This is a genomic window from Streptomyces canus (genome assembly GCF_030816965.1).
Classification (GTDB): domain Bacteria; phylum Actinomycetota; class Actinomycetes; order Streptomycetales; family Streptomycetaceae; genus Streptomyces; species Streptomyces canus_E.
Genome location: NZ_JAUSYQ010000002.1, coordinates 8,449,145 through 8,564,487, shown reverse-complemented (window position 1 = coordinate 8,564,487; position 115,343 = coordinate 8,449,145). Strand labels below are relative to the sequence as shown.

92 protein-coding genes and 13 pseudogenes (2 of these 105 running past the window's edge) are annotated in these 115,343 nt (G+C 68.4%); 56 read left to right on the top strand and 49 right to left on the bottom strand.

Going from position 1 to position 115,343, the window contains the following annotated elements:
- Positions 1-299: the end of a coagulation factor 5/8 type domain-containing protein gene (locus QF027_RS40255; RefSeq protein ID WP_307080339.1), read on the top strand. It extends 1,501 nt beyond the left edge of the window; the window shows 299 of its 1,800 coding nt (coding positions 1,502-1,800); its start codon lies off the left edge, out of view; its stop codon occupies positions 297-299.
- Between the two features lie 22 nt (positions 300-321).
- Here the strand turns inward: QF027_RS40255 and QF027_RS40250 are convergent, their stop codons facing one another.
- On the bottom strand, positions 322-945 hold the full coding sequence (locus tag QF027_RS40250; RefSeq protein WP_307082668.1) for a hypothetical protein: 624 nt from the start codon (positions 943-945) through the stop codon (positions 322-324).
- A 284-nt stretch (positions 946-1,229) separates the two neighbouring features.
- Here QF027_RS40250 and QF027_RS40245 point away from each other — a divergent pair, with 284 nt between their 5' ends.
- Positions 1,230-2,432, top strand: a complete 1,203-nt coding sequence (locus tag QF027_RS40245) for a glycoside hydrolase family 64 protein (protein WP_373432462.1) — start codon at positions 1,230-1,232, stop codon at positions 2,430-2,432.
- On the opposite strand, the pseudogene QF027_RS40240 reads toward QF027_RS40245, so the two are convergent.
- Positions 2,425-2,625 (bottom strand): annotated as a pseudogene (locus tag QF027_RS40240) (hypothetical protein); the annotation flags it as partial. The gene QF027_RS40245 and the pseudogene QF027_RS40240 sit on opposite strands and share 8 nt — an antisense overlap.
- A 905-nt stretch (positions 2,626-3,530) precedes the next feature.
- Between QF027_RS40240 and QF027_RS40235 the strand changes: the two are divergent.
- From QF027_RS40235 to QF027_RS40225, 3 genes and pseudogenes are all read left to right on the top strand, one after another.
- Positions 3,531-4,049, top strand: a complete 519-nt coding sequence (locus QF027_RS40235; RefSeq protein WP_307080337.1) for a DUF1203 domain-containing protein — start codon at positions 3,531-3,533, stop codon at positions 4,047-4,049.
- 75 nt (positions 4,050-4,124) lie between these two features.
- Positions 4,125-4,312 (top strand): annotated as a pseudogene (locus QF027_RS40230) (IS982 family transposase); the annotation flags it as partial.
- A 135-nt stretch (positions 4,313-4,447) separates the two neighbouring features.
- A pseudogene (locus tag QF027_RS40225) lies at positions 4,448-5,218 on the top strand (IS256 family transposase); the annotation flags it as partial.
- Positions 5,219-5,233: 15 nt separating this feature from the next.
- Here the strand turns inward: QF027_RS40225 and QF027_RS40220 are convergent.
- The gene (locus tag QF027_RS40220; RefSeq protein ID WP_307080335.1) at positions 5,234-7,339 is read right to left on the bottom strand and encodes an ISAzo13 family transposase; all 2,106 of its coding nucleotides are present in this window, start codon (positions 7,337-7,339) and stop codon (positions 5,234-5,236) included.
- Between the two features lie 47 nt (positions 7,340-7,386).
- Here QF027_RS40220 and QF027_RS40215 point away from each other — a divergent pair.
- Positions 7,387-7,863 (top strand): annotated as a pseudogene (locus QF027_RS40215) (transposase); the annotation flags it as partial.
- A 148-nt stretch (positions 7,864-8,011) separates the two neighbouring features.
- On the opposite strand, the gene QF027_RS40210 reads toward QF027_RS40215, so the two are convergent.
- Positions 8,012-8,829, bottom strand: a protein-coding gene (locus tag QF027_RS40210; RefSeq protein WP_373432430.1) for an IS5 family transposase whose coding sequence is annotated in 2 segments (ribosomal slippage) — positions 8,012-8,478 and positions 8,478-8,829 — 819 coding nt in all. Because the reading frame shifts where the segments join, the coding sequence is not laid out codon by codon here.
- A gap of 117 nt (positions 8,830-8,946) precedes the next feature.
- On the opposite strand from QF027_RS40210, the gene QF027_RS40205 reads away from it, so the two are divergent.
- Positions 8,947-9,564: a transposase gene (locus QF027_RS40205; protein ID WP_307080333.1), complete on the top strand. Its 618-nt coding sequence runs from the start codon at positions 8,947-8,949 to the stop codon at positions 9,562-9,564.
- Positions 9,565-9,626: 62 nt separating this feature from the next.
- Here the strand turns inward: QF027_RS40205 and QF027_RS40200 are convergent, their stop codons facing one another.
- The 9 genes and pseudogenes from QF027_RS40200 to QF027_RS40160 all read right to left on the bottom strand — a co-directional run bounded on the left by QF027_RS40200 (position 9,627) and on the right by QF027_RS40160 (position 19,085).
- Positions 9,627-9,989 (bottom strand): hypothetical protein, encoded by a 363-nt coding sequence (locus QF027_RS40200; RefSeq protein ID WP_307080331.1) that lies wholly within the window; start codon positions 9,987-9,989, stop codon positions 9,627-9,629.
- A gap of 64 nt (positions 9,990-10,053) precedes the next feature.
- Positions 10,054-10,608 (bottom strand): annotated as a pseudogene (locus QF027_RS40195) (transposase); the annotation flags it as partial.
- 104 nt (positions 10,609-10,712) lie between these two features.
- Positions 10,713-12,104, bottom strand: coding sequence for a group II intron reverse transcriptase/maturase (ltrA, locus tag QF027_RS40190; RefSeq protein WP_307080327.1), 1,392 nt, complete (start codon positions 12,102-12,104; stop codon positions 10,713-10,715).
- Between the two features lie 776 nt (positions 12,105-12,880).
- Positions 12,881-14,299 carry a group II intron reverse transcriptase/maturase gene (gene ltrA, locus QF027_RS40185; protein ID WP_307080325.1) on the bottom strand — a complete coding sequence of 473 codons (1,419 nt, stop codon included), beginning with the start codon at positions 14,297-14,299 and terminating at the stop codon, positions 12,881-12,883.
- A 616-nt stretch (positions 14,300-14,915) separates the two neighbouring features.
- Positions 14,916-15,433: pseudogene (locus QF027_RS40180) on the bottom strand (winged helix-turn-helix domain-containing protein); the annotation flags it as partial.
- Between the two features lie 422 nt (positions 15,434-15,855).
- Positions 15,856-16,254, bottom strand: coding sequence for a hypothetical protein (locus tag QF027_RS40175; protein ID WP_307080321.1), 399 nt, complete (start codon positions 16,252-16,254; stop codon positions 15,856-15,858).
- Positions 16,251-17,138, bottom strand: a complete 888-nt coding sequence (locus QF027_RS40170; protein WP_307080319.1) for an IS5 family transposase — start codon at positions 17,136-17,138, stop codon at positions 16,251-16,253. The genes QF027_RS40175 and QF027_RS40170 overlap by 4 nt, the downstream gene beginning before the upstream one ends.
- 243 nt (positions 17,139-17,381) lie before the next feature.
- Positions 17,382-17,691, bottom strand: a pseudogene (locus QF027_RS49815) (hypothetical protein); the annotation flags it as partial.
- Complete coding sequence (locus QF027_RS40160; RefSeq protein WP_307080316.1) at positions 17,607-19,085, bottom strand: amino acid permease; 1,479 nt, start codon at positions 19,083-19,085, stop codon at positions 17,607-17,609. The pseudogene QF027_RS49815 and the gene QF027_RS40160, both read right to left, overlap by 85 nt.
- 151 nt (positions 19,086-19,236) lie before the next feature.
- On the opposite strand from QF027_RS40160, the gene QF027_RS40155 reads away from it, so the two are divergent.
- A complete protein-coding gene (locus QF027_RS40155; protein ID WP_307080313.1) occupies positions 19,237-19,986 on the top strand; it encodes a FadR/GntR family transcriptional regulator in 750 nt (249 codons plus the stop codon).
- A complete protein-coding gene (locus QF027_RS40150; protein ID WP_373432461.1) occupies positions 19,971-20,705 on the top strand; it encodes a cache domain-containing protein in 735 nt (244 codons plus the stop codon). The genes QF027_RS40155 and QF027_RS40150 overlap by 16 nt, the downstream gene beginning before the upstream one ends.
- 3 nt (positions 20,706-20,708) lie before the next feature.
- Here QF027_RS40150 and QF027_RS40145 read toward each other — a convergent pair whose 3' ends face one another.
- From QF027_RS40145 to QF027_RS40125, 5 genes are all read right to left on the bottom strand, one after another.
- Positions 20,709-22,148, bottom strand: coding sequence for a gamma-aminobutyraldehyde dehydrogenase (locus tag QF027_RS40145; RefSeq protein ID WP_307080311.1), 1,440 nt, complete (start codon positions 22,146-22,148; stop codon positions 20,709-20,711).
- 42 nt (positions 22,149-22,190) lie between these two features.
- Positions 22,191-23,006, bottom strand: a complete 816-nt coding sequence (locus QF027_RS40140; RefSeq protein ID WP_307080309.1) for an ABC transporter permease — start codon at positions 23,004-23,006, stop codon at positions 22,191-22,193.
- Positions 23,007-23,022: 16 nt separating this feature from the next.
- Positions 23,023-23,931, bottom strand: coding sequence for an ABC transporter permease (locus tag QF027_RS40135; RefSeq protein WP_307080308.1), 909 nt, complete (start codon positions 23,929-23,931; stop codon positions 23,023-23,025).
- 8 nt (positions 23,932-23,939) lie between these two features.
- Positions 23,940-25,136, bottom strand: a complete 1,197-nt coding sequence (locus QF027_RS40130) for an ABC transporter substrate-binding protein (RefSeq protein ID WP_307080306.1) — start codon at positions 25,134-25,136, stop codon at positions 23,940-23,942.
- A gap of 61 nt (positions 25,137-25,197) precedes the next feature.
- Positions 25,198-26,247 (bottom strand): ABC transporter ATP-binding protein, encoded by a 1,050-nt coding sequence (locus tag QF027_RS40125; protein ID WP_307080304.1) that lies wholly within the window; start codon positions 26,245-26,247, stop codon positions 25,198-25,200.
- A gap of 323 nt (positions 26,248-26,570) precedes the next feature.
- Here QF027_RS40125 and QF027_RS40120 point away from each other — a divergent pair, with 323 nt between their 5' ends.
- Together QF027_RS40120 and QF027_RS40115 are read left to right on the top strand one after the other, a co-directional pair.
- On the top strand, positions 26,571-26,975 hold the full coding sequence (locus QF027_RS40120; protein ID WP_307080302.1) for a winged helix-turn-helix domain-containing protein: 405 nt from the start codon (positions 26,571-26,573) through the stop codon (positions 26,973-26,975).
- Between the two features lie 129 nt (positions 26,976-27,104).
- Positions 27,105-27,563 (top strand): transposase, encoded by a 459-nt coding sequence (locus QF027_RS40115; RefSeq protein WP_307080300.1) that lies wholly within the window; start codon positions 27,105-27,107, stop codon positions 27,561-27,563.
- A gap of 171 nt (positions 27,564-27,734) precedes the next feature.
- Here the strand turns inward: QF027_RS40115 and QF027_RS40110 are convergent.
- From QF027_RS40110 to QF027_RS40090, 5 genes and pseudogenes are all read right to left on the bottom strand, one after another.
- Positions 27,735-27,890, bottom strand: a pseudogene (locus QF027_RS40110) (sensor histidine kinase); the annotation flags it as partial.
- Positions 27,891-28,080: 190 nt separating this feature from the next.
- A complete protein-coding gene (locus QF027_RS40105) occupies positions 28,081-28,494 on the bottom strand; it encodes a hypothetical protein (RefSeq protein ID WP_307080298.1) in 414 nt (137 codons plus the stop codon).
- On the bottom strand, positions 28,494-30,626 hold the full coding sequence (locus tag QF027_RS40100) for an integrase (protein ID WP_307080296.1): 2,133 nt from the start codon (positions 30,624-30,626) through the stop codon (positions 28,494-28,496). Before QF027_RS40100 ends, QF027_RS40105 begins: the two co-directional genes overlap by 1 nt.
- A complete protein-coding gene (locus QF027_RS40095; protein WP_307080295.1) occupies positions 30,623-32,431 on the bottom strand; it encodes a hypothetical protein in 1,809 nt (602 codons plus the stop codon). The genes QF027_RS40100 and QF027_RS40095 overlap by 4 nt, the downstream gene beginning before the upstream one ends.
- A 62-nt stretch (positions 32,432-32,493) precedes the next feature.
- Positions 32,494-34,107 (bottom strand): site-specific integrase, encoded by a 1,614-nt coding sequence (locus QF027_RS40090; RefSeq protein WP_307080293.1) that lies wholly within the window; start codon positions 34,105-34,107, stop codon positions 32,494-32,496.
- Positions 34,108-34,116: 9 nt separating this feature from the next.
- Here QF027_RS40090 and QF027_RS40085 point away from each other — a divergent pair, with 9 nt between their 5' ends.
- The 11 genes and pseudogenes from QF027_RS40085 (at position 34,117) to QF027_RS40030 (ending at position 50,147) form a co-directional block, all read left to right on the top strand.
- Complete coding sequence (locus QF027_RS40085; RefSeq protein WP_307080291.1) at positions 34,117-35,472, top strand: phosphotransferase; 1,356 nt, start codon at positions 34,117-34,119, stop codon at positions 35,470-35,472.
- On the top strand, positions 35,469-36,509 hold the full coding sequence (locus QF027_RS40080; protein ID WP_307080289.1) for a GNAT family N-acetyltransferase: 1,041 nt from the start codon (positions 35,469-35,471) through the stop codon (positions 36,507-36,509). The genes QF027_RS40085 and QF027_RS40080 overlap by 4 nt, the downstream gene beginning before the upstream one ends.
- Positions 36,506-37,163: pseudogene (locus tag QF027_RS40075) on the top strand (M15 family metallopeptidase). The gene QF027_RS40080 and the pseudogene QF027_RS40075 overlap by 4 nt, the downstream one beginning before the upstream one ends.
- A gap of 35 nt (positions 37,164-37,198) precedes the next feature.
- Positions 37,199-39,511 (top strand): methyltransferase, FxLD system, encoded by a 2,313-nt coding sequence (gene fxlM, locus QF027_RS40070; protein WP_307080287.1) that lies wholly within the window; start codon positions 37,199-37,201, stop codon positions 39,509-39,511.
- Complete coding sequence (locus QF027_RS40065; protein WP_307080285.1) at positions 39,504-40,313, top strand: PIG-L deacetylase family protein; 810 nt, start codon at positions 39,504-39,506, stop codon at positions 40,311-40,313. The genes fxlM and QF027_RS40065 overlap by 8 nt, the downstream gene beginning before the upstream one ends.
- A gap of 58 nt (positions 40,314-40,371) precedes the next feature.
- Positions 40,372-41,466: an NUDIX domain-containing protein gene (locus QF027_RS40060; protein ID WP_307080283.1), complete on the top strand. Its 1,095-nt coding sequence runs from the start codon at positions 40,372-40,374 to the stop codon at positions 41,464-41,466.
- A 33-nt stretch (positions 41,467-41,499) separates the two neighbouring features.
- Positions 41,500-42,018: a GFA family protein gene (locus QF027_RS40055; protein ID WP_307080280.1), complete on the top strand. Its 519-nt coding sequence runs from the start codon at positions 41,500-41,502 to the stop codon at positions 42,016-42,018.
- 695 nt (positions 42,019-42,713) lie between these two features.
- Positions 42,714-43,397, top strand: a complete 684-nt coding sequence (locus QF027_RS40050) for a restriction endonuclease (protein ID WP_307080278.1) — start codon at positions 42,714-42,716, stop codon at positions 43,395-43,397.
- A gap of 36 nt (positions 43,398-43,433) precedes the next feature.
- Positions 43,434-44,186, top strand: a complete 753-nt coding sequence (locus tag QF027_RS40045; protein WP_307080276.1) for a restriction endonuclease — start codon at positions 43,434-43,436, stop codon at positions 44,184-44,186.
- A 716-nt stretch (positions 44,187-44,902) separates the two neighbouring features.
- On the top strand, positions 44,903-45,805 hold the full coding sequence (locus QF027_RS40035) for a PGAP1-like alpha/beta domain-containing protein (protein WP_307080274.1): 903 nt from the start codon (positions 44,903-44,905) through the stop codon (positions 45,803-45,805).
- Positions 45,768-50,147, top strand: coding sequence for a WD40 repeat domain-containing protein (locus QF027_RS40030; RefSeq protein ID WP_307080272.1), 4,380 nt, complete (start codon positions 45,768-45,770; stop codon positions 50,145-50,147). The genes QF027_RS40035 and QF027_RS40030 overlap by 38 nt, the downstream gene beginning before the upstream one ends.
- Before the next feature lie 526 nt (positions 50,148-50,673).
- Here QF027_RS40030 and QF027_RS40025 read toward each other — a convergent pair.
- Positions 50,674-50,928 (bottom strand): annotated as a pseudogene (locus QF027_RS40025) (YnfA family protein); the annotation flags it as partial.
- Between the two features lie 137 nt (positions 50,929-51,065).
- Here QF027_RS40025 and QF027_RS40020 point away from each other — a divergent pair.
- From QF027_RS40020 to QF027_RS40010, 3 genes are all read left to right on the top strand, one after another.
- A complete protein-coding gene (locus tag QF027_RS40020) occupies positions 51,066-51,329 on the top strand; it encodes a hypothetical protein (protein WP_307080270.1) in 264 nt (87 codons plus the stop codon).
- Between the two features lie 101 nt (positions 51,330-51,430).
- On the top strand, positions 51,431-52,516 hold the full coding sequence (locus QF027_RS40015) for an IS630 family transposase (protein WP_307075302.1): 1,086 nt from the start codon (positions 51,431-51,433) through the stop codon (positions 52,514-52,516).
- Positions 52,517-52,606: 90 nt separating this feature from the next.
- Entirely contained in the window at positions 52,607-53,137 is a 531-nt protein-coding gene (locus QF027_RS40010; RefSeq protein WP_307080269.1) for a hypothetical protein, read from the top strand.
- A 69-nt stretch (positions 53,138-53,206) separates the two neighbouring features.
- Here QF027_RS40010 and QF027_RS40005 read toward each other — a convergent pair whose 3' ends face one another.
- The 3 genes from QF027_RS40005 to QF027_RS39995 all read right to left on the bottom strand — a co-directional run bounded on the left by QF027_RS40005 (position 53,207) and on the right by QF027_RS39995 (position 55,554).
- Positions 53,207-53,653 carry a MerR family transcriptional regulator gene (locus QF027_RS40005; protein ID WP_307080267.1) on the bottom strand — a complete coding sequence of 149 codons (447 nt, stop codon included), beginning with the start codon at positions 53,651-53,653 and terminating at the stop codon, positions 53,207-53,209.
- A complete protein-coding gene (locus QF027_RS40000) occupies positions 53,650-53,985 on the bottom strand; it encodes a hypothetical protein (protein ID WP_307080265.1) in 336 nt (111 codons plus the stop codon). Before QF027_RS40000 ends, QF027_RS40005 begins: the two co-directional genes overlap by 4 nt.
- 651 nt (positions 53,986-54,636) lie before the next feature.
- Entirely contained in the window at positions 54,637-55,554 is a 918-nt protein-coding gene (locus tag QF027_RS39995; protein ID WP_307080264.1) for a hypothetical protein, read from the bottom strand.
- A gap of 752 nt (positions 55,555-56,306) precedes the next feature.
- Here QF027_RS39995 and QF027_RS39990 point away from each other — a divergent pair.
- Complete coding sequence (locus QF027_RS39990; RefSeq protein WP_307080262.1) at positions 56,307-56,690, top strand: CU044_2847 family protein; 384 nt, start codon at positions 56,307-56,309, stop codon at positions 56,688-56,690.
- Positions 56,687-58,879, top strand: coding sequence for a trypsin-like serine peptidase (locus QF027_RS39985; RefSeq protein WP_307080260.1), 2,193 nt, complete (start codon positions 56,687-56,689; stop codon positions 58,877-58,879). Before QF027_RS39990 ends, QF027_RS39985 begins: the two co-directional genes overlap by 4 nt.
- Before the next feature lie 57 nt (positions 58,880-58,936).
- On the opposite strand, the gene QF027_RS39980 is transcribed toward QF027_RS39985, so the two are convergent.
- Both QF027_RS39980 and QF027_RS39975 read right to left on the bottom strand, forming a co-directional pair.
- Positions 58,937-59,359: a hypothetical protein gene (locus tag QF027_RS39980; RefSeq protein WP_307080258.1), complete on the bottom strand. Its 423-nt coding sequence runs from the start codon at positions 59,357-59,359 to the stop codon at positions 58,937-58,939.
- Positions 59,356-60,186, bottom strand: a complete 831-nt coding sequence (locus tag QF027_RS39975) for an IS5 family transposase (RefSeq protein WP_307080256.1) — start codon at positions 60,184-60,186, stop codon at positions 59,356-59,358. The genes QF027_RS39980 and QF027_RS39975 overlap by 4 nt, the downstream gene beginning before the upstream one ends.
- Here QF027_RS39975 and QF027_RS39970 point away from each other — a divergent pair.
- Positions 60,135-62,279 carry a WD40 repeat domain-containing protein gene (locus QF027_RS39970; RefSeq protein WP_373432460.1) on the top strand — a complete coding sequence of 715 codons (2,145 nt, stop codon included), beginning with the start codon at positions 60,135-60,137 and terminating at the stop codon, positions 62,277-62,279. The two genes, QF027_RS39975 and QF027_RS39970, sit on opposite strands and share 52 nt — an antisense overlap.
- 206 nt (positions 62,280-62,485) lie before the next feature.
- Here QF027_RS39970 and QF027_RS39965 read toward each other — a convergent pair.
- A pseudogene (locus QF027_RS39965) lies at positions 62,486-62,867 on the bottom strand (sugar nucleotide-binding protein); the annotation flags it as partial.
- Positions 62,868-64,570: 1,703 nt separating this feature from the next.
- On the opposite strand from QF027_RS39965, the gene QF027_RS39960 reads away from it, so the two are divergent.
- The 4 genes and pseudogenes from QF027_RS39960 to QF027_RS39945 all read left to right on the top strand — a co-directional run bounded on the left by QF027_RS39960 (position 64,571) and on the right by QF027_RS39945 (position 68,363).
- Complete coding sequence (locus QF027_RS39960; protein ID WP_307080254.1) at positions 64,571-65,836, top strand: site-specific integrase; 1,266 nt, start codon at positions 64,571-64,573, stop codon at positions 65,834-65,836.
- Positions 65,837-66,167: 331 nt separating this feature from the next.
- Positions 66,168-67,243: pseudogene (locus tag QF027_RS39955) on the top strand (Rieske 2Fe-2S domain-containing protein).
- A complete protein-coding gene (locus QF027_RS39950) occupies positions 67,240-67,428 on the top strand; it encodes a hypothetical protein (protein WP_057610121.1) in 189 nt (62 codons plus the stop codon). Before QF027_RS39955 ends, QF027_RS39950 begins: the two are co-directional and overlap by 4 nt.
- Complete coding sequence (locus tag QF027_RS39945; RefSeq protein WP_307080252.1) at positions 67,425-68,363, top strand: PDR/VanB family oxidoreductase; 939 nt, start codon at positions 67,425-67,427, stop codon at positions 68,361-68,363. Before QF027_RS39950 ends, QF027_RS39945 begins: the two co-directional genes overlap by 4 nt.
- On the opposite strand, the gene QF027_RS39940 is transcribed toward QF027_RS39945, so the two are convergent.
- Positions 68,278-69,132 carry an IclR family transcriptional regulator domain-containing protein gene (locus QF027_RS39940; protein ID WP_307080250.1) on the bottom strand — a complete coding sequence of 285 codons (855 nt, stop codon included), beginning with the start codon at positions 69,130-69,132 and terminating at the stop codon, positions 68,278-68,280. The genes QF027_RS39945 and QF027_RS39940 overlap by 86 nt on opposite strands.
- A 145-nt stretch (positions 69,133-69,277) precedes the next feature.
- On the opposite strand from QF027_RS39940, the gene QF027_RS39935 reads away from it, so the two are divergent.
- From QF027_RS39935 to QF027_RS39920, 4 genes are read left to right on the top strand one after another with little or no spacing between them, the layout of a single operon-like run.
- Entirely contained in the window at positions 69,278-70,249 is a 972-nt protein-coding gene (locus QF027_RS39935; protein ID WP_306973909.1) for an ABC transporter substrate-binding protein, read from the top strand.
- The gene (locus QF027_RS39930) at positions 70,246-71,019 is read left to right on the top strand and encodes an ABC transporter permease (RefSeq protein ID WP_307080248.1); all 774 of its coding nucleotides are present in this window, start codon (positions 70,246-70,248) and stop codon (positions 71,017-71,019) included. The genes QF027_RS39935 and QF027_RS39930 overlap by 4 nt, the downstream gene beginning before the upstream one ends.
- A complete protein-coding gene (locus QF027_RS39925) occupies positions 71,016-71,795 on the top strand; it encodes an ABC transporter permease (RefSeq protein WP_306973913.1) in 780 nt (259 codons plus the stop codon). The genes QF027_RS39930 and QF027_RS39925 overlap by 4 nt, the downstream gene beginning before the upstream one ends.
- A gap of 26 nt (positions 71,796-71,821) precedes the next feature.
- Positions 71,822-72,637 (top strand): ABC transporter ATP-binding protein, encoded by an 816-nt coding sequence (locus QF027_RS39920; RefSeq protein WP_307080246.1) that lies wholly within the window; start codon positions 71,822-71,824, stop codon positions 72,635-72,637.
- Positions 72,638-72,657: 20 nt separating this feature from the next.
- On the opposite strand, the gene QF027_RS39915 is transcribed toward QF027_RS39920, so the two are convergent.
- Genes QF027_RS39915 through QF027_RS39900 form a run of 4 tightly spaced genes read right to left on the bottom strand, consistent with a single transcriptional unit; the run spans position 72,658 to position 76,603 of the window.
- Positions 72,658-73,473, bottom strand: a complete 816-nt coding sequence (locus QF027_RS39915) for an ABC transporter permease (RefSeq protein WP_307080243.1) — start codon at positions 73,471-73,473, stop codon at positions 72,658-72,660.
- Positions 73,474-73,482: 9 nt separating this feature from the next.
- Positions 73,483-74,346 carry an ABC transporter permease gene (locus QF027_RS39910; protein ID WP_307080241.1) on the bottom strand — a complete coding sequence of 288 codons (864 nt, stop codon included), beginning with the start codon at positions 74,344-74,346 and terminating at the stop codon, positions 73,483-73,485.
- Between the two features lie 3 nt (positions 74,347-74,349).
- Positions 74,350-75,552, bottom strand: coding sequence for an ABC transporter substrate-binding protein (locus tag QF027_RS39905; protein ID WP_306973922.1), 1,203 nt, complete (start codon positions 75,550-75,552; stop codon positions 74,350-74,352).
- 13 nt (positions 75,553-75,565) lie between these two features.
- Complete coding sequence (locus QF027_RS39900; RefSeq protein WP_307080239.1) at positions 75,566-76,603, bottom strand: ABC transporter ATP-binding protein; 1,038 nt, start codon at positions 76,601-76,603, stop codon at positions 75,566-75,568.
- Positions 76,604-76,724: 121 nt separating this feature from the next.
- Between QF027_RS39900 and QF027_RS39895 the strand changes: the two genes are divergently transcribed.
- Positions 76,725-77,462: a FadR/GntR family transcriptional regulator gene (locus QF027_RS39895; RefSeq protein ID WP_306973927.1), complete on the top strand. Its 738-nt coding sequence runs from the start codon at positions 76,725-76,727 to the stop codon at positions 77,460-77,462.
- A gap of 40 nt (positions 77,463-77,502) precedes the next feature.
- On the top strand, positions 77,503-78,261 hold the full coding sequence (locus tag QF027_RS39890; RefSeq protein ID WP_307080237.1) for a cache domain-containing protein: 759 nt from the start codon (positions 77,503-77,505) through the stop codon (positions 78,259-78,261).
- 98 nt (positions 78,262-78,359) lie between these two features.
- Here QF027_RS39890 and QF027_RS39885 read toward each other — a convergent pair whose 3' ends face one another.
- Complete coding sequence (locus QF027_RS39885) at positions 78,360-79,010, bottom strand: MmyB family transcriptional regulator (RefSeq protein WP_306973931.1); 651 nt, start codon at positions 79,008-79,010, stop codon at positions 78,360-78,362.
- Positions 79,011-79,234: 224 nt separating this feature from the next.
- On the opposite strand from QF027_RS39885, the gene QF027_RS39880 reads away from it, so the two are divergent.
- Together QF027_RS39880 and QF027_RS39875 are read left to right on the top strand one after the other, a co-directional pair.
- Positions 79,235-79,891, top strand: a complete 657-nt coding sequence (locus QF027_RS39880; RefSeq protein WP_306973933.1) for a helix-turn-helix domain-containing protein — start codon at positions 79,235-79,237, stop codon at positions 79,889-79,891.
- Positions 79,892-79,923: 32 nt separating this feature from the next.
- Positions 79,924-80,454, top strand: coding sequence for a toxin-antitoxin system, toxin component (locus tag QF027_RS39875; protein ID WP_306986470.1), 531 nt, complete (start codon positions 79,924-79,926; stop codon positions 80,452-80,454).
- 13 nt (positions 80,455-80,467) lie between these two features.
- On the opposite strand, the gene QF027_RS39870 is transcribed toward QF027_RS39875, so the two are convergent.
- Positions 80,468-81,490, bottom strand: coding sequence for an alpha/beta fold hydrolase (locus QF027_RS39870; RefSeq protein WP_306973935.1), 1,023 nt, complete (start codon positions 81,488-81,490; stop codon positions 80,468-80,470).
- Positions 81,491-81,732: 242 nt separating this feature from the next.
- On the opposite strand from QF027_RS39870, the gene QF027_RS39865 reads away from it, so the two are divergent.
- Positions 81,733-81,972, top strand: coding sequence for a hypothetical protein (locus QF027_RS39865; protein WP_057610106.1), 240 nt, complete (start codon positions 81,733-81,735; stop codon positions 81,970-81,972).
- A gap of 21 nt (positions 81,973-81,993) precedes the next feature.
- Here QF027_RS39865 and QF027_RS39860 read toward each other — a convergent pair whose 3' ends face one another.
- Positions 81,994-82,674: a 4'-phosphopantetheinyl transferase family protein gene (locus QF027_RS39860; RefSeq protein ID WP_306973938.1), complete on the bottom strand. Its 681-nt coding sequence runs from the start codon at positions 82,672-82,674 to the stop codon at positions 81,994-81,996.
- Positions 82,671-83,531, bottom strand: coding sequence for a metallophosphoesterase family protein (locus QF027_RS39855; RefSeq protein ID WP_307080235.1), 861 nt, complete (start codon positions 83,529-83,531; stop codon positions 82,671-82,673). The genes QF027_RS39860 and QF027_RS39855 overlap by 4 nt, the downstream gene beginning before the upstream one ends.
- Before the next feature lie 266 nt (positions 83,532-83,797).
- On the opposite strand from QF027_RS39855, the gene QF027_RS39850 reads away from it, so the two are divergent.
- Positions 83,798-84,922, top strand: a complete 1,125-nt coding sequence (locus QF027_RS39850; RefSeq protein WP_307080233.1) for an ATP-grasp domain-containing protein — start codon at positions 83,798-83,800, stop codon at positions 84,920-84,922.
- A 163-nt stretch (positions 84,923-85,085) separates the two neighbouring features.
- Positions 85,086-86,762, top strand: a complete 1,677-nt coding sequence (locus tag QF027_RS39845) for a carbohydrate binding domain-containing protein (RefSeq protein WP_307080231.1) — start codon at positions 85,086-85,088, stop codon at positions 86,760-86,762.
- Between the two features lie 109 nt (positions 86,763-86,871).
- Here the strand turns inward: QF027_RS39845 and QF027_RS39840 are convergent, their stop codons facing one another.
- From QF027_RS39840 to QF027_RS39825, 4 genes are all read right to left on the bottom strand, one after another.
- Complete coding sequence (locus QF027_RS39840; RefSeq protein ID WP_307080229.1) at positions 86,872-88,122, bottom strand: alpha-L-fucosidase; 1,251 nt, start codon at positions 88,120-88,122, stop codon at positions 86,872-86,874.
- 4 nt (positions 88,123-88,126) lie between these two features.
- Positions 88,127-91,174, bottom strand: a complete 3,048-nt coding sequence (locus tag QF027_RS39835) for an alpha-mannosidase (protein ID WP_307080227.1) — start codon at positions 91,172-91,174, stop codon at positions 88,127-88,129.
- 77 nt (positions 91,175-91,251) lie between these two features.
- The gene (locus QF027_RS39830; RefSeq protein ID WP_307080225.1) at positions 91,252-92,589 is read right to left on the bottom strand and encodes a 6-phospho-beta-glucosidase; all 1,338 of its coding nucleotides are present in this window, start codon (positions 92,587-92,589) and stop codon (positions 91,252-91,254) included.
- A gap of 214 nt (positions 92,590-92,803) precedes the next feature.
- Positions 92,804-93,568, bottom strand: a complete 765-nt coding sequence (locus tag QF027_RS39825) for a DeoR/GlpR family DNA-binding transcription regulator (protein WP_306973953.1) — start codon at positions 93,566-93,568, stop codon at positions 92,804-92,806.
- 127 nt (positions 93,569-93,695) lie between these two features.
- Between QF027_RS39825 and QF027_RS39820 the strand changes: the two genes are divergently transcribed.
- The 7 genes from QF027_RS39820 to QF027_RS39790 all read left to right on the top strand — a co-directional run bounded on the left by QF027_RS39820 (position 93,696) and on the right by QF027_RS39790 (position 104,504).
- Entirely contained in the window at positions 93,696-94,853 is a 1,158-nt protein-coding gene (locus QF027_RS39820; protein ID WP_307082659.1) for a carbohydrate kinase family protein, read from the top strand.
- A 67-nt stretch (positions 94,854-94,920) separates the two neighbouring features.
- A complete protein-coding gene (locus tag QF027_RS39815; protein ID WP_306973955.1) occupies positions 94,921-96,207 on the top strand; it encodes an ABC transporter substrate-binding protein in 1,287 nt (428 codons plus the stop codon).
- Entirely contained in the window at positions 96,207-97,157 is a 951-nt protein-coding gene (locus QF027_RS39810; RefSeq protein ID WP_306973957.1) for a carbohydrate ABC transporter permease, read from the top strand. Before QF027_RS39815 ends, QF027_RS39810 begins: the two co-directional genes overlap by 1 nt.
- Positions 97,158-97,171: 14 nt before the next feature.
- A complete protein-coding gene (locus QF027_RS39805; protein ID WP_307080224.1) occupies positions 97,172-98,011 on the top strand; it encodes a carbohydrate ABC transporter permease in 840 nt (279 codons plus the stop codon).
- Complete coding sequence (locus QF027_RS39800) at positions 98,008-100,932, top strand: glycoside hydrolase family 2 TIM barrel-domain containing protein (RefSeq protein WP_307080222.1); 2,925 nt, start codon at positions 98,008-98,010, stop codon at positions 100,930-100,932. Before QF027_RS39805 ends, QF027_RS39800 begins: the two co-directional genes overlap by 4 nt.
- 39 nt (positions 100,933-100,971) lie before the next feature.
- The gene (locus QF027_RS39795) at positions 100,972-102,795 is read left to right on the top strand and encodes a LamG-like jellyroll fold domain-containing protein (RefSeq protein WP_307080220.1); all 1,824 of its coding nucleotides are present in this window, start codon (positions 100,972-100,974) and stop codon (positions 102,793-102,795) included.
- Positions 102,796-102,806: 11 nt separating this feature from the next.
- Entirely contained in the window at positions 102,807-104,504 is a 1,698-nt protein-coding gene (locus tag QF027_RS39790) for a histidinol-phosphatase (protein ID WP_307080218.1), read from the top strand.
- A 166-nt stretch (positions 104,505-104,670) separates the two neighbouring features.
- Here QF027_RS39790 and QF027_RS39785 read toward each other — a convergent pair whose 3' ends face one another.
- Genes QF027_RS39785 through QF027_RS39770 form a run of 4 tightly spaced genes read right to left on the bottom strand, consistent with a single transcriptional unit; the run spans position 104,671 to position 108,461 of the window.
- A complete protein-coding gene (locus tag QF027_RS39785; protein ID WP_057612706.1) occupies positions 104,671-105,126 on the bottom strand; it encodes a MaoC family dehydratase in 456 nt (151 codons plus the stop codon).
- A gap of 14 nt (positions 105,127-105,140) precedes the next feature.
- Positions 105,141-106,646 (bottom strand): acyl-CoA synthetase, encoded by a 1,506-nt coding sequence (locus QF027_RS39780; protein WP_306973970.1) that lies wholly within the window; start codon positions 106,644-106,646, stop codon positions 105,141-105,143.
- A 10-nt stretch (positions 106,647-106,656) separates the two neighbouring features.
- Complete coding sequence (locus QF027_RS39775) at positions 106,657-107,532, bottom strand: amidohydrolase family protein (protein ID WP_306973972.1); 876 nt, start codon at positions 107,530-107,532, stop codon at positions 106,657-106,659.
- Between the two features lie 11 nt (positions 107,533-107,543).
- Positions 107,544-108,461, bottom strand: coding sequence for an SDR family NAD(P)-dependent oxidoreductase (locus tag QF027_RS39770; protein ID WP_307080217.1), 918 nt, complete (start codon positions 108,459-108,461; stop codon positions 107,544-107,546).
- A 197-nt stretch (positions 108,462-108,658) separates the two neighbouring features.
- Between QF027_RS39770 and QF027_RS39765 the strand changes: the two genes are divergently transcribed.
- Genes QF027_RS39765 through QF027_RS39750 form a run of 4 tightly spaced genes read left to right on the top strand, consistent with a single transcriptional unit; the run spans position 108,659 to position 111,780 of the window.
- Positions 108,659-109,078, top strand: coding sequence for a MarR family winged helix-turn-helix transcriptional regulator (locus QF027_RS39765; protein ID WP_307080215.1), 420 nt, complete (start codon positions 108,659-108,661; stop codon positions 109,076-109,078).
- Positions 109,075-109,860 (top strand): IclR family transcriptional regulator, encoded by a 786-nt coding sequence (locus tag QF027_RS39760; RefSeq protein ID WP_307080212.1) that lies wholly within the window; start codon positions 109,075-109,077, stop codon positions 109,858-109,860. The genes QF027_RS39765 and QF027_RS39760 overlap by 4 nt, the downstream gene beginning before the upstream one ends.
- Before the next feature lie 58 nt (positions 109,861-109,918).
- On the top strand, positions 109,919-111,115 hold the full coding sequence (locus tag QF027_RS39755) for a sensor histidine kinase (protein WP_307080210.1): 1,197 nt from the start codon (positions 109,919-109,921) through the stop codon (positions 111,113-111,115).
- Positions 111,112-111,780 (top strand): response regulator, encoded by a 669-nt coding sequence (locus tag QF027_RS39750; RefSeq protein ID WP_307080208.1) that lies wholly within the window; start codon positions 111,112-111,114, stop codon positions 111,778-111,780. The genes QF027_RS39755 and QF027_RS39750 overlap by 4 nt, the downstream gene beginning before the upstream one ends.
- A gap of 177 nt (positions 111,781-111,957) precedes the next feature.
- Here the strand turns inward: QF027_RS39750 and QF027_RS39745 are convergent, their stop codons facing one another.
- Positions 111,958-112,365: a VOC family protein gene (locus QF027_RS39745; RefSeq protein WP_306973986.1), complete on the bottom strand. Its 408-nt coding sequence runs from the start codon at positions 112,363-112,365 to the stop codon at positions 111,958-111,960.
- 194 nt (positions 112,366-112,559) lie between these two features.
- Between QF027_RS39745 and QF027_RS39740 the strand changes: the two genes are divergently transcribed.
- Complete coding sequence (locus tag QF027_RS39740; RefSeq protein WP_307080206.1) at positions 112,560-114,662, top strand: MMPL family transporter; 2,103 nt, start codon at positions 112,560-112,562, stop codon at positions 114,660-114,662.
- A 375-nt stretch (positions 114,663-115,037) separates the two neighbouring features.
- The gene (locus tag QF027_RS49810; protein WP_373432016.1) at positions 115,038-115,202 is read left to right on the top strand and encodes a hypothetical protein; all 165 of its coding nucleotides are present in this window, start codon (positions 115,038-115,040) and stop codon (positions 115,200-115,202) included.
- Here the strand turns inward: QF027_RS49810 and QF027_RS39730 are convergent.
- Positions 115,182-115,343: pseudogene (locus QF027_RS39730) on the bottom strand (IS200/IS605 family accessory protein TnpB-related protein) (its annotated part continues 729 nt past the right edge of the window); the annotation flags it as partial. The gene QF027_RS49810 and the pseudogene QF027_RS39730 sit on opposite strands and share 21 nt — an antisense overlap.

The window sequence follows — 115,343 nt, the reverse complement described above, 5'->3', positions numbered from 1 at the left end:
CGCCGAACCAGGCCGCCATCCAGAACGGTGCCGTCAAGGGGTACGCCGCCTACAAGGTCGGCGACTCCGTGACCACACACGAAGGATGGGGCCTGGGCAGCTACTGCTACTACAACGTCGATCCGACGATCGTCCAGCACCACGGATTCGCCGCACCGAACACACCGGGCGTGAAGTTCCACGACCTGCTCGTCATCTCACTGGGCGGCCAGGGACAGTACGAACGCGTCATCAACGACACGGGATCGCCGACTTCGGGCACGTCCACCGTGCCGTCCACGGTGGTCTCGTATCCCTGAGCGCACCGCGGGAAGACGGCCCTCAGTACCGCTGGGCCTTGGTCAGCCGAGGGGTCAGCCGGGGTTCGGCCGGCTCCCTGCTGATGGCGACGGGCTGGGCCCGCTCCCCCGGATCGAGATTCTCCGCTCCCACGAACCTGGTCTCCACGTTCTTGTCGGCGGAGTTCTTGAAGTCGATCTGTACGGCGTACGACGTCTTGTGGTCGGTCTTGTTGGTGATGGTGACGACCACGGCGAGCAGCCCGCCGGTCTGCGCCCGGGGCAGTCCGGTCATGGCGACGTCCGACCTCGCGTTGCCGCTGCCCTTCACGTCCTTCAGCTCCTTCTCCGCCGCCGCGCTGGCGCGTGCCGTGTCGGCGGAGACGGACGCCTCGAACGCCGATGCCGCGGCGGAGGCGGAAGACGCCGCCGCCGACGCCGAAGCGCGGGCGGAGTCGATGACCGTGGAGGCGGCCGAGGCCAGGGCGGACGGCGCCGTCCCGGTGAAGTCGGACGCGTTCCGCGCGGTCGGACGCGCGCTGGCGGAGGTACCGCCGCTGTTGTCGTTGGTGCTGCACGAGACGAGCACAGAGCCGCACGCGAAGGTGGCCAGGAGGGCGGCGATCCGGCGTGACCGGCCTCGGACGTCGCAGCTGCGTGTGCTCATGCTCATGGGGCTCGTCCTCTTCCTGGCGTGCGGGACCCTCTCATGCTCCGCGCCGGACTCGGCGTCCGCGAACCGCACTGACCCATTGGGGTCTCCGCGCCCTCAGCCCTCCCCAACCAGCCACCTCTCCGACGGAAATTGGACCAGACCAACCGTGTGGGAATCGTTGACATGTACGCCACCCAGCGCAACTATGAGAGCGCTCTCAGAAGACCGCACAGCTCCCGTCCGCAGGAATCCACTTGGTTGGAATCCCCCGTCCTGGAATCCCCCCATCAAGGAGGATGAGAGTGACCAGAAGACTTCGATGGCGGGCCTTGGCGATGGCCGCCGCCACCCTCACCGCGGGACTGATGACGTTCGGGTCCCCGTCCCGGGCCGAGGCCGCGGTCCCGGCGACCATCCCGCTGACGTTCACGAACAACTCCGGCCGCAGCGACCCGGTCTACATCTACGACCTCGGAACACTGCTGTCGACGGGCCAGCAAGGCTGGGCCGACGCAAACGGCACGTTCCACGCCTGGCCGGCGGGCGGCAATCCGCCGACGCCCGCGCCTGACGCGTCGATCGCGGGACCGGCCAACGGGCAGTCGAAGACCATCCGGATCCCCAAGTTCTCCGGACGGATCTACTTCTCCTACGGGCAGAAGCTCGACTTCCGGCTGACGACCGGCGGTCTCGTGCAGCCGGCCGTGCAGAATCCGAGCGACCCCAACCGCAACATCCTCTTCAACTGGTCCGAGTACACACTCAACGACGCCGGACTGTGGATCAACAGCACACAGGTCGACATGTTCTCCGCCCCGTACGCCGTCGGAGTCCAGCTCGCCGACGGGACGACGAAGAACACCGGCCACCTCAAGCCGGGCGGATACACCGGATTCTTCAACGCCCTTCGGGGTCAGCCTGGCGGCTGGGCCAATCTGATCCAGACCCGCTCCGACGGCACTGTCCTGCGGGCCCTCGCGCCCGGCCACGGCATCGAGGCGGGCGCGCTGCCCGCCACCGTCATGGACGACTACGTCAACCGCGTGTGGCAGAAGTACAGTTCGTCGACGCTGATAGTGACGCCCTTCGCCGACCAGCCGAACACGAAGTACTACGGCCGGGTCTCCGGTGACGTCATGAACTTCACCAACAGCGCCGGATCGGTCGTCACCAGCTTCCAGAAGCCCGACTCGGACAGCATCTTCGGCTGCTACAAGCGGCTCGACGCCCCCAACGACCTGGTACGCGGTCCGATCTCACGCACCTTGTGCGCGGGCTTCAACCGCTCCACGCTCCTGGTCAATCCCAACCAGCCGGACACCACCTCGGCGAACTTCTACCAGGACGTGGTGACCAACCACTACGCCCGCAAGATCCACGCGCGGATGGCCGACGGCAAGTCCTACGCGTTCGCGTTCGACGACGTCGGGAACTACGAGTCGCTCGTGCACGACGGAAATCCCCAACAGGCCTACGTCACGCTGGATCCGTTCAGCTGACGTCGTCCTGGTCCTGGTCCTGGTCGGAGTCGGGGTCGAGGCAGAGCACGGGGACCCGCTGGACGAGGTTGTTGGCGAAGCCGCCGCGGTTCCACGGCTGGTCCAGGGGCTGGGTGTGGCCCTCGGCGTCGGTGGCCCGCGCACTGAGCAGATGGCTGCCGGGCGTCGCCGTCCAGGTGTGGCATGCTGGCCACAAAACGCCCATGCGGTGGAGGTGGCCATACAGGGCATGGAACCGGCGTTCGGGTTCTTGCTTGGCACAGCGGTACAGCGTCCACTGCAGGGCACGGACCTTGTCCAAAGGACGGCCATCCGGCCTGGCGACACCGTCCTTCCGGCGGGCGGAACTAGCCGATCCGGCACTCACCCGAGTCTCCTCCCTGCACACGCACGCACCGATGAAGCAGGGGCCCTTCGCTCCCGGCGGGTTGTGTGGTCCCGCCGATCCGCACTACTACTGCCCCCTCCGACTGCCTCTCGACAGCCCGCCACTTCCCGGTTCCGCCGGTTATAGGCGAGCCACGCTCCCGGGCCGCAAACCCAGGGCCGAGGAGGCCCTCTCCAGTTCCCAGGACAACCTTCCGACCTTTCCACGCCCCTTACGCCGGGAGGTTCTTCGGCGACCGCTCCAGGTTCCCGGACGCCTTCCATGGCCTTCGCCCACTCATCACAGGCTCGGCTCCTCCTTGGCCCGCCCCACGAGGCGGGGTGGAATTGACGACGCTGCAGGCTTCACTTCATGTTGCGGACTGGTCGGTTGCACACCCCCGCGGGGCGCTTGTCACTCCACTTCGACGCCGCCCTCTCGAACGACGCCGGGAGTCAGCTACCGGGGACCCTGGCGTCTCCCCGGACCGGACTTGCACCGGCTGGCTATCCTGAGCTTGACGCCCGGTTACATCAGTTCACATCCCTTCTGAGCTGCGATGACGCCCGGACTGCTGGACGTACGATGATCGATTCCAAGGGGTCGGCGAGCGTAGGCGGCCTGCGTTCAGCGGGGGGTGACGTTTCCGGCCGGCCATCTGCGTGGGTGCGCACCAACATGACGTCCGTTTCCTGCCAGCAGCCGCCCGTGTGTCGATCCAGCATGGGCACATGACCAGATACACCGTGCTCCCCGTTGACACCGCCGTCCTGAAGGAGTTGCGGGTTGTCGACGACGCGGGCCGTCCCTGCGCCTCGTACATCACGACCGGCGACGACGTGGGCTCGCCGCTGCGCTGCTGCCTGCGCCCCATCAGGCTCGGCGAGCGGATTGCCCTGGTTTCGTACGCTCCGTTGCGTCGCTGGGCCGCCGCGAGGGGTGCAGATCCGGGCGCGTACGACGAACAGGGTCCCGTCTTCATCCATGCCGACGACTGCGGCGGGTTCACCCCCAGCGAGAACTACCCATTCGCTCGGCCGGGTGCACTACGTACCGTGCGCCGCTATGACGCCCGGGGCCATATCGCAGGTGGCCGCCTTCTGGAGATTCCGGCCGACGCCACGACTGGCTTCGATGCAGCCTTCGACGATGCGTTCGACGATCCGGACGTGGTGCTCCTACACGTCAGGGCACTGGAATACGGATGCTTCCACTTCGAGGTGCGACGGCCCTCCGCCAAGGAGCAGTAGCTGCCGTACCCACGTGAATGATCGACCTCAAGGGATCGGCTGCGCGCATGGGACGAGGGCGTCCAACGTCAGTTTGTGAAGACAGAGTTGGACACCCTCGCAACCGCACTCTATGTGAAGACCGACGACCTGCTGAAGGCGTCTCCGCATCTCGCGCCATGGCGTCCGGCCGTGGGGATCGCCCCGAAGCTTACTGACGCCGAGCTGGTCACACTGGCGGTGTGATGCAGGCCATGCTCGGCTTCACCTCCGAGGCCAGGTGGCGGTTGCGTCCAGGGAAGGGGTGTACGGGTTCGACCTGATCCGGGGGTTTGCTCCGGCATCGGGATGGTGCCCGCATAGATGAACGGCCACCGGCTGATCTTCGAAGTGTCGAAGCCTCGAAGGAGATCAGCACGATGACCGCACCTGACAGTCTGCCCCTGCACGCCCTCGCGGAAGACAACCTCGCCGCGGCGAGTCCCGATCTGCTGCGCGCGATGGTCAAGACGTTCGCCGACGCGCTCATGTCCGCGGAGGCCGACGCCCTCTGCAATGCCGAATACGGCCAGGTCAGCGACGAACGCGTCAACCACCGCAACGGCTACCGCCCACGCGAGTGGGACACGAGGGCCGGCACCGTCGAACTGGCCGTCCCCAAACTGCGCCAGGGCAGTTACTTCCCTCACTGGCTCCTCGAACGCCGCCGACGAGCCGAACAGGCCCTGATCTCGGTGGTCGCGACCGCCTACCTGCTCGGTGTCTCCACCCGCCGGGTCGAGAAACTCGCCGCCTCCCTGGGCGTCACCCAGCTGTCGAAGTCGCAGGTCAGCGCGATGGCGAAACACCTGGACGAGCAGATCGCGGCGTTCCGCAACCGGCCGCTCGACGCCGGACCCTACGCGTTCGTCTGGGTGGACGCGCTGACCCAGAAGGTCCGCGAGGGCGGCCGGATCATCAACGTCCACGCGCTGATCGCGGTCGGAGTGAACGCCGACGGGCACCGCGAGATCCTCGGCATCGACGTCGCCACCTGCGAGGACGGTGCCGGCTGGCTCGCCTTCCTGCGCTCCCTGACCGCCCGCGGCCTGTCCGGGGTCCAGCTGGTCGTCTCCGACGCGCACACCGGCCTGGTGAACGCGATCGGTGCGGTCCTGCCCGGTTCATCGCGGCAGCGGTGCCGAACCCACTGAAGCCGTCAAGAATCAACCTGTCGGTGTGTCGTCTTCGCTGTGTGCTGCTGCGAGGAGGTCGGCGGCGGTGCGGTAGCGGGTGGTGGCCGGTGGCGGGAGGTGCCCGGCTTCCATGAGCAGGGGTCGGATCTCACGGACGACGTTGCCGATCAAGGACCGGCTCACGTCGCCCAGCGCGTCGGCGAGGACGTCCAGGGTGCAGAGCTTGCGCAGGTAGAGGACGGCGAGGATGACGCGTTCTTTGTCGCCGATCTTCTGGGGGAAGATGCCGCCGCGGCTGCCCGGCTGGCGGTCGGCGCCCCGGCGCTGGTAGGAGGCGCGTTCGATCTGAGCGAGTTGGCGTGGGGCGAGGCGCCGGGCGAGTGTGTCGAGGCCCTCATGGGACATGCCGGTCAGGCGCGGATGGGACAGGCTCTCCATGATCTGGGTGCGCGGCGGAGTCGTTGCCGTGTCGAGGAAGGCCAGCAGCTCGGCCTCGGTGGTGAAGCGGGTGGGGGCGTATCCGGGCTGGTGACCGTGGTCTTCCAGGACGCGCCGGGTTTCGGCGACGAGGTGGCCGATGCAGTTGGGGGTGACCTCCAGCATGTCGCTCAGCAGCTTCATCGAGCAGACCTGCCGCTGGTAGAGGAGGGTGAGTATCACCCGGGCCGCGTCGTCGAACACCGGCTTGCTGCCGCGCAGTTTGCCGGTAGCCCGACGGGCGCGTCCGCCGCGCTGTTCGCTGTAGCGTTCTTGAGCCCGCGCGGCCTGGAGTGGGGCCAACTCGACGCACAAGTCGGCGAGTTGTGTGCTACTCAGTCCTGTCAGCCGCGGGTCGGCCAGACGGGCCAGGAGTGAGTGGCGCCGGTCGGCGACGCCGTGCGCCTCACCGACAGCGGGCTGGGCCTGCGCCGAGGCGGGTTCAGGCAGCAGGGTGTAGTTCCACTGGCCGTGCACCTCATGCTTGACCAGGGGCAGGGCGGCGAAGCGGTCCTTGCTGATCGCGATGCCTGTGGGGTAGTCGCCGGGGTCCAGGCGGGCCTCGATACGCAGTCCGGCCCGGGTCCGGGTGGCGGCAATCGTCTCGATGACGACATCGTGGCTGGTCAGAGGGCGACCACGCCAGTTGTGAGTGATGTGGGAGAACAGCCGGTGCTCGATCTTGTTCCACTTCGAAGTGCCCGGCGGGAAGTGGCAGACCGTGATCGCCAGGCCGGTCTCGGCGGCCAGGGCGGCCAGCTCGCTCTTCCAGACCCGGTAGCGGTAGCCGTTGGAGCCGCCGGCGTCCGCGGTGATCAGTAGCCGGGTGGCGTGCGGATGGTCATCGTGCCCGCGAGCCTTCCACCAGCGGCGGATCGACTCCACGGCGAAGGTAGAGGTGTCGTGGTCGACCCCGACGTTGACCCAGCCGGTGTTGTGGGCGATGTCGTAGATTCCGTACGGGATCGCCTGCTCGACGTTCGGACCGCTGAAGAAGAAGTGATGGTCCTCGACCCGCACCGGGTCGCCCTTCGGACGCCACTCGCGTCCAGCCATGGGCAGGCGTCCGATCTGCTCACGCTTCTTGGTGTCAACGCTGATCACCGGCTCGCCTGCCGCCTGGTGCCGTTTGACCTGCTCGTTGAGGTAATGAAACTGGGCGTCGCGGTCGGGGTGTTGGGTGCCTTCGAGAGTCTTGGCGTTGCCCTGCAGGCTGAAACCGGCCTGTTTGAGCAGACGACCCACCGTCGGCGCGGAGACCGGGTGCCCCTGCCTGGTCAGTTCCTCGGCCAGGTGACGCAGCGACTTCGTCGTCCACCGCAGCGGGGATTCCGGATCACCGCGCTCATCAGGCTCGACCAGGGCCATCAGCGCGTTCACCAGGCCGGGGTCGACCTCCTCGACCGGTTTACGGCCTCCGCCGTCGGCACGGATGCGCCCACCGGGCAGCGGCCCGCTGCCGGCTTCCAGTTCCGTGATCCCCCGGCGCACGGTGGTCTCGCTGACGGCCGCTGCCCGGGCGGCGGCGCGCACCCCGCCGTGGCCCAGCAGTCGTGCCTCGGCCGCCACCGCGAGACGCCGCTGCCTCTCGTTGAGATGGGGCAGCAACACCGCGAAACGGCAGTCGAGTTGGGACAGCATCTCGTCCGTGATCGCCATACCAGGCCAACGAGCCGCTGATCGCGAAGCAACAGGTTGATTCTTGACGGCTTCACTACGCCCGAAATCTGCTGAGCCAGGTTCCGAAATCAGCCCAGCCTTGGGTGGCCACGCTGCTGCGGACCGTCTTCGAACAGCCCGACAGCGACGCTGTCCAGGCGCAGATGCGGCACGTCCTGGACGCACTGGAAGCCAAGTTCCCCAAGGCCGCAGCCCACTTGGACACAGCGCAGCACGACCTGCTGGCGTTCACCGCGTTCCCGCGCGAGATCTGGCGTCAGATCTGGTCCAACAACCCGCAAGAACGCCTGAACAAGGAGATCCGCCGCCGCACCGACGTGGTCGGCATCTTCCCCGACCGCACCGCCCTGATCCGCCTGGTCGGCGCCGTCCTCGCCGAGCAGAACGACGAATGGACCGAAGCCCGCCGCTACATGGGCATCGAACTCCTCGCCAAAGCCCGCCTCCACCCGATCGAGTCAGAAAACGACGAGACAGCCCTGCCCACCGAACTCACCGCATAGCCTCAAAACGAGATCACCGAGTGGCCGTCAATACACCACTCCAGCGGACGTGACCCAGGTGGCTTCGCCATGCCTGTTCCCACCTGCGGCATCTCTTCCCTTACCTGCCTCAGCAGCCCGGCTACAACAAGCGACTGCGTAACAGGCCCTAACAAAGCCTCTGGACGTGCCGGTGAGTGATCAGGCAGACGGCAAGTCCGAGGAAGGCCTCGTGGATGTCGTCGCGTCGTTCCCAGCGGATCCGTAAGCGGCGGAAGCCGTGCAGCCAGGAGATCGTCCGCTCAACGACCCAGCGGAAGGTGCCCAGTCCCGTCCCGTGCGGCTGCCCACGCTCGGCGATCGCGGGCCTGATGCCGCGCTGCCGCAAGAGCCGTCGGTACTTGTCGTGGTCGTAGCCGCGGTCGGCGAAGAGCATGTCCGGCCGTCTGCGCGGCCGCCCGACGACTCCGGCCACTGCGGGGATCTTGTCCAACAGGGGCAGCAGTTGGGTGACATCGTTGCGGTTTCCGCCGGTCAAAGACACCGCGAGCGGGACCCCCTGGCCGTCGGTGATGATGTGGTGCTTGCTGCCCGGGCGTGCGCGGTCGACCGGGCTGGGCCCGCTTTTGGGCCCCTGCGCGCGGCCCGGACATGGGAGGAATCGATCACCGCCCGCGACCAGTCCAGCTGGTTCTTCGAGCGCAGCTTGTTCAGCAGCAACTGATGCAGCTGGTCCCAGACGCCTGCCTCGTTCCAGGCCGCCAGGCGCCTCCAGCACGTCATGCCCGATCCGAAGCCGAGCTCCTGCGGGAGGTACTCCCACTGGATGCCGGTGTGCAGGACGAACAAGATCCCGCACAGGGCTTGACGATCGGGCACTCGCGGTCTGCCCTCGACCTGCTTCGGGGGCCGCTCGGGCAGCAACGGCTCGATGAGCAACCACAGTTCATCCGACACGATCCACGGTCGCGACTGACGCTTCCCCATGCCCACATCAACGAGCGATCAAGTAGACAGTCACATGATCAACCCGCTTTTGTTAGAGCCAGTAAGAGCGCCGGACTGCTTCGGCGCATCGCCCGGCTGCTGGCTACCGACACCTCGGTGTGGAGGGACGACGTGTGGATCGTGGACTCCACACCGGTGGAATGTGGCCGTTCACGCGAGACCGTCAAGCGTTCCGACCTGGCCGGATGGGCCGAGTACGGGTACTGCGCCAGTCACAGCCGCTTCTTCTGGGGCCTGCGGCTGCACCTGGTGTTCACTCTCCAGGGCCTGCCCGTCGCCTTCGCGCTGACCGGAGCAAAAGCCGACGAGCGCGAGACTCTGCTGGACCTCCTCGCTGCCGAACCCGGCCTGGTTGCCGACCGGCCCGGACAGACGATGATCGGCGACAGGAACTACTTCGGAAGGGGCTTCGAGCAGGAGCTGGCCGAGCAGGACATCCGGCTGCTGCGGCCAGCCAGCCCGCAAGGGCGAGCCCGAGCGGCCCGGAGCGCCCTTGTTCAAGCCGTTGCGGCAAGTCATCGAGTCGGTCAACGAGACCTTCAAGGGTCAACTCGATCTCGAACAGCACCGAGGGCGCACGCCAGGCGGCGTCGTCGCCCGTGTCATGCAGCGAATCCTCGCCATGACCGCCGCGATCTGGCACAACGACCAAACAGGACAGGCCGTCCTTCGCTCACTGACCGCCTACGACCACTACTGAACTTGAACTCGTGATGTCGGTCGGCTCGTGGTGACGGCGTCAGGGTCCGAGACCGCCGGCTGTTACCGGCTCGGGTTCAGGACGATGGCTGTAGCCAGCGCCGCGCCGCGGCGAGACTCACCTCGACGTCATCGCTCCAAGAGCAGACCTCCAGCCATGAGAGGTAGCCGCCTTGCGCGAAGACCAGGACCTCGCCAGGGCACTCGCCGGTTTCGGTGAACAGCTGCACGTCGGCAGCCACGACGGTGCCGGGGCCCGTTGGCGCGGGCTCCACCGCGTCGGCGTCAAGGTCGAAGTAGGCAGTGCCGCAACCGCACTCACAGCGGGATTGCACCCTGAATTGAGGCACCTGCCGTCGGAGGACGACGTGAATAGGCTCGTCCGGGTTCAGGACGAGGTCGAGCACGTCGGCTACGTCCTCGGGCAGGCTGTCAGTCATGCCGCCACCGTAGCTGACCAGCAGATTTGAGCTTCGCCCAATTTCGGGTCCGTCGACCCGATGCTCACAGGTCCAGGGCCAGGTCGGTTCCGGCGAGGCAGCCGTCGATGGCCTCCGGTCGGTACTGCAGCATCTTCAGTTTGCGCTTCACCGCGCGGGTGATCTGGCCGAGGTCGGCCGCAGCGAGGTTGCCGATGTCACGCTTGACCAGCGACCAGACGCCCTCGGTCGGGTTGAGGTCCGGGGCGTAAGTGGGCAGCTGGAACACGGTGAGCCACTCGGCGTTCGCGTCGATGAACTCGCGCATGCCGACCGTCAGGTGCAGGTGGACGTTGTCCCAGACCAGCACGATCGGTCCGCCTAGCTGGATGCGAGCGCGGACGATGAGGTCGCGGAAGTCGCGCCAGCCAAAGCCCTTCGGCTCGTCCTTGCGGCCCCGGTACTCGCGGATCGCGTAGATCAGCCGGGACCGCTGGCCCGGCTTGTAGCAGGCCATACCCGCCATCGACATGCGCCCCGAGCCCCGGCCCCTCACCCTCACGACCGGGGTCTGGCCGATCCGGCCCCAGGTCCTGGCGCGCGGCGGAGTCATCGACTGCCCGGCCTCGTCGCTGAGTAGGCCCGGGGCGCGTTGTCGGGATTGCTCCCGGTCCGTTTCCCCGGACCTCTCGCCGAACCCGCCGTGCCTATTACTAGGCAACGGGCTCTCCACGGTCTCTGCCGTCAGGTGGGTGCAGGGACCCAGGGGTTGGGGATCTTGTTGCCGCGGTAGCGATACCGGGTGACCGGGATCGCGCTGATCTTCCGCAACTTGATCCCGTCCGCGCTGATTGGCAGCCACCGCCCGGTGGGGGTGGTGAGCCGTCTGCGGACGTCCGACCAGTTCCAGTGATGCCGTGTCCTCAGCAGCCGGACGAGCCTCCACCAGACGAGGTCGTCCAGTTTGCTGAAGATGTGTTTCGCGACGGCATGCCTGAAGTAGTGGGCCCAGCCGTGGGTGATCCGGTTGAGATTGATCAGCACCACGGCGAGGTCCTGCTGCGACGTTCTGTGGGTGAGGTGACGGATCTTCGCCTTCACCGACCGAAGAGGCCGGTCGGCGATGAAGGTGTAGACGTACCACTTGTTCGTTCCGCGTTTGCGGCGCCACTGGATGTGGAACCCCAGGAAGTCGAACCCCTCGCTCAGGTGCACCACTTGGGTCTTGGCCGGTGACAGCCGCAACCCCATCGGAGCAAGCACCTGGGCGATCTCCTCGCGCAGTGTCTCGGTGTCCTGCCTGGTCCCGTCGACCAGGACGACGAAGTCGTCCGCGTAGCGAACCAGCCGCCACGACGGCAGACCGATAGCCCGGCGTCGGCCGCGACGGTAGTCGGTGGACAGCTCTCCGCCTGGCTCCCATCCCCGGTGCAGGTGCTCGTCGAGCACCGTCAGGGCGATGTTGGCCAGGAGCGGGGAGAGGATGCCCCCTTGCGGCGTGCCGGTGAAGGTGTCCTGATATTCGCCGAGCTCCGTCAGGAGACCGGCCTTCAAGAACGCCTTCACCAGTGTCAGAACCCGCTTGTCCTTGATCCTCGTCCGGACCCGGTCCATCAGCGCGGGGTGGTCGATCTCGTCGAAGCACGCCGCGATGTCCGCGTCCAGCACCCAGCGGTAGCCGTGGGTGGCATAGAAATGGATCTCGGCAATCGCGTCCTGCGCCCGCCGCTTGGGCCGGAACCCGTAGGAGACCGGCTTGAAGTCGGCCTCGAAGATCGGTTCCAGCACCAGCTTCAGCGCGGCCTGGACGACCCGGTCGGCGATCACTGGGATTCCTAATCGCCTCACCTTTCCCGACCCGCCCGGCTTGGGAATCTTGCGTTCCCGCACCGGCAACGGACGGAAGGTGCCCTGCCTGAGCTGGGCACGAAGGTCGTCCAGGAACCCGGGAACACCGATCCTCTCCTCGACGTCGGTGGCACTCAGGCCGTCGATGCCGGGAGTGTTGGCTCCCCGGTTGCCGGCGACCCGGTCGAACGCCACTTGCAGCGTTGCCGGGTCGTGCACGAAGTTGAACAGATCGTCGAACCGGCGGCCGGGATCGGCCACCGCCCAACGGTGAAGCTTGGCCTGCATCTCCGATACCTGCTGACGCGGACCGATGAGGTCTGCGTCCGGCGTGGCACCTCCATTCGGAGGTGCGTCTTTCGGCATTGCAGCGTCCTTCCCTTCTCGATACCGCTGCCGCCCTTCCCCATGCTCCGGGCTTTCCCCGGCTCGGAGTACTACGGCGGCTCCGCCCCACCCGGCCCGTTCGGCGGTCGATGCACCTATCCCCGCCACCGAACTGGCGGCCCGCTGTTGGGGAGTTGAGACCGGATGGTTCCCGTGTTCACTGTGTTTCGCTCGTCGAAGTAGGAGCCCGACTGTGTCCCTGCGGCATCGCCACGAGTACGCCGTAGTCCTTCCTCGTGGCCTTCTGGACGGCTTCGAAATACCGGCCAAGAAGTTCCCCGCCGCCAACGGCGGCAGGTTCGCACCGCTTTCGGCCCAGATCCGCCAGGTTCGAGCCGATGTCATCGTTAAGAGACGTAAAGACGCCGGTTCCTCGCGTGCTCCTCTCCGTCCCGCTCGCCGAACCCGCACCATCTGGCAGTACTGGCACGTCCCGGCTTTGTCAGGGCCGCTCCCGCCCTCCCCGGCATCACCCGGATCAGGCTGTCCCCAGCTCCACCTCCCTGCTACGACAGGTCAGCGGCGAAGGTCTCTCACCTCCACACGAAACAGTGAGGTCGACCCGGAGCGCGGTACTGGCCTCACAACCAGCCCGTTTCTCCGGGTCGCCTCCCGAACCCGGCGTGCACCGCTAAGCGCACCGGGCTCTCCACAAGTCCCGTGGGTCGGTCTTCATTTCATGCTGTGCTCGGCCAAAGTGTCGGGATGCGTGTTCCCCGGTAGTAGTAGCGCTTGGCGCTCACTCTTGCCGGATCGAACAATTCCATCCCGCCCTCGGCGGGCCAGATGCCGTAGCGTCGGCGTAGTACCTTCCAAGGAACGCGCCGATGCTTGCGCTCCTGCCATCTGATGATCTCCTTCCAGAGGTAGGCCCTCAGATAACTGAAAGTCGCATTCGAGCATCCGTACTTGAAGTACGCGGTCCAGCCCCGCAGCATCCGGTTGAGCTGACGCAGCAGGTCTTCGAGCGACAGGTTCGTACTCCGCCGGCAGATCGCCTTCACCTTGGCCATGACGGTCACCAGGGCCTTCTTGGCCGGATAGACGTAGACGTACTGTTTGCCGGTGCCTCGCTTCCGGTGGCGCTGGATGCGCCAGCCGAGGAAGACAAGGCCCTCGTCGATATGGGTAATCAGGGTCTTCTCCGGCGACAGGCGCAAGCCCATCGTGGAGAGGATCCCTGCGATTTCTTCCCGCAGGGCTTCGGCGTGTGCCTCGGTGCCCGAAACAAGCAGGCACCAGTCGTCCGCATACCGCACAAGACGGTAGTTGGGCAGACCTTGGCGGCGTCGCTTGGCCCTTCCATACGGGCTGGCTCCGGGGCCGCCCGGCCCTTGGGCGATATGCTCGTCCAGGACCGAGAGAGCCACATTGCTCAGCAACGGGGAAAGAATCGACCCTTGCGGAGTCCCGGCACTGGTATCCACCAGCGTGCCGTCCTCATCGAGGATGCCCGCCTTCAGAAATGCCTTCACCAGATCCAAGACGCGTTTGTCTCCGACTCGTTCCCGCACCCGATCCATGAGAGCAGAGTGCGAGATTTCGTCGAAACAGGCTTTGATGTCACCCTCAACAATCCACTCATACGAGCGGGATGCGAAATGGTGCACCTCGGCCACCGCGTCGTGAGCCCGGCGATTCGGACGGAACCCGTAGGAACACGGGAGGAAATCCGCCTCGAAAATCGGCTCCAGCACCAGCTTCAAGGACGCCTGGACCACCCGGTCCCGGATGGTCGCGATACCCAGGTAGCGGACCTTGCCGCCAGCCTTGGGAATCGCGCGCCGCCGAGCCGGTAGGGGCCGGAAGGTGCGGGCCTTGAGATCATCCCGCAGTTCCGAAAGGAACCCCTCCAGCCCGCGCACGGACTCAATGTAGTAGGCGGTCTCGCCATCCACTCCCGCCGTGCGCGCACCCTTGTTGTTCCGCACCCGATCCCAGGCCACCAGCAGGAAGCCCGGGTCCGTGGCGAGGTTGTACAGATCATCGAACCTGCGATGAGGGTCATCACTGGCCCATCGGTGCAGCTTGGTCTGGATTTCCAGTACCCGGCGTTCCGCCTTGAGTAAGACGTATTCCAGTTCGTCGGTATTCACCAACGGCCTCCCGGCATTCCAGCGTCCTTACTGCTGACTTGCTGGCCCCCTTCGCCATGCACGGACCTCTCGTCCGCTCGGACTACTACGGGGCCTCCGCCCCATCCCGCGCCTTCGACAGACGACGCATCTATCCCAAGAACCCGGATGGATTCCGATCCCGGGGAGCGATGCGGGATGGTTCCCGTGTTCACGGTGAATCGATCGATCAGTCCGGCGCCCAGCTTTGCCCCGGCAGCATCGCCACGGTTACGCCGCAGGCTTTCGCCGTGGCCTCCCCACCGACACGCCAAGTCGGCTACGGAGTCAGCCCGCCCAACGAGCAGACTGTGCGCTACAACCCGGCCCATATCCACCAGATTTGAGCCGGTGCCACGCTTACGGAGCTTTACCACTGGTTCCTCTCGTACGCCCTCTGATCTCGCTCGCCGGACCCGGCCCGTCTGGTAGTTCCGGGCAGTCCCGGCTTTGTCAGCGCTGCTTCCCGCCCTCCCCGGCGTCTCCCGGGTCGGACTGCGCTCAGCTCCCACCAGGCTGCTGCGACAGCCTGGCGAGGAGGTCTTGCACCTCCTTCGATTCACCGCGCCTCACGGCGCACCAGCGCCTCACGGCGCAACTCGAAAACGATCCAGGCCCCGCGCTCCGCCGCGGTGCTCTTACCCGCGGCCAGGTCTCCTTCTTCCACACCTCGACCGCGTCGTCATCGCGCTCGATCGCGCGCCTGGTGGGCTGCTGCCAGCTCCAGTCGTGGCGCTTCAGCAGCCGCCAGGTGCCCTCGACCGTGTAGGAGACGTGGAAGAGCCGGCCAATCAGCGTCTTGATCCGTGCCAGGGTCCACCGCTGGTCCGCCCAGCCGTGAGCCAGTGGACCACGCTCCAACTCCCGCTCCAGCCTGGCGATCTGGGCGTCACTGAGTCGAGGTCTTCCCGGCGACCCCTTCGACAGGACTCCCGCCTCGCCGCCCTCGCGCCAGGCCCGGCGCCACCGCTCGACCGACCGCACGCTGATCCGCAGGGCAGCGGCAATCTCCGCGTTCTTCTGCCCGCCCTCGAAACGCTCCACGGCCTGGAGCCGTAACCGCTCCCGCGTGGTCCTCTCGGCGTCGGTCAGCCCACCGCCCTGCGCATACCTCACACCCAACGGCTATCGGTGCTCACGGCCAGCTGTCAGGCGAACGGCACCGACATCACTCAATCAAGTTCAGTTGCGGATTCGGTCGCGATTTCCAACAGAGGCATGATCTCTCCTCGCCTTGGCACACTCCGGGGCGACAAGCGGGGGCCTGGCGGGTTCCACTGTCCACGATGGCAGATGGGGGCCTGCTGTCTGCCGAGACGGGGCCGGTGCTGGCTTGGGCCCCCGGCCGCCAGCGGGGCGATGTTGTGACCGAGCGCTTCACTTCGCAGGTGAGAGCAGCGACCGCTACCCTGCGGGCCACCTCCGAGGCTCACCGGGCCAAGTCAACCGCTCACGGGCCAACTCTAAGTGGGCGGTTCGTAAGGTGATGTCTGTTTCCGGTTGAGGTTGGAGCAAGGTCGCTGGTGGGGTTCCGTCGGCTATGGCTTCCTGGTGAAGTTGCCGGTGTCGGCCTCGGTGAGGATCCCGAGTTTGACCAGGCGTTTCAGCTTGGCGCGGGTGCCTTCGACGTTCTTCGGCAGCAGTTCGTGGCCGAGGGCTTCGCAGACGTCCTTGGCCCGTAGCGGTCCGGTCGCGTGGTTGAAGGCGGCGAGGATGCGGGGGTAGTCCGGGTGTTCGGGCAGGTCCGGTGTGTGGGCCGGGAGCCGGTCGGCGAGGCCGGTGACGGTCTTGCGGGTGATTGCGAGGTGCTCGAGATGCGTCTCGGCCTCCCGTAGCCGGGTCTGGAGGCCGTCGATCTGTGTGCGGAGTTCGTCGGCCAGGGCGCGGGCGGCGTCTTCCTGGAGGTTCAGGGCGTCGAGCAGGGGCTGGATGTTCACGCTGCCGCCGCCTGCTCTTCGCGCCAGGTGGGGGTGTTCGCGCCGGTGAGGCGTCGGGTCATGACGTGGGTCATGGCCCAGTAGACGCGGGAGGCGGAGGAGGAGGGGCGGTGCTCGTAGTCGCGGACCAGGCGCCGGTGCAGTATCAGGATCCCGTAGGTCTGTTCGACCCTCCATCGCTTCGGCTGTGGCACGAACCCCTTGTCCTGCGGGTTGCGTTGGACGATCTCGACGTCGATCCCCAGGCCGGTGCCGTGCAGGACGACCTGGTTCTTGAAGCCCTGGTCGACCAGGGCTTTGCGGACGGTTCCGCCGGCGTGCTCGGCGACCTGGTCCAGCAGGATGATGCCCGCGGCGTTGTCGTGGGTGTTCGCGGCGAGGATGATGCCCGCGGCGTTGTCGTGGGTGTTCGCGGCGAGGATGACGACCGCGATGACCTGGCCGAGGACGTCCACGGCCAGTCCGCGTTTGCGGCCGGGCACCCGCTTGGCCGGATCGTGGCCGCTCGTGGTGGCGGGGACTCCGGCGGCCACGTGGACACTCTGAGTGTCCAGGACCACCAGGGTCGGGTCCTCTAATCGGCGGGCGCGTTCGCGGACCTGGCAGCGCAGGAGTTCATGGATGACCTGGTCGGTTCCGTCGTCCCGCCAGGCCGCGAAGTAGTAGAAGGTGGCGCTCTTTTGCGGCAGGTCGTGCGGGAGATAGGCCCACTGGCAGCCGGTCCGTCCCTGGTAGAGGATCGCGTTCACGATCTCCCGCATGTCGTAGGCGCCCTGGTGGCCACTGACCGAGCGGTGCCGGTCCTTCCACGCGGTGATCACCGGCTCGATCAAAGCCCACTGCTCGTCCGATAAGTCACTCGGGTACGGCTTGCGTTCACTCACCCGGTCACATCACCAGATCGACAACCACGGACCGGCAGATTCCGTCCCGCCACCACACCAAACGGCGATAGCAGATCCATTCAAAGACTCACGAACCGCCCACTGAAAGCCCGCAAAGTCACCGGCATTGGAACTAGCCTCCCGTTTCAGTCGGCTCGGCCCAGCCGAGCTGGTCACAATGGCGGGCGCTGCCAGCTGCTTCTCGCCCGGTGGGCATGGCTGGGGCCCGACGCTCGGTCGGTCGGTGCCGTGGCGGATGGGCATCGGGGATCTGTGCGAGCGCGGCGTTCATAACGCTGATGTACTCGCTCGCGGTGTTCGCGTCGGCGTTGCCCGACCGCAGCAGGCCGGCCAGAGCCTCACCGGTGTTGTCCAGGAAGCACAGCAGCGGATGGAAGCCGAAACCGCGCCGGAAACGACAGAGCCGCGCAGGCCGGATGACCTGCGCGACTCTGGGCCAGTCGCTCGTTATCGAACCGACCGGTTCTCGTCGGCGATGTGCTCCTTGGGGCGGGCGATCGCCAGGTAGCCGAGGCCGAGGAAGGCGACGATGCCGACCGAAAGCGGGACCAGCCAGCGGTCGAAGAAGGAGTCGCCGTTGGCGGGAGTCTTGACGGACAGGACAACGATCGCGGTTACCCCGTAGGTCAGGGCGGCGATGTTCACGGGCCAGCCCCAGCGTCCGAGCCTGAAGGTGCCGGCGGGTTTCCATCCCCGGGCGCGGCCGATGGCCGAGGCCAGGACGACGGACTGGAAGCCTATGTAGATGCCCACCACCGAAAAAGTGATGATCCGGGTGACCGTCGCGGAGGGGAGGAAGGCAAGGGCGGCCGGGATGACCGCGGTGACGGCGGTTGCAGCCGGCGGCATGTGAAAGGTGGGGTGCAGCTTGGACAGCCGCTTGGCGCCGATGATGACCCCATCACGGGCGTAGGAGTAGACCAGCCGGGTCGCCGCGGCCTGGATAGCCAGCGTGCAGGAGACGAAACCGACGACGATCAGCGTCAGCGCGATTTTGCTGCCGACGGTGCCCAGCGAGTCGGCCAGCACCTCACCGAGCGGGTCGGCGGACTTGCCGCTGATGACCGCGCCGAAGTCCGGCACCGCCAGGATGAGGCCCAGCGTCAGGATCACGGTCGCGACGGCGCCCACGCCCAGGGTCATGCCCATCGCCCGCGGCACTTTGCGCGAGGGGTCCTTGACCTCCTCGGCGATGTCACCGCATGCCTCGAAGCCGTAGAAGATCCAGACCGCGAAGAGGCACGAGGCCAGGAAGGCACCTAGGTAGCCGCCGTTGGCACCCGCGCCGGAGGTGTGCAGCACCACGGTCACGTCCTGCTTGTGGTGGAAGACCAGCAGGTAGACGCCCAGCACCACGGTGCCCAGGACTTCGGCCATCACGCCGATGTTGGCGACGAAGGCCAGCCGCCGTACGCCGAGCAGGTTCACCGCGGCGCACAGCAGAATGACCACGACCGCGGTCTCGATGGTGCTGGTGCCGGTAACCGCGTAGCCGAAGAGCGGGCCCGCGTACTTGGCGATCGGGTACGCCACCGATGTGATGGTCACCAGCAGCGCCCATGTGTACATCCACCCGGACATCCAGGCGTATCTGGGGCCGACCAATCGCTTGGCCCACTGATAGATGCCGCCAGCGAGCGGATACTGCGAGGCGACCTCGGCGAAGGTCAGCAGCACCAGGCCCTGGCCGATCAGGACGAGCGGTATCGTCCAGAAGAACGAGGGACCGCCAGTGGCCAGTCCGTAGTCGAAGACTGAGTACACACCTACCAACGGAGAGAGGTAGGTGAATCCGACCGCGAAGTTCGACCACAGGCCGAGCGCGCGGGTCAGCTTCTGGGTGTAACCGAGTGAGGCGAGTTGGGCGGCATCTGCCGCGTCCTGGGCGTCCGGGGCGTGCTGGGCTTGGGGTGGGGATAGCGACATCGGGGGCCTCTCGCAGGGCACAGGGGAACGTGTGCACAGGTGGCGTAAAGATATGAATCCATAGGTCATATGGCAATCTTTGGCCGCCTATGAAATCGTTCTGTGATGAGATGAGCCCGGTGGCACCGATCGGAAGGACGACAGAACAGACGTGAACCGACTCTCCAGTGCTGCCCGCCGTGCGATCTTCGCCCCCCTTGACACGGAAGCCAGGGTCGAGGCCGTCGTTCGGCGCCTGGGCGACGCCATCACCTTGGGGCTGCTGACGGACGGTGAGCAGTTGCCCGGTGAGAGCGACCTTGCCGAGCGGCTCGGCGTCTCCACCGTGAGTCTGCGCGAGGCATTGATGGCCCTGCGGCAGCAGGGCCTCGTCACCACAAGGCGCGGCCGGGGCGGCGGGACCTTCGTCCGCGCCCCTGTCGAGGATCTGCACGACCGCCTGCGGCAGCGGCTGAAAGCCCACACGACGGAGGAGCTGCGCGACCTCAGTGACCACTATGCCGCGGTCGCCGGAGCCGCCGCCCGGCTCGCCGCCGACCGCGCGGACAAGCACGACCTGGAAGCCCCCAGCCGTTCCCTGCGGGACTTCGCCGACGCCGTCGACGCCGCCGCGCGCGGGCGCATCGACGGCCGCTTCCATGTGGAGATCGTCGCCGCCGCCCAGTCCTCGCGGCTGACCCGCGAGGAGATCCGTTTCCAGACCGAGATCGGCCCGCTACTGTGTCTGCCATTCACCCAGGCGAGAATCCACCGGACCGCCGACGCGCAGCACCGGGCTCTTTTCGACGCCATCACGGCCGGTGACGGACTTCAGGCTCGTACCCTGGCAGAGGAGCATGTTCGCAACGCGGTGCGGCACCTCATAGAACTGCGACTGGACGAAACATGGCAAGAGCACTGAGCAGCGACGGCGACACCGTCGCGGAGGCAGTCGTCCGGGTCAGCGGCATGCTGGAGAGTGTCTTCACCACCGTCCAGCAGACCTGCGAACAGACCACCACCCTGCTCGCGCACATAAGCGTGCGGGGTCGCCGCCCCACATCGGCCGACCTGGCCCAGCTCCAGCCGCTGTTGCGCGAACAGCTCGCCCACGACGCCAAGCTGATCTCCGGCACCGGCTTCATCGCCGAACCGGGCCTCCTCAGCGACGTACCCGCCTGGCTGGAATGGTGGCAGACCCGGGCCGATGGCAAGGTCCGGCCCATGCTGCTGGATCTGGACCCGGACACCTCCGCGTTCTCGGACTACACCCACTGGGACTGGTTCGCCCTGCCCAGGACCACCGGGCAGCGCGCCGTGTCCGGGCCGTACGTCGACTATCTGTGCTCCGACGAGTACAGCCTCACCCTGGCGGCGCCGGTGGTCATGGACGGCGTGTTCGCGGGCGTGGCCGCCGCCGACGTGTACCTGCGCCACTTCGAAGCCGCTGTCGGCCCCGCCCTGCGCCGCATCGAGAGCCCTGCCTTCCTGGTCAATCCGCGCGGCCGGGTCACCGCGTCCAATACCGCGACTCAGCTGGCGGGCTCCCTGGTCAGGGACCTCGACTCTGCTGCCGCGCGGGGCGAGGTGGTACTGCACCCCTGCGGGGCGATCCCGCTGGTGCTGGTAACGGCGGCGTGAGCGTCAGGCGTCCAGTGATGTCATGACGTGCTTGATACGGGTGTAGTCCTCGAAGCCGTACGCGGACAGATCCTTGCCGTAGCCGGATTTCTTGAAGCCGCCGTGGGGCATCTCGGCGACCAGCGGGATGTGGGTGTTGATCCACACGCAGCCGAAGTCGAGCTTCTTGGACATGCGCATCGCGCGTGCGTGGTCCTTGGTCCACACCGAGGAGGCCAGGGCGTAGTCGACGCCGTTGGCGTATTCCAGGGCCTGCGCCTCGTCGCGGAAGGACTGGACGGTGATGACCGGGCCGAACACCTCGCTCTGGATGATCTCGTCGTCCTGCCTGAGGCCGGAGACGACGGTGGGGGCGTAGAAGTAGCCCTTGTCGCCGACGCGGTGGCCGCCTGCCTCGATCTTGGCGTGGGAAGGCAGCCGCTCGATGAAGCCGACGACCTGCGTGAGCTGGTTGGCGTTGTTGAGCGGTCCGTACAGCACGGCCGGGTCGTCGGGCCGACCGGTCTTCGTGCTGGCGGCGGCCCTCGCCAGCGCCGTCACGAACTCATCGTGGACCGACTCCTGTACGAGGACGCGGGTCGCGGCCGTACAGTCCTGGCCAGCGTTGAAGAAGCCGGCCACCGAGATGCCCTCGACGGCCTGCGTCATGTCGGCGTCGGCGAAGACGACGACGGGGGCCTTGCCGCCCAACTCCAGGTGGACGCGCTTGAAGTCCTTGGCCGCGGACTCGGCGACCTGCTTGCCGGCCCGTACGGAACCGGTGATCGAGGCCATCGCCGGGGTGGGGTGTTCGACCATCAGGCGGCCGGTGTCGCGGTCACCGCAGACGACATTGAAGACGCCCTTTGGCAGGATGGACCCGACGATCTCGGCCATCAGCAGGGTGGAGGCCGGGGTGGTGTCCGACGGCTTCAGGACCACGGTGTTGCCCGCGGCCAGCGCCGGGGCGAACTTCCAGACCGCCATCAGCATCGGGTAGTTCCATGGTGCGACCTGCGCGCAGACCCCGACGGGCTCACGCCGGACGATGGAGGTCATGCCCTCCATGTACTCACCGGCCGAGCGGCCCTCCAGCAGTCGGGCGGCGCCCGCAAAAAAGCGGATCTGGTCCACCATCGGCGGCACTTCCTCGCTCGCCGTCAGCCCCAGCGGCTTGCCGGTGTTCTCGGACTCAACGGCGACGAGTTCCCCCGTCCGCGCCTCGAAGGCGTCCGCGATCTTCAGGAGCAGACGCTGTCGCTCGGCCGGGGTGGTGTCGCGCCACGCCGGGAACGCAGCCGTGGCTGCGCCCATGGCGGCGTCGACGTCCGCCCGGCCGGACAGCGGCGAGGTCGCGTAGGACTCGCCGGTCACAGGGTCGACGATCTCGATGGTCCGCCCGTCGGCGGCGTCCATGGACTCGCCGCCGATGTAGTTTCGCAGCGTGCGCAGAGCGGTCGTCACTGGGTCTCCAGTTGACACATAGGTGGTTCCTTGCCTATTGCTTCAGAGTCGGCTGCCGGAGGCCGTGTCGGACGACAGCCGCTGGGCCAGGTAGACGGGGATGACGGACAGCAGCACCAGCACGGCGGCGACGACGGTGACCACCGGGGCCTGCTGTGGCCGGGCCATGTTGGAGAAGATCCAGACCGGGAGGGTTTGGACACCGGGCCCGGCGGTGAACGTGGTGACCACGATCTCGTCGAAGGAGAGCGCGAAGGCGAGCAGCCCGCCCGCCACCAGTGCGGAACGCACCAGGGGGAAGGTGATGTCGCGGAACGTCTGGAAGGTGTCCGCGCCCAGGTCGGCGGCGGCTTCCTCGTACGAGCCGGACATCCGGCGCAGCCGCGCGACGACGTTGTTGAAGACCACGACGACACAGAAGGTGGCGTGGCCGACGATGACGGTGAAGAGGCCGAGGCCCACGCCGAGCGGTTCGAGGACCGCGTGGAAGGCGGTGTTGAGGGCGACGCCGGTGACGATGCCGGGCAGCGCGATCGGCAGCACCACCAGGAAGGAGATGCTCTCTCGGCCGAAGAACTTGTAACGCTGCACGGCGAACGCGGTCAACGTGCCCAGCACCAGCGCGATCGTGGTGGCGCCGCTGCCGGCCTTGACCGAGGTCCACAGGGCGTCCCGTGCGCCGGAACTGTGCCACGCGTTGCCCCACCAGCGCAGGGTGAAGCCTGATGGCGGCCAGCCGAAGGTCTTGTCGATGTTGAACGAGTTGATGAGGACCAGCAGCAGCGGGACGTAGATGATCGCGAAGCCGGTGGCCGCGGTCGCACGCAGGGCTATGCGTGCGGGACGGGAGAGTTGCATGCTTTCCTCAGGGTCCTCACAGCGCGGCCAGTGCGCCGCTGCGGCGCACTGCGAGCAGGTAGAGCACGATGACGACCACGGGTACGGTGCCGAGCGCGGCGGCCAGCGGCAGGTCGAGGGTGATGTTGGAGTAGACCAGGTTGCCGATGAGCTGGGTCTTGCCGCCGACGATCTGTACGGCGATGTAGTCGCCGAGGCTGAGTGAGAAGGTGAAAACGGACCCTGCGGCGATCGACGGGAACACCATCGGTACCACTACCGACCGGAACGTCCGCCAGGTGCGGGCACCCAGGTCCGCGGAGGCGTCCAGGAGGTTGGCGGGAAGCTGCTCCAGCCCCGCATGGATGGGCAGGATCATGTAGGGCAGCCAGAGGTAGGACAGCACCATGATGACCGCGGGCAGCCCGTATCCCGGCCCGTCGGCGCCAAAGGGCCTCAGCGCCCAGTCCAGCGGCCCGCCCTCGGACAGGATGATCCGCCAGGCGTACGCCTTGACCAGGTAGCTCGCCCACAGTGGGGTGAGCACCGCGACCACCAGCAGGGGGCGGTACTTGGGCTTGGCGACCCGGGCGGTGTAGAAGGCGACGGGGAAGGCGATCAGGACGTCGATGACGGTGACCGCGAGGGCGACGCCGATGCTGCGCAGCGCAACGTTGCGGTAGACGTCGGTGGTGAAGAGCGCCTTGAAGTTGTCCGGCGTCCAGGTCTTGACCACATCCGAGGTGAACGGATCGGTGGTCCAGAAGGCGGACATGAACAGGGCTGCCAGTGAGCCCAGGTAGGCGACGACGAGCCAGGTCATCGGGGCGGTCAGCAGCAGGGACAGCCGCAGCCGGGGGTGGCGGTGCAGGGTCCCGGCGAGCCGTCGGCCCGGACCCGGTTTGATGCCGTGGTCCGGAGCGGCGGCAGGCACGGTGTCGGTCATGGGATTTTTCAGCCCTTGATCTCGGTCCAGGCCTGGACCCACTTGGCGTAGGGGACGCACTTCACGTCTGTGCGGCCGTCGAGGCACTGCTGGATCGGGGTGGTCCAGAAGTGGACCTGCTTCCAGTACGTCTCGTCGGCGGCGTGGTAGGTGGTGCAGAAGCTTTGGTCAGAAGTCAGGGCGCAGGACTTGGAGTTGGCGGGAGCCTCGCCGAACCACTCGGCGACCTGGGCGTTGACCTTCGGGGAGACGATCCAGTTCATCCACTGGTAGGCGCAGTTGGGGTGCTTGGCCTTGGCGGAGATCATCCAGGTGTCGGACCAGCCGGTTGCGCCCTCGCTCGGCAGGATGGCCTTGACCTTGGCCTTCTCGGCCTGGGCCAGGTTGGCGATGACCTGCCAGCTGGTGCCGACCACCGAGTCGCCGCTCTTGAAGGCGGAGATTTCCTTGAGGTAGTCGCTCCAGTACTCGCCGATGTTGGCGTTCTGCGTCTTCAGCAGGGCGACGGCCGCGTCGAACTGCTTCTGGTCGAGCGCGTACGGGTTCTTGATCCCCAGCGAGGGCTTGGTCTTGCTCAGGTACAGGGCGGCATCGGCGATGTAGATCGCCGAGTCGTATGCGGTGACGTGGCCCTTGTACGCGGAGGACTTGTCGAACACGGCGGACCAGGAGGTGGGGGCCGGGGACACCTTGTCGGTGCGGTACATCAGCAGGTTGGCGCCGCGGCCGTGGGGGATGCCGTAGGCGACTCCGCCCACGGAGTTCCACTTCTGCGTCTTCAGGCCGGAGAAGAGGTTCTTGTAGTTGGGAACGAGGTCGGTGTTGACCGGAGCGGCGTCACCGGAGGCGATCAGGCGCAGCGAGGCGTCGCCGGAGGCGGAGACGGCGTCGTACTGGCCGGTCTTCATCAGGCTGACCATCTCGTCGGAGGTTCCGGCGGTCTTGGTGTTGACCTTGCAGCCGGTCTGCTCCTCGAACGGGTGGACCCAGTCGACGGACTTGTCGTTGGATCCGTCCTCGGCGTAACCGGCCCAGGCGATCAGGTTGACCTCGCCCTCGCCCTTGCCGAGGGTCTTCTGTGCCGTCAGCTTGGGCGGCGCAAAAGTGCCGTCGCTGTTGGTGGACGTCGAGGAGCCGCCGCAGGCAGTGGCCAGGGTGAGGGCGCCGAGGGCGGCGGTACAGCCGAGGGTGCGTATCAGTCGCACGATGTCTCCGTGGTGGGCGCGGGAACGAGGGAAGGTGTACAGGAGTGCGGGGACTGGGAGTTCACTGCGGGTCCGCGACGCGGAAGTTGTGACGCTCGTGCCACTGCAGGCGGACCCGGGTGCCTCGGTAGGCGGCGACCTCGTCGGACGAGGTCTCCTTGTTCTGCTGCAGGGCGGTGAGCCGGCCGCCGGCGTCGAGGTCGACGATGAAGCGGGTCGCGTCGCCGAGATAGACAACTTCGGCGACGGTGCCGATGGCGCTGGTGTGCCCGTCCCCGGCCTTGCCCAGGGCGTCCGGGCTGTCCAGGAGGTGGATCTTCTCGGGGCGGACGCTGTAGGTGCCGGCCGCGCCGACCACCTTCTGCGCCGCCTCGCCTGTCAGCAGGTTCGACGTGCCGACAAAGCCCGCGACGAAGGCGGTGGCGGGGCGTTCGTACACCTCGGCCGGGGTGCCTACCTGCTCGATCCGGCCCTGGTTGAACACCGCGATCCGGTCGCTCATGGTCAGCGCCTCGTCCTGGTCGTGGGTGACGAAGACGAAGGTGATGCCGACCTCGCGCTGCAACGCCTTGAGCTCGACTTGCATCTCCTCGCGGAGTTTGAGGTCCAGGGCGCCCAGCGGCTCGTCGAGCAGCAGCACCTTGGGGCGGTTGACCAGGGCGCGGGCGAGCGCGACGCGCTGCCGCTGGCCGCCGGACAGCTGGGACGGGCGGCGCTTGCCGAAGCCTTCGAGGCGTACGTTCGCCAGTGCCTCACGGGCACGTTCCAGGCGTTGCGCCTTGGGTACCTTGCGGATTTTGAGTCCGTACGCAACGTTCTGTTCAAGCGTCATGTGCGGGAAGAGGGCGTAGTCCTGGAAGACGGTGTTGACGTCCCGCTCGAAGGGCGCGAGGCGGGTGACGTCCTTGCCCTCCAGTTCGACGGTTCCGCTGGTGGCGGGCTCGAATCCGGCGATCATTCGCAGGACAGTGGTCTTGCCGGAGCCCGAGGGGCCCAGCATGGAGAAGAACTCTCCGTCGCGGATCTCCAGGTCCACCCCGGAGACCGCTTCCACCTGGCCGAAGGACTTGCGCAAGCTCTGGAGCCGGATGGCTGTTCCTTCCTCGGGCATGGGCGGAACCTTTCTGGTCTTACGAGCGCTGGGCATGTCTCAGAAACATATGAACTTATATTTCAACGGTCAAGGCCTGGCCAGGGTAAAGGCTTAACCAAATACGGGAACCCTGAAGATCACCATGACGAGCGGTGGCGGTGTGGGTGGACTTACTGATCTTTTCGTAAGTTCGGTGGGTGTGGTGGCCGTGTGGGTGGGAGGCTGTCGGGGTGGCGTATCAACCTTCCCCTTCGGTTGCCGGCTCCTCCCTTCCTCCTTTGTCGCGGCCTCAGTTGGCGGAGGCGCGTCGTGTTCGGGCAGTCGAGTTGTTCGAGGGCGGCGTGTCGAATGCGGAGATCGCGAGGGCGGTGGGGGTGTGTGCCGAGAGCGTGCGGCGTTGGCGGCGGGTGTGGGAGCAAGACGGTGCTTCGGGCCTGCGGAGACGGGCAGCCACCGGACGCCCACCCAAGCTGGACGACACCCAGGTCGAGATGGTCCGGGCCGCGTTGGAGCAAGGTGCCCAGGCTCATGGTTTCGAGGCCGACCTGTGGACCCTGGAACGAGTCCGCGCGGTCGTCACCCGGGCAACGGGGGTGGTGTTGTCGAGGGCGTCGGTGTGGCGGCTGCTGACCGGCTGGCTCGGATGGAGCCTGCAACGGCCCGAGCGGCGGGCGGTCGAGCGGGACGAGTCGGAGATCGCCCGCTGGATCGCGCACGAGTGGCCGCGCATCAAAAAGGGGCCGTGAACACACGTGCCTGGATCGTCTTCCTCGACGAATCAGGCGTCTCCCTGCTCCCTCAGATCCGCCGCACCTACTCGCCCCGAGGGGCGGACTCCGCTCCTGCGGCACCGCCTGAACTGGAAGCGCGCGTCGATGGCCGGAGCCTTGGGCTACCACTCCACCGACCCCGATCGCGGGGCCCGCCTGTGCTTCCACCTCAAGCCCGGCAGCTACGACACCGCCGGGCTCATCGAGGTCCTGGAGCAGGTGAAGGTGTTCTACCGCGGCGAGCGAGTGGTCCTGGTCTGGGACGGCCTGTCCGCCCACTGGAGCCGGGCGATGCGGGCCTGGGTCGCCGAACAGGACTGGCTCACCCTGGAACGATTACCCGCCTACGCTCCCGAGCTGAACCCGGTGGAACTGCTGTGGTCCTCGCTCAAGAAGCGTGAACTCGCCAACCTCGCCGGCGACCACCTCGCCGATGTCGCCGACGCCACCGAGCAAGGCATCCACCGCATCAACGCCAACCCCCGACTGCCATGGTCATTCCTCGCCCATACCGGCCTGACCATCCGCCCACCACACCCACCGAACTTACGAAAAGATCAGTAGCTGGCGGCCGGACTCGGTGAGCTTCCACACGGCACCCGCCGTCGCCGGATCGGCCCCGGCGAGGGCATTGCCGGTCGGCTGCCGCCGCGCCCCAGCGGGCAGCGGCCAGGCTCTCGGGGGAGCCGTCCAGACCCACAGTGAGCACTGGCTGCGGCCGCAGCAGGGCCGCGTTGCGATCAGCATGACCACCAGACCGGACACGAGGATGATCGCCTCGGTCAGCAGGACCGGTACGGAGGCGGTCACCGGAGCCGCCCACAGCAGCAGCGCAGTGGCGGTCCCCAGCACCACGGCGTTGGTAGCGAAGATCCGCCAGAACAGGGACACCGCGACGATGCCTCCGCTCGGCCGGGCCCGGTTGATTGCCTTCGCCGGGTCGCGTCGATCCGGCAGGACGAGACGTTCCCTGGTGCCTTGGGTGCCGCCGGGCTCTTCGGGCGCAGGCGATAGGCCCGGCAGCAGCGCGACCGGCGGGGCGGATTCGTTGTCCAGAGGCTCGGCCGAGAGTGATCTCGGATCAGCGTGGGCCCGGCAGCCGGGTGACGCCAGAGACGCCCTCGAGTTCGGCCTTAGCTTGCTCCAATTCGAGGGAGAGCTCCGCGATGATCATCCGCATTGCCTTGCCCCTCTCCTGTTCCTGGCGGAGTTCGCCCCTCAAGTCGTCGATCTCGGTCTTGAGCTTCCGGTTTTCCTCAGCGAGTTCCTGCATCGCGATCGGCGTGGAGTCCTGGGCCTTCACGCGGGCTTGGAAGTCCTGGATGAGGTCGCTGTGCCGGTACACGACATCCCGTCGCAGATCGCTCTCGGCGATCAGCTCCGATGCGGTCAGCTTTCCGGACTGCGAGTGCAGAGGCGTGCCGGCCAGAAGTCGGTCGGCCGCGGCCCTGATCGCGGCCCGGTCGGCTTCCTCATCACGCGGTCGGCGTCCCATCACGGCTCCTTCGTCACGGGGTTGGGATCGGGCGGGCTCGCGTGGTGGGCCTCGATGACGGTCCGGCTGCTCTCCGCCAGCGCGGCAGCCCGGTCCCGCAGGGGACGCGGGCTCAGCCGGTCGGCTGCCGCAGCCTCCCACCGCTTGTGGAGGAGCCGCTGCTCAATGATGTTCCTGTCCGTGTAGGCGAGGTTGGTGCAGCTCGACCGGCATTCCGCCTCGTTGGGACCGTCTTCGGCCGGCAGGCCAGCTTCCAGCCGCGCCTTGCGGCAGGCGGCGGTCTCGAGCCGCCACACGCAGGTCATGGCCTCGCCGTGGTGGATGTTCGGATTGGCCTGGTCGAGCAGCCGCTCGACACTCCTGCCAGCGGTGACGACTCGTCCGGCGAACCGGGCGCGTCTGCGTACGCGGTGGCGGTACTCGTCGGCAGCGGGGCCCGAGACGTGTTCGCCGGTGTCCAGCAGGCGCGCGTCCTCGTCATTCTGTTCCAGCACCATCTCCAGGGTCTCCAGCTGGATGTCGTCCATCCAGGACGAATCATCCCGGCCTGCGTAGCTCAGGGTTACCTTGGTGTGGACATGGGCGTACTGCAGTGCGGCGGCCACCAGTCCGCGAGGGCGGCGGACGATGAAGTACGCCAATGTCCTTCGGAAACGTGAGGCGTGCAGGTGCTTCGTCGGGTCCGGAGGGATCGGCACCTCGGCATCGGGACTGCTGAAGGTGTCGTTGATCCACTCCACGAAGTCCTCCAGATCCCTGTTGATCATCTCGCTCTGCCGGGCGTTGAAGTCGTTGGGCCTCGTGGTGTGGGGGTTGGTGAAGCTGGCGGGGAACAAGAAGGGGTAGTCGCCGAGGCTCTCCAGTAAGGCGATGGCCTCGTGCACCGGGGCGACGACGACCCATAGCCGCTGATCGTCTTCTTCCGCGGTATCCGGGAGCTCCGGGAGGGAGGCGCGGTCGTAGCCTTTGCCTCGGCGGCCGACGATCAGCAGTTCTCCGGTCTCCTCGTCGGTGTCCCGGCAGCCGGGCCGCAGGTTGAGCACCTCCCCGGGCCGCGCCCCGCTGAGGTAACAGATCGTCACGAAGCAGGCGGCAGCCACCATGCGGATGAGATTGCGCAGCTCGGAAACGGCGATGGGCGAGTCCTGCCATGGTCGACCGTCAAGGATGCCCGTGATCTGCTCGACGTAGGTGTCCTCGGCTATGGGCAGGCCCGACTCCCGCAGGGTGCGCTTCTGTCTGGCGGTGATCGTCAGGACATGAAGCATTCGCTGGATGGCCGAGAAGTTGATGTCCCGCTGCTCGTTCTCCGTACGGTGCCCCGGCAGCGGGGTTCCCTCTCGTCGGCAGCGCGTGATGTACCGCGCGATGCGTTCACTCTTCGACAGACCGTGGAATTCGGCCTGCGAGGCGTGCGTCCCGGCGAGCATCTGGTGGTGTGCGACCCAGGCGTCGCGGACGTCCGGGCCGACCACCTCGATGACGTGCAGCGCCCAGGCGAGGAGCGCGGTCATGGTCGCCGGTGCGATCCGCGGCGTCTTGTTGGCCCGGCCTCCGGAAGGGACCTTGAGATCGTCGGATGCGCGGGGCCAGGGATAACCGGTGGCCAGCCGTCCCTCGGACGGCAGGTGCGTGCCGTACAGCCACAGGGTGCGCACCGCGGCCAGAATGTCCACCTTCCGCCCTGGCTTGCGCGCCAGGGCAAGGACGTAGGCGCGGTAGGCGTCAAGGTGGTGCTCGGTGACGTCACACAAGCGCGAGATGCCCGTCCCGACGAGCCACTCCGCGAAGACCTGCAGGTCCATGAACCAGTAGTCGAACGTCGAGACGCTCGGGCGCTCGTTGCCGCGCTGCACGATGATCGGATTGCTCGGGTAGGGGTGGTCGAGCGCTGCGAGGAAGAACGTCTTGAAGGGAAGTTGGAAGTCGGACGGGTAGTGCTCCCAGGTCAGGGGCGAGACGTTCAGGTGCGCATCGGGGTGCGCCGGCTTGACGTGCCAGACGGGGTCGCCGAAGCGGGACAAGGTCTTCAGGTCAGTTCCGGCGCGCAGGGACCGGTTGCGGAGGATCACGGTGTCGGCGGCCGGCCATATGCCGTCCGGTGCCGCGCGAAAGGCGGCGGCGGTGGTCATCGCAGGTCCCAGCGGCCGTCAAGAAGATCATCCACGAGCCGCTGCTGGTCTACTCCGAGGTCGGCTCGGGCCTGCTCGTGTTCGGCGTCGGTGAAGTGCTTGATGATCTCCTCCAACTGCTGAAGCGGAGCACGGAAACGGGCCTGCCACACAGGTGGATCGAGGTGAGGGCGGCGCTGGCGGATGCCGTCACGGACGGCCAGTTGAACGGGAAGGTGATGCGGCAGCGCCCGGGCGTTCTCGCAGCTGAGGCACTGCAAGAACGAGGCCGGGCACGGTTGGCCGGGCTCTGCGACAGGACTGGCGAGGTGATCCACACAGGCGACAGCGGCGGTATCCCGCTGGGCGTCGAGAAGGTCCTTCAGTGTCCGGGATTCCAGGCCCGCCTGGGCGGCGGCCTCGCCCAGGTTCTCGCGGGCCCAAGCGACGAACTCGGCGGTGAAGACCGGAACGGACTGGATCACACGGGCCTTGGCGACTTCCTGGCGCAGGGCCGCACCGACGACCCGCCGGCTGTCGACCCGCACCGTGCTGCTGCCCTTGAGATAGACGTCGTTGAGGGTGCGGCGCGAGTGCGCCACGGGATGCTGACGGCGTTCCAGGGACGTCTGCCGGATCCTGACCACGTCCACCCCCGGCCGACCGGGGGTGGCGTGCCGGGCCGCGGGGAAACCGTGTGCCCGGGCCCATCTGAGGACATCGTGGGCCCCGACTCCCACGCCCCAGCGGTCCGCCTGTTGGCCCTTCTGGCTTCCGCTGAGATAGAGCGAGACGAAGGCCGCGGATGCCCCGCTGTGACGGCGCGGCAGCTCCGCGAGCGACAGCAGGAGCAAGTACAGGCGCAGCGGCGATCGCATGAGGCGGGGCTCGTCGGCGCCCACGCCGAGGAGATCAGCGACGTCGTCGGGCAGATGCTCCAGCGCGGCGACCATGTGTTCCCGTTCGGGGCCGCGCCGGGGCTTGGACTCCTCGACCAAGATGACGCGCTCGTCGTCCCGGGCGCCCTCTGGGTGAAAATGAGCGGCGGGCCAAGTGGCGACGGTGCCGAAGTTCTCCTGGGTCAAAGCGGTCAGCAAGAGACAGAACGCAGTCGCGTCCGACCTGGTCAGACACAGCCTCGCGGCCAGGCGGCGAAAACCGCCTACCCGCAGCACCGCTTTCGTGTAGTCGCCCGAGCGTGGCATACGTGGCAGATCGGCGGTCCGGTCGAACAGGTCCAGGAGCGCGCCCTCCTCCGCCTCGTGTCGGCTAAGGTCCGGATCGCCATCGCGCCACCGCGCCAGAAGGCGGCGTCCGGCCTCGATCCGCTCCCGGGCCAGGCGGACGTCCCGACGCGCCGCCGTCATGATCGCCTGCCAGTCCTCGTCCTCATAGGCGCCGGGGCTCACCTCCTCGGGCTTCTTCACACGAACGTCGAAGAGGGCATGGCGGGCCTCCTCAGGGAGTTCCGGATCGTCCCGCAGCGCGGCCCGCAGACTCTTGAGGGCGGAATGCTGGCGCTTGGGACGGCCGTCGTAGTACTCCACGAACGCGCGGATGTGCGCACCGGCCAGCTCCTGCGGACAAGCCGGCTGGGGCTGGTACCGGTTGAGAGCTCGCGCAAATCCCTGCAGAGCGTCGAAGTGCTGGCCTGCAGCACTGAGCCGCTTGACCGAGGTACGAGCCGTGCCGACGCGGCGGCTGAAACACCTGGCCAGCCACTTCTGCAGCTCGGGCGCCACCTCGCAGGTGGAGAAGTCGTAGGTCTTGAACCGGGCTCCCGACTCCTCCAAGAACCGCACCAGCGTGCCGGATGCCTCCGCCACAATGCCTCGCTGCGGCGGCTGCCACGAGGCCGACGGCAGACTCGCTCGCCGTCCACCCCGGCTCATCGGGTAACCTCCACTGCTGTCCGGACCACCCCGGTGGCGGCGACGGCGGTCCGGACGAGAGCCTCCAGTGCCGTCTGCTCGTCCTCGTCCAGCAGCGCCATCAGGTAGTCGACGTGGAGCCCGGTGAACGGCGCCAGATAGTGATCGCGCGTCGTGTCCGGGTGACTGTGGCCCATCAAAATCGACAGGGCGTACCAGACGTCACCGAACTGGTCGCGAAGGTCCTTGAGCTGCTCGTCGGTGTATCCGTCCAGATGCGGCTGCCACACCATGGACAGCACCAGGTACCAGCGCAGGGCGAACGAGTGGCGGAGCATATGGGCGCGGGCCCACACAGGGCACTGTGACCGGCGGCGCTCGCGCTGCTCGGGCGTCAGCTCTTCTGCCGAAAGGTCGGCCCACAGATCGGCGATGCGCTCGTTGGCGTCCCGGAAGGTGTCCTCCCAGCCTCCGACCTTCTTCGGCAATCCGTCGTGCGAGAGCCACACCGCGAGCGGCTCCAGACCATTGGGCGTCCTGCGGAACAGCCGTAAGCGCTCGTCGGGACCAAGCACGTCCAGGGACTGCGGCACCGAGCCTCCGGATGCCGACTCGATGTGCAGCTCCCGCGTACGCGCACTGTAGCCTGTCACGATCCGCACCCCGGGCAAGCGGTCGTAGCGCCCGGCCCGCTGGGCCCGGCGGATCACCTCGGTTCGCGATCCCTCCACCTCGTCCATGTACGAGGCCATCGAGTCCATCAACACGCGGCGCGGAATCCGGTAGTAACGGCCCTCGTCCGGCGCGCCCTTGATGCACGCGGCGGCCAGCCAGGCCCGCAGATACCGCCCCTTCGCGCCGAACGGCAGCTCGATGTCGAGAATGCTGGCCCACTCCTGGAGCCGCAGCCCGGTGCCATACAGGCCATCGACGAACGCGACATCCCGGTCCTCGTTGTACCCGCGCCATCCCGGGCGTCGCAGGCCGTCGAACCCGTAGCCGCGCAGCCCGATGTTGCGCCACTGCTCGTAGCCGCTGAGCAGCAGCCACTTCACCTGGCGCCTGCGGCTGCCCGCCGGCCTCAAGGGGTCACGCCCGTTTCTGGCCAGCGGCTTTCCGCCCTGGTCAACCAGGGCGGATGGCTTCGTGGACGCATGCGCTTGGCGGGGCACGGAGGACACCGGGTTGATCGTCCGGTAACGGGGGCCCGCCCAGGTGTAGAAGCAGTTGAGGGCCGCACGGTCGGTGTCGAAGCTCGTGCCCTTGACCCGCTCGTCATTGCGGACGTCGGTGATCCGCCAGTCCTTGAACGCCTCAACGTCACCAGGCGTCGCCTCGTCCCAGCGGCGGCCGAAGACGTGAAGGAAGGTCAGCCACACCGCGAGGGAGTAGGCGTACCGCCGCATCGTCTTCACCGACGCGCCCGCCATCGAGCCGGTGCGGAAGAAGAGGTTGATCCTCGGGTCCGCATGACCTGTAGGGGAGTTCAGAATCGGCGTGCCGTGGCGGGCCCCGTTACGAGCTGCCCGCTCGTACAGGTCACCGAACCATAGGAACTCCTCAAGCAGGTCATACGGAACAGCTTCAACCATGTCGTAGAAGTCGACGGTCCAGCGATCGTTCGCCCCCATAATTCCTCCATGCTGCGCAGGTTATTTCTACAACACGCGAGTGCCTGGAGAACGTCGGGGCATCTGGACGGTCCGCACGAGGACGCGGTCACCGCCCTGATCCGCGAGGCGAGGGAGGAGACCGGTGTCGTCATCGACCCGGCCGACGTGCGTTCCGCCGTGACTGTGCACCACCGCAGCCCCGGAGGCGCCAGCCGTACCGGGCACTTCTTCGAGGTCCGGCTGTGGAAGGGCGAACCCGGCATCGCCGAGCCGGACGTCTGCGACGCGATGGACTGGGCACCCCTTCACGCCCTGCCCGCCCAGATGGTGGCGTACTGCCGTGCAGGTCTGGACGCCTACAGCGCCGGCGCGCGCCTTGCGGTGCACTTCCAACTGCCCGGCGACAGCATCGCCTTCGATCCCGGCGCCGACCGGCTGCGCCTCGTGCCGGACGTGACCGGCCAGGCGTCTACCGCCCGTCCCGACGCTGGGGTCGTGGAGTTCGCGGAGCGGGCGGTCGGCCGGATCGCGCAGTGGACGGATACGTCATGGGCGCGCGAGGAGAGCCGCGTGTGGCGGGTCCATGGCGTCCATGGCGGCACCTGGTACGTGAAGGTGCACCAAAACGAGCGGTTCCACCACAGGGAGGTGCGAGGGCTACGGACGTGGGCGCCGGAGCTGGGGGCGGCCGCGCCCCGGCTTGTCGCCGCCGACGAGACTCTGCGCGCGGTGGTCCTCACCGCGGTGCCGGGCCGCCCGCTGCACGGCACCGTTTTGGCACCGGGGCGGGAGAGGGCGGTCTTCCGACGGATCGGCGCGCTGGCCCGCCGCATCCACCAGTCCTCTCCCCCACGGCCCGCTCCCGCCGGCAGCGGCCCCGCCGTGGCCAAGGCCGACCGGCACCTGGCCGGGGCGCGGGCGCATCTGCTCCCTGGTGATGAGGAGTTCGTCTGCGAGCTCGTCCGCCAGGCCGAGGACCTGCAACCGCTGGAGTGGGTGGAGACCCACGGAGATTTCCAGCTCCGCAACATCCTCTACACCCCCGACGCCGCGGACGAGACGGACGACCTTGATGTCTTCATGGCGGTGATCGACCTCGAGCGCAGTGAGCCGGGGCCGGCCGTACGGGATCTGGTCCGGCTGTCCGACGCCTGGGCCGGCCGCCCCGACCTGTTCGAGGCGTTTCTGGCCGGGTACGGCAGGTCCCTGACCGCCGCCGAGGAGTCCCGGCTCGTCATCGACGCAGCGCTCGATTCCGTGAGCGGGATCGCGTACGGCGCCGCCCACGGCGATCCCGAGCTGGTTGAACGCGGCCGGCGGACGCTGGCCCGGCTGCGCGCCGAGCACCGTGCAGCCCTCTCACCGACAGGAGATGCGACGTGAACGCCGACACAGCACCCACTACCGCGGCCGAGCCGCGCGACGCCGCCGGGCGGCCGCCGGTCCGCGCGGCAACAGCCGCTGACGCCGAGGCCATCACCCGGATGCGCTCCGAATACGTCCTGTCCTCACCGCTGACCGAGGACTGGGTCCGGCAGTGCACGGACGAGCTGGCGCCACGGCTGACGCCGGAGGGAGACGCCCGGGCCTTCGTCCTCGACGCCCCGGACGGCACGATGGCCGCCTGCGCCCTCGGCCTGATCCACCCCGTGCTCCCGGCCCCGGCCTACCCCCGAGGCCGGGCCGGCCGCGTGCAGATGGTCGCCACGCACCCGAACCATCGGCGCCGCGGCTATGCCCGGGCCGTCGTTTCCACACTCCTGGACCACCTCGCCGACGTCGAGGACGTCACCCTGTTCGAGCTGCACACCAGCCCGGAGGCCGCGCCCCTGTACCGGGAGCTCGGCTTCAGCGGCAACCCGGCACTGATGCGGATGACCCGCCACCGCCCACCCGCCGTTGGAGCGCCCGGTGAGCAGCCGGTGCCGACGTGGGTGCCGCCGCAGCAGTACGCCGACGCACTGCCCCGGGCGGCCGCGTTCGTGTGCCTCTACGTCACCGACGAGGACGACCGGCCCCTGCAATTGCATTCCGTCTACTCCCCCGGCCACCCCTGGCACATGATCGGCGGCGCGATGGATCTGGGCGAGCGGCCCTGGGACGCGGTGATGCGCGAGTGCCGGGAAGAGACCGGCCTGACTGCCGCGGGTCCGCCCCGGCTGCTGGCCACCGTGTACGGGCAGCCCCGGGCGCAGCGTCCGTACAGCACGCTGCAGCTGATCTTCGACGGCGGGCGCCTCACTGATGCACAGATCCGGGGCCTCACCCTCAACCCGCGCGAGCACGACGAGGCCCGCGTCCTGCCCCTGGCCGAGTGGGAGGCCTTGATGCCGGCCAGGGATTTCGCGCGGCTACGCGCCGTGGAGAAGGCCCGCCGCACCGGCGTGGCCGCATACGTCGACACCTGGGGGAACGCATGACCACCAGCAGCATCGTCTTGATGTCCGACCGGAGAGTCGCCGCGATCCCTGTCCAGGAGAGCGGCGAGGTCCTCCTCGACGCCCGCGTGCACGGCCTGAGGGTCGACGACCGCAAACAGGACGCTGCGGGCGCCTGGGCCCCACGTCCGCCAGGGCGTGCTCACGCGGCTCCAGCAGGCGCAAGCGCTGCTCCCCGTCGGCGTGCAGTTGCTGTTCATCGAGGGCTACCGGCCCCCGTCCCTGCAGCGCCGGTACTTCGAGGAGTACTCCGAGGAGCTCGCCCGCGCCCACCCTGACTGGCAGGCCGCCGAGCTCCGGGAGGCCGCCAGCCGCTTCGTGTCACCGCCGGAGATCGCTCCGCACTCCGCCGGCGCGGCCGTCGACGTGACGCTGATCGACCACCAGGGCCGCGAGCTGGACATGGGCACGCGCGTCAACGCCTCCCCCGAAGAGTCCGACGGCGCCTGCTACACCGACGCCCCCAACCTGAGCGACCGGGCCCGCACGAACCGGGCCACCCTGGGCGGCGCGCTGTCCACCGCAGGCTTGATCAACTACGGGACCGAGTGGTGGCACTGGTCGTTCGGCGACCGGTACTGGGCGCTGCAGACCCAGCAGCCGGTCGCCCTCTACGGCCCCGTCGAACTGCCCTGACAGCGCACCACCCCTTCACGAACGAGGAGCGACCTGTGGGATACACCCGGACTGACTGGTCCGAGCACTACAACGGCGGGCGAGGTTTCCGGCGGCTCGGGGACGAGGAGAAGAGCCTGCTGGTCGAGCACGCCCCGGCACCCGAGGGGGGGCGCGCGCTCGACATCGGCTGTGGGACCGGCGAGATGTCCGTCTACCTCGCCTCGCTCGGCTACACCGTCGACGGCGCGGACTTCGCCGAGGGCGCGCTCGAGCGGGCTCGTGCGGAGCACGCCGGGGTGGAGGGGGTGCGCTGGCTGAGCCTGGATGTCGAGCGCGACGACCTGGCCGCTCTCGCCGAGGACGGCTACGACCTGATCGTCCTGCGGCTGTGCATCGCGTTCATCCGCGATCGCGCCCGTGTCCTTCGCCGTCTGGCCGCCCGGCTGCGCGAGGGTGGGGTGCTGGTCATCATCACGCCGATCGTGGAGAACACGCCGGAAGAGCGGCGCCACATCGCCTTGGACGAGAACGAAATCGCCGCGCTCACCGACGGGTTCGAGGACGTCGAGCAGTTCGACGCGGAGGGCCTGGCGGTGCTGGTCCTGCGCGGCCCGGCCGGATTCAGCGCGGAGGAGAAGCTGCGGCCCGAGCCGCAGGCCGTCTTCGGTGCCGCAGTGGTGGTCACCGACACGTTCGGCCGGGTCCTGCTGGGCCGCTCCACCCGAGGCATGTGGGAGCTACCCGGCGGCCGCATCGAGACGGACGAGGCCGCACCAACTGCCGCTGTGCGGGAGCTGAACGAGGAGACCGGGCTGACGGCGCGCGCGGAGGACGCTCATGTCATTACCGTGCTGCACGACGACCGCCTGGACGTGCGCCGCGTCACTGCCGTGGTCCGCATCTCCCGCTGGGACGGTGAACTCGCTCTGCCTGAGCCACACCGCTTCGTACGCTGGGAGTTCCACGACCTGAACTCCTTGGCGACCCTCGGGAAGATCTTCGCGCCCAGCGCCGCCGCCCTGACCGCGGTGTGGCCCGGGTTGCTGCCGGGGCTCCCGCCGGTCCACTCCTACGCGCGCTCCCCCGCCGCCCTGCCGGTGCCCGGAGAGCCGGCCGAGGCGGTTCGGCTGCGCGAGCGGATGGCGGACATTGTGATCAGCAAGGGCTGGGCACCCTCGCCGCGGGTCCAGGCCGCGTTGCGCGAGGTGCCCCGGCACCGGTTCGTCCCCGAGACCCGCCTGGAGACGGCCTACCACGACGACCTCGCCGTGGTGACGGTCCGGGAGTCACCCCAGAGGGCGCTCAGCTCCGTCTCCGCGGCCTGGCTGCAGGCTGACATGATCGAGCAACTCCGGCTGGAGCCGGGGATGACCGTGCTGGAGGTCGGCTCCGGCGGATACAACGCGGAGCTCCTGGCGCACGTCCTGGGAGAGCGCGGCCGGGTGGTGACCGTGGACGTCGACCCGTACGTGGTGCACCGGACGCAGCGGCTGTGCGCGGAGGCCGGCAGCGGTCGGGTCACCGCCGTCCTCGGCGACGGCCGGCTTGGCGCGCCCGGCCACGTCCCGGCCGGCGGTTTCGACGGGATCGTGATCACGCACAACGCGTCCGATGTCGCACCGGCATGGCGGGAGCAGCTCGCCAAGGGGGCCCGGCTGGTCGTGCCGCTGGAGATGGGCGGCTACACCCGTTCCCTCACCCTGGTCCGGCTCGGCGACGTGCTGCACTGCGAGCACTGGACGTACTGCGGGTTCGTACGCGACCGCGGCGCGGCCGCCCGTACCGCCCCCGCCGTCCCTCTGGCGGACGGCAAGGTCACGGTGCGGTGGGAGGACGGGACGCCCGGCGACACCGCCGGTCTCGACGAGGCGCTGCGCGGGCCCCGGCAGGAGCGCTCCACGGGCCTGGTCGTGCGGGGAATGTTCAACTTCGAGACGTTGCAGGTCTATGCCGCGACCACGCTGCCGGGGTTTTGCCGCCTGACTGCGCCGAAGGGGTCCACGCTCGTGGCGCAGCAGGACGCGGCCGCGATCCTGGCGAACGGGTCACTCGCCTACCTGACCTACCGGCAGGTCCAGGATGCTCCGGAACCGGCCGACCGAATCACGGAGTTCTTCATCCACGCCTACGGCCCAGCTGCGGAAGAGGTGGCGGAGCGCTTCGCCGGGTGCGTCCGCGTCTGGGAGCGCGAGGTGCGCGAGAGCGGCTATCCGCCGATGACCGTCCACCCGGCTACAACGCCCGACGACCAGCTGCCGCCTGGCGATGTGCTCGACAAGCCCAGCGCACGGCTTGTCTTCCAGTGGCCCGGCCGAACTCCCGCCGGCGCACTGAGCCTCTCGGCTGCAGGCGGACAGCATGCCTGACTCCCACGAGCTGATCTCCGCGAAGCAGGTGGCGTCCTCCGCCTTGCCGTCCCTGCTCGGCGTGTTCGCCCACCCCGACGATGAAAGCCTCCTCGCCGGCGGTGTACTCGCCCAGCACGCCGCTGCGCACGAGCGAACCGCTGTCGTCACCATGACGTGGGCGCCCGACAGCCTGCGGGCTCCCGAACTCGCCGACGCCTTGCGGGCGCTCGGCGCGGGCGCACCGCGCATGCTCGGATACGGCGATGCCCGCAACCCGCAGGCGGCCCCCGGTCGTCCCCGGCTCGTCGACGCACCGCTGGACGAGGTGATCGCCGCCCTGGTCCACCAGATCCGCTCGTTCCGCCCCGACATCATGGTCACGCACGACGCCCTTGGCCAGCTGACCGGTCACCCGGACCACCGCCGCACCCACCAGGCCACTCTCCTCGCCGTTCAGGACGCGGGGCTCGCGCACCTTCACCCCGAAGCGGGGGAGCCCTGGCAACCGCGCGCCGTGTACTGCGCCACGCACCCCGAGTCCGGTGTCGGCGATCTCGGGTCACTCCTGGAGGCCGTCGGCAAAACCGTGCTCGCGGTCCCGGACCCGTACGCCACCACCACCGTCGACGTCACTCCCTGGCTGGAGCAGAAATGGGCCGCCATCCTCGCCCACCGAGGGGAGGTCGCCCGCGAACGGCCACTGCCCGGGATCCTCGCCCGCCTGCCTGAGGAGACCCGGCGCAACATCATCGCGACCGAGTACTTCACTCGGCTCACGACGGGGCCCGCCCCCGATGGCTCGCATCGGCTTTCCGCCTGAAAGCGGCCAACAACTCCCTACTTCCGGGCCCGCCTGGCCCATTCTCGATCGGAGAGCCATGACGACCACATCCGTTCCCGGCGAGCCGCTCGGCACCCGAATGAGCGACGAGGCATACGGCGCTCAGCGGGCCTCGGCCGCGTTGTGGGCCGGGACGTCCGTGCTGATCACCAACCAGCTCGGGAAGGTCCTGGTCCAACACGTCGACTATCTCGACACATGTCTCCTGCCGGGCGGCGCCGTCGACAAGAGCGAGTCCCCCGCCCAAGCAGCAACCCGTGAACTGGCGGAGGAACTCGGGGTCACCACCACCGTCGACCGATGCCTGGCTGTCGACTGGGTCTCCCCCGACAGCATCAGCGCGCCCACCGCCATGCGGTTTCCCGGCGAGATTCTGCACGTTTTCGACGGCGGAACTTGGGACGAAGACCAGATCGGCGAAATCCGTCTGCCGCCGAGAGAGATCACCGCGATCGAATTCGTCGAGCCCGCACAGCTACCCGACCTGCTCTCCCCGCCCGATGCCCGCCGCGCCCTGTCCGCGCTGCGAGGCCGGATCAACGCGGCTGGCACGGTACTCCTGGAAAACGGCCTCCCGCTGGCCCCCACTGTCCTCGACCGCCTCGGCGTTCTGCAGACCGCCCGCCCCACCTACCGCTACCCGTGGCAACACGGCCCGGCCCCGCACGACCTCACCATCGCCCAGGTATGGGCGTGGCTGTTCGCGCCAGACGGGCGCGTCCTCGTCCTCCTCGAACCCGACACCGGAGTCGCCATCCTGCCCGGCGGCACACCCGAGGAACAGGACCAGGGCGATCCCGTATCCACATTGTGTCGCGAAGCCGAAGAAGAGGCAGCCGCCTGCTTCGGGGACCCGCTGCTTCTGGGACACGTCACCGATCCCACTGTGCGGCGCGGATACCTGCGCTATGCCGCAGCACTCACCAACGTCAGCCTCGCGCAGCCCGATCCAGCCACCGGCCACACCTACACCCGCATCCTGCTCACACCCGAACAGGCCACGGACCTCTTCGACTGGGGCCCAGCTGCCGTCGACCAACTCGCCGCCGTCCACCAGGCTCGCCGGCACCTCGGCTTCCCCCGGGCCGCCCGCCAATCCGTCACCCAACTCACCGGCCCCACTGCCTGGTAGCTGCCCGCTCCCCACCACCGTCCCGAGGAACCCATGACCCCCTTGCCCCGCACACCGTCCACGCCCGATGCTCCCGCTCCGCTCCCGGTTGCTACTCCCAGCCCATCCGCGCTCGCACCGGGCACTGCTGCCACGCGCTTGGAACCGGGGCGCCGCACGGGGCACTGCCAGTGCGGCCACATCGCCTACGAGGTCACCGGGAGCCCGGACGATCCCCATTTGTGCTCGTGCCCACATGAGACTCGTATCTCCGGCGGCCCTGCGGTCCTGTGGGTCGGCTTCGGCAAGGACGGGCTGACGTGGACCGGTCCCGGTGGTGAGCCGACGTGGTACGCGACCTGGCCCACCCTTCACCGCGGCTTCTGCCCGCGCTGCGGAACACACGTTGTCTCTGTCGCCGACGGCTCAGACATGATCATGGTCACCGGCTTCAGCCTCGACGACCTCAGCAGCATCCACCCCGTCGGCCACTCCTATCGGCAGGAGGCTGTTCCGTGGATGACCATCGCCCTCGCTGACGATCCTCATGCTCCGCGGCCCGCCTCACCGTGACGCCTTATGCCGCCGGGGTAGGAGCTGGCTGCGCGGGCTCCGCTGTCGCTACTGGCCACCTTCGGCGCCGCTGTACGTCGCCGGCGGCCGCGAGAGCGTCCCCCATGGGCTGAAAGCGGTGGCCAAATATAGCCATTGGAGCTCTTCAATATCTCCGCTTTCGCGCCAACTCCGCGCTGAATTGCAAGGTCGTTTCACATCGTCGACGCAGGTGAACTGTCGGCAACCAGCGGCGGATCGGCGAGATGCGGTGGGGGGCATGTCAGCGGACGCCGACCGTACGACGGAGAGGACCGCCAGGTCAAAGGAGAGGCGCTCGCTCACCTCATCGGTCGACGAGGACGGCTCGATGGGCCCTGGCTGGTTTTTGATCGATGCTGGCTGACCATCGTGATGATCCATCAGTTTTTGTCAGTGCCCGCTGATACACCCATATCCACAGGGGCAGCATCACCAAGTTGCCAGGTCGCAGGAGGGGGAAAGGGCATGCCGCCGGAGGGATTTCACGAAGTACGTCGCCACATCCGCAGGAATCCTCGGCCACGTGGAAAGAAGCTGGGAGGATGGACCATCGCGGGAATCGTCGCCTTCGTCTGGCTGTGGGGACAGGTCATCGGGTTCGGCAGCAGCGACAGCGGGGCCGAGACGAACAAGCCGGCCTCCACTCCGTCGGTGTCCGCATCGCCGAGCCGCTGATGGGCGGCATCCGGATGCGGCTGCGCGCGCCTCGCGGTCGCCGCGAACGGATGGCGGCGGCCATCGTTGCCCTGGCCGTGGTCACCATGCTGGTGCAGGCAGCCATGGCGCTGTGGCGCGCGATCGTGCGCGGGTGGCCGTTCGCGGTCGCTGTGGCGGTGGCGGTCCTGCTGGCTGTCGCCTGGTGGCAGGTGCGGCGGGTTCGGCTGCGTCGGGCACAGGCCGCGCTCGTCGCGGTCCTGCGGCTCCCGCTCGACCGGATCGACGCGCTCGGTGATGTGGCGTTCGAGTTAGCGCTGCGGGATCTCCTCATCCGGGACGGCTGGTCGGCGCAGCGGGTCGGGCAGGCTGGCGATCAGGCGGCCGACGTTATCGGCCAGCATGCCCAGCGCGGGCGGATCGTGCTGCAGGCCAAGCACACCACCGTGGGCGGGAAGGTCGACTCGAAGGTGATGTACCAGGTCAAGGGGACCGCCGGGCCCGTGCACAAAGCCGATGTCGCGGTCGTGGTCACCAACGGCGGCTTCACCCGGGATGCCAAGGCGTGGGGCGAGCGGCACCAGGTCCACTGGGTCGATCGCCAAAGGCTGCGGCAGTGGGCTGATGAGGGAGTCCCGCTGCACACCCTGCTGCGACTGCCCGCCCGCAGGGCACGCAGGACTGCAGTTCGACGAGCCGCGTAGAGCGGGCCACCGAGAGGGCAGGAAAAGGGGGGAACGGTGTTCGACGAGGACGGGTCACTGGACCCGGTGCTGAAGGTCATCCTCTGGTTGATCCTCGGCGTGGCCATCGCCAAGGTCGCCTGGAGGTGGCTGACGCAGGACGCATGGCCCTGGGTACGCGACGACGTCGGGGGCTGGTTCAGCGAGGACGTGTGGGGATGGCTCATGGGGCATCCCTGGTGGTTCGCACTGATCATCGTGGGCACGCTCGTGCTGCTGTGCTTCGTGGTCTTCTCCGACCGGGGCGGCTACGTAGCCTACGGCGACGCGTCCGAGGACAGTGATGACAGTCCGGGCGAGAGCAATGGCAGCGAGCCCGGCATCGCGGTGCCCAAGGTTCTGACCTTCCGGATGAAGCAGCTCGCTGCAATGAGCGCGGCCGGCTTCGAGCAGGCGTGTGCCGACTTGCTCGCGCGGGACGGGTTCGTACGGGCCCGCCGGGTCGGTAGCTCTGGAGACCTGGGGGCGGACGTCGTGGCCTGGGACGACGACGGCGACAAGATCGTTTTGCAGTGTAAGCAGTACAGCTACGCGGTCGGGTCCGAAGCCGTGCAGAGGTTCAACGGCACCGCGGTGCCCGAGCATCGCGCGCGAGTGGCTGTCATCGTCGCTCTGAACGGGTTCACCCGGCCCGCGATGGACTTCGCTCGGCGCCATGGAATCGTCCTCGTGGGCCGGCCGGAGCTCAAACGCTGGGCGCACGGCGAGCATCTGTATGCCGTGGTCAAGGAGGAGCACTCGCCCGCGTAGGCACCGCGTGCCCGTGTGGTGGTTGGTTCCGAGTCGGTAATCAGGGCGAGGGCTTGGGGGTTGTCGTCGGTGGTGGCGGCAAGCAGGTCGCGTTGCTGGTCAAGGCGGGCGGTCAGAGCTGGCCCCGCGCCGTCCGATCAGCGGTCGGGGTCTTGGCGCCGGAGGAACTCCCGGGCTCCGCGAAGGCGGGTGGCCAGGTACTTCTGGGTGAAGCGGCCGTCGAGGTGGACACGGAGTCCGCCAGGGAGGCCGCTGTCGGCGCGACGCCCGGTCGGCAACAGCGATGGGGCAAGGCCGTCCCGCTGCGCAATGAGCGTGCCGAGTTCGTGTCTTCCCTAATGATTGGAAGAGTTCAAGCGTCACGAAGGGCTGTACGTGGACGAGGGGCCGTGGTGTGGGTGCCCGATCCGGAGCGCTGGGGACGGCTACCGGACGAGGGTGTGCTGAGGGTTCGGGACTTGCCCAAGGCGGTGGTGGAGATCGGTTGAAGCCGAGTGAGCCGGTGAGCGGTTCCAGACCCTGAAGTGCCGGGTGTATGTCCTCCGAGTGTTGGCCGAGGAGCGGTGCGCGATCTATCTCTCAGCGGGCGGTACTGCACCTTGCTACGTCAGCGACGGCCGGCCACATGCCGAGGTCCTGCGGACAGGGGACGCCGGCGCTGGCCCAGGGGTGGCGGCCCGGGTGCGGGGACCTGGCGGGGGGAGCAAGATTGAGGTGTGGCAACGATTGTGGGTGTCCACGGGATCGGGCAGGAGTACAGCGACGCGTACGAGCTTGAAGCGGACTGGTTCAACGCGTTGCGCGGCGGGCTCGACGCAGCCGACATGGACGGGATTTCCCAGGGGCTGGATGCCGGGGATCTCCGGGTGGCGTTCTTCGGCAATCTCTTCCGCCCGGCCGGTGCCATGGCGGCTGCCCCGGATGAGCCGCGGTATGGCCCGGACGACGTCCGGCTTGGGCTCGACCGTGATCTGCTGGCCACCTTGTACCACGCCGCCCTCATACAGGACGCCGACCTAGGCCCGACAGGGGACAGCATGGGGGTAGGCATGGCCGCCACGGCGTTCATGCTCAGGCGTCTAGTGAACTCCCCCACCTTCGTCGATCTCACTGAGCGCGCGCTCATCGGCAAGCTGCGGCAGGTGTCGGACTACCTCACCAAGCAGGAGGTCCGGACGGCCGTGCTGAGTCGCCTCGGGCAACGCATCGGCAGCGACACTCAGGTAGTCATCGGCCACTCCCTCGGCTCGGTCGTCGCCTACGAGTACCTGTACGAATATCGCCCGGCGTCGGTCCGGCTGCTGCTCACGCTCGGCAGCCCTCTCGGCATCCCCAACCTGATCTTCGACCGGCTAACCCCGCGTCCCGTCGACGGCTGCGGCTCCTGGCCCGGCAACGTGCCCACCTGGGTGAACGTCGCCGACCCGGGCGACATCGTCGCCCTCCAGCCCGACCTATCCGACCTGTTCATCGGCCCGTCGCCCAACCGGGTCGTCGACCGCAAGGTAGTCAACTCCCCGAAGAATCCGCACAGGGCGACGACCTACCTCAACGCGCGAGAGACGGGAAGTGCTCTCGGACATGCCCTCACCCAAGGTCCCGCCGAATTCCGGCTCTAACCCTGATCCGCTGAAACCGGTACTGCTGGCAGCTGGCACGGCACACTACGACTGCGGCGACTACGACGACTTGACCAAGGTCCCTGGGTCGTTGCAGACCGTTGTCGAGGCGCTCGCCGATTTCAAGGTCCAGCCGTTCACCGAGGAGCGGCTGCACTGGGTCGACCCCGGACTTAACGAACTGGAGCAGACCGTTGGCGCGGCCGCCCGTGCGCATCCACTGGTCATCGTCTACTACACCGGCCACGGTGTACACCCGGAGCGTGACCACTACTTCCTTGTTCTCAAAGAGTCGAATCCTGCAGACTACGGCCATTCGGCCCTACGTGCGATCGACCTGCCGAGGCTGCTGATGCGCACGGACCGGCACGGCACGCCCGACGCGGAGCAGCCGGAGGTTCTGCTGATCATCGACTGCTGCTTCGCGGGCGGCGCTGCTGAGGAGATCGGCGACGAGTTGCAGCACTGCGGCAACGACCGTCTGTGGGTCCTCGCGAGCGCCAGCAGAATGGAGTTCGCGGAGCAGGGCCGGTTCGCGAACGCGCTGGCGGAGGCGCTGAAGTGGCCGCTGGTCGGCGTCAGCGCGCCGTACGTGGGGTTGGACAGCCTCTCGTACGCAGTCAACGAGATCCTTGGCACTGCGGAGCAGACGACCCTCCCCTTCCCACCCCTGCGAAAGGGCGGGCTCGCCCCATTCTTCCGCAACGTGGGTTACCACCCCGGCATTGGGGGTCTGACCGTTAGCGCCCAGAATCACTGGATCTCCAAGCTGCACGGCGCCCCGGAGGCCACGACAGGCTTCTATCTCACTGGCCGCGCCGGACGGATCCAAGCCACCACCGACTTGCTCGGCTGGATGTCCGCGGGTGGGCCTGGTGGTGGTCTCGCCGTAGTCACCGGAAGCCCCGGGTCGGGGAAGTCCACCCTGCTCGCGCTGCCCGCCCAGTTGAGTAGCCCGGCCGCGCGTCGGCGCCTGCTTGGACCGGACGGTGCGACGGACAACACGTTGGTGGCCCGAGCCGCGGAGCTGGTCCCGCTTCGCGCCCCGCTAATCGCTGTGCATGGTCACGGGCTCAATGCCGATCAGGTCGCGCAGGAGATCGCGGAGCGGCTCGAACGTGAGGCCAACGGCGCTGCGGAGCTGTTGCAACATCTGACCGCGAACCCGGAGACCGAGGAGTGGGCGGTACTCGTGGACGCCGTTGACGAGGCTGTCGATCCCGTCCAGTTGTTGGAAGCCCTGCTGGTGCCGCTGGCCCGCAGGTACGGTCTGCGGGTCGTTCTAGGCACCCGGCAGTCTCTGCTCACGCGGATCGGGCCCGCCGACTTGTTGATCGATCTGGATCGCGCGCCCTATCTGGATCATGAGGCGCTGGTCGACTACATCCGCGAACTGCTGCTCGCCGCTCACGAACCGCACACAACAACGCCCTACCAGTCGGCCGCGGACGAGATCGTGGATGCCGTCGCCGCCGAGCTGGCCGACCGGGCCACAACGGCCGCAGACGACAGTCGCCGGGCGGAGTCGTTCCTGGTCGGCCAGCTGCTGGCCCGCTCTACCCGCGGCCAAAACAAGCTCGCCAACCTTGCGGACGAGGGCTGGCGGAAGGCTCTGCCGAGCACGCTCGGCAGAGCCTTCGAGGAAGACCTTGCCCGCGTCACCACGGCCCCCGAAGCGGCTCGCACCCTGCTACGCGCGCTCGCCTTCGCCAACGGGCCCGGGCTGCCCTGGGAGAACATTTGGGTGCCGGTCGCCCAGGCCTTGGCCGGTTCGCCAGAGGGCGAAGGGGTGACAAACGATGACATCCGCCTGTTGCAGAAGCAGGCGGGTGCGTACATCGTCGAGGACCTCGGGCCGGGCAACCGGTCGGTCTTCCGTCCCATACACCACGAACTCACCGCCCACCTCCGTGGGGAGCCGAGCGGCGAGGCACAGACGGTCACCGACGCCCTGTTGGCCACCGTCCCGACCACCAGTGACGGTCGCCGACTGTGGGCCTCCGCCCACCCGTATGTGCTCACCTACCTCCCCCGTCACGCCTCCGACGTCGGCCCGGCAACCCTGGCCGCGCTCACCCGCGAGTCGGACCTGCTCGCGGTGGCCGACCCGGTGACGCTGACGCCGCTGCTGTCACCTGCCGTGGCCGAGCTGAACGAGGCAGCGAGGGTGTATCGGCGGGCGCGGCCACTTCTCGGCCAAAGTCTGGAATTCAACGCTGCCTGCTTGCAGGAGGCCGCTCTCGCCCTGGGCAGCAGTCTCGCAAGCCGCCCCGGCGCGCTTCACCCCACCTACCGAACCCGGCTGGCGGCCATCAGCTCGGACAACAGCCTGCTGGCCTTCACCTCACCGGGCACCAGCGGATCAGTGATCGCCTTCGGCGCGGCGCCGGACGGCCGACTGCTGCTGGCCACCGGAAACACCAACATCGTGCAGGTGCTGAACGCCCGCACGGGCGCGTTCGAGCAGACGATCACCACGTCGAGCCAGCTGTCTGGGCCACCGACGGAGACAACTGCCCTGGCCTTTGGTGTCAGTAGCGACGGACGCCTACGACTGGCCGTCGCCACCGGGGAATGCACCGTACAGCTGTGGGATCCGGAGACCAGGACTTTGCTCGCGGACCCGGCCACCGTCTACTGCCCAGTCACCGCGCTGGCCTTCACCCGCGTGCCCGGAGGCCGGCTTCTGCTGGCCGGCGCGGCCGGCTCGGTGGTGACGCTGTGGGACGGTGTGAACGGTGCACTCCTCAAACGACTGACCGGCGGAAAAAACCTGACAGACATCGCGGTCGAAGCCGCGCCGAACGGACGGCTGAGGGTCGCGGGCGCCAGCATCGATCCGCAACAGGGCAGCCGGAAGATCGTGTTCTGGGACGTCGATCTGCGGGGCAGGTCATCGCACATCGATCCGGCGACGCAGCGGGAGTTCTCCGAGGACGTGCTGGCCATCGGCACCACGGCCGAGGGACAGCTGGTGTGCGTCTGCCACGACGAGCACGGCACGTTCCGGCTCCGGGACGCCGCCGACGCCACCGCGCTCGGCAGAGCAGTCGACTCAACCGAGGCGGGCTGGGTTCCGCCGGTGGCGTTCGGCGCAACACCAGACGGACGCTGTCTGTTGGCCTACCAGACCTACAACACCGAGATCCAACTGCGCGACCTGCGCTCAGGTGAGATGACCCGCGAGCCACTCAGCGGACACCATGACGGAGGGCTGCGTGCGCTCGCCTTCGGCTGCGCGTTGGACGGCGAGGTCCTGCTCGCCTCCAGCGGCGTCGACGACACGGTGCGGCTCTGGGACACGCTCGGCGGTGTCCTGAGCGACACCGAGACCAGCGGTGGGCTGGCACCAGTGGGGTTGGTGGCCTTGGGCGGAGCGCCGGACGGACAAGCCCATCTCGCGTTTCGCGACGGCGACCACGCAGTTCGCGTCGGAGATCTCAGAGACGGCGGGACGCCGAGCATCCGGCCTTTCCCGGACGAGCAGTGCGACTCCGTCGCACTCGGTACTGGGTCAGGCGGCCACCACTTCCTCGGCGCTGCCCTGTCTTGGGAGGGAATGGTGCGGCTGTGGGACGTCAACACCAGCAACCCGGTCGATCCGGCACCTCCGCCCGCACAAATGAGCCTCCGGTGTCAGACCGCCACCAACGGCCGTCTGCTGCTCGAATGCAAAAACAACCAGGAGCGCGAGTACCGGGACCCGCTCACCGGTGAGCGGGTCGGACGGATCTTCGTCAACCGGCCGTTGCCGCCGGTGGCGTCCTTCGACTCCAGTGTGCCGACCGAGGAACGGCTCCTGCTGGTCGACATGGACAAGCACGACATAAAAGTGCGAGATGCTTCCACCGGAGCGTCGATCCGACGCACCACCGGCCGTGGCTGGCTCTCCACCGCAGCACTTGGCACCACCTCAGACGGACGTATTCTGCTCGCGGCCAGCACGGCGGTCGGAGAAAGCCCCGAACACTCGCACGGAGCACCGGTCCTGCTTTGGGACCTCAGGGCGGACCCGCATCGACCTCCCAATGCCCTGGCGGCGCATGACTTGCAAGTGCATGCGCTTGCCTTCGGCGCCCTGCCCGACGGAACGCCGTTCCTTGCCTCAGGTGGCGAGGATCTGACCATCCGTTTCTGGGACCCGGTTGCTCCGCGCCCCCTTGCCGTGCTGCACCGCCGGTCCCCCATCCGCTGCCTCGCCGCGCTGGGGACGCTGCTCGCGGTCGGGGATGACGAGGGCGTCTCCGTCCTAGAGCTCGACGCCGACTTCCTGTTCGCCGGGAGGGCGGCCAGCGAGCGACCGAGAGAACGCCGGCGGTTGCGACGGAGAGTTCAGCGATGACGAAACCTGATGGTCAGCGGTGCCCAAGAGGAGGCCGACAGTGGCGAACATGCCATTCGAGCCCCTGAACCGCTCGTAGAAGCACGGATTCCCGTAATCGACCTTGCCGAGCAGCAGCTGAGAGGCCAGCATCCGCGAAGCGCTGCTGCGCGCCCACGGCCTGCACTTGGACGACGGGAGCGCCGAGAGCGTTGCGTTGCCGCGTCCCCACTTCATGGATGCCGGCGCCTGACCTGCTATGGACTGCAGGTCCGTGCACCCAGGCCCGACGGTGGCAGAGCCCACGTGGAGAGTGCTCCACTCGCCGAGGTCCATCCCGCGCTACCGCTGTTGGTCAGGACGGGAGGGGCGGGGCTGGAGGTGATGGGGATTCTTGAAAACGGCCAGGGCTGCTCGTCGCCCCACTCGGTCAGGGCTTCAACAGAGTGGGGAGTGGCAACGAGCATGGTGAGTCCGACACTGAGGAACACCAGAGCGGAGATCAGGTCATCCCTGCTGGGTGCTGACAAACGGTGGACGACGTCGGTCAGTGGCTGCGGAGCGCGTACATGATCACGGCCATCCCCGCGAGGCACACCAGGGCGCCGATCACGTCCCAGCGGTCGGGCCGGTAGCCATCGGCGACCATGCCCCAGGCGATCGACCCGGCCACGAAGATCCCGCCGTACGCGGCGAGGATGCGCCCGAAGTTGTCGTCGGACTGGAAGGTGGCCACCACCCCATACAAGCCCAGCGCGATGATGCCAGCGCCGATCCAGATCCAGCCCTGGTGCTCGCGGAGCAATAGTCAAGAGCTGTGGATGGGACCTTTCGACGGGGTGATCTCAGCAGCCGCGAGCCGGGCGTTTTCGCGCACCTTCGAGGCGGTATTGGCGGACAACAGCGCGGCGGTAGCCCTCAGCGTGACAACATCAACGTATGGGCATCTTCAACTCCATCGCGCGTGGCCTCGGTAGCCTCCGCCCGCTGTCCGACGCGGAACTCGCAGACGAACGCGAGGCGCTGCGAGAGCGTTACGTATCCGCTGGGGATGTCAACGAAGCGGATAAACTGTACGACGAGCTGCACCGCTACGACGCAGAGATGATTCGCCGTGCAAACGAGGCCTATGCCCGCGAGAACCCGAACCCACCAGAGCCCAGGCATCGCGAGCACGGGTGGTACCTGCCGAACGACGACTAGTGAGCCGGTTTTGAGTTCTCCCGTCGCCACTTGAGTCGTGTTCCGTTTCGGATTGCGGCTTGGGCGGTGACGGGGCTGGTGGTTTGCGGTCTGCTGTGGGGATGGGCGACAGCAGGCTTGCGCCGCTGGTGTTATCCGATACCGAGCGGCGGACGTTGCAGGGATGGGCCCGGCGCCGGACGACCGCGCAGGGCCTGGCCCTGCGGGCACGGATCGTGCTGGCCTGCGCGGACGGCGGCAGCAATATCGCGGTCGCCGCGCGGCTGGGCGTCAACCGGGGCACCGTGACCAAGTGGCGGGCGAGATTCCTGCGCGACCGGCTGGACGGGCTCAGCGACGAACCGCGCCCGGGAGTGCCACGAACCATCACCGACGCCCAGGTCGAAGAGGTGGTGGTGCGCACGCTGGAGGAGACACCTCCAGGTGGGACGCACTGGTCGAAGCGGGAGCTGGCCAAGGTCGTGGGGATCTCCCCGGCGAGCGTGTTGCGTATCTGGCACGCCTTCGGCCTGCAGCCATGGCGGACCGAGACCTTCAAGATCTCTCCGGACCCCCTCCTGATCGACAAGATCCGCGATGTCGTCGGCCTCTACCTCGCCCCGCCGGCCAACGCCGCGGTGTTCGCGGTGGACGAGAAACCGCAGATCCAGGCCCTGGAACGAACCGCGCCGGTCCTGCCGATGCTGCCCGGAGTGCCCGAACGGCGCAGCTTCGACTACGTCCGGCACGGCACCGTCGATCTGTTCGCCGCCCTGAACACCGCGACGGGCAAGGTGATCTCGAAGCTGTCCGCGCAGCACCGGGCCGTGGACTTCCGTGACTTCCTCGACCAGATCGACCGCCAGACCGAGCCCGGCCTGGCGGTCCACGTGATCTGCGACAACCTCTCCGCCCACAAGGCGCCGGTGGTGCACAAGTGGCTGCTCACGCATCCCCGCTTCCACCTCCACTTCACGCCCACCTACTCGTCATGGATCAATCAGGTCGAGCGGTGGTTCGCCGAGTTGGAACGGCGCTGTCTCGAACGCGGGGTGTTCTGCTCCCTCGACGATCTCAAGGCTGCACTCGAGGATTGGATCAAGGTCTGGAACGACCAGGCCAGACCCTTCAAATGGACCAAGACCGCCGACCAGATCCTCGACCGAATCTGCCGCTACTGCTCACGCATCTCCGAACCAGCTCACTAGGCGGGCGACTGCAGGCGGAGAGTAAGCGCTTATGCACGCAGTTCCGGCGAACCCGCCTACCGCGCAGGGTCGTTGAGCGACAATCTCTGCATGCTGGCACCGATCCCCCCGCCTCCGCCGTCGCAGCGGAGCGTCATCATCAAGAAGCCCCGCAGCCTGGCCCGACGGCTCATGCAGGAGGCCGGCAGCGGGCCGCTGCCCGTTTTTGCCCTGCGCATCCAGGACCGCGCCCGCGCCACCGCCAATGACTTCCTTCGCGAGCACGGGTACCGTGAACATCGGCTCTACGTCCTGGAGATCGCCGGACACACACCCCGCATCAAGATCGGGTACAGCAGCGCTCCATGGGAACGCCTCACCCGGCACATCGGGGAAGTCAATCGCTGGCAACACACGCTGATCCAGGCCCATTTCTCCGACGCTCTGCCCGACAAGGCCACGGCCAAGAGCGCCGAGCAGCAGGCGCACGCGTTCATGAGCAAGTTCTATGACTGCGTGCCGGGCTCTCCGGAGATGTTCGTTGGCAGTGACTTCCGCGCCGGGAAGACCTGCGTGGAGACTGCCGTGGCCTGTGCGTTGTGCGGACGGTCGGAGCAATTGTCAAGATCTGTGGATCGCTGAAGTTATGGCGCCACACACGCGAAGGCGGCCAGGCCCCCGAGCGCCTTCAGGGCGCGGTGGGGGTGGTGGTCAGCAGCAAGGTCCGGCATGGCGGTTCTCCTCGGCGAGGTCGGTGAAGGGGATGGGACAGCAGGCGCTGGACGCGCACACGGTCAGGTCGTCGCAGCCCGCCTCGACGGCGGCGGCCAGGGCGGTGCGGATGGTGACCAGGTCGGCGATCTTCCCGTCGACCTCGGCGAGCTTGGCCGCAGCACGTTCCTGGAGCCCCGCCACGGAGCGGCCGTGGCGGTGGCGGCCGGCCTCCAGCAGCTCGGCGACCTCCTCCAGCGTGAATCCGAGCCGCTGGGCCGCCTTGATCACCCGCAGCGCGGTCACCGCCTCCTCGCCGTACAGGCGGTGACCGCCATTGCTTCGTTCCGGCTCGGCCAGCAGGCCGCGCCGCTCGTAGTAGCGCAGCGTCTGCACGTTCACCCCGGCCGCCTCGGCGACCTGCCCGCTGCGCAGGCCCGAGCTCACCGCGACTCCTGCGAGGCAGCGGTCCGCGCGGCTAGGGCGTCCAGGACCGCCTCGTGCGCCGGGTCCACTGAGATGTCCAGAGAGATCAAGTCCTCGCCCGGGGTGGCGGTGAAGGTGAAGAACGAGCAGCAGCCGCTCTCACCCTCCACCAGGGCACGGACCCGCTCCTCAACGCCCTCGCCATCCGCCAGGTCCAGGCGCAGCCGGAGCGGCTGCGGCCGGGACAGTGACGTCAGCCGCTCGGAGAACAGCGCATCCCACTCCGCGACCCGCAAGGGCCGCTCCTCGGTGGGCAGCGTGCAGGACTGCGGCACCCACGCCAGATCACTCATCGCACTCACTCCCGTCATCACGCCCCCGAGGGCGGGGGCACCTTCAACGGTAAACCTGTACCTAGGTACAGGTTTCAAGTCTTGGGTGCGGCTACAGGTGGGGAGATCCACTGAGCATGTGTGGGGTGGGCCGAGTATGGGATGGCCGATTTCAAAGAGCCCCATCAGAGGTCTCTCCCCCCAAAAAAATTAGCGGAACACAAGAACTTAACAGGGAACGTGGCGGGTGACGGCGTCCGAGCCGGCGAGGTGAAAGACGCCAGCCGTGTCGGACAAGGTGAGCTCCCAAAGTGCGGCGGCCTTGCGCAGTGGGTCACACCCACGCAGGTCCGGGACCAACTGCCCTACCAGCGCCAGTTCGCCGTCTCGGCCTGGTCCGTCGCCGTGCGGGCAACCTCACCGACCGGGACGTCCGCCTCTGGCACCTTGTCGGCCTGCGGTCGGTCAGGTCAGATCCGTCGCATGACGGCGGAGGAATTGGCCGCCGCGCGGGCAGCCAACCGGGAACTGATGCGCATCCTAAACTCACCAGCTCCTGAATAGCCAGATCGCCCTGTGGAGGTGGCCGGTTCGGCCAGCCACACAATGGAGAATCACCGGGTTAGTGCGTAGTCCCTGGCAACGTCCCACCTGCACGAGGGCGGGCCGTCATCATGCGTCAATCAATTCCCGACCCTTCACCGCCGCCGCCGTCTTCTTCGCGGCCGTCTTCTTCGCGGCCGACTTCGCGGAGGTCTTCTTGGCCGGAGTCTTCTTCGCGGCTGACTTCGCGGCGGTCTTCTTGGCCGGAGTCTTCTTCGCGGCTGACTTCGCGGCTGACTTCGCGGCGGTCTTCTTGGCCGGAGTCTTCTTCGCGGCTGACTTCTTCGCGGCCGACTTCGCGGCGGTCTTCTTGGCCGGAGTCTTCTTCGCGGCCGACTTCTTCGCGGCCGACTTCGCGGCGGTCTTCTTGGCCGGAGTCTTCTTCGCGGCCGTCTTCTTCGCCGGAGTCTTCGCCGCCGCCGTCGTCTCGGCCGCTGTCGCCCTTTTGGTCGATGCCTGCTCCTTCTTCTGCGAAACCGCAGACAACGGCGCCCTGGCGGCTCGACGTTGAGCCGCCGGCCTCGGGGCTCTGGCCGATTTACCTGCCACTGAAAGCGGGCGGAGTTCCCGAGCGGCTCGTTCCAGCGCCGCAGCGAGACTCTCTACAATCCAATCCCACAGTTCACCTTCGAATACACCCGATTCAATGATTCGGGAATATCTCTCCGAAGAAGACCACAGAGGTCGATGCTCATCACCACGCCAAGCTCGACTTCCCGCAGCAAGTCTGAACTCTCGCGCAACGTCTTCCTTTCCTAGCATCCTTACGTCGTCGGGTCTCAGAGTCAGCGATGCCTCTACCCTACCGAACGAGTAATCCTCGTAGAGTAGCCAGACGGCCTGCATCCCATCCCACACACGTACGGGCTTATTCGGCGTCTCTGATCTCTTCTCGGCAACCTTATCGACTGCACTAGACGCCACCTCCGCAATTTTGTCATAGAGTGACACCACTACGGGCTCCTCAGATTCAGCAACCAGTCCCACGGCGCATCTCCGCAGGAGCGCATCTCCGCAACATGCAGGATACTCTTGAGGGGAATGCGCTCCAGGCATAGGAATTCGAGGGCACCCCCTTGCCAGACATCCCGTGCAACATCCAGAGCAGACGGAACGGCAAGCCCGGGCCCATACCATTCATCGATCGCGGATGGGTCTACAACTACGACCGTATCGGCTGGGGCGGGAAGTCCAATCGCGCACACAGAGGTGCAGGCCGAGTAAGGAGTGGGAGTGAAGAAGCACCGACTCTTAAGGCCATCATTTCCAATGATAGCCTTATATTCGCGCCTCGTATAATGAAGCAAAGTCTTATATCGGCTAGCGATTTCTCGACCTGTAATCATGTCGCCACCATGCGACTCGAGCCAGGCGGCCCCGCGAGGCTCGATTTCCCACTGACTTCGATTCGAGTCGACCCAGTCTGCGAGAGAATCAGCTCGAAAGAATTCAGGAAGACGCCAAAGAGGGCCATGTGGGATAGGAACCGCCATCACCATCCACCTCAGGTCGTGGTCTCTGTAACCCTTCAGTCCATGAACCCATCGTGGGCGCTCTTTACAGGTTGGCAACTTGGAGCTGTCGGCGTACGACCGAATGTGGTCGCGCAGCCCGGGGGAATCACCCTTCAGGGCTACCCGACCAGCTTCATCCGTACGCCGACAGCCCGCCCCGGCGACGAGCCCGTACGCTCCACATTTCGCATTGCGTAGGCGTCGGTGTACTCGGCCGAATGAGTGATGGAGGTCGCGCAGCAGCCATCCCGTGGCGAGATCTTGGTGTTTTATTTTCATATGGCAGAATTTGTGAAATTCACCCTGGATGACGGATCCGAAGTGGTATTCGAGTCTGCCGAAAGCGACTTGGTGGAGCTACATGGCGGCCATCCCAATGTGGTCGACGGCGGTCAGTTGCAAACCCGACTGGGGTCCATCTCAGCAGCCGCCGAGCAAGTGGCCGCGTCGTTGCGCTCGCGGCTGGCGCCCGATGAGGTGGAACTGGAGTTTGGGTTGAAGGTGGCCGGCGAGGTGAATTGGTGGTTCTTCGCCAAGAACCAGGCGGAGGGCACGATCAAGGTCTCTTTGCGGTGGAGCTCGTCGCGTGTCGAAGGCCAGTCAAGATGAACAACGGCCACGCTGTGCAGGCTGCTGCGGTTGTGCTGGTCGAGGGCCGACGTGCCGGATCAGCGGTGCTGGTCGGCAATCGATACGTGCTGACCGCAAGGCATGTGCTGTTGCGAGCTGGTCGGATGGCAACGGCCGACCAGGTGGAGGTGGAGTTCCCGGCCATTGCTATGCCAGACGGGGCCAAGGCGCGGGTGCGGGCACGCCAGGTTCCGCCGCGAGAGGGGGCCGGGCCGGTGGACGCGGCAGTGCTCGACCTGGGTGAGCAGCCTCCAGAATGGTTGCCATCGCCGCTGGCACTGTCACCGACACGCCGCGTACCGAAGCGGGTGAGCGTGTTTGGGTTTCCTAGTTCGGAGCGTGAGCTGAAGGGGGTGTGGCGGGAATTTGACACCGCCGGTTCCACCGCAGTGGGCAGTGAACAGCTGGACTGGGTGCAACCGGTCGGCACGCTCCGCGGGCAAAGTGGCGGACCAGTGCTCGATCCGCATACCGGGACGGTAGTAGGCGTGCTCGTCGAAGGATCAGAGCGAGGTAGGTTCGATCGATTCATCCCGGCAGCTGTAGTTTCCGACTGCTGGCCCAACCTGCCCTGCTCCTGGCTGATGAGCGGGATGGATGCAGCCGCCGCGGCGGAGCACTTCCGCTTGCGAGCGCGGGGCCAGCGCAGCCATGCGCGCGGTGGGGACGTGTTCTGCGGCCGACACGCGGCTCTGGCTGCGGCGCGCAACTGGCTGACAGCAGACGAAGCACCCGGGCGCCCACTGGTCCTAACCGGGCAGCCTGGGGCAGGCAAGTCCGCAGCAATTGGTCGCACTGTTTTGAACATGCAAACCGGCGGGGTTGGGCCAGGTCTGGCCTTCTACAGCCGCGAAGCAACGCATTTCGATCTGCTGACTGCGGTCGCCGACCTGACCGGAGTGGATCACGCCAACTCGACCGGGGACCTGATTGATGCGCTTAAAGCGCGCAGTGACGGTCCGTGGCTGGTCGTGGTAGACGCCCTGGACGAAGCGTCTAGCTCCAGCGACCGTCGCGAGATGTCGAAGCTGCTCACCGAACTGGCGGCACTTCCCACACTGCGGGTAGCGGTGGCTACCCGTGCTCTGACCCCCGGGGCTGGCGAGAGCCGCTACCTTCCCGGTGCGTTGCTGCCCGCCCTCGGTGTTTCCTCCCCGGACAGCCCGAGCTTGGTCGACCTGGACAGCGACCAGTTCTTCGAGCCCGCCGCAGTTAGCGACTATGCTGCGGCACTGCTTGAACAGTCCGGCGCCGACCATCCCGGCCCAGCTGGCCACGGCTGGTCCCACTACAGGAGCAACACTTCGTTGCGCGACCGGCTCGCCTCGACAATCAGCGCTCGAGCTGGCCGCAACTACCTGGTGGCCGCAATGGCCGCTGATCGCCTATCCACCGAGCCAGATGTCGTGAACCCGGACGACCCTGCGTTCGACCCAGCCACCATCCCGGCCAGTGTCAGCGAGGCACTCGACAAGTACCTCGACGGGCTGGAAGAGCGTCATCGGAACCGGGTACGGGGCCTGCTGACCGCGTTGGCCTACACCCGCGGCACGGGCATCGACGACCAGATGTGGCTCTCCTTCGCCTCCGCTTTGGGCTACTCGGTCAGTGTCGAAGACCTCGACGGACTCTACGACACCTCCGCTGCCGACTACCTACTGCAGATCACGCCCTCCGACGACGGCGCCCCTGTGACCCGACTGTTTCATCAGGCCCTGGCTGACGACCTGCTTCGGAGGCGCCGGCACCGCCTCGGCGACGAACGAGCCTTGCTCGATGTGCTCCTCCCATCTCCAGACGGCGGTTGGGAGCAGGCAAGCGCGTACGCCCGCAGCCACGCTGGCGACCATGCCGCCGCCTGCAAGAGGCTAGCGACTTTGCTGCAGGACCCGCACTACCTTGCGGTCGCCGACCTCACTCGGCTCCTGCCCCTGTTGCCCACGCTTCCGGACCTGCGCGAAGCTCCGATTATCTCGGTGCTGCGCCAGATCGCCGTTGAGGCAACGCCTTTAACGCCGCTACTGCGAATGCGGCTGCTGGCCCTAACCGCCGCCCGCAACGGTCTACATGAGCTGCACCACCATCTCGCCACGGCATGCCGCAACGGACTCGCGCCCCGCTGGGGGCAACCCCTCGGTGCCCCACACCAGACCCTCAGAGGGCGGTAAGTGGCCTGTTGTCTGTTTCGTGCTTGCGGCTGGGCTGGCGGTGGCCTCTCCGGGTGGCTATGGCCGTGGCTGGGTGAACAACCCCTGCTCAGGCTCGGTCAGGATCCCGCGTTCGACCAGCCGCTTCAGCTTCAGCCGGACGTTGTTGACGTTGCTCGGCGCGATCTCCAGATCCATCGCCTCGCAGACCGCCCGTGCCCGCAGCGGGGCGCCGGCCGCGGCGAACACCGCCATGATCTGCTGGTAGGCCGGATGGTCCGGCAGTTTCGCGGCCAGCGGCGTCGGCGGGGACGGATCAGGCAGCGCCAGCAGGGTCTTGCGGGTGATGCGGATTTCCTCGGCGACCCGGCCGAACTCCTCCAGCTGCGCGGTGAGTTCCGCGATGCGTCCCCGCGTGGCCTCGGCCTGCGCGGCGATCTCGCGCTCCTGTTCCTCCAGGCGGGCCAGCACCGCTCCCAAGGTCAGCTCGTTGTCGCTCACGCGCCGCGCCAGGTGGGGGTGGAGGTCGCGGTGAGCATCCGGGCCATCCGGTCGCTTATGGCCCAGTACACCCTCGACTCGGCGGAGGCGGGCCGGTGCTCGTAGTCCCGTACCAGCCTGCGGTGCAGCATCATGATCCCGTTCACCTGTTCCACCACCCACCTCTTGGGCTGGGGGACGAAACCGCTGGCTGCCGGGTTGCGCTCGACGACTGCGACGTCGATGCCCACCTTCTGCCCGTGGTCGATAACGGTGGTCTTGAACCCCTGGTCCACCAGGGCCTTCTGCACCGTGCCGGTGTCGGCGGCGACCTTGTCCAGCAAGGCGATGCCAGCGGCGTTGTCGTGCGCGGACGCGGCCAGCACCACCACCGCGATCACCAGACCGAGAACATCAACCGCCAGGCCGCGCTTGCGGCCTGGGACTTTTTTTGCCGCGTCCCTTCCGGTGGTGTCGGCGGGCACCCCCACGGCCGCGTGCAGGCTCTGGGTGTCGAGCACCACCAGGCTCGGGTCGGCCTTGCGCCCCCGGCTCTCGCGGACCTGCCAGCGCAGCAGGTCGTGGATGGTCTGGTCAGTGCCGTCGTCGCGCCACTTGTAGAAGTAGTACTTCACCGCTCCGACCGGCGGTAGATCGTGGGGGAGGTAGTCCCACTGGCAGCCGGTACGGGACTGGTAGAGCAGGGCGTTGACGATCTCCCGCATCTCGTAGGCGCCTTGGTGGCCGCTGATGGAGGGATGCTGAGCCTTCCAGGAGGCGATGACGGGCTCGATTAGTGCCCACCGCTCGTCGGATAAGTCGCTCTTGTAGGGCTGACGGTCGCTCACGAGGAACACTCCAGCACGACAGGACTCCCCGATCAGTCCCGATACGCCTGTGCCACACGTTCCAGCGACAGCAAACGCGGCATCTCGTCACATACCGCCCTCTCAGGGCGGACACCGACACAGTGTGGGCGGTGGCGATGGGCAGGGTCGGTGATCGCGACATCATCGTCTCCGGCAGCGGAGATGAAACCGTAAGGCTCTGGGATGCCGAAACCGGCCAGTCTATCGGCGACCCACTGACCGGCCACACCGACACAGTGTGGGCGGTGGCGATGGGCAAGGTCGGTGATCGCGACATCATCGTCTCCGGCAGCGGAGATGAAACCGTAAGGCTCTGGGATGCCGAAACCGGCCAGCCTATCGGCGACCCACTGACCGGCCACACCGACACAGTGTGGGCGGTGGCGATGGGCAAGGTCGGTGATCGCGACATCATCGTCTCCGGCAGCGGAGATGAAACCGTAAGGCTCTGGGATGCCGAAACCGGCCAGCCTATCGGCGACCCACTGACCGGACTCGGCCCCGTGACCGCGGTGGCAGTGGGCAGGGCGAATGACTGCGACATCATCGTATTCGGCAGTGTCGTCGGTGCACGGGGGAACCCCGAGGAGGAAAGCTGGCATCAGGTGCGGGAAAGCTGGCATGCAGACATTGGTCGTGCTGGTGATCGGGACCTCATTTTCCCCCGCAAGGTTGGTGGTTCGGTGGGCGTCTGGGATGCCGCTAGAGAGCAAAGCGTCGTCGTCATCAGTGAGTTCACCGGCGGAGTGTGGGCAGTAGCGGTGGGCAGGGTTGGGGATCGCGACATCATCGTCTCCGGTAGCGGACACGACGATGTATGCCTCTGGGATGCCCTCACTGGAGAGCCCATCGAGGCCCCGCTGACGGGCCACACCAGCAGGGTGAACGCGGTGGCGGTGGGCCGCGTTGGTGATCGCGACATCATCGTCTCCGGCAGCGACGACGACACCGTAAGGCTCTGGGATGCCCTCACTGGAGAGCCCATCGAGGCCCCGCTGACGGGCCACACCAGCAGGGTGAACGCGGTGGCGGTGGGCCGCGTTGGTGATCGCGACATCATCGTCTCCGGCAGCGACGACGACACCGTGAGGCTCTGGGACACCGCTGCTGGTCAGTCCATCGGCCGCCTGACGGCCAGCCACGCGCAGACAGTTGAGGCAGTGGCGGCAGGCAGGGCCGGTGACCGCGACATCATCGTCTCCTGCGCCGACCCCGACGAAACCGTGCGGATCTGGGACGCCATCACTGGCCAATCCATTGGCACCCTGAGTGGCCATGAGCTCGGCGTGACTTCGGTAGCAGTGGGCCGGGTCAGCGACCGCGACATCATCGTCTCCGGAAGTGTGGACTCAACAGTGCGGATCTGGGACGCCATCACCCACCAACCCCTCGGCGAGCCAATCGGCAGCACATCCTTCTTCCGCCGCGACCCCGCCACTGTCGGTCATTCCAAATCCGTACTAGCGGTGGCGGTGGGCCGCGTTGGTGATCGCGACATCATCGTCTCCGGCGGCAACGATGCCACTGTGCGGATCTGGGACACCGCCACCCACCAACCCATCGGCAACCCTCTCCAAATGCCCAAGAAGTGGGTGGAGGCGCTGGCGGTGGGGCGGGCCGGTGACCGCGACATCATTGTTTGGACCAGTGGCGAAGAATCGGTGTGGATCTGGGATGCCGTAACCCGCCAACCCGTGTGCGTCCTTGAGCACAGCGCCCGGGTGACCACCGTGGCGGTGGGCCGGGCTGGAGGTCGCGACATCATCGTCTCCGGCAGCGAAGACAAGACCGTGCGCATCTGGGACGCCGTAAGCGGCCTATCCATCGGCAACCCGCTGACCGGCCACACCGACGCAGTCAGGGCGGTAGCGGTGGGCCGGGCTGGAGGTCGCGACATCATCGTCTCGGGCAGCAGAGACAAGACCGTGCGCGTCTGGAACGGTGCAGGGATTCTCGTGGACATGGTGGCCCAAGGTCAGCCGGTCGACGCCGTGGCTCTCTCATCGGACGGCACCCTCTACGTCGCGGCCGGCGTTGCGGTCTGCGCATACACGCCACCGGACCAAACGTGATGAATCCATTGACGCCGAGCCAACTGCACCGCTGGTGATTTGGGCGGCTCACCACTGGGCGTGCGGACGCGTTTCGGCGTCGCCGCCATTCGCCCAACCCAGCGATTGCACCACATGTGTTGCGCACGCTATCGTCCTCTGCACGGCCGCTGAGCTGCACTGATTCTCGAGGATCTCGTTGCACCACTGCTCTCCCCCAGAGAACAGGCGACGACGGCGCCCGCACCCAGGAGTCGCACGGCCGTCTCGGCCGCCGCCTTCGCCGCCCCATACGGTGTTACTGGGTCGGGTAGACACGTCTCGTCGTACAGGTCGTCGCTGCCGGAGAACACGGCGTCACTCGAGACGTGGACCAGCTTGATGCCTCGTTGCGCCGCAACCTGGGCCAGGCACACCCCACCCTCAGCCGTGACCGCCCAATCGGCGCCGCCGCTGCTCGCGTTGATGACCGCCCTTGGGCTGACGGCCTCCAGGACCTCCTGGAGGCTCGCAGGGTTGCGCACCCTGTGGGCTTGGGTCTGGTGCTGACGAACCCCGCCTTCCCGAAGCAGCCATCGCATGACCAGCCCCAGACTTGACGAAGGACATAGAGGCATCCCCCCTTGCGTATGCCGCATGAGGCCGTGGTATCGCAGGGATCACCGCTCGTCACGAACGTCCGCACATCGCCGATTCAACTGAGTACCTCTGACGGTGTTTTTCTGATGGACTTTGAACGAACGGCGGTAGGTGCACCAGAGTGGGATTTGACTTCAACCGCGGTGACAGTCGATAGGTTCGGCAAAATCACCCGACCCGCCTACCCAAAGTTCTGCGAAGCCTACGGCCATGACGCGATGGAGTGGAGCGGATATCCCACACTGAGGGATATCCGGGAACTACGCCTTACCTCGTTCGCATTACAGACAGCCAATGACGACCCAACAGCCTCGAAGGAGGAAAGGCATCGAGTGGCATGTGTGCACGGATTTGCGGGACCTCAGCCATGGGGCTGGACAGCCGTCGCCTATCCATCTACATCTCGTTTGACAACGCGACGGCGCCACCGTACTGGGCCTCACCCATGATCCTTACGCCGCGACACGAGAGGTATTGACCGCTCTAGCCACCGAGCCGCACAGAAATCAGGAAGCGAACGTCTCTTCCATGAGAGGAGCAATCTCCCTGTCATACCATTCAGACATTGGCACCAACTGCATAACATTTGCCACATTCGACAGACCGAAGTACGCCTCTATGTGTGCCAGCGGCGTTCCATCAGGCTCGCTGCCCGGCGACCAGTCCCCGACTAGAATTCCCATCACCTCACCCCTGCACAGGCCAGCAAGCAGCAATAGCGAAGTGGAGCATAGAGGATCGGGTCACATCTCGTTCTTTCCAGTGCAGCCACCGTTATAGGCAAGAGGGGCCTCTTCTCCGCATCACTCGTCGTCATCATGTCGCGACCTTAGCTTGTCGCCTCACCCCGCGATAGCGGGTCAGAACTTGATGCCTAATACATTGCGCACCTTCGTTTCGCCCCTCGAGCCATGCCGCCCTCCCAGTCACAGGAGAGGGACCCTCACCTAGCTGCTTGCATCTATCCCAGCAGCTGACGGCCTACGCGAACCTCGTCCGCCATGCGTCCGACCCGACCCCACCACACCCACTCCGCCTCAGTCATGCCGAGTTTCATCTACAGATGTTTACGACATATCGTATGGATTGCCCTCAAATTACACCCAGCATGCCTGTCACTTTGAATCTGCTTGAGCTACCGTCGACCTCGATCATCTACACCTGTTGATGGAACGGCGGCGCTCCCGCGCGTGAAGCCTGCGCCGACCTCGCCCATCCAGGGTGGAGAACCACTCGGCCGCGGGAGGCGCGATCTTGTCGGACATCAAGTTGACACGCAGGGGGTTTTATGACTCGGGTTCGGGAAAAATATCGGCTGCGACATGCCGATGATGAAACCAGAAAAGGTCCCTGAGGCTCCTTCTTCTAATTCACCAGATCGCTATATGATGCCTAGCGAGGTGGAACACCGACTTGGCATTTCACCTTCGACGCGGCGCCGGTGGACCAATCGTGGTCTGCTGCACGCAATTCCTCTTGGCCCGCACTACCGGCCAGGACCAGGAGACAATCGCGGAGGTAACAGAAACGGCAGCCGGGTGCGCTACAGCGAGCATGAGGTAAATGACCTTTTCGAGCGCATCAAGAACGGGGTGCTTGCCCAGCCGCCTAAGCTCCTGGATCCCTAGGTATCACAGGCTTTGAGGATCTTGAATTCACCACGGAAGGGACACATGGCCGAGTCCGATGCACCGTTTGACCGGTGGCACAAAAGATATCCGAAACCAGGTGACATAGCATGCAAATGCGGCACGAAGAAGAGTCTACTCTATCCGTCAGCCGACCATGGACGGGGTCAGCAATGGCAGGCTCGCTACACGGACCCGAACGGCAAGACCCGCCGTCCAGCGTTCGACACCTGGCAGGCAGCACGTGATCACCTGGACGAAGTCCGAGTGCAGATCCGCAACGGCAGTTGGGTCGATCCAGATCTGGGAAACGAAACAGTCGAGTTCTACGCCAAAGAATTCCTTGAACGCAGAAGGAAGAAGAACAAGAACAAGAACACGACTGACACGTACGACACGCACATCCGGGTACACATCATTCCATTCCTCGGGAAGCACATCGCCAGGACGCTGCGCCGCAAGCACAGCATGGCCCTCGTGGATTACCTGATCGACCAACCCACCGTTGGCGGCGTCTACGGTGTTCAGATCTTCAAAACCTGGCGCATCCTCGTCAACTACATGATCGACGAGGATGTACCCCTGCCAGCGAACGTCGTGTCGCGGATCGAGCTGCCGGAAGTGGAAGGACGAGTAAAAGTTTCCCTCAGCGCGGAGCAGGTAAATCGCCTCGCTGCCGCGATGAGGGAAGTCGAGCCGCGTTTCGAGGTCTTCGTGTGGATCGCCGCATGTGCAGGCCTCCGCGAAGGAGAAGCCATCGGCCTCAGTAAGGCATCTGTCGACTGGTCGGAGGGACTCCTGTACATCGAGGAACAGCGGCAGGGAGGGAAGTCAGCGAAGCTCAAGACGAAGGCCAGCGCAGCAACGTTGCCCGTCGACGCCTTCCTCATCGACAAGCTGAGGAAGCACATCGAGCGCTTCCCCCAATTCGCACCGGTGAGCCGCCGCGCGGAAGGTGACCGCCGGCGGCGAGGCTGGGTTCCGCCTCCAGACGAAGGGTTGATCGTCACCAACCGATACGGACGGCCAGTTTCGGGCCGAGACTTCAACGAGAAGTGGCGTGCCGCCGTCACGCTGGCCGGGCTGCCGCCGGAGATACGGTTCCATGACCTCAAGCACTTCTACACGTCTCAGCTTGGCGCGTCAGGCCAGCACGACCCGAAGACGGTTCAGGCTCTCAGCAGACATGCAAGGTTCGCCGAGACATGGGAGACCTACGCCCATCCGCCGCGGGCCGTGGAGGGCGTGGATGTCACGACCTTCAGCGGCTTGTTTTCTCCATTGGACACATCCGGGGAACAAGCGGCCTGATGGCTAGCCCGCCAAGGGGACTTGACCCGGTCCGCCCCTAATGTGAAAGACTCGATGACGAAGCGAGGCTAACCATCGCGGCAAGAGGGCGCATCGACCCGTGGAACGGTCGAAGTGCTCGATTCGACCCCGATTCGACCCCGCGAGTGCAGGACCAGAAAGTGCACCTCTCCCGGTCTCGGCCGGAGCGGTGAAGCGAACTGAATACCACGCGGCAGGCAGCAAGCGGCTGACCAGGGAGTTTCCGTCCGGCGGAAGTCCTATTGCCGGGGTGGAGGTGACATCGTCATGGTGTTCTCGACACGACGTCGAGGATGACGGGACCCCTCTCATGCCGCACATCACCGCTTTTGCCAGGAACCAGTGGTACGTCGCCGCCTACAGCCATGAGGTCGGGCGCGAGGAGTTGCTCGGCCGGACGATCCTCGGTGAGCCGCTCGTGTTCTACCGGACCGAGGAGGACGGGACGCCCGTCGCGCTCGCCGACCGGTGCGTGCACCGCCGGTTCCCGCTGCACGAGAAGCCCAGCCGCCTCGACGGCGACCGGATCGTGTGCGGGTACCACGGGTTCACGTACGACACGACGGGCACCTGCGTGTACGTGCCGGGCCAGAAGCGCGTACCGCGCACCGCGCGCGTCGCCTCCTACCCCGTCGTCGAACTGGACTCCCTGATCTGGGTCTGGATCGGCGACCCGGCCCTCGCCGATGCCGACACCATCCCGCGGGCCAGGCACCTCGACTCCCCCGGCTGGGTCACCGTCCGCGGCATGGAGCCGATCGACGCCGACTACGGTCTGCTGGTCGACAACCTCCTCGACCTCTCCCACGAGACTTATCTGCACGGCGGCTACATCGGCACCCCCGAGGTCGCCGAGACGCCGATCACCACGGAGGTCGACGAGGGCGCGGGCATCGTCCGGGTGAGCCGGCACATGGACGACGCCGCATGCCCGCCGTTCTACGCGAAGTCCACCGGCATCGAGGGCCGGATCACCCGCTGGCAGGACATCGAGTACCACGCGCCCTGTCTCTATCTGCTGCACAGCCGCATCGCGCCGGTCGGCGTACTCCCCGAGGCCGACGGCAGCGATCCGAACGGCTTCCACACCGAGATCACGTACGCCATCACCCCCCGTCGAGCGACGGCCACGTGTACGACTTCTGGATGGTCTCGCGCGACTGGGCGACCGAGGACGCCGAGGTCACCGAGTTCCTGCGGGGCAACAACCACACCGTCGTCATGCAGGACGTCGACGCGCTCAACCTGCTGCAGCGGACGCTCGGCACCGAGCGCACCGGCTACCAGGAGCTGAGCATCAACATCGACACCGGCGGTCTCGCCGCCCGCCGTATCCTCGCCCGGTTGGTCGAGGAGGGCGACAAGCCCGTGGAGAAGGTCCTGTGAGTGCCGGACCCACCGGGGAGATCTACCGCATCGACTGGCTGCCGGGCACCGATGTCCTGCACGGCACCTGTCACTGCGGCCGCGAGCACACCTCGCAGGACCCGATCGAGATGTGGGAGTGGATGCTCGCCCATCCCCAAGGACACGAGCCGCCCTCACACGAGCCGCAAGGAAACAGTTCATGAGTGACGCGTACGAAGCCGAACTCGTCGTCGACCGCCGCGACGCGGCGGCCGACGGTGTGCTCGCCCTCACCCTGCGCCACCCGCTGGGCGAACAGCTCCCGCAGTGGGAGCCCGGCGCCCACCTCGACGTGGTGCTCGGTCCCGGCCTGGAGCGGCAGTACTCCCTGTGCGGCGACCCGGCCGACCGCACCGCCTGGCGGATCGCCGTGCTGCGCGAGCCCGCCGGGCGCGGTGGATCCGCCCATGTGCACGAGCAGTTGGAGCCGGGCGACAAGGTCAGGGTGCGCGGGCCGCGCAACCACTTCGCCCTGCGGCCCGCACCCCGTTACCTCTTCATCGCGGGCGGCATCGGCATCACCCCGATCCTCCCGATGCTCGCGGCGGCGGAGGCCGAGGGCGCGGAGTGGACGCTGCTGTACGGCGGGCGGACGCGCGAATCCATGGCGTTCACCGAGGAGTTGAGCCGCTACGGCGATCGGGTCACCGTCGCTCCCCAGGACCAGACGGGCCTCCTGGACCTCGCCTCGGTGCTCGACGGCGTCCCCGAGGGAACCCTCGTCTACTGCTGCGGGCCCGGCCCGCTGCTCGACGCGGTGGAGGAGCGCTGCCCCGCCGGACTGCTGCACGTGGAGCGGTTCACGCCGAAGGAGCAACCAGCCGCGGAGAACACGGAGTTCGAGGTCGAGCTGGCACAGACCGGCACGACGGTCACGGTCGCGCCGGACGTCTCCGTGCTCGACGCCGTGCGCGCCTCGGGCGTGGAGGTGCTGTTCTCCTGCACCGAGGGCACCTGCGGCACCTGTGAGACCGACGTCCTCGACGGCACCCCGGACCACCGGGACTCGGTGCTCACGGACGAGGAGCGGGAGGCCGGGGAGACGATGATGATCTGTGTGTCCCGGTGCCGCGGGAAGAAGCTGGTACTGGACCTGTAGCCATCCCGAGATCGGCCTCGATGCCCGCGACCGTCTCCAGCAGTGGCGGCAGCAGGTCCCGCCGCAGCGCGGCGAGTGTCGTACGCCCCGCCTGCACGGGGATGTTGACCGCCGCCACCACCTCGCCGCCCCGGTCCCGCACCGGGGCGGCGATCGAGCGCAGCCCCTCCTCCAGCTCCTGGTCGACGACGGCGTACCCCTGCCGGCGTACCCGGTCGAGTTCCGCCCGCAGAAGGTCGGCGGAGACGATGGTGCGGGCGGTGAGCGGGGTCAACTCGACGTGGGCGAGGCGTGCCTCGATCTCCTCCTGCGGCAGATGGGCGAGGATCACCCGCCCGACCGAGGTGACATGGGCCGGAAAGCGGGTGCCGACGGTGATCGCCGCGGTCATGATGCGACGCGCGGGCACCCTGGCGACGTACACGGTGTCGTCGCCGTCGAGTACGCACAGGGACGACGACTCCCTCGTGTTCTCCACCAGTTGCTCCAGATGCGGTACGGCGATCTGGGCCAGCGAGAAACTCGACAGGTAGGAGTAGCCGAGCTCGAGGACGCGCGGGGTGAGCCGGTAGGCGCGGCCGTCGGCGCGGACGTATCCGAGGTCGGCCAGCGTCAGCAGGAAGCGGCGGGCGGCCGCGCGGGTCAGCCCGCAGGCGCGGGCGACCTCGCTGAGGGTGAGTTCCGGGCGGTCGGCGTCGAAGGCGCGGATGACGGCGAGGCCGCGCTCCAGGGAGCGGACGAAGTGAGGGGCGCGGTCTGCTTCGAGCATTGTCGCCTCCGATGAGCAACTGTCAACAATATTGTCAGCCAAAGGTGTTGACCCGACCCCCGCGAGCCCCATACCTTTCGCGCTGAGCACCACTGTGCGGTCTGCGCACAGCCTGTCGGAACAACAAGTCTGCACAGGAGGAGCCATGCGTCGTCTGCTCGTCACCCTCGCGGCCGGAGCATTACTGGTCACCGCGTCGGCCTGTGGTTCGTCCGGCGACTCGGGGGCCTCGGACCCGGGATCGTCGTCCGGCGGCACCACCACCGTCAAGCTCGGCCTCATTCCGATCGTCGATGTCGCGCCGGTCTATCTGGGCCAGAAGAAGGGGTTCTACGGCAAGCGCGGGCTGAAGCTCGAGATATCGACCGCGTCCGGCGGCGCGGCGATCGTGCCCGGAGTCGCCAGCGGGCAGTTCCAGTTCGGTTTCTCCAACGTCACCTCCCTGCTGATCGCCCAGTCGTCCGGGGTGCCGGTCAAGGCGGTCTCCAACGGCATCGCCTCAACGGGCGTGGCGGGCAAGGACTTCGCGGCGATCGCGGTGAAGAAGGGCAGCTCGGTCAAGTCCGCGAAGGACCTGGAGGGCAAGAAGGTCGCCATCAACACGCTGAAGAACATCAACGAGTCCGCGGTGCGCGAGTCGGTCCGCAAGGACGGCGGCGACCCGGACAAGGTGAAGTTCGTGGAGCTGGCCTTCGACCAGATGCCGGCCGCTCTCGACAGCGGCCAGGTCGACGCGGCCTGCGCGGTCGAGCCCGCGCTCGCCACCATCAAGAGCCAGGGCGGCCAGGTGATCGCCTCCCCGCTGGTGGACGTGGCCAAGGACACCACGGTCGCCATGTACTTCACCTCGACGCGGTACCAGCAGCAGAACGCCGACGTGGTGAAGAAGTTCCAGGAGGCCACCGCCGAGTCCCTCGCCTACGCGGACGCCCACCCGGACGAGGCACGCCAGATCATCACGACGTACACCAAGATCCCGGCGTCGGTGCTGGCGCAGGTGACTCTCCCGAAGTGGCCGGCCGAGCCGAACAAGGAGTCCATCGAGGCGCTGGCGAAGCTGGGCGAGGAGGACGGGTTCTTCAAGAAGACCCCTGACGTGGACGCGCTGCTTCCGTGAGGCTCCAGAACGCGGCGCTGGGCGCCGCCGGACTCGCGGCCTTCCTCGCCCTGGGCGAGGCGGTGCCGCGGCTCGGTCTGGTCAGGGAGGAGTACTTCCCGCCGACCAGCCGGATCGCGAGCGCCTTCGCCGACGAACTCTCCGACGGCGCCTTCTGGACGGCGCTCGGCGACACGCTCACCGGCTGGGCCCTGGGCCTGGCCATCGCCGTCTCGGCGGGGATCGTCATAGGCGTGGTCGTCTCCGTCGTGCCGTATCTGCGCGAGGCGACGGCCTCGACGATCGAGTTCCTGCGCCCGATCCCCTCGGTCGCCCTCATCCCGCTGGCGGTGCTGTTGTACGGCAGCGAACTGCGCTCGGTGCTGTTGCTCGTCGTGTATGCCAGCTTCTGGCAGGTCCTCATCCAGACGCTCTACGGCGTCCAGGACGTCGACCCCGTCGCCGAGGAGACGGCACGGTCGTACGGTCTCGGCACCTGGGCGCGGATCCGGCATGTGCTGTGGCCGACCGCGCTGCCGTATGTGATGACCGGTGTCCGGCTGGCCGCGGCCGTCGCGCTGATCCTCGCCATCACCGGTGAACTCGTCATCGGCGCACCGGGCTTGGGCGCCAGGATCGCGGTCGCGCAGAACTCGCAGGCGGTCCCGGAGATGTACGCGCTGATCGTGGTGACCGGCATTCTGGGGCTGCTCATCAACGTCGGCGCGCGTACCGTGGAGCGACGGGCGCTGGCCTGGCACCAGTCGGTGCGCGGGGAGGTGGCGGTGTGAGGCGCTTCGTACTCCAACTGGTCTTCGTGCTCGCGCTGCCCGCGCTGCTGGTCGCCGTCTGGTGGTTCGCGTCGGACGGCAGCACCAACGTCTTCTGGCCGCCGCTGCGCACGATCCTGAAGACCTTCCCGGACGTGTGGACCGCCGAGCGCCTGCGTGCCGACGTCCTGCCCAGCATCTGGCGACTGGCTGCCGGTTACGCGCTGGCGGCCGTGGCCGGGGTGGCGGTCGGCACGGTCATCGGCTCCTACCGGCGGGTGCGAGCGGTGTGCGAACCGGTCCTGGAGTTCCTGCGTGCGGTGCCGCCGCCGGTGCTGGTCCCGGTCATCATGCTGTTCGCGGGCATCGGGGACACCATGAAGGTCACGGTGATCGCGAGCGGCTGCGTGTGGCCGATCCTGCTCAACACGGTCGAAGGCGTGCGCGCGGTCGACCCGGTGATGCTGGAGACAGCCCGTTCCTACGGCGTCACCGGCCCCTCTCGACTGCGCCATCTGGTGCTGCCCGCGGCGAGCCCGCAGATCTTCGCGGGCCTGCGGCAGGCGCTGTCCATCGGCATCATCCTGATGGTGATCAGCGAGATGTTCGCGGCCAGCAACGGCATCGGCTTCACCATCGTCCAGTTCCAGCGCAGCTTCGCAGTCCCCGACATGTGGACCGGGATCCTCGTCCTCGGTCTGCTCGGTTTCCTGCTCTCCGTCGTCTTCCAGCTGGTCGAGCGGCGGGTCCTCGCCTGGTACCACGGCCTGCGCGCCTCGACCCGGCGGTCCCCGTGACTCACCCGAACGCGAAAGGGCGGTCCATGCTCGACGTACGTGGCCTGAAGAAGGTCTACGAGGGGTCAGGACGCCGTGTGGAGGCGGTCCGCGACCTCACCTTCACCGTCGAGGCGGGCGAACTCGTGTGTCTCGTCGGCCCGTCCGGCTGCGGCAAGACGACCCTGCTGAAGTGCATGGGCGGACTGCTCACGCCGACGGCCGGCGAAGTCCACCTGTCGGGCCGGAAGGTGAGCGGTCCCCCGCCCGGGATGGCCTTCGTCTTCCAGGAGTACGGCCGCAGCCTCTTTCCCTGGATGCGTGTCGCCGACAACGTGGAACTGCCGCTGAAACAAAAGGGTTTGAGCAAGGCGAGGCGACGTGAACTGGTCGCCGACGCACTGGAGTCGGTGGACCTCTCGGAAGCCGCCGGGGCGTATCCCTGGCAGCTCTCCGGCGGTATGCAGCAGCGCGTGGCGATCGCCCGTGCCCTCGCGTACGAGCCCGAGGTCCTGCTGATGGACGAGCCGTTCGCGGCCGTGGACGCGCAGACCCGGGCCGACCTGGAGGATCTCGTACGGCGGCTGTGGCGGGAGCGCGGCATCACGATCCTGTTCGTCACCCACGACATCGACGAGGCCGTGTACCTGGGTGAACGCGTGATCGTGCTGTCCGCCTCCCCCACGGTCGTGCAGGAGCAGCTGAAGGTCGATCTGCCGGACGAGCGGGACCAGTTGCACACGCGTGTGGCCCCGCGCTTCGCCGAACTGCGCACCCATGTGTACGAGCAGATCCAGGCGGCGAAGCGCGGGGCCGTGCGGGACGCTCCGGTCACGAAGTCAGGTACGCCTCCACTTCACTGAACTGCCCCCGCACCACGAGGTCAGACCCGGCTCCCCGTCGCCGTGTCCGCCGACAGCCGCTGAGCAACGTAGATCGGAAACACGGACAACAGCACCAGCACGGCCGCCACCACGTTCACCACCGGTGCCTGCTGCGGGCGGGTCATGTTGTTGAAGATCCAGATGGGGAGGGTCTCGATGCCCGGTCCCGCAGTGAAGGTGGTGACGACGATCTCGTCGAAGGAGAGAGCGAAGGCGAGCAGGCCGCCCGCGAGGAGGGCCGAGCGGACCAGGGGGAAGGTGACGTCGGCGAAGGCGCGGAAGGTGTTCGCGCCCAGGTCCATCGCGGCCTCCTCGTAGGAGCCGGAGGTGCGGCGGAGCCGGGCGACGACGTTGTTGAAGACCACGACGATGCAGAAGGTGGCGTGGCCGACGACCACGGTGAACAGGCCGAGGCCGACGCCCAGCGGCTCGAGCACCGTGCCGAACGCAGAGTTGAGGGCGATGCCCGTGACGATTCCCGGCAGCGCGATCGGCAGGACGACCACGAAGGAGAGGGCGTCCCTGCCGAAGAAGGGGTACCGGGCGACGGCGAAGGCGATGAGCGTTCCGAGGACCAGTGCAATGGCAGTGGCGCCGAGGCCCGCCTTGACCGAGACCCACAGCGCCGCACGGGCCCCCGAGTTCTCCCAGGCCACCGACCACCAGTGCAGGGTCAGCCCCGGCGGGGGCCAGCTCGCGCTCCGGTCGGGGTTCAGGGAGTTGACGAGGACGAGCACGAGCGGGACGTAGATCACCGCGAAGCCGAACCCGGCGGCGACGCGCAGTGCGATACGGGCGGATCGGGACAGTTGCACGAGGCTCCTCTACAGGCTGCTCAGGGCGCCGGTGCGGCGCATCGCCAGCAGATACAGCACGATCACGACCACCGGCACCGTGCCGAGCGCCGCGGCCATCGGCAGGTTGAGTTCGATGTTGGAGTAGACGAGGTTGCCGATCAGCTGGGTCTTACCGCCGACGATCTGCACGGTGATGTAGTCGCCGAGGCTCAGCGAGAACGTGAAGATCGACCCGGCCGCCACCGACGGCAGCACCATCGGGAGCACCACCGACCGGAAGGTCCGGACGGCCCGCGCCCCCAGGTCGGCCGAGGCGTCGAGCAGGTTGGCCGGCAGCTGCTCCAGCGCCGCGTGGATCGGCAGGATCATGTACGGCAGCCAGAGGTACGTCAGTGTCAGCACGGCCGCCGTGAGGCCGAACCCCGGGCCGCTCAGCCCGAACGGCTTCAGCATCCAGTCGGCGAGCCCGCCCTCGGAGAGGATCAGCCGCCACGCGTACACCTTGACCAGGTAACTCGCCCACAGCGGTGTGAGGATGGCGACCACCAGCAGCGGGCGCCACCTGGGCCGCGCGACCCGTGCCGTGTAGAAGGCGACCGGGAAGGCGATCACCGCGCACAGGACGGTGACGGCCAGCGCCACACCCACGCTCCGCAGGATCACCTGCCGGAACACCGGCGTGGTGAACAACTCGCGGAAGTTGTCGGTCGACCAGACCTTCACCACCTCGGAGGTGAAGGAGTTCGTCGTCCAGAACGCGGAGACGAACAGCACGGTCAGCGAACCGAGGTAGAGCACTGCCAGCCACAGCAGCGGGGCGGCGAGGAGCAGGGAGAGCCGCAGGCGGGGGCGGCGGTGCAGCGCCCCCGCGGTCCGCGTCAGCAGGGCCATGCCTCAGCCCTTGATCTCGGTCCAGGCCTGGACCCACTTGGCGTACGGCACGCACGTGACGTCCGTGCGGCCGTCCAGGCACTGCTCGATGGGCGTGTTCCAGAAGGCGATGTTCTTCCAGTAGTCCTCGTCGGAGGCGTGGTAGGTCGTGCAGAAGTTCTTGTCGCTGGTGAGGTCGCACGCCTTGGAGTTGGCGGGCGCCTCGCCGAAGTACTCGGCGACCTGGGCGTTGACCTTCGGCGAGACGATCCAGTCGAGCCACTTGTAGGCGCAGTTGGGGTGCTTGGCCTTGGCGGAGACCATCCAGGTGTCGGACCAGCCGGTCGAACCCTCCTTGGGGACGAAGGCCTTGACCTTGGCGCCCTCGTCGGCGGTGAGGTTGGCGATCACCTGCCAGGTGGTGCCGACCACGGAGTCGCCGCTCTTGAACGCGGAGATCTCCTTGAGGTAGTCGCTCCAGTACTCGCCGATGTTGGCGTTCTGCTGCTTGAGCAGGGCGACGGCGGCGTCGAACTGCTTCTGGTCGAGGGCGTAGGGGTCCTTGATGCCGAGACCGGGCTTGGTCTCCTTCAGGTACAGCGCCGCGTCGGCGATGTAGATCGGCGAGTCGTACGCGGTGACGTGGCCCTTGTACGTGGACGCGTCGTCGAAGACGGCGGACCAGGAGGTCGGCGCGGGGGTGACCTTCTCGGTGTTGTACATCAGCAGGTTGGCGCCCCGGCCGTGCGGGATGCCGTACATCCGCCCGTCGACGGAGTTCCACGCGCCGTCCTTCAACCCGCTGAAGATGTCCTGGTAGTTGGGCACGAGAGCGGTGTTGACGGGGGCCGCGTCGCCGGAGGCTATGAGGCGCAGGGAAGCGTCGCCGGAGGCGGAGACGGCGTCGTACTGACCGGTCTTCATCAGCTTGACCATCTCGTCGGAGCTGGCGGCGGTCTTGGAGTTGACCTGACAGCCGGTCTGCTTCTCGAAGTCGCTGACCCAGTCGACCTTCGGGTCGTTGGAGCCGTCCTCGACATAGCCGGCCCAGGCGATCAGATTGACCTGCCCCTCGGTCGCGCCGAGCTTCGTGGGCGCCTTGAGATCGGGCGGGTTGAGTCCGGAGGAGGAGCCGGAGCCGGAGCCGGAGGAGCCACAGGCGGTGGCGACGAACAGAAGCGTGACGGCCGCAGCCGCCTTGAGGGTGAGGCGCACGACGTACTCCATCTGCGAGAAGGGGTCAGTCAGTGGTGGGCACCGCAACGGCATGCCGCCTGTGCCATTGCAGTCGCACCCGGGCACCCCGGTACGCGGCCACATCCTCGGACGACGTCTCCAGGTTCTGCTGAAGGGCGGTGAGACGGCCGCCGCCGTCGAGGTCGACGAGGAAGCGCGTGGCGTCGCCCAGGTAGACCACCTCGGCGACGGTGCCGGTGGCGAAGGCGTGTTCCGGCTCGTCGGAGTCCGCGGACTCCTTCAGGATGCGGATCTTCTCGGGCCGGACGCTGTAGGTACCCGGCACGCCGACGATCCGGCGGGCGGTGTCCCCCTCGAGGAGATTGGACGTGCCGACGAAGGACGCCACGAAGGGCGTCGCGGGGCGTTCGTAGATCTCGGCCGGGGTGCCGACCTGTTCGATGCGGCCCTGGTGGAAGACGGCGATACGGTCGCTCATCGTCAGGGCCTCCTGCTGGTCGTGGGTGACGAGCACGAAGGTGATGCCGACCTCGCGCTGGAGCGCCTTGAGCTCGACCTGCATCTCCTCCCGCAGCTTCTGATCGAGCGCCCCGAGCGGCTCGTCGAGCAACAGCACCCGGGGACGGCCGACGAGGGCACGGGCGAGAGCGACCCGCTGGCGCTGCCCGCCGGACAGCTGGGCCGGACGCCGCTTGCCGAAGCCCTCCAGACGCACCTCGCCGAGCGCCTTGCGTGCCCGTACCGACCGCTCCGCCCTGGGCACCCCCCGGACCTTGAGCGCGTAGGCGACGTTCTGCTCGACGCTCATGTGCGGGAAGAGGGCGTAGTCCTGGAACACGGTGTGGACGTCCCGCTCGAAGGGCGCGAGGCCGGTGACCTCCTGTCCGGCGAGCTCGACGCGGCCCTCGGTGGGGGTCTCGAAGCCGGCGATCAGGCGCAGGACCGTGGTCTTGCCCGAGCCGGAGGGGCCGAGCATCGAGAAGAACTCCCCGTCCCGGATCTCCAGGTCGATCCCGGCCACGGCGGTCGTCTCCCCGAACGACTTCCGCAGGTGGTGCAGCCGGATCGCGCTTCCCTCCATGGGCGGGAACCTTTCTGGCTCGCTCGGGCGTTGACCGATAGACCGAAAACATATGAAGTCATAGTTCCAATCTCAAGGCCCCCTTAGGGTAAAGCTTGAGTCAACGTGCAAGGTGGTGGCCGTGAACGAGCAGCGCATCGACGGCGCCCGCAGAGCCGTCTTCGCCCCGGTCGACAACAGGGCGCGGGTGGACGCGGTCGTGCGCCGGATCGGCGACGCCATCGAGCTCGGGCTGCTCGGTGACGGTGAGCAGCTGCCGGGCGAGAGCGAGCTGGCCGGTCAGCTCGGCGTGTCCACGGTGACCCTGCGGGAGGCGCTCATGGCACTGCGTCAGCAGGGGCTCGTCACCACCCGCCGGGGCCGCGGCGGCGGCTCCTTCGTCTCGCTGCCCGAACCCCCGGGCGAGGAACGGCTCAAGGTCCGTCTGCGCGGCTGGAGCACCGAGGAACTGCGCGACCTCGGCGACCACTGGGCCGCCCTCTCCGGTACGGCGGCGAGGCTCGCGGCCGAGCGCACAGAGCCCGAGGATCTCGTACAACTACGGCGTACGGCCGAGGAGTTGGCTCAGGCGGAGGGCGCTGCGGCGTGCAGCCGCCTCTACGGCCGCTTCCATGTGGAGCTGGCCGCGGCCGCGCAGTCGGCGCGGCTGACCCGGGAGCAGGTCGCCCTCCAGACAGAGGTCGGGGCGCTGTTGTGTCTTGTGCTCGGGGACGGCGAATATCGTGAAGAGGTGTCCGGGCGACTCCGATTCGTCATCTCCGCCGTGCAGGATGGGGCCCACGAATCGGCCAGGGAACTGGCCGAGCGATGCGTGCGGGAGTCCACGGCACGGCTGATCGCCCTGCGTCTGTCGCTGTAGCCGCCTCGCTCGAACGGTCCCCGTCCGCTGGAGGGCAGCCATGGGCCTCGCGACGGCAATGCTCGACAAGGCACCGGAGGAGTCGGTCGCGGCGCGGGTCCGCTCGGCCGTGGAGACGGTCTTCGACGCCGTTGCCGCGACCCGCGCGGACACCACGGCCCTGCTGGAACGGGTGGCCGCCGAGGGCCGCCGCCCCGCCACCGTGGACCTCGCCGCGCTGCGCCCGGGTCTTCATCTGCGGCTCGCCCGGCACGGGTTGGTGTCCGGCGTCGGGTTCGTCGCCGCGCCGGGACTGCTGACGGACGTACCCGCGTGGCTGGAGTGGTGGCAGACCGGCTCGGAGGGCGACGTACGACCGCTGCTGCTCGACCTGGACCCCGCGCACTCGGCGTACGCCGACTACACGCACTGGGACTGGTTCGCGCTCCCCCGCGACACCGGGGAGCGGGCGGTGGCCGGGCCGTATGTCGACTACCTCTGCTCCGACGAGTACAGCCTGACGCTGTCGGCGCCGGTCGAGATGGCGGGCCGGTTCGCCGGGGTGGCCGCGGCCGACGTGTATCTACGGCACTTCGAGGCGGCCGTGATGCCGATGCTGCACCAACTCCCTGGCCCCGCCCGTCTGGTGAACGCCCGCGGCCGGGTCGCCGCGTCCACCGACCCGCGCCACCTGGTCGGCTCCCTCGACAAGGGCCCGGACTTCGCGGGGGCGTTGACGACCGGCAGGCCCACGCGGGCCGACGGGGTGCGGCTGATGCCGTGCGAGGGGGTGCCGTTGGTGCTCGTGGTGGCGGAGTGAGCCGGGAGGGGCGGCGGCCCCGTGGAACACCTTGGCTCCACGGGGCCCGACACGTGCTGACGAGGCGCCGTCGACGACCTGAACGCCGACGGTGCCCGTCAGACCTGGGGGGTGGGGACCACCGTGAGGTGTGTCGTCGTGCGACGCGGGCGGCGCCTGGTGGGAGCCGGACGGAGCACCAGGGTCAGCCGGGTGTAGCCCAGGTCGCGCAGGGTGCGCGGGGTCTCGTCGACGACCCGGCAGTCGGTGACGCCCCAGCGCGGGTCGGGGTGCACCAGCGGGCGTACGGAGCCGTCGTGCTCCACGGCCCGCTCGCCGACCGCGCGGATCCAGTGCGGCAGGCCGTGCCGGTAGGCGGCGTCCATGATCGGGTCCTGCGCGATGTCCCGGCGGATCGCCTGGATGACGTGGTCGTGGCCGTGCCGCTCCACCGCGGCCGCGAAGTGCGCGAGCATCGGCAGACACCAGCGCGACTCGTGCTCACCGAGGACACTGCTCGCGTCGGGGTGGAAGAGGACGAACCGGAGGAAGTTGTCGCCCGGCATGGCCGTCGGATGCGGACCCACGGCACGGAAAAGTGACGCGAAAGCGGCGTTGGCGAGGACGACGTCCCAGCGGTGGTCGAGGACGACGGACGGGAAGGGGACGGCTTCCAGGAGCGTGGCGTAGTCCTGAAGATACGCCTGGGCTTCGAGCCCCTCGGGGACGGGCCGCAGTTCCGACCGCTGCCCACCTGCCTGATATGCCATCGGGAGGTCACCCCTCTTGCCTATGCGGCCTTCACGCGGCGCCTTGATCCTGCTGCTCCGGAGCGAGTCGTGTCAACTATCGTGGCATTCCGTAGCAGTTGACGGCTGAAATTGGCCACAGTTGTGGCGACACCTGGATGTGAGTTCGAACAAGGGGCTACTCTCCGGGAAGTTCACGGCGACCGCCTGTGAGTAGTCGGGTGAGAGACGTAGGAGATCTGTCGGTGTCGGATGGCTTCGAGGGCCCGGACGACGCGGCAACGGTCGTACTGACGGCCGTCGTCGCCCGCGTCGCCGCACTCTCCGACCGGCTCGGCGTACCGCACGCGCAGGTCTTCGACACCGGCCGGCTGTCCGTCGCCTCGGGTGTCCCCGAGCCCGTGGTCAAGGCTCTGCTGAGTGGGCGCCCGGCGGGTGAACCGGACGTCCAGGCGCGGTTCCTGCAGCGGCTCGACCTGTTGCGCCGCACCCGGCTCAAGCCCAACGGGCGCAAGTACACCCAGCAGGAGATCGCCGACGGCGCGGGCATGTCCCGGCAGCAGGCGGGCGCCCTCATCAACGGCGACAGGCGCCCCACCATGGAGCACTGCGACGCCATCCAGCGGTTCTTCCGGGTGCACGCCGGGTTCCTGACGGCCGAGGACCCCGAGGCGCTCGCGGGTGCGCTCCAGCACACCGAGCAGGAGCTCCTGCACAAGCTCGCCGACCGGGAGCGGGAGGCCGCCGCGGCCACCCACGACCCGTTGGAGCGACTGCTCCAGGACCACGGCGTCCGCGGGATCGCCTGGCGGGCCGCGCAGCTGCCCACCGACCAGCACCGTGACAAGGTCGCCGAGTGGCTGGACATGCTCCTGGAGAGCGTCAAGCGGCCCGAGTCCTGATCCGGGAGACAACTGTGGGCATCGGTAAGCACATGCGCCGCCTGAGCGGCGAGTTGGTGGCGGAACTGGAACTCGACGCCCCCGCACGGCCCGAGGACCTCTACGGGGCCCTGTGCGACGCGATGAGCAGACGCCGGGGCCGCCCGGTCCACTTCCGTACGGCGCCCTTCCCGCCCGGCACGGCCAGCGGGCTGTGGCTCGACATGGCCGACCAGGACCTCGTGGTGATCGAGGAACGCACCGCCCCCGACCACCAGTTGGTCATCCTCGGCCACGAGCTGTGGCACATGAACGCCGGCCACTGCTCCCACCACGTCGAGGGCGCCGCGGTCGCCGCCCGCCTCCTCTGCGACGACGCCGATCTCCAGGCCACGGTCCGCAAGGTGGCCGCCCGTAGCCGCTTCGAGCTCGACGACGAGCGGGAGGCGGAGAGCTTCGGCCTGTTGCTGGCCAGCAAGTGCCGGACGTGGCTGGCCGGTTCGTCGCTGCGGGGACCGGTGCAGCGGGACCGTCTGGCGGGACGGATCGAGGCGTCGCTGGGGTATCTGGGGCCACAGGGCTGAGCCTGCCCCGTCGTCATGTCGCGCTGCGTTCGCTCGCCTCTCTCAGGTCACGCTCCCCGCGCCGTGCCCGCGAGGTGCCGGGGCCGCCGTCCCGGAGCAGTTGCCTCCAGTGGTCACGGCTCCAGTCCGCCGGAGCCGTGGTCGCCGTGAACTCCTCGACCAGCGAGACGAACCGCGTGGGATCGCTGTGGAACGGGAAGTGACCGGCGCCCTCGAAGATCTCCAGGCGGCTGCCCGGCATCGCCTCGTGCGCCCCGAACGCGTGCCGGACGGGTACCACGCTGTCCCGGTCGCCCCACAGGAGCATGGTCGGCATGCCCTCGGTGAGGTAGCAGCGGTCGAGCATGGTGACGACCTGGCCACGCCAGTCGACGACCGCGCGCAGGGTGCGGATGAAGGCGTTGCGTGAGGTCTCGTCCGGGAGCGCGTCGACGAGGTTGAGCAGATCCGGGGCGTCCTGGCCGAGGTCGGTGTCCAGGAGCTTCATCAGGCGGACGGCGAGGCTTACTTGGAGCCGCATGCCGGGCAGCCGCAGCGAGGACAGCATGAGGTGGGCGCCGGGCAGGGAGACCAGCCGCAGCACGGGGTTGACCTCGCGGCCCACACCGCCGGCGCTGACCAGGATGAGCCGCTCGGTGCGTTCGGGGAACTGGTAGGCGAACTGCATGGCCACTCCCCCGCCCAGTGAGTGCCCGACCAGGGTGGCCGACTCGATGTTGAGAGTGGTGAGCAGATCACGCACGCCGTTGGCGTACGCGGCCACCGAGTAGTCGGCCCGCGGCTTGTCGGAGTCGCCGTGACCGAGCAGGTCGGGGGCGATCACGGTGTGGGTGCGGGCGAGGTCCGGAATCAGCTCGGCCCAGGTCGCCGAGGAGTCACCGATGCCGTGGATGAGGACGAGCGGCGGTCCCTGGCCCGCCATGCGGAAAGCGCGGCGGTAACCGTGCACCACGCGGTACTGCAACTCCAGTTCTGCGTCGCCCACCGAGCGCAGCCGGACGGCGCGCACCGGGCGCCGGCGCGGGTCGTCGACCATGTGCTCGCCTCCCGTTCTCCTGGCCGCGGATCAAGACGGCCGAAAGCCCTTCCTCCCAGCGTAGGACCGCTTTCCCTCCAGTGATTTCGGTGAGGTTTCGCCTCCGCTAAGCGGCCGGACGAACGGGCGCGGAAACCGGATTGTCAGTGGTGGACGGCAAGCTGGAGATGCACGCCCGTACGGGCTGCGACCGACGCGCCCCGTCCAGGGTGCGACCGACGCCGACTTGGGGAGAGCCGCCGATGCCCACCGCCGTACTGACCGACCGTGAGCGCACCGCCGTCCAGGCCTATCTGCGGCTGTTGCACACGGTCCGAGCCGCCTTCGACACCGCGGCCGGCCCGCCCGACACCGCCCGACCACCGGTCGTCCCGCCGGCGGTCCTCGCCGAGGCCGAACAGGCGCTGGCGGACGCGGGCCTCGCGGGCAACGAGGAGGCGTTCTTCAGGCTCCTGCAGAGCTGGTGTCCGCCGGAGTCCTAGACGTACGACCGCGCCGTGCGCTCAGGCGTGCGGCACGGTCACCGATGTCGCGACCAGGCCGCCCCGGACCGTCCAGCGGCCCTCGAGGACGCCGCGGCGCTCGCCGCCCACCAGCGGGCCGGGGACAAGGAGTTCGGCACGCAGAGCGCCGCCGGAGGGCTGTGCGGGGTCGACGAGGATCTCTATGTCGGCCTCGGTGAAGTCCAGCCACTTGCCGGTGAGCGGGAACCACGCCTTGTAGACGGACTCCTTGGCGCTGAACAGCAACCGGTCCCAGTGGACCGCGGGGTACGTCCCGGCGAGTTCCCGCAGCCTGACCCGTTCCCCCGGCAGGGAGACACTCTCCAGCACGCCCTCCGGAAGCGGTCCGTGGGGTTCGGCGTCGATGCCGAGGGAGGCCAGGTCGGTGGCGCGGACCAGGGCGGCGGCGCAGTAGCCGTCGCAGTGGGTCATGCTGCCGGTGAGGCCGGCCGGCCACCGCGGGGCGCCGCGTTCCCCGGGCAGGACCGGCTGCGGCGGCACCCCGAGCTTCTCCATGGCCCGGCGGGCGCAGGCCCGCACGACGGTGAACTCACGCCGGCGTCTGGGCACCGCGGGGGCGATGAGCGCGGCCTCCTCGGGGTACAGCGTGGCGTTCTCCGGCTCGTCGTGACCATGGACCTCGACGGACACCACCGAGTCCGGCAGGAGTTCCTCGATCACCGTGCGCCGACCTCCCCGGGCACGATCCGGCGCAGCCGTCCGGGCGGCTCCGGCCGCTTGCGCCACTCCCGCGGATAGCCCACCGACACCTCCTCGAAGCGGACGCCCTCGTGCCAGGTGGTCCGCGGGATGTGCAGATGGCCGTAGACCATGGTCTCGACGCGGAACCTGCGGTGCCAGTCGGCGGTCAGCGTGGTGCCGCACCACATCGCGAACTCGGGGTACCACAGGACGTCCGTCGGGTGCCGGTCCAGCGGGTAGTGGTTGATCAGGACCGTGGGCAGGTCGTCGGGGAGCGCGGCGAGTCTGCGCTCGGTCTCGGCGACCCGGGCCCGGCACCAGGCCTCGCGGGACGGGTAGGGGTCGGGGTGCAGCAGGAACTCGTCGTTGCAGACGACGCCGGTGCCGTGCGCGTACGTGAGGCCCTGCTCCTTGGTGGTGCAGCCGGCCGGCAGGAAGGAATAGTCGTACAGCAGGAACAGCGGGGCCACGACGACCGGGCCGCCGGGGCCGTCCCAGATGGGATAGGGGTCCTCGGGGGTGAGGACGCCGATTTCCCGGCACATCTCCACGAGGTGCTCGTAGCGGGCTACCCCGCGCAGGGTGACGGTGTCCTTCGGATGGGTCCACAGTTCGTGGTTGCCGGGGGCCCAGACGACCTGGCGGAAGCGGCCGGCGAGGGTATCGAGGGCCCAGCGGATGTCGGCGACGGTCTCGGCGACGTCACCGGCCACCAGGAGCCAGTCGTCGTCGGTGCCGGGGCGCATCCGCTCGACGAGGGAACGGTTCTCGGGATAGCCGATGTGCAGGTCACTGACGGCCAGCAGCTGGGCCGCACCACCGGCCACAGACGTCACCTCTCGCCCCCTCCGATCACCCGGGTGGGACCACGAGAACACATTTGGTTTCCCGGTACAAGAGTGGCCCGGGGCGGCTGAGCTTCATGATCGGAAATTCCGTAACACGGGTGTTGCACGCGTGGCCCCTGGAAAGCCGTATGATCGCCCCACCACCACCGCTCTGAAACTTCCCCTTCGCAAGGGGCGGTTTGGTGACCCTCCAACCACCCTGCCCGGGCACGGGCCTGCTTCCCCCTGCCCGAAAAACCCGAAAGGCGGCCTGCATGCTCTCTCGCGTACGCGTCTGGCTCAACCGCACGTACGCGGAGAACGTGTTCTTCATGGATCAGCTGCGGCGAAATCCCAGCGCCAGAGCCGTCGAGATCCATGCGACGCACGGAGACGCCGACTCTCCCGTGCTGGCCGCCGCGGACACCGCCGAGCTGGAGCCGGAGGGGCTGTCCCCGGCCGGCTACGTCGAGTTCGCCCTCGACCAGTGCCAGCGGCGTGGCATCGACGTGTTCGTGCCCCGGCTGCACCAGGCGGCGATCGTCGCCCATCGCGCCGACTTCGCCGCGATCGGTACGGCGCTGCTCGCACCGCCGCCGGAGGCCGTCGCCGTCTTCCACGACAAGGTCGTCGCCTACGAGGCGGTCCAGGCGGTCGGTGTTCCGGTGCCGCCGTGGTGGCGGGTGCGGACCGCGGACGAGCTGGTCGCGGCCGTGGAGGAACTGGAGGCCGGCGGTCACAAGGCCTGCTTCAAGCCCGCGTCCGGCGCGGGCGGGGTGGGCTTCCGGGTCATCACGCGCGCGCCCTTCTCCCTCGCGCAGCTCAACGGGTTCCCCGGTCCGTACGTGTCGCTCGACACGGTCGTCGAGGCGCTCGAGCAGGCCGACGAGCAGGTGGACTGGCTGGTCATGCCGCGTCTTGAGCAGCCGGAGGTGTCGGTGGACACGCTCACCGGGACCGACAACCGGGTGCGGCTGGCGATCGGCCGCACGAAGAACGGGCGGCGGCGCGGGTTCACCCAGCACGAGCAGTGGCTGGAACCGGCACGGCTGATCGCCGAGGGGTTCGGGCTGCACTATCTGTCCAACATCCAGTTCCGGATGTTCGGTGACCGGCCCGTGCTCATGGACGTCAACACGCGGCCTGCGGGCGGACTGCACCAGCTCTCCCTGTGCGGGGTCAACGTGCCGTGGGCCGCTGTGCAGTTGGCGCTCGGCGAGGACACCGGGGTGATCGAGCCGCCGTTCCTGGGGCAGGACTACACGGTGGTCTCGGGGCTCAGGCAGTTGCGGCCGGTGTCGGTGCCTCATCAGCGGGTCGAGGAGGTCGAACCCTTGTTGCCTTCCGTTCCCGCGCCTGCACCTGCGGTGGAAACGGCTCAGGCGGCCCTGCCGCTTTAGGTTTCCTGCCGGGCGCGGGTGTCTTGATCCAGCCCCGCGCCCCTGTGGCCTGTCCGACTTCCGTCAGTTGTCTTGACAGGTGGATTGGTCCATACCAACTTGGTTGCGCACCCCCTGCACCTCTCTGCACTCCCGAACGCCCCCATTCCTTCAGGGAGATCGCGTGCGCAACCCACTCAGACGTTCCAGACTCCTCGCTCTCCTCGGCTCCGCCGCACTGGCTTTCGTCGGAGCCGTCGCGCTGCCCGGCACGGCTCAGGCGGCCAACGTCCTGACCAACCCCGGTTTCGAATCCGGGAACCTCTCCCCCTGGACCTGCACCGGCAACCTCGGCTCCGTCGTCTCCTCTCCCGTGCACGGAGGCACCAAGTCCCTTCAGGGCGCGGTGAGTTCGAGCGACAACGCCCAGTGCAGCCAGACCGTCGCCGTCCAGCCGAACACCACCTACAGCCTCAGCGGCTGGGTGCGCGGCTCGTACGTCTACCTCGGCGTCGACGGCGGCGCCTCCACGTGGACGACCTCCCCGTCGGCGTACAGCCAGCTCACCACGAGCTTCACCACCGGCGCCTCGCAGACCAGTGCCACCGTCTACGTCCACGGCTGGTACGCCCAGGGCACCTACTACGCCGACGACATCAGCCTCGACGGGCCCGGCGGCGGTGGTTCGGACACGCAGGCGCCGAGCGCGCCCGGGAGTCTGCGGTCCACCGCGAAGACCTCCTCCAGCGCGTCCCTCGCGTGGAGCGCCTCCTCCGACAACGTCGGCGTGACGGCGTACGACGTCTACAGCGGGTCGAACCAGGTGCTGAGCGTGTCCGGCACCAGCGCGACCGTGAGCGGCCTCGCCGCCAGTACCTCCTACACCTTCACCGTGAAGGCCCGGGACGCGGCCGGCAACGTCTCGGCGGCCTCCAACGCCGTGTCCGTGACGACCGAGGCGGGCGGCGGTGGCGGGACCGGGTTCAAGCAGGCCGCCCCCTATCTCTACCTCGGCTGGGGTGATCCGCCGAGCGCGACCTCGGTGATGAGCGCGACCGGGATCAAGTGGTACACGATGGCGTTCATCCTCTCCTCCGGTGGCTGCAACCCCGCCTGGGACGGCAGCAGGCCGCTGACCGGCGGCAACGACCAGTCCGTCATCAACGCCGTCCGGTCCGCGGGCGGTGACATCGTCCCGTCGATCGGCGGCTGGAGCGGCAACAAGCTCGGTCCGAACTGCTCGACCCCCGAGGCGCTGGCGGGTGCCTACCAGAAGGTGATCGACGCGTACGGTCTCAAGGCCATCGACGTCGACATCGAGAACACGGACGAGTTCGAGAACGCGACCGTGCAGGACCGGATCCTGAACGCCCTGAAGATCGTCAAGGCCAACAACCCGGGCCTGAGGACCATCCTCACCTTCGGCACCTCGACGACCGGGCCGACGTACTGGGGCAACCGGCTGATCGAGCAGGCCAAGGCGCTGAACGCGAACGTCGACGTCTTCACGATCATGCCGTTCGACTTCGGCGGCGGCAGCGACATGTACGGCAACACCGTGAACGCGTCGGAGGGGCTGAAGACCAAACTGAAGTCGACCTTCGGGTGGGACGACGCGACGGCCTACGCCCACATCGGGATCTCCGGCATGAACGGCCTCAGTGATCAGCAGGAGTTGACCAGCACGGCGATCTGGACCCAGATCCGTGACTGGGCGAACTCCCGTCACATCGCCCGGCTCGCGTTCTGGTCGGTCAACCGGGACCGGCCGTGCCCGGGCGGCGGGGTGACGAGCAACTGCTCCGGCATCAGCCAGAACAACTGGCAGTTCACCTCGATCACGGCCGGCTTCACCGGCTGAGCCGAACGGCGGTCAAGCGGCCGCACACCCCCACGCCTGTGCCGACTCGGCCAGGCGTGGGGGCAGTTCGGCGGCGGGGTCGCACACCAACCTCAGGTGGGAATCGCCCTCAGAACCGGCCGGCCCCCCGGTACAGCTCCGCTTCCCCGTCCAGCTCGACCTTGAGCACCGTGGCGTACGGGTCGAGGTCGGACTCGGCGGGCGGGTCGATCCACACGATGCCCACGGCCTCGTGGAGCCCGCCGACCACCCGGTGCCCGAGCTCGGCCCCGGTACCCAGGACGGTGACCTTGCGGACCGGGGTGACCAGCCCTCGCAGCCCGACCTCGGCGCGCGGCGCGTCGAAGAGCACCAGATAGAGCGTCCGGCCGTCCGCAGAGAGCGTGCTGGGTCCGTAGTGGTGCCCGGCGGGCAGCCCGCGCACGGTCCCGTACACGGCCTCGGAGTGCTTGCGGATCCACTCCCCCAGACCCTCCAGGCGCTCCACCTGAGGCTCGGGGATGGTGCCGTCCTCCATCGGGCCGACGTCGAGCAGCAGATTGCCGCCCCCACCGATGGTCTCGGTGAAGTAGCGGATCAGCTGGGCGAGCGACTTGTGGTTGTGGTCCTGGTGCTGGTACCCCCAGGAGTCGTTGATCGTCAGGCACAACTCCCAGGGACCGTCGGGAGGTTCGATGGGAGCGCCCTGTTCGGGGGTGGCGTAGTCGCCCTCGCTGAGCATGCGCGCGTTGAAGACGACGTCCGGCACGTAGGACCGTATGAGCGCGGCGAGTTCGGGGATGCGCCACTGCTCCTCGCTGCGGTCCCACTCGCCGTCGAACCACATCAGGTCGGGCCGGTAGCGGGAGGCGAGCTCCCGGATCTGGCCGTCCCGGTAGGCGATGAACCGCTCCCAGGCCGCCAGGTCCTCGTCCTCGGCGGCGACCTCGGAGTAGCGGTTGTCCTCCTGCTCCGGCGGGCGGCCCGGCTTGCGCGTGGAGGCGTAGTCGGGGTGGTTCCAGTCGGAGTGCGAGTAGTAGAAGCCGACCTTGAGGTCCTTCTCGCGCAGGGCCTCGACATAGGGGCCGACGTAGTCCCTGCCGAGGTTCAGCTCGCCGTACTGCGTGTCCCACAGGGCCACGCCGTCATGGTGACGGGTCGTCAGCACGGCGTACCTGGCGCCGGCACGGGCGAACAGGTCGGCCCACTCACGGGGGTCGTACTTCGCCCCCGTGAACCGCTCCAGCTGGGACATGTACTGATCGTGCGGGACGATGTCGTCGTAGAACGACCAGGACTCCTGGACGCCGTCCACGGCGTAGATGCCCCAGTGGATGAAGATCCCCAACTTGGCGTCGGTGAACCAGGGTTGCATCGGCACGGGGTCACCCCCTCCGCAGGCGGAGCGTCAGCACCTGGAACGGCCGCAGCGAGACCGGCACGCCGCCGTCGGCGACCTCGGCCGTCTCGTCCTCCAGCGGGCGCTCCAACAGGTCGGTGACCTGGGCGCCGGCGAGCGGGAAGCCGGTGCGCAGCACGCCCCGGGCGCGACCGCCGCCCGACTCGTACAGCCGGACCACCACGTCACCGGACCCGTCGTCGGCGAGCTTGACCGCCTCGACGGTCACGCCTTCGCCGTCGACCGAGACGACCGGCTCGGGGGCACCGGCCGCGTCCGCCACCCGGAGCGGGAGGTTGAGGGAGTAGCCCTCGGCGACGGTGTCCTCGATGCTCGCGCCGGGCAGCAGCGAGTAGGTGAAGCGGTGTGTGCCCTGGTCGGCCTCCGGGTCCGGGATGCGCGGGGCGCGGACCAGGCTGAGCCGGACCGTGGTCGTCGTACCGCCGTCCTCTCGGACCGTACGGGAGACGTCGTGACCGTAGGTGGAGTCGTTCAGCACGGCGACCCCGTAGCCCGGTTCGCCGACGTGCACCCAGCGGTGGCCGGAGACCTCGAAGCGGGCCGCCTCCCAGCTGGTGTTGGTGTGCGTGGGCCGCTGGACGTGGCCGAACTGGATCTCCGCGGAGGAGTGCGCGGCCCGGACGTCCACCGGGAAGGCGGCCTTGAGGATCTTCTCGGCCTCGTGCCAGTCGATCTCGGTCTCGAAGTCGATCCGGGGGCTACCGGCGCGCAGGGTGATGGTCTGGGTGATCGACGAGCCCTTGCCGAAGGACCGCGTCACACGGATCGCGCCCAGCAGCGGGTCCTCCGAGACGACCTCGACCGACGTGGGCTCCAGGAGATCGGTGTACCGGTTGTTGTAGTGCTTGTCGATGTCCCAGGCGTCCCAGTAGTTCGGGAGGTCGGTGTGCAGACGGAGCAGGTTGCCCTTGTCGCCCAGCACCTCCCGGCCGGCCCGCAGATCCAGGACGGACGACAGCGTGCCGTCCTCCGCCACCTCCACCCGCACCAGACCGTTGTCGAGGACGCGACCGGAGACACGGACCGGCTGCTCGGGCTCGGCGTCGGCCAGCGGCGCGCTGCCGTTCGCGGGCACCTCGACGTAGGCCAGAGCCTGATCACCCGTGCGGACCACCTCGGAACGGTCGAACGGGCTGGTGTTGAAGACCCGGGTGCCACCGGCGCCCAGTGCGGCCACCGCCTCGGCGGTCAGCGCCTCCAGCTCCGCGGCCACGCGGGCGTATTCGGCCTCCGCCTCGCGGTGCACCCAGGCGATCGAGGAGCCCGGCAGGATGTCGTGGAACTGGTGGAGCAGGACCGTCTTCCACAGCCGGTCGAGCTTCTCGTACGGGTAGGAGTAGCCCGGCGCGTGCAGCGCGGCCGTCGTCGCCCACAGCTCGGCCTCGCGCAGCCGGTGCTCGGAGCGCCGGTTGCCCTGCTTGGTGCGGGCCTGCGAGGTGTAGGTGGCGCGGTGCAGCTCGAGGTAGAGCTCGCCGACCCAGACCGGGGCGTCGGGGTACTCCTCGCGGGCCTTGGCGAAGAACTCGTCGGGGTGCTCGACGACGACCTTGGGCGAGCCCTCCAAATCGGCGAGGCGCCGGGCCCGCTCCATGATCTCGCGGGTGGGGCCGCCACCGCCGTCGCCCCAGCCGAAGGGGGCCAGGGAGCGCGTACCGCCGCCCTTCTCGTTGTAGTTGCGGACCGCGCGGTCCATCTCCTCGCCGCTGAAGCGGGCGTTGTAGGTGTCGACCGGCGGGAAGTGGGTGAAGATCCGGGTGCCGTCGATGCCCTCCCACCAGAAGGTGTGGTGGGGGAACTTGTTGGTCTGGTTCCAGGAGATCTTCTGGGTGAGGAACCAGTCGTTGCCGGCCAGCTTGGCGAGCTGCGGGTAGGCGGCGGTGTAGCCGAAGGAGTCCGGCAGCCAGACGCCCTTGGTCTCGACGCCGAAGTGCTCGATGAAGAACCGCTTGCCGTGGATGAGCTGGCGGGCGATGGCCTCGCCGCCGGGCAGGTTGCCGTCGGCCTCGACCCACATGCCGCCGACCGGCGCCCACTGGCCCTTCTTCACGGACTCCTGGATGCGGGCCCAGACGTGCGGGTAGTGGTCGCGGACCCATTCGTACTGCTGGGCCTGGGAGCAGGCGAAGATGAAGTCGTCGTACTCGTCGGCGAGCGCGGTGACGTTGGAGAAGGTGCGGGACGTCTTGCGCTTGGTCTCGCGGATGGGCCAGAGCCAGGCGGAGTCGATGTGGGCGTGGCCGACACCGGAGATCGTGTGGGCGCTGGCGTTGGCCGGCTTGGCCAGCACGGGCGCGAGGACCTCGCGGACCGCCGCCGCGCTGCCGGAGACGTCGTCCAGGTCGAGGGCGTCCATGGCCCGGTCCAGGGCGTGCAGGATCTCGTGGCGGCGGGGCTCGTGCTCGGCGAGGTGGACCATGAGCTCGCGCAGCACCTGGAGGTCCAGGTCGAGGTGGAAGACCTCCTCGTCGAGGACGGCGAGGTCGGCGCGCTGGAAGGTGTAGAGGGGCGCGGAGCCGGCCGTGAGCTTGTCGCCCATCGGCGTGACCTTCGAGAAGTTGTCCTTGAGGATGTCCGGGTTGGAGGCGGCCTCGACCAGGTAGTCGATCTCCTCGCCGCCGTTCGCCGGGTTGGCGATGGGGACGTACTGGTTGAGCGGGTTGACGGCCTTCAGGGGGCGGCCGTCGGCGAGGTGGACCAGGGCCTCGGCCTGGTTGCCGGGCCAGTCGCCGACGAAGCCGAGGTCGATGACCGCCTCGACGCGCTGTCCGGCCCACTCGGAGGGCACCCGGCCGCGCATCCGGAACCAGGTGGTGCCCCAGGGCGGGCCCCACGGGGTGTCCATCGCGAAGGGCGTGTAGCGGGCGGCCGCGGCCTCCTCGAAGGAGACCGGCTCGCCCGGCGCCTGCCAGGCCTCGACCTCGAAGGGGACGGTGGCCGCGTAGATCGCGGGCTTGATGCGCTGGTCGTGGGCGCGCTGGACGCGCTCCTCGATGCGGCGGCGTTCGTCGTGCATGAAGGGTCTCCAGGGAGGGAGAGAGCGAGCTGGTGGGGCCGACAGGCGAGGGGAAAGCGCTTTCTAAGAACCGGACGCTACTTAAGGTACGCGAGCCCGGGATGCACCGAGGTGTAGCCCTCGACCAGCTTGCGGGCGACATTGACGGAGTCGACCAGCGGGTGCAGCGCGAAGGCCTTCACCGCGGTCGCGCGCGAGGCGGACCCGGCGGCGGCCAGCACCTCCCGCTCGACCGCCTTGACCGAGCAGACCAGTCCGGTGGCGTGGTCGGGCAGCGGTGCGACGGAGACCGGATGGGCACCGTTGGCGCCGACGAGGCAGGGCACCTCGATGACGGCATCGTGGTCGAGCACGGAGAGCGTGCCCTGGTTGCGGACATTGAGGATCAGGGTGGTGCGCTCGTCGCGGGCGATGGCCCGCATGAGGGCGAGGGCGACCTTCTCGTAGCCGCCGGAGAGATCGTCGGCGTCGCGTTCTCCGGCGCCGGCCGTCTCCCGGTTCTCGGACATGTAGGTGGCCTCGCGCTCGGCACGCGTGCGGTCCCAGACCTCCAGCGCCTTGGCGCCGGGGGCGCCGACCTCGTCGTAGAACCGCGCCTGCTGGTCGGCGAGGAAGGCACCGCGGGTCTTCTCGGCGTGCTGGTAGGCGCGGACGGCCTCGCGGTTGAAGTAGTAGTAGTGCAGGTACTCGTTGGGGATCGCGCCGAGGGACTGGAGCCAGTCGACGCCGAAGAGCTTGCCCTCCTCGAAGGAGCCGAGCAGGTCGGGGTCGGCGAGCAGGCGGGGCAGCTCGTCCCGGCCGGCGATCTTCAGACCGCGGACCCAGCCGAGGTGGTTGAGGCCGACGTAGTCGATCCACGCCTCGTCGGGGTTGGCGCCCAGCACGCGCGCGATACGGCGGCCGAGGCCGACCGGGGAGTCGCAGATGCCGATGACACGGTCACCGAGGTGACGGGACATGGCCTCGGTGACCAGGCCCGCCGGGTTGGTGAAGTTGATGACCCACGCGTCGGGGGCGAGGCGGGCCACGCGCCGGGCGATGTCCACGGCCACCGGGACCGTGCGCAGACCGTAGGCGATGCCGCCCGCGCCGACGGTCTCCTGGCCGAGGACGCCCTCCGCGAGGGCCACCCGCTCGTCGTCGGCACGACCCTCCAGGCCGCCGACGCGGATCGCCGAGAAGATGAAGTCGGCGCCGCGCAGAGCCTCGTCGAGGTCGGTCGTGGTGGTCACCGTGGGGGCGTCGGGGACGGCGGCCGCCTGTTCGGCGAGGACCCGGCCGACCGCGGAGAGCCGGCCGGCGTCCAGGTCGTGCAGGACGACCTCGGTGACCCTGCCCTCGGCGCGGTCCGTCAGCAGCGCGCCGTACACGAGCGGGACCCGGAAGCCGCCGCCGCCAAGAATGGTCAGTTTCACCGGGTTCCTCCAAAAATGCCCCGGCGTTCAGGCTGGGACGAATCATCTCCGGACAGCGCGTCGCGAGAACCCGTCACGCGCTGCCTCCTTGCACTTGCTCCGAGGACCCGGGCCGGCGTCGACCCGGCCGGTGTCGCTCGCGTACGACCCGGTCGCCCACTGAGCGGTCGAGCGGCGTGAGCCAGGAATCTCCTTCGATTCCGGGAGCGGGGATTCAAGCTTGTACCTTTCCTGCCAGGATCACCTCGACGCCCGCCTCCTCCAGGGAGGAGCGGGTCGCCGCGTCGACCGGCGCGTTTGTCACCACCACGTCCAGGTCCTCCGGGCCGCAGACCTTCGCCATGCCCGTGCCCGGGAACTTGGCCGTGTCGGCGAGCAGGACGGTCTTGTCGCTCGCCTTGATCATGGCCCGTTTGACCGGCACCTCGACGACCGTCGTGTCCATCACCTGCCCACCGGGGCGCACTCCACTGGTGCCGAGGAAGAGCCAGTCGGCGTGCAGCTGGCGGAGGTTGTCCTCGGTGAGGAAACCGACCAGGGAGCGGTACTCGCGGCGGACCATGCCGCCGAGCAGCACCAGCTCGATGCCCTCGTCGTCGGCGAGCTCCTCGTAGACCACCAGGTTGCTGGTGATCACGGTGAGCCGGCGGCCGTGCAGCTGCCGGGCCAGGCGGTAGGCGGTGGTGCCGATGTCGAGCAGCACGGACTGGCCGTCGGCGACCAGCGCGGCCGCCCGGGCGGCTATGGCGTCCTTCTCCGCCACCCGGACCTCGGCGACCTCGGCGAAGGGCTGGTCGCCCTCCTCGGCGCGCGCGCCGCCATGGACCCGGGTGAGCAGCCCGTCCTCCTCCAGCTTGACGAGGTCACGCCGGATGGTGGCGGGGCTCACACCGAGTTGCTCGGAGAGATCCGTCACGGCCGCGGGGCCGCCTGAGCGCAGGGCCCGCAGGATGAGTTGGTGTCGTCGTTCAGCCAGCACGCCGTGAACACTACTCGTCATCTTCAATCATTTCCATGCTCAGTTCTGCTTAGGTATTGACCAATGTCGCCGAGCGGCGCACGATTCCCGTCATCGAAATTGACGAGTTTTGATGAGAGGCGCTCACGTGGACGACGACCGGCCCGAGGTGCTGCTGACCGGGCTGCTCTTCTACGACCTCGTCCTGACGGGTCTGGGAAAGCCGCCGACGCCGGGCGAGGAGATCTGGACGGGCGGCATGGGCTGCGGCCCCGGCGGCATCGCCAACCTGGCGGTCGCCGCGTCCCGCTTCGGCCTGCGCACCTCCCTGGCCACGGTCTTCGGCGACGACTTCTACGGCACCTACTGCCAGGAGATCCTCGCGGGCCAGGAAGGTGTCGACCTCTCGCTCTCACGGGTCGCGGACGGCTGGCACACCCCCGTCACCGTCGCGCTCGCCCACGGTGAGGACCGGGCGCTGGTCACCCACGGCCAGGAACCGCCGTACTCCCAGGACGCGCTCGTGGGCGACCCGCCCGAGGCGCGCACGGCCCTGGTGCACCTGGAGTCCGAGCCGCGCGCCTGGCTCTCCAAGGCCGCCGCGAACGGCACGCAGATCTACGCGGACGTCGGCTGGGACCCCACCCAGGTGTGGTCCACCGATCTGCTCGACCAGCTGGCCCTGTGCCATGCCTTCCTCCCCAACGAGACGGAGGCGATGGCCTACACCCGCACCGACAGCGCGGTCGCGGCCCTCGGCACACTCTCCGAGCTGGTGCCGGTGGCCGTGGTCACGCGGGGCGGGGACGGCGCGGTCGCCGTCGACCAGATCACCGGCGAGTACGCGGAGGTGCCGGCCCTGGCCGTCGACGTCCTCGACGCCACGGGCGCAGGAGACGTCTTCGGCGCCGGCTTCGTCGCCGCCTCGCTGGGCGGCTGGCCGCTGGAGGAACGGCTGCGGTTCGCCGTCCTCGCCGCGGGTCTTTCCGTACGGCATCACGGCGGGGCCCTGGCCGCCCCGGGCTGGTACGGAGTGGACCGGTGGTGGCGCTCGCTGACGGACCCCGGCCTGAAGCGGGCGTACGGATTCCTGGCCGACCGGATCCCGGCGGACGTGGGCCCACCGGTCCACCACGCGCCGGTCACACCGCCGGCCCGGCCGGCACCGTTCGCGCCGGTCGCAGGGGCCGAGCACGCTCCGGCCGCCCCGAAGACCCCGTCGGCCGAGCACGCCCCGATCTCCCCGGACACCCCACAGTCCGCGCACTCCCCCGTCGCCCCACCCGACACCGCACGGCAGCACTGACCGCGCGACTCCCCCCGCAAGCCCCCCGAATGCACGTCCCGAAAAGATCCGAAAGGCGGTGGGAGCTGTGCGGCTCTCACGAAGAGGCCTGCTCCGCGCGGGCCTGGGCGGTACAGCCGCCACGGCACTCGGCGGCCTGGCCACCGGCTGCGCCGTTCCGACCGGTTCGACCGGCCGGAACATGGTCCTGTGGTACTGGAGCGGCGGTCTGAGCGACACCGTCGTGAAGAACGCCAAAGCCCGCTACGGCAGTTCCGTGAGCCTGGACGCCATCCAGATCGGCGGCCAGTACCGCTCCAAGCTCATCACCACCATCACCGGCCGGGCCCACATCCCCGACATCGCGGGGCTCAAGGGCGAGGACATGGCCGCCTACCTGCCGAACGCGGACCAGTTCATCGACCTGCGGACGCTGGGCGCGGAGAAGTACAAGAGCCAGTACCTGTCCTGGAAGTGGGACCAGGGCATCGCCGACGACGGCACGATGGTCGGCTTCCCGATCGACTGCGGACCGGTCGGGCACTTCTACCAGTACGAGATCTTCCGCAAGGCGGGGCTGCCGTACGAACCGGACGACGTGTCCAAGGAGCTGAACACCTGGGAGAACTACTTCGCCGCGGGTGAGCAGCTCAGGAAACGGATCCCGGGGACCATGCTCCTCACCGACGTCAACTCCGTGTTCGAGAACGTCGTACAGCAGGGCTCCAAGCGGTACGTCGACAAGGACCGCCACTTCATCGGCGACCAGGAGCACGTACGCAACGCCTGGGCGCTCGCCGTGGAGGCCAAGCGTCGCGGGATCGTCTCCGACCTCGTGAGCGGCACCCCGGACCAGCTGTCGGCCAAGCAGGACGGCAAGCTGCCCAGTGAACTGGGCGCCTCCTGGGCGGCCTTCGACATCAAGAACGGGGTGCCGAAGGCCAAGGGCAGGTACCGGGTCGCCCAGATGCCGGTGCGGCCCGCCAACAACGGCGGATCGTTCCTGTCGATCACCAAGGCGTGCCGGGAGCCCGAGCAGGCCTTCCAGATCATCGCCTGGATCCTCGACGCGTCCAACCAGGCGCAGGGTTACGTCGACGCGGGCCTCTTCCCCTCCACGCCCGCCTCGTACGGCCTCAAGCAGATGCGGGAGCCCGACCCGTACTTCGGCGGCCAGGTCACGACCGACATCTTCGGGCCGGCCGCGCAGAAGATCGTGGTCGCCTACAACAGTCCGTTCGACGTCGCGCTCGGGCAGCCCATCAAGGACGAGATCAAGAACGTCGGCGTCCTCGGCAAGGACCCCGAGAAGGCCTGGAGTGACGCCATGAGCAAGTGCCGTCGCATAGCGAAGCACCTGGGGGTGAGCTACTGATGGCCGTCCTCGAGCAGACTCCGCCCGCGGTGGTGCAGCCCTCGCCCACGCGGCCCAAGAAGGGCCTGCGCAAGTACTGGCACCTCTACGCCGCGATCTCCCCCTTCTATCTGATCTTCCTCGGCTTCGGCCTGTTCCCGGTCGGCTTCTCGCTCTACCTGTCCTTCCACCGCTGGGACGGCCTCGGCTCGATGGAGTGGGCCGGTCTCTCGCAGTACCAGTACCTGCTGAGCGACAGCGACTTCTGGAACTCGATCGGGAACACGATCATCATCTGGGCGCTGGCCACCTTCCCCATGATCTTCCTGGCGATGGTCACGGCCGTGATGCTCAACTCCGCGGTCCGGTTCAAGGGTCTGTACCGCGTCGCGTACTTCCTGCCGAACGTCACCTCGGTCGTCGCCATCGCGATCGTCTTCGGCTCGATCTTCTCCACCAACAGCGGCGTGGTGAACGCCGTCCTGCACTCGGTGGGCATCGACCAGGTGGCCTGGCTGAACACGCCCTGGGGCATCAAGGTCACCATCGCCGCCCTGATGACCTGGCAGTGGACCGGCTACAACGCCATCATCTTCCTCGCCGGCCTGCAGACCGTCCCGGGGGAGCTGTACGAGGCGGCGCGCATGGACGGCGCCGGTCCGATCCAGACCTTCTTCCGGATCACGCTCCCGCTGCTGCGGCCCACGCTGCTGTTCGTGCTCGTCGTCTCGACGGTCACGGGTCTGCAGAGCTTCTCCGAACCGCAGGTCCTGCTCCAGACCTCGTCCAACGACTCGACGTTCGCGGGCGGACCCGGCCACTCGGGCCAGACGATGGTCCTCTACTTCTTCCAGCAGACCTTCGACAACAACGACTTCGGGTACGGCGCCGCGGTGGCGTGGGGCATCTTCCTCGTCGTGGTCCTCTTCTCGATCATCAACTGGCGCCTCGTGCAGCGCCGCGGCGACTAGGAAGGGTGCGCATCATGGCTGCCATCAAGGGATCCCGCCGCAGAGGGATCGCGCTGCACCTCCCGCTGATCATCGGCACCCTGCTCTCGGCCTTCCCGTTCTACTGGGCCGTGATCATGTCGACGCACAGCTCGTCGGAGATCTTCGCGTACCCACCGAAACTCCTGCCGGGAACGCACTTCCTGGAGAACGTCCGCAACCTCTTCGACGCCATCGACTTCTTCGGGTCGATGTGGAACTCGCTGCTGGTCGCGGTGTCGGTGACCTTCCTCGTCCTGCTCTTCGACTCGCTCGCGGCGTTCGTCTTCGCCAAGTTCGAGTTCCCGGGCAAGAACCTGCTGTTCGGGCTGCTCATGGTCATCTTCATGGTGCCGGCGCAGCTGTCGGTCATCCCGCAGTTCGTGATCATGGCGAAGATCGGCTGGATCGGCTCGATGACCGCGCTGATCGTGCCGGCCGCGGCCAACGCCTTCGGCATCTTCTGGATGCGCCAGTACATGAGGTCCGCCATCCACGACGAGCTGCTCGACGCCTCCAAGCTGGACGGCGCCAACTTCCTCCGCCAGTACTGGCACGTGGCGCTGCCGGTGGTCCGCCCCGGTCTCGCCTTCCTCGGCATCTTCACCTTCATGGGCCAGTGGAACGACTTCGCCTGGCCCCTGATCTCCCTGACCAACCCCGACAACGTGACCCTCCAGGTCGCGCTGTCCCAGCTCAACGGCACCCACGGCACCACCGACTACGGCATCGTGATGACCGGCGCCCTGCTCGCCCTCGTCCCGCTGCTGATCGTGTTCGCCATCGGCGCCAAGCAGATCATCGGCGACCTCGCCAAGGGGGCCGTACGCGGATGACGGACGATCCCCTGATCGCCCTGCGCCCCTGGGAGGCACCCGAGGTGACCTCCTGGGGACGGCTGCCCATGAACGCCGTCGACCGGCGCTCCGGAGTACTCCCCCTGGACGGCGACTGGCGCTTCCAGTTGCTGCCCGCTCCGGACGCGCCGGTCGGCGGCTCCTGGTCCTCGGCGTACGTGCCGGGGGCCTGGACCGTGCAGGGCACCGACGACCTGCCGCGGTACACGAACGTGCGGATGCCGTTCCCCGAGTACCCGCCCCACTCCCCCGCGGCCAACCCCACCGGCGTCTACGAGCGTGAGGTGGACGTCCCCGCCGAATGGGCCGGACGCCGGATCGTGCTCCAGGTCGGGGCCGCCGAGAGCGTGCTCCTCGTGCATGTGGACGGGCGGCCCGTCGGCGTCTCCAAGGACTCCCATCTGGCGGCCGAGTTCGATCTCACGGGACGGGTACGCGTCGGCGCGCGGAGCGTCGTACGACTGACGGTCATCAAGTGGTCGGACGCCTCTCACATCGAGGACCAGGACCAGTGGTGGCACGGCGGGATCACGCGGTCCGTGCTGCTGTACGCGACGGATCCGCTGCATCTGGCGGACGTGACGGTGCGGGCGTCCGGCAGCGGCAAGCTGCGGGTGGACTGCCGGGCGCGGGACGCGGGTGGCGCACTGCCCGAGGGGTGGTACGTCAGCGGCGAGCTGGAGGGGCAACCGCTCACCCAGGACGAGGAGTTCGACCGGTTCAACGCCGAGGACGAACGGGTCTCCGACTTCCTCGGCGAGGCACGGCTGCGGACCGTCGTGGAGGACGTGCGCACCTGGAACGCCGAGACACCCGAGCTGTACTCACTCACCGTCCGACTGCACCGCGCCGACGGCACGGTCGCCGACACCTCACGGCACCGGACCGGCTTCCGGGACGTCGAGATCACCGGCCGCGACCTGCTGGTCAACGGCGAGCGGATCTTCGTCCGGGGCGTGAACCGGCACGACTTCCATCCCCTGACCGGGCGGACGGTGTCGTACGACGACATGCGCGCGGACCTGATCACGCTCAAGCGCTTCGGGTTCAACGCGATCCGCACCTCCCACTACCCCAACGATCCCGCCCTCTACGACCTCGCCGACGAACTCGGTTTCTACGTCGTCGACGAGGCGGACATCGAGTCCCACGACCACGCCCACGAGATCGCCGACGACCCGCGCTATCTGCACGCCTTCGTGGACCGGGTCTCGCGGATGGTGCTGCGGGACAAGAACCATCCGTCGGTCGTCATCTGGTCGCTGGGCAACGAGTCGGACTACGGCGCGAACCATGACGCGGCCGCCGGGTGGGTGCGCCGGCACGACCCGACGCGGCCGATCCAGTACGAGGGGGCGGCCAAGCTCGACTGGGCGGACCCTTCGGTGGCCTCCGACATCGCCTGCCCCATGTACGCCTCGCTCGAGGAGTGCGTGGCGCACGCGCTCTCCGGGCGGCAGACCAAGCCCCTGATCTGGTGCGAGTACTCCCACGCCATGGGCAACAGCAACGGCACACTCGCGGACCACTGGGCCGCCATCGAGTCAACGCCAGGTCTTCAGGGCGGGTTCATCTGGGAGTTCTGGGACCACGGCATTCTGCAACATGTGAACGACGGCAGACCGGTCGGACGTGGGGGCGTCGGGCTCCATGACAACGGTGTCGCCGCGCCCGGCCACCGCTGGGCGTACGGCGGCGACTTCGGCGAGCTCCTGCACGACGGCGCCTTCATCGCGGACGGCGTGGTCTTCCCCGACCGCACGCCCAAGCCGGTGATGTTCGAGCACCGCGAGATCGCGGCGCCGGTGCGCATCGAGTGCTTCAGGCACGAGGGCATCGTGCTCGGCAACCACCAGCACTTCCGGGGCCTGGCCTGGCTGACCGGCGACTGGGAGCTCTCACTCGCCGACGGCCGCACGCTGACCTCTCCCGCCGAGCTGCCCGATCTGCGGCCCGGTGAGACGGCGGCGGTACCGCTGCCGTTCGAGCTGCCCGAGGAGGGCGGCGAGGCGTGGCTGACGCTCCGGGTGACGACCGCCGGGGACGAGCCCTGGGCGACGCGCGGCACGGTGGTGTGCCTGCCGCAGGTGCGGCTGCGGGAGGCGGTTCCGCAGGCTCCGGTGATGCTGAAGAACCGTTCCGTCGAGGTCGACGGCGACGGTCTCCTGGTCCACCCCCTGCTCACCTGTGCACCCACGCTCTCCCTGTGGCGGGCGCCCACCGACAACGACGAGCTCGGCGGCATGGCACCGCGCTGGCGTGACTGGGGACTCGACGCCCTGGTGCGCAAGGTCACGGACGTACGGCAGAGCCCCGGCCAGGTCACCGTTCACGCCGAGTACGCCTGTGAGGCCGGTGTCGTCCGCCATCTGCAGGTCTTCACCGCGGTCGAGGGCGCCATCCATGTCGCGGAGTCGGCCGAGCTGCCGGACGAACTCGACGACGTGGCGCGGGTCGGCTCCGTCTTCGAGACGGTCGCCGGGCTCGACCTGATGGAGTGGTACGGACAGGGCCCCTGGGAGTCGTATCCGGACCGCGCCTTCGGAGCGCCCGTCGGCCATCACTCCGTGCCCGTGGACGAGCTGTTCACCCCCTATCTGCGCCCGCAGGAGAGCGGCGGCCGGCACGGTGTACGGCACTTCACGCTCTCCGCGCCGGACGCCACCGGCCTCGCGGTCGTCCTGGACGAACCACGCCAGGTCGGCGTGAGCCGGTACCGCGCCGCGGACCTCACCGGCGTGACGCACCACGACGAACTCGTCCCGCGGGCGGGCTGTGTCGTGCACATCGACGCGGCCCACCGCGGCCTCGGCACCGCCTCCTGCGGACCCGACACCACCGCCTCCTATCTCGTTGCGCCGGGCGTCCATCGCTGGAGCTGGACTCTGCGCGCGCTCTGAACCCCCCTTCTTCTTCACTTCCCTTGCAACGGAGCACACGTGTGCACTTCGCATGAGCACGATCAGGGCGAGGCCGCCCAGGCCGGTGCCGGACGACGCAGTTTCCTGCGGGCGACGGCACTGCTGGGCGCGGCCGCCACGGCAGGGGTCGCGCTGCCGGCGGTGGCCGAGGCCGCGGTGTCCGGGTATCGTCCCGACACCCGGAGCCGGCGCTTCACGCTCGCCGTCATGCCCGACACGCAGTACCTCTTCGACGGGCCGAGCATCGACAAGGCTCCCGTCGAGGCCGCGCTGCGGTATCTGCTGGAACACGGGAAGGACGAGAACATCGTCTTCCTGTCCCACCTCGGCGACCTCACGCAGAACGGCGCTGCACCCGAGTTCGCCGCGATCGGCGAGGCGTTCGAGCTGCTGGACCGCCGGGGTGTCGGCTACAGCGTCCTCGCGGGCAACCACGACGTGAGGTCGTCCACCACCGACCAGCGCGGTGCGACGCCGTACCTGGACGTGTTCGGCCCCGACCGGTTCAAGGGCCGAAAGACCTTCGGCGGTGCCTCGCCCGACGGCTACAACACCTTCCACCTCTTCGAGGCCGCGGGCCGCGAGTGGATGGTGCTCGCGCTGGACTGGCGCCTTTCGGACCAGGGGTACGCCTGGGCGAAGAGCGTCCTGGCCGCCCACCCGAGGACGCCGGTCGTCCTGACCACGCACGAGCTGGTCGTCGGGGACGACACCCTCTCGGACTACGGTCAGCAGCTGTGGGACCGGCTGGTCAAGGACCACGACCAGATCTTCCTCACCCTCAACGGGCACTACTGGCCGGCCGGCCGGGCGACCCGCAGGAACACGGCGGGCAACGACGTCCACCTGCACCTGACGAACTACCAGAACCGGTACTTCGGCGGCGCCGCCATGATCCGCCTGTACCGCTTCGACCTCGACCGCGGCGTGATCGACGTGGAGACGGTCTCCCCGTGGATCCTGGGCCGGGCCTCCAGGGGGCTCAACGAGCTGGAGCGGCAGGAGATCGAACTGAGCGGCGACGCCGACCGGTTCTCCGTCGACATCGACTTCGCCTCGCGGTTCGCCGGCTTCGATCCGGTGCCCGGGCGTGCGGCGCGTCCGGCGGCCACCATGCTCGTGCCGGGTACCGCCGCGTACTGGCGCTTCGAGTCGGCGGTCTCCGGCACGGTCCGTGACCTCTCCGGCCGCGGCAACGACCTCACCGTGGTGTCGGTCGGCGGCGGCTCACTGGGCTGGTCCGCCGACCATCACCCCGACCAGCCCGGCCACGGCAGCCTGGAGTTCCAGGGCTACAAGTCGCCGCTCAAGGGCGCGTACCTGAAGACGGTCGACGGGGCCCCGCTCAACAGGGCGACCTTCGAGGCCGGTTACACCATCGAGGCGTTCTACCGGCTCCCCGCGGACTGGGACCCGGACCACAACGCCTGGTCGGGCCTGGTCAGCCGGACCGGCACCGGCGGCGCCGCGGGCAAGACCGGCGACGACCCCGACGAGCCGCTCGCCACGCTCTCGCTCTCCAACGACCGTGAGCCGCAGTGGGCCATGCGCCCGCTCGACCAGGAGGGCATCGCCACCAACTGGGGCCAGGAGACCCCGCTGGAGACCTGGTGGCACCTCGCCCTCGTCAACGACGGCAGGCACTCCACGCTGTACGTCCAGGGCTGCCCGGTGGTCCGCAACCCGAAGGCGCCCGCCGTCGGCATCACCTCGGTGGGTCTGCCGTGGCTGCTCGGCGGCTACGAGTACGGCGGCGAGATCGACCAGATCTTCCACGGCCGTCTCGGCGACGTCCGGATCGTCGGACGCGCCCTGCCCGTCTCCTCCTTCATGACTCACTGACGGGAATCACCATGACCGAGCAGCAACTGCCTTCCTGGGCCGACCCCTCCGTCCACCCCGCCGACCTCGACGCCCAGGGCGTGTCGAGGCGCGGACTCCTGCGCCGCGCCGGCCTGTTCGGCGCCGCGTTCGCCCTCGGCTCGGCGGCGACCCCCGCGTTCGCCTCCTCCGAGAAGCGGGGCTTCGGCGGCGACGACCCGCGTCTCGCCTACCTGGTCGGCGACCACCACGTCCACTCCGTGTACAGCCACGACGCGAAGTACACGTTCTCCCAGCAGGCGCAGGCCGCCGCCAGGTACGGCCTCGACTGGATGGTGTTCAACGAGCACTCCAACTTCGGACACGCCTACTACGGCGCCAAGATGGAGCACGCGGAGATCGTCAAGGCCCGCGCGGAGAACCCGCGCCAGCTGATCTTCCAGGGCCTGGAGTGGTACATCCCGGCCGCCGAGCACTGCACGGTGTTCGCGGCCCCCGGCCCGCACGAGACCGACCTGCTCACGCGGTTCGAGCTCGCCTACGACGGCAAGCTCCTCAACTACACCGAGGGGTCCGCGGGCGCCACCGACACCGCGCGCAACGAGGCCCACGCCGTCAAGGCGATCAAGTGGCTGGCGGAGCAGCGCCGTTCGGGCTACGTCGACGACGTCCTCGTGATCGCCAACCACCCGCTGCGGCTCGGCATCGACTCCCCGCACGAGATGCGGGGCTGGCGGGACGCAGGGCGGGGTGGCGGGAGAGAAGGTGCCCCCGAGATCATGATCGGCATGGAGGGCGCACCGGGCGCCCAGGGCGCGGCGATCCCCGGCCGGCGCGGGGCGACCTCGATCCGCGGCGAGTACGAGAACAAGCCGTCGGCGCAGTCGTGGTCGGGCTATCCGACGGACGCGTATCTGACGTACGGCGGCTTCGACTGGGCGACGGCGACCGTCGGCGGGCTGTGGGACTCGATGCTGGCAGAAGGCAGCCTGTTCTCGATCACCACGAACTCCGACAACCACCGCACGGTCTTCGACACGTGGAAGAACGGCGACTGGCCGGCCGGCCAGAACTTCGACAACACCGGCAAGCTGCCCGACCCGGTGAACACCGACACCCCGCAGCCCGGCAGCGACTTCTGGCCCGGCGAGTTCAGCCGCACCCACGTCGGCGTGACCCGCTACGGCTACCGCGCGGTGATGGCGGGCCTGCGCGCGGGCCGGATCTGGGTGGACCACGGGCATCTGCTCGACGGACTCGACGTCCGCGTGAAGCGGGACTGCGACCTGGGCCGCGGGGTCACGCTGGGCGGGCGGCTGCGGGTCCGCAAGGGCGAGAGGATCACGCTGTACGTCACCGTCACCAGCGCCTCCCGGGCCAACCCGCAGGGCATCCTGCCGGAGCTGGCGCACGTGGACGTGATCCGGGGCGCGGTACGGGGTCCGGTGAGCGACCGGGACGACTGGAAGGCGCCCGACACCAAGGTCGTACAGACGACGGACGTGTCCGGCCGGAAGGGGACGTACACCCTGCGCATCCCGCTGACCGCCGGGGACGAGTCCTTCTACGTCCGCCTGCGCGGCAGCGACGGCAAGCGCCACGGTACGGGGTATCTCGGCGCCTCGGTCGACGCGCACGGGCCGATTCCGCACGAGCCCGGCAACGGTGACCCGTGGGCGGACACGTGGTTCTATTCCAACCCCGTCTTCGTCGACGTGGCGGATGCCTGACGAAACGTCATCTCACTGTTCCGGGCTGCTTATCGGGTGCCCTCGCGCTCGGCGCGGGTCCCGCCTTCGCGGGCGGTGACCCGCACTGGGTGGAGACCGGCACACTCCGGGCGGAGATGATCCCGCCCGGGGTGTGCGCGCTGTCGACGGCCGTGTACTCCTACCGTCAGGCGTAGAAGCGCGACAGGCTCTGCAGCACCGCGGCCGGCTTGGCCCCGCCCTCGATCTCCACCGCCCCGTCGACGGTGACCTGCACGCCGCCCGGCACCTCCTCGACGTCCGTGAGCTTGGCGACGAGGCGGATGCGCGAGCCCACCTTCACCGGCGAGGGGAAACGGACCTTGTTCAGGCCGTAGTTGACCTTCGTGGTGACGCCCTGGACGTCCAGCAGCTCGGTGAAGAGCGGGATGAACAGCGAGAGAGTGAGGTAGCCGTGCGCGATGGGCGCGCCGAAGGGGCCTGCCGCCGCCTTCTCGGGGTCCACGTGGATCCACTGGTGGTCGCCCGTGGCGTCGGCGAACGTGTTGATGCGCTCCTGGGTGACCTCGATCCACTCGCTGGTGCCGAGGTCGCTGCCGGCGAGCTTCTTCAGTTCGTCGAGGCCGTTGACGGTGACGCTCATGTAGCTGTCCTTACCTAGGAGTGTGAGCCGAAGCGCTTGCGCACCCGGGACTTGAGGAGCTTTCCGGAGGCGGTGCGCGGGAGTCCGTCCGCGATCACCACCGACTTGGGGATCTTGTACTTGGCGAGCCGTCCGGCCAGGGAGGCCAGCACCTCGTCGGGGTCGGGCGTGGCGCCCTCGCGCGGCACGACGACCGCCCGCGGCACCTCGCCCCACTTGTCGTCCGGGACACCGATGACCGCGCACTCGGCGATGTCCGGATGGCCGAGGAGCAGGTCCTCGATCTCGGCGGGGTAGATGTTCTCGCCGCCGGAGATGATCATGTCCTTGATGCGGTCGACGATGAAGACGTATCCGTCCTCGTCGACGCGGGCCGCGTCCCCGCTGCGGAACCAGCCGTCCGCGAAGGAGGCGGCGGTCTCCTCGGGCAGCCCCCAGTAGCCGGGCATGACGTGCGGCCCGCGGAGCACGACCTCGCCGGTCTCGTCGATGTCGACGGGTGCCAGGTCCGGCCGTACCACCCGGACATCGCTGAAGAAGTGCGGCACGCCCGCCGAACCCGCCTTGCTGATGGCGTGCTCGGCATCCAGGAACAGGGTTCCGGGAGAGGCCTCGGTCATGCCGTAGCCCTGGAGGAAGGTGAGCCCGCGCTCCTGGTACGCGGCGATCAGGGGGGTCGACACCGGGGAGCCGCCGCAGGTCAGGATCCGCAGGGAGGACAGGTCCGCGTCCGCCCAGCGCGGATGCCTGGCCACCTGCTCGAACATCGTCGGCACCCCGAACATGAAGGTGATCCGGTGCTGTTCGATCAGGTCGAAGGTCGCGTTCGGTTCGAAGGCCTCCACCAGGACACAGGTGCCGCCCTTCAGCAGTACGGGCAGCGTCAGCATGTTCAGGCCGGCCGTGTGGAACAACGGCGCGGAGACGAGGGCGCGTTCGTCCGTGATCAGGTCGGTGTCGACGAGGACGTTGATCGCGTTCCAGGTCAGGTTGCCGTGGGTGAGCATGGCGCCCTTGGGGCGGCCGGTCGTGCCCGAGGTGTACATGATGATGCAGGTGTCGTCTGCGGTGACCGGCTCGTCGATCGGTTCCGCCGCCGACTCGGCGAGCAACTGCTCGTATTCGGCGCCGACTTCGACGTACGTACGGACGTCGGTGCTGCCCGGCAGTCCGGCGACGAGCCCCGCGTGCGAGGGGCCGTAGACCAGTGCCCTGGCCCCGGAGTCGGACAGCTGGTAGCCGATCTCCGGTCCGGCGAGGCGGGTGTTGAGGGGGACGAAGACCGCGCCCAGGGAGCCGGCCGCGAAGAGCGTCTCCAGGTAGGAGGGGTGGTTCGGGCCGAGGTAGGCGACGCGGTCGCCGCGCCGGATGCCCCGGGCGCGCAGGGCGTGCGCGAGGCGGGTGACGCGGGTGTGCAGTTCGGCGTACGTGAACGTCGTGCCGCCGTGGATCAGGGCGGTGCGGTGCGGGGTCTTGCGGGCCCGGCGTGCGGGCCATGAGCCCAGTCCCTCGTTGCGCATCTGAGGCCCCTTATGGCTTGGTGAGCCCGAGCAGACGGGCGGCGTTCTCCTTGAGGATCTTCGGCTTCACCTCGTCCTTGATCGACAGCTTCTCGAAGTCGGCGAGCCAGCGGTCGGGGGTGAGGACGGGGAAGTCGGAGCCGAAGAGGACCTTGTCCTTGAGCAGGGTGTTCGCGTACTGCACGAGCTGCGGCGGGAAGTACTTCGGCGACCAGCCGGACAGGTCGATGTGCACGCCCGGCTTGTGCGTGGCGACGGCGAGGGCCTCGTCCTGCCAGGGGAAGGACGGGTGCGCCAGGATGATCTTCAGGTGCGGGAAGTCGGCCGCCACGTCGTCGACGTGGAGCGGGTTGGAGTACTTCAGGCGGATGCCGCCCCCGCCGGGGACCCCCGCGCCGATGCCGGTCTGGCCGGTGTGGAAGAGGGCGATGGTGCCGGTCTCCTCGATGACCTCGTAGAGGGCATAGGCCACCGAGCGGTCGTTGGGGAAGAAGCCCTGGATGCTGGGGTGGAACTTGAAGCCCTTCACCCCGTACTCCTCGACCAGGCGGCGGGCCTGCTTCACGCCCGCCTTGCCGCGGAAGGGGTCGATGGAGGCGAAGGGGATCAGCACGTCGGAGTTGGCGGCCGCCGCTTCGGCGACCTCCTCGTTCGGGACCGGCGCCGTGCCGGTCGCGGACTCGGCGTCCACCGTGAAGATCACGGCGGCCATCTTCCGCTCGCGGTAGTAGGCGGCGGTCTCCTCCAAGGTCGGCTTCCGCTTGCCCTCGACCTTGAAGTAGGCCGAGGAGGCGTCGTGCAGGTCGTCGTCCAGGGAGGAGTGGCCCTTGGAGGACACCTCCGCGTGGGTGTGGACATCGATCGCGACCAGGTCCTCGACGTTCATGGAGAGGTCCATCACGCCTCCGGAAGCTTCGGTGCCGGGATGCCGACCGTCTGGAGTTCGGCGCCCACCGACGTCGGGAAGGCGTCGGCCAGGGTGTCGGCGGTCCAGCCGCCGTCGGCGTAGGCCGCCCTGATCTCCTGCGGATGGGACCAGAGTGCCACCTTGTCGCCGCCGATGCCGATGGCCTGCCCGGTGATGCCCCGGGCGGCCTCGGAGGCGAGGAAGGGGACGAGGGCCGCGCAGTCCTCGGGGGTGCCGAAGCCCTCGCCCTTGCGGAGGAAGTCCGGGAGCGGCTCGCCGTTCCTCATGGCCTCGATGTACGGGGCGAAGGCGGGGATGGTCTCGGTCATCGCGGTGGCCGCGACCGGCACGATCGCGTTGACGGTGATGCCGGCGCGGCCCAGTTCCATGGACCAGGTACGGGCGAAGGCGGCGATCCCGGCCTTGGCGGCGGCGTAGTTCGTCTGCCCGAAGTTGCCGCGCTGCCCGGCCGGGGAGCCGACCAGGATCAGGGAGCCGCCCTCGCCCTGTTCACGCATCCGGACCGCGGCGGCACGGGCGCAGGTGAAGGTGCCCTTGAGGTGGGTGGTGATCACCGCGTCGAAGTCGTCGTCGGTCATCTTCCACAGCACCTTGTCACGCAGGATGCCCGCGTTGGTGACCAGGATGTCGAGCCGTCCGAACTCCTCCACCGCCCGGCCCACCAGCCGCTCGGCGGCCTCGGTGGTGCCGACCGGGACCACCTCGGCGACGGCGGTGCCGCCCGCCTCCGCGATGGACTTCACGGCCTGCTCGGCGACCGCCTCGTCGACGTCGTTGACGACCACGGAGGCGCCGTGGGCGGCGAGGGCGTGCGCGTAGGCGAGGCCGAGGCCCCGGCCGCTGCCGGTGACGACGGCGACCTTGCCGGAGAGATCGATGCTGGACACGAGCGGGTCCCTTCACACGGGTTCACATGGGGTGCGGCTACGAGATCGAAGCTAAGAGCAATAATTGGTGACGTCAATAGTTGTTGGAGACCTTCGGGTGCGTCATGCTGGAATCTCCCTGACACACCGAGCACGAGGAGCCCGCCATCACACGCCAGCACGTCACCCCGAAGACCATCGACTCGGAGGAGCCGTGGATGCGCGGGCTGCACGCGGACACCGGTTATCTGCTGTACCGCCTGGGCCTGCGCTCGGGTCAGTTGTTCAACACGTTCCTCCAGGAGTCGGGGCTGCGACTGCGCCACTACGCGGTGCTGCGCTATCTCGCCGGGTCCGCGGGCGCCCTCCAGCGGGAGCTGAGCACCCGGCTCGGCTACGACCCCAGCGCGATCGTCGGCCTGGTCGACGACCTGGAGAAACTGGGCCTGACCGAGCGCCGCCCCTCCCCCGACGACCGCCGCAGCAAGATCGTCGTGCTCACCGAGGACGGCCGCGGCTTCCTGCGCGGCACCGACGAGGCCGGCCGACGGGTGACCAACGACCTGCTCGCCCCGCTCGACCCCGCCGAGCGCGAGACGCTCCAGGCCCTCCTGCTGAGAGTCGCCGACCAGCCATGACACTGCGTTCCGCGCCGGACCGGCTGCTGTCCGTGCTCGCCGCCTTCGACCACGACCACCCGGCGCTGTCCCTGACCGACATCAGCCGGCGCGCGGGGCTGACCCTGACCACCACCCACCGGCTGGTGGGCGCGCTGACCGACTGGGGCGCTCTGGAGCGGGACGACGCCGGCGTCTACCACGTCGGGCTGCGGCTGTGGGAGGTCGCCGCGCTCGCGCCGCGCGGGGTCGCGCTCAGGCAGCTCGCACTGCCGTATCTGGAGGACCTGTACGAGGCCACGCACGAGAACGTGCAGTTGGCGGTGCGGGACGGCTCGGACGTCGTCTACATCGAGTGGATCGCCGGGCGTTCGTCGGTCGGCGTGCACATCAGGGTGGGGGCGCGCTGGCCGCTGCACGCCACCGGGGTCGGCCTGGTGCTGCTGGCGCACTGCGAGCCGTGGGAGCAGGAGGAGTACTGCGCGACCCCGCTCGCCGTCTTCACGCCGTACACGATCGCCGAACCAGCGAGACTGCGCCGGGTGCTCGCCGAGGTCCGGCGCACCGGCGTCGCGGTGAGCAGTCGTCAGGTCACCGACGACGCCCTCTCCGTGGCCGCCCCAGTGTGCGGACCCGACGGGACGGTGGTCGCTGCCGTGTCGGTCGTGGTGCCCCAGGCCGACGCCCAGGTGCCGGCGTTGATCCCCGCGGTACGGCTCGCGGCACTCGGGATCTCGCGGGCACTGGGCTGGCAGCCCACGGTCCCGCCCCGTTCGGGTGCCGGATATCCCTCTCACCGGTGAGGTCCCGGCCGCGTCGGCGTCGTGATACTGGAACGGCCCCGGCCCCGAGGAGCCGCTCATGTCCGCAGCCCGGTCCTGGTACGCCCCCGTCGTGACCCGTCTGAGGACGACGAACCCGTACGTCGTCGACAGCGCGCTCGCCGTGCTGGTGCTGTTCGCCGTGTCCCTGCAGTGGATGTTCCCGGACGAGGGGGACGACCGCCTGAGCCTGGTGGGCTGGCTGCTGGGGGCCGCCACCGCCGTCCCCCTCGTCCGGCGGCGCCGCTCCCCCTACACGTGCGCCCTGGCGGTCTCGGCGGCCACCACCGCGATGGCCTACTACCACGCGCCACCGCCCGACGTGCTCTACGGCGGCTTCGTCGTCCTTTACACGATGGCCGCCCAGGGCCTGGCCTGGCAGCGCCGCACGATGCTGGCGAGCTGGCTGCTCGGGGCCGTGCTGACCATGCAGCACAAGGAGCACTCCGAGCCCTTCGAGTACGCCTTCCACCTCACCGGCATGATCTGCGCCTACGGCCTCGGCGTACTGGCCCGCGTCCAGCGCGCGTACACCGCCGCCGTCGAGGACCGGGCCGGGCGGCTGGAGCGGGAACGGGCCGCGGAGACCGCGCGGGCCATCGCCCAGGAACGGTCCCGGATCGCCCGGGACATGCACGACATCCTCGCGCACGCGGTGAGCCTGATGGTCGTCCAGGCGGAGGCGGGTCCGGTCGTGGTGCGCAGCGATCCGGACCGCGCCGAGGCGGCGTTCGACGCGATCGCGGCCAGCGGACGCGACGCGATGGCCCAACTGCGGCGGATCCTGGGGGTGTTGAAGGAGGAGGAGCGCCGTGGCGGTGCCGTCAGGCTGCCCCAGCCGGACCTCGCCGGACTGCCCGGCCTGGTCCGGCAGGTCTCCGACTCGACGGGGCTGCACGTCGGGTTGAGCGTACGCGGCCGACCGCGCCCCCTCCCCCCGGACACCGAGGTCGCCGCCTACCGCGCGGTGCAGGAAGCCCTGACCAACACGGTGAAGCACGCGTACGCTGCCTCCGCACAGGTGGAACTCGACTGGGCGGAGGACGAGTTGACCCTCACGGTGACCGACGACGGCAGAGGGCCGGGCCGCTCGGACGGCGGGCACGGACTGATCGGCCTCAGGGAACGCGCGGCCGCCTGCGGAGGCAGCGCGGAGACCGGGACGGGTCCGGAGGGGGGCTTCCGGGTCGTCGTACGACTCCCCGCCGGCGCGGACCGGGAAGCGGCCCTCGGGTGAGCATCCGGGTGGTCGTCGCCGACGACCAGGAACTGGTCCGCAGCGGCTTCAGCATGATCCTGGAGGCGCAGCAGGACATCGAGGTGGTCGCCGAGGCCGGGGACGGCGCCGAGGCGGTCGACGCGGTGCGCCGGCACACCCCCGGCGTGCTGCTCCTCGACATCCGGATGCCGGTCATGGACGGCCTGGAGGCGGCCCGGCGGGTGTGCGCGCAGTCGAGCTGCAAGGTGGTCATGCTGACCACGTTCGACCTCGACGAGTACGTGTACGACGCGCTCTACGCGGGGGCCAGCGGCTTCCTCCTCAAGGACGTGCGCCGGGACGACCTCGTGCACGCGGTCCGGGTGGTCGCGGGCGGCGACTCCTTGCTCGCGCCGACCATTACCCGCCGCCTGGTCGCGGACATCGTGCGCCGCCGCCACGAGGAGGCCGCCACCGGGGCCACCCCCGACCGCCTGGACGTCCTGACGGCCCGCGAGGTGGAGACCCTGCGGATGCTGGCGCGGGGCCTGTCCAACGCGGAGATCGCCACGACGCTGTTCGTGAGCGAGCACACGGTGAAGACCCATGTCAGCAACGTCCTGGGCAAGCTGGGCCTGCGGGACCGGGTCCAGGCGGTGATCTGCGCGTACGAGACGGGTCTGGTGGCGCCGGGTTCTCCCTAGTGCCTGTCCGGCGGATCAGGCCGACTTCAAGCGACGGTGCCTGATCAGTGCAGGTGAGCGGGGTCATGGGGGGAGTCCCCCCGCTCGAGCGAAGCCGAGAGGTCGGGGACAGTGACGACAACGCGGCAGATGTGCGTGCCAGACCCCGCGACGTCGGCATGATCCGCCGGGCAGGGCCTAGTCCCCGAGTTCGGTGAAGAGGGTCAGCTGAAGCGAACCGGGCGCCTCCAGGCGGGAGTTCAGGGAGTTCCACGGCGTACGAGTCGGTTCGGCGACCACCTCCGCCCCGGCCTCCGCCAGCCTGGCCGTCGTCAGAGCCGAGTCGTCCACCTCGAACGCCACCCGGATGTGCCCCGCGACCCGCCGCCCCACCTCGACCTCGTCGATGAACGCCGCATGGTTCGGGTCGGTCAGCTCCAGCGTCGCCCGCCCCGCCTCCAGAATGGTGACCCGCCCGTCGGGCGAGGAGAACGCGGCCCGTTCGGACAGCCCGAGGACGTCCCGGTAGAAGCGCAGCGCCTCGTCGTAGTCCTCCGCCGTGACGACGAGCCGGAGTTCACGGACGGTGGGTGGTACCTCGGACATACGGCCTCCTCGATGGTGTCTGCTCGGTCAACCCCGCGATCGGTACCGGGGATTCCTCCCTCCGAGGAGTGAGGAAGCACCCCGTCTCACCCGTACGGCGGAGGCCCGGAAACCGCCCGCCCCGGCGATCCGGTGACCACGCCCGCGGCCCGAGCCTGGGGCGGTATCACTCCTCAACTCGCCGGGAGGCGACCGTGCTCTCCACCCTCGCCCGGGCAGCGACCCGCCGCCCGCTGACCGTCATCGGCCTCTGGGCCGCCTTCCTGCTGCTGGGCTTCGGCCTCGGGACGGGCGTCTTCGCCGACCTCTCCGACGACGTGCCCGACGTGCCCGGCACCGAGTCCGACCTGGCCGACGACTATCTCTCCGGTGTGGACCCGACCGGCGAGTCCGTCACCGCGGTCGTCGCGGGCGCGCCGGTATCCGACGCCGCCCTGCGCGCCCAGGTCGGGCGGGCCGTCACCGAGGTCCGGAGGATCGCCGGGGTGGCCGCAGTACCGGATCCGTACACCACGCCCGGTCTCACCGCCCGGGACGGGCAGGCCCTCGTCGTCCCCGTCACCTTCGAGGGCGGCCTGAGCGACGAGGCCGAGGAGGAGGCGACGGACTCGGCCGTCGAGACCATCAAGCGGATCGACGCGCCCGACGTCCACGTCAGCGGCGGCGAACTGCTCGGGCGACAGCTCGGCGAGCGCGCCCAACAGGACGTGAAGAACGCCGAGTTGATCTCCCTGCCGATCGTCCTCGCCCTGCTGCTCGTCGTGTTCGGCGGACTGCGCGCCGCCGCGCTGCCGCTGGTGATCGCGGTGAGCGGCATCGCGGGTGCCTTCCTGGGGCTGTTCGCCTTCAGCCAGGTCACCGACATCTCGGTGTACGCGATCCAGGTCACCACCATGCTGGGCCTCGGACTCGCCGTCGACTACGCCCTGTTGATGCTGGTCCGCTTCCGCGAGGAGCGACGGCGCACCGAGGATGTCATCGAGGCCGTGCACCGCACGGTCGACGCGGCCGGCCGGACCGTGCTGTTCTCCGGGCTCACCGTGGCCGTCAGCCTGACCGGCCTGCTGGTCTTCCCGAGCGTGTTCCTGCGCAGCATGGGCCTGGCCGTCGCCGCCGTCGTGGTGGTCGACATGCTGGCCGCGGTCACGCTGCTGCCCGCGCTGCTCGCGAGGTTCGGGGGCAGGATCCGGCCCTCGAAGGCACGCTCCCAGGACGACGAGGGCCGATTCTTCGCCCGCCTCGCCCGCTTCGCGCAACGCCGCCGGATCGCCGTCCTTGTCACCGTCGTCCCGGCCCTGCTGCTCCTCGCCCTGCCCGTGACCGGCATGCGGATCGCCATCGGCGACGCCCGGCAACTGCCGGCCGGCACCGAGGCGCGGCAGTTGTACGACACCGTCGACGCGCACTTCCCGAAGGGCACCGGCGTCTCCCCCGTGATCGTCGTCCTGAAGCCCGGCACCGACACCGCGACCGCCGACCGCATCCGCGCCCTGGTCCCGAACTCCGAGTCCCGCGCACTGCCGGGCGGCAACACCGTCGTGGAGTTGCAGCCGCCCGGCAGCGTGGACGGCAAGGCGGCCACCGGCCTCGTCGAGCGGGTACGGGACGTGCGCGACGACGAGCCCGCCGAGGTGACCGGGGTCGCGGCCCGGCTGGTCGACTTCCGCGCGATGCTCGCCGACCGGGCGCACTGGGCGGCCCTGACCGTCCTGGTCGGCATCTTCGTCCTGCTGTTCGCCTTCACCGGCTCGGTGCTGATCCCGCTGCGCACGATCGCGACCACCCTGCTCAGTCTGGGCGCGGCGCTCGGCGTGGTGGTGTGGGTCTTCCAGGACGGCCACGGGGCCGGGCTGCTCGGCGGCGAGGGGCTGGGCGCGCTGAGCCTGACCGCGCCGCCGCTGATCGTGTCGATCGCGTTCGGGCTCGCCATGGACTACGAGCTGTTCATCCTGGCCCGGATGCGGGAGACCCGGCAGCGCACCGGGGACGACCAGGAGGCCGTGGTGACCGGGCTGCGCCGCTCCGGGCGGGTCGTCACCTGCGCCGCCCTGCTCCTCGCGGTCGTGTTCGGCGCCTTCATGACCGGCGGCTTCTCCCCCATCCTCCAGATCGGCCTCGGCCTGACCCTGGCGGTGCTCATCGACGCGACGGTCGTACGGATGCTGCTGGTCCCGGCGACCATGGCGCTGCTCGGCCGGAGCGCCTGGTGGGCGCCCCGGCCGCTGCGCAGGGTGCACGACCGGTTCGGGCTGCGGGAGGGGGCTGCGGCCGAGCCGTCGGTGACGACGAAGGTCTGACGGCCCCGGCCGTCGGCGCCCGGGCGCGCGGTGAGCGCCCGGGCACACACACGCTCAACGTCTCTCACCGGAATCTCAGGGCAGTCGTCCCCCGTTTCAACGGATCGGCCAAGGTACGAGGCGCTCGATGCACCCGCAAAGGTGGAAATCTCAGAAAGATCTGCCGTGGGCGTGTCACACATATCGAACCGGCCCGAGCCACAGCGGGAGAGGTGGTCCCGGCGCGGGATGCTCGCCGCTGTCGTCCTGACAACCGCTAAGGCAGACTTCTCCTGCCCGTCCAGGTCACGGTCACCGACGGCACGCTGGCCTCCGTGAAGGTGACCGGCAACGACCGCTCCACACTGGCGGGGCCCTCGACGACGCCAGGACCACGTGGACTTCGACGAGGAACCGTACTCGGGCACCAAGTACACGGTCACGGCGAGAGCGGAGGGCGGCACCGCGCAGGCCGCGACCTTCACCACCAGGTCCCCCGGGGACACGTTCGTGGGCTACTTCACCGTTCCTGACTTGGCGCTAAAGACTGAGCAGGAGTGAGTCCTGTCGCCAGGACTCCTGCTCAGCCGGGTGCCCCGAACGGTGTTGGGCATCCTGGTCGCCCGCTTTCGCTCCACTACCGGGCGGCGCGCATCGTGTGCGTGGTCCGGGAAGGTGGGGGCGGGGTTCCTCACGCCGACA

Coding starts and splice junctions, on each gene's coding strand:
- QF027_RS39945 (WP_307080252.1), top strand. CDS start 67,425: ATGAGTGACGCGTACGAAGCCGAACTCGTCGTCGACCGCCGCGACGCG.
- QF027_RS39875 (WP_306986470.1), top strand. CDS start 79,924: ATGCGCCGCCTGAGCGGCGAGTTGGTGGCGGAACTGGAACTCGACGCC.
- QF027_RS39935 (WP_306973909.1), top strand. CDS start 69,278: ATGCGTCGTCTGCTCGTCACCCTCGCGGCCGGAGCATTACTGGTCACC.
- QF027_RS39910 (WP_307080241.1), bottom strand. CDS start 74,346: ATGGCCCTGCTGACGCGGACCGCGGGGGCGCTGCACCGCCGCCCCCGC.
- QF027_RS39785 (WP_057612706.1), bottom strand. CDS start 105,126: ATGAGCGTCACCGTCAACGGCCTCGACGAACTGAAGAAGCTCGCCGGC.
- ltrA (WP_307080327.1), bottom strand. CDS start 12,104: ATGCAGGCCAAGCTTCACCGTTGGGCGGTGGCCGATCCCGGCCGCCGG.
- QF027_RS40065 (WP_307080285.1), top strand. CDS start 39,504: ATGCCTGACTCCCACGAGCTGATCTCCGCGAAGCAGGTGGCGTCCTCC.
- QF027_RS40160 (WP_307080316.1), bottom strand. CDS start 19,085: ATGTCGCTATCCCCACCCCAAGCCCAGCACGCCCCGGACGCCCAGGAC.
- QF027_RS39810 (WP_306973957.1), top strand. CDS start 96,207: ATGGCCGTCCTCGAGCAGACTCCGCCCGCGGTGGTGCAGCCCTCGCCC.
- QF027_RS39805 (WP_307080224.1), top strand. CDS start 97,172: ATGGCTGCCATCAAGGGATCCCGCCGCAGAGGGATCGCGCTGCACCTC.
- QF027_RS39870 (WP_306973935.1), bottom strand. CDS start 81,490: ATGGTCGACGACCCGCGCCGGCGCCCGGTGCGCGCCGTCCGGCTGCGC.
- QF027_RS39885 (WP_306973931.1), bottom strand. CDS start 79,010: ATGGCATATCAGGCAGGTGGGCAGCGGTCGGAACTGCGGCCCGTCCCC.
- QF027_RS40090 (WP_307080293.1), bottom strand. CDS start 34,107: ATGGGGGCGAACGATCGCTGGACCGTCGACTTCTACGACATGGTTGAA.
- QF027_RS39900 (WP_307080239.1), bottom strand. CDS start 76,603: ATGGAGGGAAGCGCGATCCGGCTGCACCACCTGCGGAAGTCGTTCGGG.
- QF027_RS39990 (WP_307080262.1), top strand. CDS start 56,307: ATGGAGGTCGCGCAGCAGCCATCCCGTGGCGAGATCTTGGTGTTTTAT.
- QF027_RS39960 (WP_307080254.1), top strand. CDS start 64,571: ATGGCCGAGTCCGATGCACCGTTTGACCGGTGGCACAAAAGATATCCG.
- QF027_RS40055 (WP_307080280.1), top strand. CDS start 41,500: ATGACCCCCTTGCCCCGCACACCGTCCACGCCCGATGCTCCCGCTCCG.
- QF027_RS39775 (WP_306973972.1), bottom strand. CDS start 107,532: ATGAACGTCGAGGACCTGGTCGCGATCGATGTCCACACCCACGCGGAG.
- QF027_RS39835 (WP_307080227.1), bottom strand. CDS start 91,174: ATGCACGACGAACGCCGCCGCATCGAGGAGCGCGTCCAGCGCGCCCAC.
- QF027_RS39790 (WP_307080218.1), top strand. CDS start 102,807: ATGACCGAGCAGCAACTGCCTTCCTGGGCCGACCCCTCCGTCCACCCC.
- QF027_RS39940 (WP_307080250.1), bottom strand. CDS start 69,132: ATGCTCGAAGCAGACCGCGCCCCTCACTTCGTCCGCTCCCTGGAGCGC.
- QF027_RS39760 (WP_307080212.1), top strand. CDS start 109,075: ATGACACTGCGTTCCGCGCCGGACCGGCTGCTGTCCGTGCTCGCCGCC.
- QF027_RS39985 (WP_307080260.1), top strand. CDS start 56,687: ATGAACAACGGCCACGCTGTGCAGGCTGCTGCGGTTGTGCTGGTCGAG.
- QF027_RS40245 (WP_373432462.1), top strand. CDS start 1,230: ATGAGAGTGACCAGAAGACTTCGATGGCGGGCCTTGGCGATGGCCGCC.
- QF027_RS39850 (WP_307080233.1), top strand. CDS start 83,798: ATGCTCTCTCGCGTACGCGTCTGGCTCAACCGCACGTACGCGGAGAAC.
- QF027_RS40060 (WP_307080283.1), top strand. CDS start 40,372: ATGACGACCACATCCGTTCCCGGCGAGCCGCTCGGCACCCGAATGAGC.
- QF027_RS39905 (WP_306973922.1), bottom strand. CDS start 75,552: ATGGAGTACGTCGTGCGCCTCACCCTCAAGGCGGCTGCGGCCGTCACG.
- QF027_RS40220 (WP_307080335.1), bottom strand. CDS start 7,339: ATGGCGATCACGGACGAGATGCTGTCCCAACTCGACTGCCGTTTCGCG.
- QF027_RS39755 (WP_307080210.1), top strand. CDS start 109,919: ATGTCCGCAGCCCGGTCCTGGTACGCCCCCGTCGTGACCCGTCTGAGG.
- QF027_RS40105 (WP_307080298.1), bottom strand. CDS start 28,494: ATGGGACGCCGACCGCGTGATGAGGAAGCCGACCGGGCCGCGATCAGG.
- QF027_RS40020 (WP_307080270.1), top strand. CDS start 51,066: ATGGGCATCTTCAACTCCATCGCGCGTGGCCTCGGTAGCCTCCGCCCG.
- QF027_RS40125 (WP_307080304.1), bottom strand. CDS start 26,247: ATGCCCGAGGAAGGAACAGCCATCCGGCTCCAGAGCTTGCGCAAGTCC.
- QF027_RS40150 (WP_373432461.1), top strand. CDS start 19,971: ATGGCAAGAGCACTGAGCAGCGACGGCGACACCGTCGCGGAGGCAGTC.
- QF027_RS40250 (WP_307082668.1), bottom strand. CDS start 945: ATGAGCACACGCAGCTGCGACGTCCGAGGCCGGTCACGCCGGATCGCC.
- QF027_RS39780 (WP_306973970.1), bottom strand. CDS start 106,646: ATGCGCAACGAGGGACTGGGCTCATGGCCCGCACGCCGGGCCCGCAAG.
- QF027_RS40050 (WP_307080278.1), top strand. CDS start 42,714: ATGGGCGGCATCCGGATGCGGCTGCGCGCGCCTCGCGGTCGCCGCGAA.
- QF027_RS40235 (WP_307080337.1), top strand. CDS start 3,531: ATGACCAGATACACCGTGCTCCCCGTTGACACCGCCGTCCTGAAGGAG.
- QF027_RS39920 (WP_307080246.1), top strand. CDS start 71,822: ATGCTCGACGTACGTGGCCTGAAGAAGGTCTACGAGGGGTCAGGACGC.
- QF027_RS39745 (WP_306973986.1), bottom strand. CDS start 112,365: ATGTCCGAGGTACCACCCACCGTCCGTGAACTCCGGCTCGTCGTCACG.
- QF027_RS40100 (WP_307080296.1), bottom strand. CDS start 30,626: ATGACCACCGCCGCCGCCTTTCGCGCGGCACCGGACGGCATATGGCCG.
- QF027_RS40140 (WP_307080309.1), bottom strand. CDS start 23,006: ATGCAACTCTCCCGTCCCGCACGCATAGCCCTGCGTGCGACCGCGGCC.
- QF027_RS39800 (WP_307080222.1), top strand. CDS start 98,008: ATGACGGACGATCCCCTGATCGCCCTGCGCCCCTGGGAGGCACCCGAG.
- QF027_RS39865 (WP_057610106.1), top strand. CDS start 81,733: ATGCCCACCGCCGTACTGACCGACCGTGAGCGCACCGCCGTCCAGGCC.
- QF027_RS40030 (WP_307080272.1), top strand. CDS start 45,768: ATGCCCTCACCCAAGGTCCCGCCGAATTCCGGCTCTAACCCTGATCCG.
- QF027_RS40015 (WP_307075302.1), top strand. CDS start 51,431: ATGGGCGACAGCAGGCTTGCGCCGCTGGTGTTATCCGATACCGAGCGG.
- QF027_RS40115 (WP_307080300.1), top strand. CDS start 27,105: ATGGCCGGAGCCTTGGGCTACCACTCCACCGACCCCGATCGCGGGGCC.
- QF027_RS40085 (WP_307080291.1), top strand. CDS start 34,117: ATGCTGCGCAGGTTATTTCTACAACACGCGAGTGCCTGGAGAACGTCG.
- QF027_RS40135 (WP_307080308.1), bottom strand. CDS start 23,931: ATGACCGACACCGTGCCTGCCGCCGCTCCGGACCACGGCATCAAACCG.
- QF027_RS39765 (WP_307080215.1), top strand. CDS start 108,659: ATGCGCGGGCTGCACGCGGACACCGGTTATCTGCTGTACCGCCTGGGC.
- QF027_RS40010 (WP_307080269.1), top strand. CDS start 52,607: ATGCTGGCACCGATCCCCCCGCCTCCGCCGTCGCAGCGGAGCGTCATC.
- QF027_RS39890 (WP_307080237.1), top strand. CDS start 77,503: ATGGGCCTCGCGACGGCAATGCTCGACAAGGCACCGGAGGAGTCGGTC.
- QF027_RS40200 (WP_307080331.1), bottom strand. CDS start 9,989: ATGACTGACAGCCTGCCCGAGGACGTAGCCGACGTGCTCGACCTCGTC.
- QF027_RS40000 (WP_307080265.1), bottom strand. CDS start 53,985: ATGAGTGATCTGGCGTGGGTGCCGCAGTCCTGCACGCTGCCCACCGAG.